This window comes from Shewanella sp. SP1S1-7, assembly GCF_031932105.1.
Taxonomy (GTDB): domain Bacteria; phylum Pseudomonadota; class Gammaproteobacteria; order Enterobacterales; family Shewanellaceae; genus Shewanella; species Shewanella baltica.
Map to the genome: position 1 here is coordinate 1 of NZ_JAUOEU010000004.1, position 115,343 is coordinate 115,343.

At 45.7% G+C, this 115,343-nt stretch carries 97 protein-coding genes and 1 pseudogene (1 of these 98 running past the window's edge); 43 read left to right on the forward strand and 55 right to left on the reverse strand.

All coding sequences use genetic code 11. The annotated features are described in order from the left end of the window. Positions 1–98: 98 nt before the first annotated feature. A complete protein-coding gene (gene polA, locus Q4Q49_RS04535; RefSeq protein ID WP_311998734.1) occupies positions 99–2,864 on the reverse strand; it encodes a DNA polymerase I in 2,766 nt (921 codons plus the stop codon). Between the two features lie 387 nt (positions 2,865–3,251). Here polA and elbB point away from each other — a divergent pair, with 387 nt between their 5' ends. After that, the gene (gene elbB, locus Q4Q49_RS04540) at positions 3,252–3,914 is read left to right on the forward strand and encodes an isoprenoid biosynthesis glyoxalase ElbB (RefSeq protein WP_311905388.1); all 663 of its coding nucleotides are present in this window, start codon (positions 3,252–3,254) and stop codon (positions 3,912–3,914) included. Between the two features lie 80 nt (positions 3,915–3,994). Here elbB and glpG read toward each other — a convergent pair whose 3' ends face one another. From glpG to Q4Q49_RS04565, 5 genes are all read right to left on the reverse strand, one after another. After that, a complete protein-coding gene (glpG, locus tag Q4Q49_RS04545; RefSeq protein ID WP_311998735.1) occupies positions 3,995–4,840 on the reverse strand; it encodes a rhomboid family intramembrane serine protease GlpG in 846 nt (281 codons plus the stop codon). Then, a complete protein-coding gene (gene glpE / locus Q4Q49_RS04550; RefSeq protein ID WP_006084745.1) occupies positions 4,837–5,142 on the reverse strand; it encodes a thiosulfate sulfurtransferase GlpE in 306 nt (101 codons plus the stop codon). Before glpE ends, glpG begins: the two co-directional genes overlap by 4 nt. A gap of 101 nt (positions 5,143–5,243) precedes the next feature. Continuing rightward, complete coding sequence (gene tdh, locus Q4Q49_RS04555; RefSeq protein ID WP_006079369.1) at positions 5,244–6,269, reverse strand: L-threonine 3-dehydrogenase; 1,026 nt, start codon at positions 6,267–6,269, stop codon at positions 5,244–5,246. Between the two features lie 11 nt (positions 6,270–6,280). Then, positions 6,281–7,474, reverse strand: a complete 1,194-nt coding sequence (locus Q4Q49_RS04560) for a glycine C-acetyltransferase (RefSeq protein WP_107403002.1) — start codon at positions 7,472–7,474, stop codon at positions 6,281–6,283. Positions 7,475–7,761: 287 nt separating this feature from the next. Further along, entirely contained in the window at positions 7,762–8,409 is a 648-nt protein-coding gene (locus Q4Q49_RS04565; protein WP_106648831.1) for a TetR/AcrR family transcriptional regulator, read from the reverse strand. A 142-nt stretch (positions 8,410–8,551) separates the two neighbouring features. Between Q4Q49_RS04565 and waaA the strand changes: the two genes are divergently transcribed. Continuing rightward, positions 8,552–9,814, forward strand: a complete 1,263-nt coding sequence (gene waaA / locus Q4Q49_RS04570) for a lipid IV(A) 3-deoxy-D-manno-octulosonic acid transferase (RefSeq protein ID WP_311998736.1) — start codon at positions 8,552–8,554, stop codon at positions 9,812–9,814. A gap of 26 nt (positions 9,815–9,840) precedes the next feature. Here waaA and Q4Q49_RS04575 read toward each other — a convergent pair whose 3' ends face one another. Further along, positions 9,841–10,596, reverse strand: coding sequence for a 3-deoxy-D-manno-octulosonic acid kinase (locus Q4Q49_RS04575; protein ID WP_311891607.1), 756 nt, complete (start codon positions 10,594–10,596; stop codon positions 9,841–9,843). Between the two features lie 98 nt (positions 10,597–10,694). On the opposite strand from Q4Q49_RS04575, the gene Q4Q49_RS04580 reads away from it, so the two are divergent. The 11 genes from Q4Q49_RS04580 (at position 10,695) to Q4Q49_RS04630 (ending at position 21,355) form a co-directional block, all read left to right on the forward strand. Further along, complete coding sequence (locus Q4Q49_RS04580) at positions 10,695–11,744, forward strand: glycosyltransferase family 9 protein (RefSeq protein ID WP_311891608.1); 1,050 nt, start codon at positions 10,695–10,697, stop codon at positions 11,742–11,744. 24 nt (positions 11,745–11,768) lie between these two features. Continuing rightward, complete coding sequence (locus Q4Q49_RS04585; protein WP_311891609.1) at positions 11,769–12,839, forward strand: hypothetical protein; 1,071 nt, start codon at positions 11,769–11,771, stop codon at positions 12,837–12,839. Between the two features lie 50 nt (positions 12,840–12,889). Continuing rightward, positions 12,890–13,882: a hypothetical protein gene (locus tag Q4Q49_RS04590; protein WP_311891610.1), complete on the forward strand. Its 993-nt coding sequence runs from the start codon at positions 12,890–12,892 to the stop codon at positions 13,880–13,882. 30 nt (positions 13,883–13,912) lie between these two features. Next, positions 13,913–14,662: a glycosyltransferase family A protein gene (locus Q4Q49_RS04595; protein ID WP_311891611.1), complete on the forward strand. Its 750-nt coding sequence runs from the start codon at positions 13,913–13,915 to the stop codon at positions 14,660–14,662. Positions 14,663–14,891: 229 nt separating this feature from the next. Then, on the forward strand, positions 14,892–15,950 hold the full coding sequence (gene rfbB, locus Q4Q49_RS04600) for a dTDP-glucose 4,6-dehydratase (protein ID WP_107950034.1): 1,059 nt from the start codon (positions 14,892–14,894) through the stop codon (positions 15,948–15,950). An 88-nt stretch (positions 15,951–16,038) separates the two neighbouring features. Then, a complete protein-coding gene (gene rfbA, locus Q4Q49_RS04605; protein ID WP_311891612.1) occupies positions 16,039–16,908 on the forward strand; it encodes a glucose-1-phosphate thymidylyltransferase RfbA in 870 nt (289 codons plus the stop codon). A gap of 47 nt (positions 16,909–16,955) precedes the next feature. Next, a complete protein-coding gene (gene rfbD / locus Q4Q49_RS04610; protein WP_311891613.1) occupies positions 16,956–17,837 on the forward strand; it encodes a dTDP-4-dehydrorhamnose reductase in 882 nt (293 codons plus the stop codon). Between the two features lie 10 nt (positions 17,838–17,847). Further along, on the forward strand, positions 17,848–18,387 hold the full coding sequence (gene rfbC / locus Q4Q49_RS04615; RefSeq protein ID WP_311891614.1) for a dTDP-4-dehydrorhamnose 3,5-epimerase: 540 nt from the start codon (positions 17,848–17,850) through the stop codon (positions 18,385–18,387). A 20-nt stretch (positions 18,388–18,407) separates the two neighbouring features. After that, positions 18,408–19,238, forward strand: coding sequence for a hypothetical protein (locus Q4Q49_RS04620; protein ID WP_107950026.1), 831 nt, complete (start codon positions 18,408–18,410; stop codon positions 19,236–19,238). Between the two features lie 70 nt (positions 19,239–19,308). Next, positions 19,309–19,800: a pantetheine-phosphate adenylyltransferase gene (gene coaD / locus Q4Q49_RS04625; protein WP_311891615.1), complete on the forward strand. Its 492-nt coding sequence runs from the start codon at positions 19,309–19,311 to the stop codon at positions 19,798–19,800. A gap of 79 nt (positions 19,801–19,879) precedes the next feature. Beyond that, positions 19,880–21,355: a capsule assembly Wzi family protein gene (locus Q4Q49_RS04630; protein ID WP_311998737.1), complete on the forward strand. Its 1,476-nt coding sequence runs from the start codon at positions 19,880–19,882 to the stop codon at positions 21,353–21,355. A gap of 73 nt (positions 21,356–21,428) precedes the next feature. Here Q4Q49_RS04630 and mutM read toward each other — a convergent pair whose 3' ends face one another. The 8 genes from mutM to Q4Q49_RS04670 form a co-directional block, all read right to left on the reverse strand. Beyond that, positions 21,429–22,244, reverse strand: coding sequence for a bifunctional DNA-formamidopyrimidine glycosylase/DNA-(apurinic or apyrimidinic site) lyase (gene mutM / locus Q4Q49_RS04635; RefSeq protein ID WP_311998738.1), 816 nt, complete (start codon positions 22,242–22,244; stop codon positions 21,429–21,431). Between the two features lie 35 nt (positions 22,245–22,279). Next, positions 22,280–22,735, reverse strand: coding sequence for a hypothetical protein (locus Q4Q49_RS04640; protein WP_106648854.1), 456 nt, complete (start codon positions 22,733–22,735; stop codon positions 22,280–22,282). 90 nt (positions 22,736–22,825) lie between these two features. Next, positions 22,826–23,809 (reverse strand): GTP 3',8-cyclase MoaA, encoded by a 984-nt coding sequence (moaA, locus tag Q4Q49_RS04645; protein ID WP_311998739.1) that lies wholly within the window; start codon positions 23,807–23,809, stop codon positions 22,826–22,828. Positions 23,810–23,825: 16 nt separating this feature from the next. Further along, positions 23,826–25,637 carry a bifunctional molybdopterin-guanine dinucleotide biosynthesis adaptor protein MobB/molybdopterin molybdotransferase MoeA gene (locus tag Q4Q49_RS04650; RefSeq protein ID WP_311998740.1) on the reverse strand — a complete coding sequence of 604 codons (1,812 nt, stop codon included), beginning with the start codon at positions 25,635–25,637 and terminating at the stop codon, positions 23,826–23,828. Positions 25,638–25,670: 33 nt separating this feature from the next. Then, positions 25,671–26,261, reverse strand: coding sequence for a molybdenum cofactor guanylyltransferase MobA (mobA, locus tag Q4Q49_RS04655; protein ID WP_311998741.1), 591 nt, complete (start codon positions 26,259–26,261; stop codon positions 25,671–25,673). Continuing rightward, entirely contained in the window at positions 26,245–26,955 is a 711-nt protein-coding gene (locus tag Q4Q49_RS04660) for an ATP-binding cassette domain-containing protein (RefSeq protein WP_006084723.1), read from the reverse strand. Before Q4Q49_RS04660 ends, mobA begins: the two co-directional genes overlap by 17 nt. Positions 26,956–26,958: 3 nt before the next feature. Beyond that, the gene (locus Q4Q49_RS04665) at positions 26,959–27,666 is read right to left on the reverse strand and encodes an ABC transporter permease (protein WP_311998742.1); all 708 of its coding nucleotides are present in this window, start codon (positions 27,664–27,666) and stop codon (positions 26,959–26,961) included. Then, complete coding sequence (locus tag Q4Q49_RS04670; RefSeq protein ID WP_226060134.1) at positions 27,663–28,487, reverse strand: substrate-binding domain-containing protein; 825 nt, start codon at positions 28,485–28,487, stop codon at positions 27,663–27,665. The genes Q4Q49_RS04665 and Q4Q49_RS04670 overlap by 4 nt, the downstream gene beginning before the upstream one ends. Positions 28,488–28,771: 284 nt before the next feature. Here Q4Q49_RS04670 and Q4Q49_RS04675 point away from each other — a divergent pair, with 284 nt between their 5' ends. Continuing rightward, complete coding sequence (locus Q4Q49_RS04675; protein ID WP_220591535.1) at positions 28,772–30,154, forward strand: sigma-54 dependent transcriptional regulator; 1,383 nt, start codon at positions 28,772–28,774, stop codon at positions 30,152–30,154. A gap of 1 nt (position 30,155) precedes the next feature. Then, the gene (locus tag Q4Q49_RS04680) at positions 30,156–32,309 is read left to right on the forward strand and encodes a cache domain-containing protein (RefSeq protein WP_311998743.1); all 2,154 of its coding nucleotides are present in this window, start codon (positions 30,156–30,158) and stop codon (positions 32,307–32,309) included. 350 nt (positions 32,310–32,659) lie between these two features. Here the strand turns inward: Q4Q49_RS04680 and Q4Q49_RS04685 are convergent, their stop codons facing one another. Beyond that, entirely contained in the window at positions 32,660–33,118 is a 459-nt protein-coding gene (locus Q4Q49_RS04685) for a GNAT family N-acetyltransferase (protein ID WP_107950016.1), read from the reverse strand. A 100-nt stretch (positions 33,119–33,218) separates the two neighbouring features. After that, entirely contained in the window at positions 33,219–33,878 is a 660-nt protein-coding gene (locus tag Q4Q49_RS04690) for a 7-cyano-7-deazaguanine/7-aminomethyl-7-deazaguanine transporter (RefSeq protein ID WP_106648874.1), read from the reverse strand. 215 nt (positions 33,879–34,093) lie between these two features. Between Q4Q49_RS04690 and Q4Q49_RS04695 the strand changes: the two genes are divergently transcribed. Continuing rightward, a complete protein-coding gene (locus tag Q4Q49_RS04695; protein ID WP_012197877.1) occupies positions 34,094–34,831 on the forward strand; it encodes an ABC transporter substrate-binding protein in 738 nt (245 codons plus the stop codon). A gap of 21 nt (positions 34,832–34,852) precedes the next feature. On the opposite strand, the gene Q4Q49_RS04700 is transcribed toward Q4Q49_RS04695, so the two are convergent. Further along, positions 34,853–36,211, reverse strand: coding sequence for an isochorismate synthase MenF (locus Q4Q49_RS04700; RefSeq protein WP_012197876.1), 1,359 nt, complete (start codon positions 36,209–36,211; stop codon positions 34,853–34,855). A 520-nt stretch (positions 36,212–36,731) separates the two neighbouring features. Here Q4Q49_RS04700 and Q4Q49_RS04705 point away from each other — a divergent pair. The 3 genes from Q4Q49_RS04705 (at position 36,732) to Q4Q49_RS04715 (ending at position 40,346) form a co-directional block, all read left to right on the forward strand. Then, a complete protein-coding gene (locus Q4Q49_RS04705; protein ID WP_311998744.1) occupies positions 36,732–38,102 on the forward strand; it encodes an ABC transporter ATP-binding protein in 1,371 nt (456 codons plus the stop codon). 305 nt (positions 38,103–38,407) lie between these two features. Then, on the forward strand, positions 38,408–39,598 hold the full coding sequence (locus Q4Q49_RS04710; RefSeq protein ID WP_006079420.1) for an HD-GYP domain-containing protein: 1,191 nt from the start codon (positions 38,408–38,410) through the stop codon (positions 39,596–39,598). A gap of 112 nt (positions 39,599–39,710) precedes the next feature. Then, the gene (locus Q4Q49_RS04715; protein WP_311998745.1) at positions 39,711–40,346 is read left to right on the forward strand and encodes a paraquat-inducible protein A; all 636 of its coding nucleotides are present in this window, start codon (positions 39,711–39,713) and stop codon (positions 40,344–40,346) included. Between the two features lie 65 nt (positions 40,347–40,411). Here Q4Q49_RS04715 and Q4Q49_RS04720 read toward each other — a convergent pair whose 3' ends face one another. Genes Q4Q49_RS04720 through Q4Q49_RS04735 form a run of 4 tightly spaced genes read right to left on the reverse strand, consistent with a single transcriptional unit; the run spans position 40,412 to position 46,017 of the window. Then, on the reverse strand, positions 40,412–40,717 hold the full coding sequence (locus Q4Q49_RS04720) for a DUF3240 family protein (protein ID WP_248992622.1): 306 nt from the start codon (positions 40,715–40,717) through the stop codon (positions 40,412–40,414). Continuing rightward, the gene (locus tag Q4Q49_RS04725; protein ID WP_311998746.1) at positions 40,714–43,767 is read right to left on the reverse strand and encodes a CusA/CzcA family heavy metal efflux RND transporter; all 3,054 of its coding nucleotides are present in this window, start codon (positions 43,765–43,767) and stop codon (positions 40,714–40,716) included. The genes Q4Q49_RS04720 and Q4Q49_RS04725 overlap by 4 nt, the downstream gene beginning before the upstream one ends. Before the next feature lies 1 nt (position 43,768). Then, entirely contained in the window at positions 43,769–44,797 is a 1,029-nt protein-coding gene (locus Q4Q49_RS04730) for a membrane fusion-like protein (RefSeq protein ID WP_311998747.1), read from the reverse strand. Beyond that, positions 44,794–46,017, reverse strand: coding sequence for a metal transporter (locus Q4Q49_RS04735; protein WP_311998748.1), 1,224 nt, complete (start codon positions 46,015–46,017; stop codon positions 44,794–44,796). Before Q4Q49_RS04735 ends, Q4Q49_RS04730 begins: the two co-directional genes overlap by 4 nt. A 145-nt stretch (positions 46,018–46,162) precedes the next feature. Between Q4Q49_RS04735 and Q4Q49_RS04740 the strand changes: the two genes are divergently transcribed. Then, positions 46,163–46,708 (forward strand): LuxR C-terminal-related transcriptional regulator, encoded by a 546-nt coding sequence (locus tag Q4Q49_RS04740; protein ID WP_006079428.1) that lies wholly within the window; start codon positions 46,163–46,165, stop codon positions 46,706–46,708. Between the two features lie 113 nt (positions 46,709–46,821). Beyond that, a complete protein-coding gene (locus tag Q4Q49_RS04745) occupies positions 46,822–46,968 on the forward strand; it encodes a hypothetical protein (RefSeq protein WP_086014207.1) in 147 nt (48 codons plus the stop codon). Positions 46,969–46,991: 23 nt separating this feature from the next. Here the strand turns inward: Q4Q49_RS04745 and Q4Q49_RS04750 are convergent, their stop codons facing one another. Continuing rightward, entirely contained in the window at positions 46,992–47,942 is a 951-nt protein-coding gene (locus Q4Q49_RS04750) for a putative sulfate exporter family transporter (RefSeq protein ID WP_311998749.1), read from the reverse strand. 286 nt (positions 47,943–48,228) lie between these two features. Beyond that, on the reverse strand, positions 48,229–48,792 hold the full coding sequence (locus tag Q4Q49_RS04755; RefSeq protein ID WP_311998750.1) for a malate synthase: 564 nt from the start codon (positions 48,790–48,792) through the stop codon (positions 48,229–48,231). Positions 48,793–49,047: 255 nt separating this feature from the next. Here Q4Q49_RS04755 and Q4Q49_RS04760 point away from each other — a divergent pair, with 255 nt between their 5' ends. Both Q4Q49_RS04760 and Q4Q49_RS04765 read left to right on the forward strand, forming a co-directional pair. Continuing rightward, positions 49,048–50,580 carry a DUF3612 domain-containing protein gene (locus Q4Q49_RS04760; RefSeq protein WP_311998751.1) on the forward strand — a complete coding sequence of 511 codons (1,533 nt, stop codon included), beginning with the start codon at positions 49,048–49,050 and terminating at the stop codon, positions 50,578–50,580. A gap of 544 nt (positions 50,581–51,124) precedes the next feature. After that, the gene (locus Q4Q49_RS04765; protein ID WP_263147287.1) at positions 51,125–52,033 is read left to right on the forward strand and encodes a hypothetical protein; all 909 of its coding nucleotides are present in this window, start codon (positions 51,125–51,127) and stop codon (positions 52,031–52,033) included. 195 nt (positions 52,034–52,228) lie between these two features. Here the strand turns inward: Q4Q49_RS04765 and Q4Q49_RS04770 are convergent, their stop codons facing one another. The 17 genes and pseudogenes from Q4Q49_RS04770 to Q4Q49_RS04850 all read right to left on the reverse strand — a co-directional run bounded on the left by Q4Q49_RS04770 (position 52,229) and on the right by Q4Q49_RS04850 (position 72,654). After that, entirely contained in the window at positions 52,229–52,555 is a 327-nt protein-coding gene (locus tag Q4Q49_RS04770) for a DUF3325 domain-containing protein (RefSeq protein WP_259510925.1), read from the reverse strand. Beyond that, positions 52,552–54,141, reverse strand: coding sequence for a PepSY-associated TM helix domain-containing protein (locus tag Q4Q49_RS04775; RefSeq protein ID WP_311998752.1), 1,590 nt, complete (start codon positions 54,139–54,141; stop codon positions 52,552–52,554). Before Q4Q49_RS04775 ends, Q4Q49_RS04770 begins: the two co-directional genes overlap by 4 nt. Beyond that, a complete protein-coding gene (locus tag Q4Q49_RS04780) occupies positions 54,138–54,506 on the reverse strand; it encodes a hypothetical protein (protein ID WP_012090622.1) in 369 nt (122 codons plus the stop codon). Before Q4Q49_RS04780 ends, Q4Q49_RS04775 begins: the two co-directional genes overlap by 4 nt. Further along, on the reverse strand, positions 54,499–57,666 hold the full coding sequence (locus Q4Q49_RS04785; protein ID WP_311998753.1) for an efflux RND transporter permease subunit: 3,168 nt from the start codon (positions 57,664–57,666) through the stop codon (positions 54,499–54,501). The genes Q4Q49_RS04780 and Q4Q49_RS04785 overlap by 8 nt, the downstream gene beginning before the upstream one ends. Positions 57,667–57,670: 4 nt before the next feature. Further along, on the reverse strand, positions 57,671–58,720 hold the full coding sequence (locus tag Q4Q49_RS04790) for an efflux RND transporter periplasmic adaptor subunit (protein WP_012090620.1): 1,050 nt from the start codon (positions 58,718–58,720) through the stop codon (positions 57,671–57,673). A gap of 27 nt (positions 58,721–58,747) precedes the next feature. After that, the gene (locus tag Q4Q49_RS04795; protein ID WP_311998754.1) at positions 58,748–59,389 is read right to left on the reverse strand and encodes a nickel transporter; all 642 of its coding nucleotides are present in this window, start codon (positions 59,387–59,389) and stop codon (positions 58,748–58,750) included. A gap of 40 nt (positions 59,390–59,429) precedes the next feature. Continuing rightward, on the reverse strand, positions 59,430–61,616 hold the full coding sequence (locus Q4Q49_RS04800) for a TonB-dependent siderophore receptor (protein ID WP_311998756.1): 2,187 nt from the start codon (positions 61,614–61,616) through the stop codon (positions 59,430–59,432). Between the two features lie 402 nt (positions 61,617–62,018). Further along, complete coding sequence (locus tag Q4Q49_RS04805; protein WP_107402975.1) at positions 62,019–63,266, reverse strand: glutamate-5-semialdehyde dehydrogenase; 1,248 nt, start codon at positions 63,264–63,266, stop codon at positions 62,019–62,021. Positions 63,267–63,314: 48 nt separating this feature from the next. Next, a complete protein-coding gene (proB, locus tag Q4Q49_RS04810; RefSeq protein WP_311998757.1) occupies positions 63,315–64,415 on the reverse strand; it encodes a glutamate 5-kinase in 1,101 nt (366 codons plus the stop codon). 11 nt (positions 64,416–64,426) lie between these two features. After that, entirely contained in the window at positions 64,427–65,923 is a 1,497-nt protein-coding gene (putP, locus tag Q4Q49_RS04815; protein ID WP_311998758.1) for a sodium/proline symporter PutP, read from the reverse strand. Positions 65,924–65,926: 3 nt separating this feature from the next. Continuing rightward, positions 65,927–66,103: a hypothetical protein gene (locus Q4Q49_RS04820; protein WP_006079436.1), complete on the reverse strand. Its 177-nt coding sequence runs from the start codon at positions 66,101–66,103 to the stop codon at positions 65,927–65,929. 163 nt (positions 66,104–66,266) lie between these two features. After that, the gene (locus Q4Q49_RS04825; RefSeq protein ID WP_311998759.1) at positions 66,267–68,339 is read right to left on the reverse strand and encodes an FUSC family protein; all 2,073 of its coding nucleotides are present in this window, start codon (positions 68,337–68,339) and stop codon (positions 66,267–66,269) included. A gap of 5 nt (positions 68,340–68,344) precedes the next feature. Further along, positions 68,345–69,206, reverse strand: a pseudogene (locus Q4Q49_RS04830) (efflux RND transporter periplasmic adaptor subunit). Between the two features lie 6 nt (positions 69,207–69,212). Next, positions 69,213–69,413: a DUF1656 domain-containing protein gene (locus tag Q4Q49_RS04835; RefSeq protein WP_006079439.1), complete on the reverse strand. Its 201-nt coding sequence runs from the start codon at positions 69,411–69,413 to the stop codon at positions 69,213–69,215. A 182-nt stretch (positions 69,414–69,595) separates the two neighbouring features. Then, the gene (gorA, locus tag Q4Q49_RS04840; protein ID WP_311998760.1) at positions 69,596–70,951 is read right to left on the reverse strand and encodes a glutathione-disulfide reductase; all 1,356 of its coding nucleotides are present in this window, start codon (positions 70,949–70,951) and stop codon (positions 69,596–69,598) included. 179 nt (positions 70,952–71,130) lie between these two features. Next, a complete protein-coding gene (locus Q4Q49_RS04845) occupies positions 71,131–71,694 on the reverse strand; it encodes a hypothetical protein (protein WP_311998761.1) in 564 nt (187 codons plus the stop codon). A gap of 168 nt (positions 71,695–71,862) precedes the next feature. After that, positions 71,863–72,654: a hypothetical protein gene (locus Q4Q49_RS04850; protein ID WP_311998762.1), complete on the reverse strand. Its 792-nt coding sequence runs from the start codon at positions 72,652–72,654 to the stop codon at positions 71,863–71,865. Between the two features lie 268 nt (positions 72,655–72,922). On the opposite strand from Q4Q49_RS04850, the gene prlC reads away from it, so the two are divergent. Together prlC and Q4Q49_RS04860 are read left to right on the forward strand one after the other, a co-directional pair. Continuing rightward, positions 72,923–74,962 (forward strand): oligopeptidase A, encoded by a 2,040-nt coding sequence (gene prlC, locus Q4Q49_RS04855; protein WP_311998763.1) that lies wholly within the window; start codon positions 72,923–72,925, stop codon positions 74,960–74,962. Between the two features lie 184 nt (positions 74,963–75,146). Beyond that, complete coding sequence (locus Q4Q49_RS04860) at positions 75,147–75,677, forward strand: thioesterase family protein (protein WP_006079446.1); 531 nt, start codon at positions 75,147–75,149, stop codon at positions 75,675–75,677. Positions 75,678–75,701: 24 nt separating this feature from the next. Here Q4Q49_RS04860 and Q4Q49_RS04865 read toward each other — a convergent pair whose 3' ends face one another. Continuing rightward, entirely contained in the window at positions 75,702–76,349 is a 648-nt protein-coding gene (locus tag Q4Q49_RS04865; protein ID WP_311998764.1) for a glutathione S-transferase family protein, read from the reverse strand. A 207-nt stretch (positions 76,350–76,556) separates the two neighbouring features. Between Q4Q49_RS04865 and Q4Q49_RS04870 the strand changes: the two genes are divergently transcribed. Continuing rightward, positions 76,557–77,246, forward strand: a complete 690-nt coding sequence (locus Q4Q49_RS04870; RefSeq protein ID WP_311998765.1) for a DNA-3-methyladenine glycosylase I — start codon at positions 76,557–76,559, stop codon at positions 77,244–77,246. 133 nt (positions 77,247–77,379) lie between these two features. Here Q4Q49_RS04870 and Q4Q49_RS04875 read toward each other — a convergent pair whose 3' ends face one another. After that, the gene (locus tag Q4Q49_RS04875; RefSeq protein WP_311988740.1) at positions 77,380–78,126 is read right to left on the reverse strand and encodes a TorF family putative porin; all 747 of its coding nucleotides are present in this window, start codon (positions 78,124–78,126) and stop codon (positions 77,380–77,382) included. A gap of 905 nt (positions 78,127–79,031) precedes the next feature. Between Q4Q49_RS04875 and Q4Q49_RS04880 the strand changes: the two genes are divergently transcribed. The 4 genes from Q4Q49_RS04880 to Q4Q49_RS04895 all read left to right on the forward strand — a co-directional run bounded on the left by Q4Q49_RS04880 (position 79,032) and on the right by Q4Q49_RS04895 (position 84,079). After that, on the forward strand, positions 79,032–80,177 hold the full coding sequence (locus tag Q4Q49_RS04880) for an efflux RND transporter periplasmic adaptor subunit (RefSeq protein ID WP_220591495.1): 1,146 nt from the start codon (positions 79,032–79,034) through the stop codon (positions 80,175–80,177). Positions 80,178–80,186: 9 nt separating this feature from the next. Continuing rightward, a complete protein-coding gene (locus Q4Q49_RS04885; protein WP_220591494.1) occupies positions 80,187–83,321 on the forward strand; it encodes an efflux RND transporter permease subunit in 3,135 nt (1,044 codons plus the stop codon). A 133-nt stretch (positions 83,322–83,454) separates the two neighbouring features. Further along, positions 83,455–83,718, forward strand: a complete 264-nt coding sequence (locus tag Q4Q49_RS04890; protein ID WP_311998766.1) for a hypothetical protein — start codon at positions 83,455–83,457, stop codon at positions 83,716–83,718. A 37-nt stretch (positions 83,719–83,755) separates the two neighbouring features. Then, positions 83,756–84,079, forward strand: coding sequence for a hypothetical protein (locus Q4Q49_RS04895; protein ID WP_012197840.1), 324 nt, complete (start codon positions 83,756–83,758; stop codon positions 84,077–84,079). A gap of 74 nt (positions 84,080–84,153) precedes the next feature. Here Q4Q49_RS04895 and Q4Q49_RS04900 read toward each other — a convergent pair whose 3' ends face one another. Continuing rightward, positions 84,154–85,776: an AbgT family transporter gene (locus tag Q4Q49_RS04900; RefSeq protein WP_311998767.1), complete on the reverse strand. Its 1,623-nt coding sequence runs from the start codon at positions 85,774–85,776 to the stop codon at positions 84,154–84,156. A gap of 572 nt (positions 85,777–86,348) precedes the next feature. Here Q4Q49_RS04900 and Q4Q49_RS04905 point away from each other — a divergent pair. From Q4Q49_RS04905 to Q4Q49_RS04915, 3 genes are read left to right on the forward strand one after another with little or no spacing between them, the layout of a single operon-like run. Further along, complete coding sequence (locus Q4Q49_RS04905) at positions 86,349–86,915, forward strand: LemA family protein (RefSeq protein ID WP_012197838.1); 567 nt, start codon at positions 86,349–86,351, stop codon at positions 86,913–86,915. A 49-nt stretch (positions 86,916–86,964) separates the two neighbouring features. Continuing rightward, positions 86,965–88,002 (forward strand): DUF3137 domain-containing protein, encoded by a 1,038-nt coding sequence (locus tag Q4Q49_RS04910; protein WP_311998768.1) that lies wholly within the window; start codon positions 86,965–86,967, stop codon positions 88,000–88,002. Beyond that, on the forward strand, positions 88,002–88,757 hold the full coding sequence (locus Q4Q49_RS04915; RefSeq protein ID WP_311998769.1) for a lytic transglycosylase domain-containing protein: 756 nt from the start codon (positions 88,002–88,004) through the stop codon (positions 88,755–88,757). The genes Q4Q49_RS04910 and Q4Q49_RS04915 overlap by 1 nt, the downstream gene beginning before the upstream one ends. A gap of 68 nt (positions 88,758–88,825) precedes the next feature. On the opposite strand, the gene Q4Q49_RS04920 is transcribed toward Q4Q49_RS04915, so the two are convergent. Together Q4Q49_RS04920 and Q4Q49_RS04925 are read right to left on the reverse strand one after the other, a co-directional pair. Next, the gene (locus Q4Q49_RS04920) at positions 88,826–89,671 is read right to left on the reverse strand and encodes a 23S rRNA (adenine(2030)-N(6))-methyltransferase RlmJ (RefSeq protein WP_259214309.1); all 846 of its coding nucleotides are present in this window, start codon (positions 89,669–89,671) and stop codon (positions 88,826–88,828) included. A 92-nt stretch (positions 89,672–89,763) separates the two neighbouring features. Then, positions 89,764–92,028, reverse strand: a complete 2,265-nt coding sequence (locus Q4Q49_RS04925; protein ID WP_311998770.1) for a bifunctional diguanylate cyclase/phosphodiesterase — start codon at positions 92,026–92,028, stop codon at positions 89,764–89,766. Between the two features lie 266 nt (positions 92,029–92,294). Between Q4Q49_RS04925 and Q4Q49_RS04930 the strand changes: the two genes are divergently transcribed. From Q4Q49_RS04930 to Q4Q49_RS04945, 4 genes are all read left to right on the forward strand, one after another. Next, positions 92,295–93,041, forward strand: a complete 747-nt coding sequence (locus Q4Q49_RS04930; protein ID WP_311998771.1) for a class I SAM-dependent methyltransferase — start codon at positions 92,295–92,297, stop codon at positions 93,039–93,041. A gap of 237 nt (positions 93,042–93,278) precedes the next feature. Then, positions 93,279–93,908, forward strand: a complete 630-nt coding sequence (locus Q4Q49_RS04935; protein ID WP_263208473.1) for a TnsA endonuclease N-terminal domain-containing protein — start codon at positions 93,279–93,281, stop codon at positions 93,906–93,908. After that, the gene (locus Q4Q49_RS04940; protein WP_311998772.1) at positions 93,905–95,755 is read left to right on the forward strand and encodes a Mu transposase C-terminal domain-containing protein; all 1,851 of its coding nucleotides are present in this window, start codon (positions 93,905–93,907) and stop codon (positions 95,753–95,755) included. The genes Q4Q49_RS04935 and Q4Q49_RS04940 overlap by 4 nt, the downstream gene beginning before the upstream one ends. Next, entirely contained in the window at positions 95,752–96,777 is a 1,026-nt protein-coding gene (locus tag Q4Q49_RS04945; protein ID WP_131524455.1) for a TniB family NTP-binding protein, read from the forward strand. The genes Q4Q49_RS04940 and Q4Q49_RS04945 overlap by 4 nt, the downstream gene beginning before the upstream one ends. Here the strand turns inward: Q4Q49_RS04945 and Q4Q49_RS04950 are convergent. Then, entirely contained in the window at positions 96,759–98,171 is a 1,413-nt protein-coding gene (locus Q4Q49_RS04950) for a DEAD/DEAH box helicase family protein (RefSeq protein ID WP_311998773.1), read from the reverse strand. The two genes, Q4Q49_RS04945 and Q4Q49_RS04950, sit on opposite strands and share 19 nt — an antisense overlap. Before the next feature lie 2 nt (positions 98,172–98,173). Continuing rightward, the gene (locus Q4Q49_RS04955) at positions 98,174–98,695 is read right to left on the reverse strand and encodes a hypothetical protein (RefSeq protein ID WP_311990223.1); all 522 of its coding nucleotides are present in this window, start codon (positions 98,693–98,695) and stop codon (positions 98,174–98,176) included. 220 nt (positions 98,696–98,915) lie between these two features. Here Q4Q49_RS04955 and Q4Q49_RS04960 point away from each other — a divergent pair, with 220 nt between their 5' ends. Beyond that, the gene (locus Q4Q49_RS04960; protein ID WP_311998774.1) at positions 98,916–99,224 is read left to right on the forward strand and encodes a helix-turn-helix transcriptional regulator; all 309 of its coding nucleotides are present in this window, start codon (positions 98,916–98,918) and stop codon (positions 99,222–99,224) included. Here Q4Q49_RS04960 and Q4Q49_RS04965 read toward each other — a convergent pair. The 6 genes from Q4Q49_RS04965 to Q4Q49_RS04990 are packed head-to-tail and all read right to left on the reverse strand — an operon-like array spanning position 99,221 to position 108,562. Continuing rightward, positions 99,221–99,880 (reverse strand): hypothetical protein, encoded by a 660-nt coding sequence (locus tag Q4Q49_RS04965; RefSeq protein ID WP_311990225.1) that lies wholly within the window; start codon positions 99,878–99,880, stop codon positions 99,221–99,223. The genes Q4Q49_RS04960 and Q4Q49_RS04965 overlap by 4 nt on opposite strands. Positions 99,881–99,886: 6 nt before the next feature. Then, positions 99,887–101,236, reverse strand: a complete 1,350-nt coding sequence (locus tag Q4Q49_RS04970) for a cyclic GMP-AMP synthase DncV-like nucleotidyltransferase (RefSeq protein ID WP_311998775.1) — start codon at positions 101,234–101,236, stop codon at positions 99,887–99,889. 39 nt (positions 101,237–101,275) lie between these two features. Continuing rightward, on the reverse strand, positions 101,276–101,956 hold the full coding sequence (locus tag Q4Q49_RS04975) for a DUF6602 domain-containing protein (protein ID WP_311998776.1): 681 nt from the start codon (positions 101,954–101,956) through the stop codon (positions 101,276–101,278). 43 nt (positions 101,957–101,999) lie between these two features. Next, a complete protein-coding gene (locus Q4Q49_RS04980; protein WP_311998777.1) occupies positions 102,000–105,707 on the reverse strand; it encodes a DEAD/DEAH box helicase family protein in 3,708 nt (1,235 codons plus the stop codon). Positions 105,708–105,728: 21 nt separating this feature from the next. Next, entirely contained in the window at positions 105,729–106,943 is a 1,215-nt protein-coding gene (locus tag Q4Q49_RS04985; RefSeq protein WP_311998778.1) for a restriction endonuclease subunit S, read from the reverse strand. After that, positions 106,940–108,562, reverse strand: coding sequence for a class I SAM-dependent DNA methyltransferase (locus Q4Q49_RS04990; RefSeq protein WP_311998779.1), 1,623 nt, complete (start codon positions 108,560–108,562; stop codon positions 106,940–106,942). The genes Q4Q49_RS04985 and Q4Q49_RS04990 overlap by 4 nt, the downstream gene beginning before the upstream one ends. 275 nt (positions 108,563–108,837) lie before the next feature. On the opposite strand from Q4Q49_RS04990, the gene Q4Q49_RS04995 reads away from it, so the two are divergent. From Q4Q49_RS04995 to Q4Q49_RS05015, 5 genes are all read left to right on the forward strand, one after another. Beyond that, the gene (locus tag Q4Q49_RS04995; RefSeq protein ID WP_311998780.1) at positions 108,838–110,070 is read left to right on the forward strand and encodes a TniQ family protein; all 1,233 of its coding nucleotides are present in this window, start codon (positions 108,838–108,840) and stop codon (positions 110,068–110,070) included. After that, a complete protein-coding gene (locus tag Q4Q49_RS05000; RefSeq protein WP_311998781.1) occupies positions 110,064–112,169 on the forward strand; it encodes a type I-F CRISPR-associated protein Csy2 in 2,106 nt (701 codons plus the stop codon). Before Q4Q49_RS04995 ends, Q4Q49_RS05000 begins: the two co-directional genes overlap by 7 nt. Positions 112,170–112,178: 9 nt before the next feature. Further along, positions 112,179–113,228: a type I-F CRISPR-associated protein Csy3 gene (gene csy3 / locus Q4Q49_RS05005; RefSeq protein WP_311998782.1), complete on the forward strand. Its 1,050-nt coding sequence runs from the start codon at positions 112,179–112,181 to the stop codon at positions 113,226–113,228. 1 nt (position 113,229) lies between these two features. Continuing rightward, complete coding sequence (gene cas6f / locus Q4Q49_RS05010) at positions 113,230–113,841, forward strand: type I-F CRISPR-associated endoribonuclease Cas6/Csy4 (RefSeq protein ID WP_311998783.1); 612 nt, start codon at positions 113,230–113,232, stop codon at positions 113,839–113,841. A 590-nt stretch (positions 113,842–114,431) separates the two neighbouring features. Continuing rightward, complete coding sequence (locus Q4Q49_RS05015; RefSeq protein ID WP_263208447.1) at positions 114,432–114,710, forward strand: hypothetical protein; 279 nt, start codon at positions 114,432–114,434, stop codon at positions 114,708–114,710. A 267-nt stretch (positions 114,711–114,977) separates the two neighbouring features. Here the strand turns inward: Q4Q49_RS05015 and Q4Q49_RS05020 are convergent, their stop codons facing one another. Continuing rightward, positions 114,978–115,343: the 3' portion of a hypothetical protein gene (locus Q4Q49_RS05020; protein ID WP_311998784.1), read on the reverse strand. Its footprint extends 147 nt past the window's final position; the window shows 366 of its 513 coding nt (coding positions 148–513); the start codon falls outside the window, past its right edge; the stop codon is at positions 114,978–114,980.

Here is a 115,343-nt window from a genome sequence, read left to right on the forward strand (position 1 = left end):
AAGACGGGAGAGAGCTAACCTGAGCTTAAAATATTGAATTCAGGTTAGCTTTATTTGCAGTTAAATCATATTTATAGCTGCTCTGGATATTATAAAGATTAGTGAGCTTCATCCCAGTTATCACCAATACCCGCTTCGGCAAGTAGTTCAACATCGAGATCGGCGGCTTGTGCCATTAAAGTGCAGATTGTCTTTTTAAGCGCTTCTGCTTTATCCGCATCGACTTCAAACACCAATTCATCGTGAACCTGCATGATCATAGTGATTTCGCCTTGGGTTTCTGTCTTGATCCACTGGGCAATATTGATCATGGCCTTTTTGATGATGTCGGCAGCCGTGCCTTGCATTGGCGCGTTAATCGCAGCACGTTCAGCACCTTGGCGGCGCATCGCATTACGATCACGGATTTCGGGCAAGTAGAGGCGACGACCAAACAGAGTCGATACATAACCTAAGTCGGCAGCTCCCGCACGCGTTTCTTCCATATAGCGTAATACGCCAGGATAACGGGCAAAATAAGTGTCGATATAGGTTTGTGCTTCGTGGCGCGGGATATCGAGCTGACGTGCTAAGCCAAAGGCTGACATGCCGTAAATTAAGCCGAAGTTAACCGCTTTGGCGCGGCGACGCTGTTCTGTGGTCACGTCCTCAAAGTCAGTACCAAATACTTCGGCAGCCGTCGCTCTATGAATGTCTTTACCCTCGGCGAAAGCTTTGAGTAAGCCTGCATCTTGGGATAAATGCGCCATGATCCGCAGTTCGATTTGCGAGTAGTCGGCGGCCAAAATTTTACGACCTGCGGGGGCGATGAAGGCTTGGCGTATGCGACGGCCTTCCTCGGTGCGGATAGGAATATTTTGCAGGTTAGGCTCGCTCGATGATAAGCGCCCCGTTGCAGCATTAGCTTGATGATAGCTAGTGTGCACGCGACCCGTTTTAGCGTTGACCATTAGTGGCAGTTTATCTGTGTAAGTGCTCTTTAATTTAGATAGGCTACGATGTTCGAGGATCACCTTTGGTAGAGGGAAATCTAATGCTAATTCAACTAGCACTTCTTCCGCGGTTGATGGTGCGCCCTTAGGGGTCTTTTTGGTGATCGGGTAACCTAGCTTTTCAAAAAACAGTACTTGCAGTTGCTTAGGCGAACCAAGGTTAAATTTCTCACCGGCAATGTCGTAGGCTTTTTCTTCTAAGGTATCGATTTTACGCGCCAGCTCGTCGCTTTGCTGGCCGAGTAACATGCTGTCGATTAATACCCCTTGGCGTTCAATATCTGACAATACTTGGATCAGCGGCAATTCGACTTCGGTAAACATAGCGGCAAGTTCGGCTTCTTTCTCGAGTCTTGGCCACAAATGTTGGTGTAAACGCAGGGTGATGTCGGCATCTTCGGCCGCATAAGGCGCAGCCGTTTCCAGTGGAATTTGGTTGAAGGTCAGCTGTTTTGCACCTTTGCCAGCAATTTCTTCAAAACTGATATTTTTATGGCCTAAGTATTTGAGCGCTAAGCCATCCATATCATGGCGCGAAGCCACTGAGTTGAAGACATAGGATTCGAGCATAGTGTCGAAAGCGACGCCCTGCAGTTTGATCCCTGCATTGGCTAAGATACTGATGTCGTACTTAAGATTTTGACCGACTTTCTTCAGTTTCGGATCTTCAAGCAACGGGCGTAGTTTTTCTAGCGCGACGGATTTATTGATTTGAGTCGGCGCGCCAACGTAATCATGGGTCAAAGGCAGATAAGCGGCTTTTCCTGCCTCAACGGCGAAGGAGATCCCGACTAATTCCGCTACCATGTAATCTAAGCTGGTGGTCTCGGTATCTACCGCCATCAAGTCGGCTTGTTTAAGCTTAGTAATCCAAGCGTCTAATTCGGCTTCCGTGAGAATGCAGTCGTACTGTGTTTCTATCGCTTCGACTGGAGTCGAGTCTTCCTGTGTCTCGGCTGCCGCATCAATTGGGGTATTTGCAGTGATTTTATTATCTAAGACTTCGGCTAACCAACGCTTAAACTCCATCTCGCCGTAGCATTTGATCAGTTCATCTTTGTCCGCGGGCTTGATGGTGAGTTCGTGCCAGTCTTGCTCAAGTTCGACATCGGTTTTGATGGTGGCGAGTTCGTAAGAAAGCTTGAGCATGTCGGCATTTTCAATGATCTTCGCCGCCATGGTTTTAGAACCTCTAAAGCCGAGCTCGGCGACTTTTTCGGGTTCAGCTAATAAGTTACTCACGCTGCCGGCTCCTGTGAGCATAGCGAGCGCTGTTTTCTCACCAACGCCGGGTAAGCCGGGAATGTTGTCGGCCTTGTCGCCCATCAGCGCGAGCAAATCTATGATACGGTCTGGACCAACACCAAATTTAATCGCGACTTCTTCTGGGCCCATTATGGTGTCTGTCATGGTGTTGATGAGCGTGACGTTCTCATCGACTAACTGCGCCATGTCTTTATCGCCAGTGCTGATAAGCACGGCACGGTTTTCTAAACTGGCTTGGCGAGCAATAGTGCCGATCACGTCATCGGCTTCGACGCCGGAAATCGAAATCAGTGGTAAACCCAGTGCACGAATAATGCGGTGTAAAGGTTCGATTTGCGAACGTAGGTCATCAGGCATAGGTGGGCGCTGTGCTTTGTATTCGCTGTACATGTCATTGCGGAAGGTTTTGCCCTTGGCATCGAACACGACTGCGATATGGCTTGGCTGATAGCGAGTCAGCAAGCTGCGTAACATATTCACTACGCCATAAACGGCACCGGTTGCTTCGCCCTTTGAGTTTGTCAGGTGAGGAGGCGCATAATAAGCGCGATATAAATAAGAAGATCCATCCACAAGCACAAGTGGGTTTTTAGCGACGGTTGGCATAAGTATTTTTCGTTTATCGATGACTTAGATGGCGCTAAGCATGCCACATAAGCGCTATTTCAGCCACGGCAAAATGACTCCCAGCCTGTGGATAAGTCTGTGAGTGAAAAAGTCAACTGAGAATAATGGCGATGATTACGGCTTAGTGCGATATTTTTAAGTTGTTGTTTTTTATATTTATAAAAGATTTGTGTGAGTTCAATACTGTTTCTTAAAAAATCTTCCCAATTTGTGGATTTTTTATTGACTCCGTAAAATACATCTAAGGATTGGCTTAATTTTCGGCACCCGTCAGATTCGACGAATTAAGTTAGCACGATTTTTAATCAGATCAACTAGTTTGTTTGTAGTTTGTTAAAACTTAATGACATAAGAAGGATATTTTTAATGAAAAAAGTCGCAGTGTTACTGAGTGGATGCGGTGTTTTCGATGGAACAGAGATCCATGAATCGGTTTTAACGCTTTTATGCTTATCCAAAGCGGGGGTTCACTACCAATGTTTTGCGCCTGATATCAAACAGATGCATGTGGTAGATCATTTCACTGGCGAGGTCGATGCTGCTGCAAGTCGTAATGTGCTGGTGGAGTCGGCGCGTATCGCCCGTGGCGAAGTTAAAGCGACCACAGAATTAGCTATCGCCGAATTTGATGCCTTGATCATTCCCGGTGGTTTTGGTGCGGCAAAAAATCTGTGTAATTTTGCGACGAACGGCAGCGAGTGTGAAGTGAACCCGCTGGTCACTGATTTTATTAATGAGTTCATCTTGGCGAAAAAGCCCGTTGGCTTTATCTGTATCGCCCCTATGATGATCCCGCGTTTATATCCCCATGGTGTAAAAGGCACTATCGGTAATGATAGCGATACTGCCGCGGCGTTTAATTTGATGGGTGGAGAGCATCAAGTCGCCACTGTGCATGAGATCGTCGTGGATGAAGCCAATCGGATTGTCAGCACTCCCGCTTATATGTTGGCTGGAAGTATTGCTGAAGCGCATTCAGGCATCGAGAAGCTGGTTGCTAAGGTACTGGAGATGACTGACGCGCGTTAGGTTTGTAGAAGTGTAAGAGCGCGTCATTGAACCAAGATAAATCCCATGCGTTCTTCTGGATTTATCTTGGTATAACGGGATTAGATTGAGCTTGAGGACTTGCGGCTATCGAATAAACCTTGGGCTAACCCTATGAGTAAGCCACCAATGTGGGCACCGTTCGCAACGGCAACCCCTAGAATATCCGTGAATCCCAATGCCAACCAAATCATCATAAAGGCCATATATGATGGCGGTAAGCCTATACCTGCCACAGGTTTACGTATCCCCATGATCCAAGTGTAGCCCACCACGGCATACACAACGCCGGATAGCCCGCCAAAGTTAGGTCCACCGACATAATATTGGATGACGTTTGGCAGTGTGCCCGCCACAAACAGCAAGATTAGCAATGGTGCTGTGCCGATTCGGGTTTCGATTTTACCGCCTAAATACCACCACCAGAGCAAGTTAAAGATGACGTGCATGGCTGAAAAATGCAGCAGGCTCGGAGTGAAAACGCGCCAGAATTGACTGAACTCTGAATTTGGTACCGCGCCAAAATAGGACAGTGCTGCGTAGGTTTGGTTGACGAACCCTAAGTTCATCGCCGCAAAAATGAGTACGCAAACCGCAAAAACGATCAACGTGACTGGGCCTGCGCCGGTAATGAATTGGGTAAACAACTGTAGCGAAGGGGCACCGTAATCTATCTTAGTTTGGGTATCGCCGTGTTCCCACGAGGCTTGCAGATATTTACTGTCGTAGGGATGAGTCATGAAATGGGCAAACTCTTTGCGCGCTTGTTCCAGATCTTTGTCATGGATGACGAGAATGGCGACACCTTGCTCCAGCGGCTCAATTTGGCAGTCAATGTGCTCACCTTTGAGGTAATCGACAAATGCCTGCGCGGCTCTACTGTTGGGGAGTCGGCCAATTTCTATCATGCATTTGCCTCATGCCAGGCGCTATAGCCGCCGTCTAGACTGTAAACGTCATCAAATCCTTGCTCGCATAAATACTGCGCCGCATTTTGGCTGCTCATACCGTGGTAACAAACCACTACCAGTGGGCTGTCCATATCGGCTTGGCTAATAAATTGCGCGAGGTTTTCGTTATTCAGGTTAGTTGCACCTGCAATATGGCCGTTGGTGAAGCTATTGCCATCGCGGATATCGACGATTTGCACTGGCTGTGCTTCGGTCATTTGCAGCAATTGATTAACGCTTAAGTGTTTAAAGGAAGACATAATAAAACCTGACAAAGCTAAGAGATGGAAATCAAGATGGGATAAGTGTGCAACAAGGGGCTGCGAGTGTACAGCCCCTATCTAAGTAATGCTCGGCAGGATTAATCCCAGCTGAGGATCACTTTACCCGATTGGCCCGAGCCCATAGCGTCGAAACCTTGTTGGAAATCATCAATCTTGAAGTGGTGAGTGATGATAGGCGAAATATCTAAGCCTGATTGGATAAGGCTCGCCATCTTGTACCAAGTTTCGAACATTTCGCGGCCGTAGATGCCTTTAATGACCAAACCTTTGAAGATCACTTTGCTCCAGTCAATCGCCATTTCGCCACCAGGAATACCCAGCATAGCGACTTTGCCGCCGTGGTTCATGGTATCTAACATGGCGTGGAAGGCTGATGGTACGCCAGACATTTCTAAACCGACGTCGAAACCTTCGGTCATGCCCAGTTCTTTCATCACGTCTTTCAGGCTTTCTTTAGACACGTTCACTGCGCGAGTCGCACCCATTTTTCGGGCCAGCTCTAAGCGGTATTCGTTAACGTCGGTGATCACCACATGGCGCGCACCTACGTGACGACATACTGCCGCAGCCATAATGCCGATTGGGCCTGCGCCTGTGATCAATACGTCTTCACCGACTAAATCGAAGGATAATGCTGTGTGTACAGCGTTACCAAATGGGTCGAAGATTGACGCTAAATCATCGCTGATGTCATCAGGGATTTTAAAGGCGTTAAAGGCGGGAATCACTAAATATTCCGCGAATGAACCTTCACGGTTTACACCGACACCTGAAGTGTTACGGCATAAATGGGTGCGGCCCGCGCGGCAGTTACGGCAGTGGCCGCAGGTGATATGGCCTTCGCCAGACACGCGGTCGCCAATCTTAAAACCACGCACTTCTTGGCCGATATCAACCACTTCGCCTACATATTCATGGCCAACAACCATAGGGACTGGAATGGTTTTTTGTGACCACTCGTCCCAGTTGTAGATGTGCATGTCGGTGCCACAAATCGCCGTTTTTTTAATTTTGATCAGCAGATCGTTGTGGCCCATTACTGGCTTAGGCGCATCGACTAACCAAATACCTTTTTCGGCTTTTAACTTGCTTAGTGCTTTCATTGTCTTAAGTCCTAAATAATGCCCATTTCTTTGGCAATACGGGTAAAGGCGGAGATCGCTTTGTCGAGTTGCTCACGGGTATGTGCCGCTGACATTTGCGTACGGATACGGGCTTGTCCCTTAGGAACTACTGGGAACGAGAAGCCAATAACATAAATATGTTCTGCTAATAAGCGGTTAGCAAAGTCGCCCGCCAGTTTCGCATCGCCAATCATCACAGGGATAATCGCGTGGTCGGCGCCGCCTAAGGTAAAGCCAGCTGCTGACATTTGCTCACGGAAATAACGGCTGTTTTCCCATACGGCTTCGCGCAGGGCTTGGCCTGATTTCAGCATTTCTAACACATGGATAGACGCAGTCACGATTGACGGCGCTAATGAGTTAGAGAACAGGTAAGGACGTGAACGCTGGCGTAACCAGTCGATGACTTCTTTTTTACCCGAAGTGAAACCGCCCGATGCGCCGCCTAGTGCTTTGCCTAAGGTGCCTGTGATGATGTCGACTCTGTCCATCACATTGCAATATTCGTGGGTGCCACGGCCGTTTGCGCCGATAAAGCCTACCGCGTGAGAGTCATCGACCATCACCAGTGCGCCGTATTTATCTGCTAAATCACATACGCCTTGCAGATTAGCAATCACGCCGTCCATCGAAAATACGCCGTCGGTGGCGATCAAGATATTACGGGCGCCTGCTTCTTTCGCGGCGATCAACTGAGTTTCTAAATCGGCCATGTCGTTGTTGGCATAGCGGAAACGCTTGGCTTTACATAAACGTACACCGTCGATGATAGAAGCATGGTTTAGCGCATCGGAAATAATCGCGTCTTCAGCATCTAACAAGGTTTCGAATAAACCGGCGTTAGCATCAAAACATGAAGAGTAAAGAATGGTGTCTTCAGTGCCGAGGAATTCGCTCAGGCTAGCTTCTAGCTTTTTATGGATATCTTGGGTACCGCAAATAAAGCGCACTGACGCCATACCAAAGCCGTGGCTGTCTAAGCCCTGTTGGGCGGCTTTGATTAGCTCTGGGTGATTCGCTAAGCCTAGGTAATTATTCGCGCAAAAGTTAATAACTTCTTGCTGATTAACTTGAATGGCTGTCTGTTGCGGTGAGGCAATAACACGCTCGCTTTTATATAAGCCTTCGGCTTTGATGTCTGCAAGCTGTTGATTAATCTGTGCGTAGAATGAGGTAGAGGCCACCTGATATCTCCTTAGTTAACTTTATTCTGATTTTGGGAGTGGCGGCATTCTAACTCTAAACCTAATCGGCCTACAGCCTTTTTTTCATGCAGGTTCGCAAGATAAACTAGTTTAGGGCTAAAGTTGTTTTTACATTATAAAAACTAATGTGCAACATAAGTTTGCCACTGTTTGGCTGAGTCTTCTTTTAAGGAATGTAGAGCGAAAAACGGGCTCGCACTCAGTACTATAATTGCTTTGAGTCCAGTACCGAATGCGAGTTCCCAACAAAGGTGTTTGGGATGATGTTAGAGGGATTCTTGACTCGCTAGCGCGTGGTAATGTTGCTCTAGGCGAGTAAAAGTCGCGACGGATGTCGGGGTTGCATAGGCTTTGAAAATCATCAGTACCCTCAACACACCTTCATAGAGCGTCGCTTTAGTGATGGTCGACGTGCTGGATTGCGTGAGTTGGTAACCAATCCAAAAGCTGACGATCATCTTGATGGTATCCGCCAGTGGCGTGATTTTGTCGCTCTCTAAGTGTAAAAAGCCATCTTGCTTAAGTTTATGCAGCACATGGCTAGAACGCGTTAAAACTTGTTGCTGTGCATGCAAATAACGTTTTTTTAGCTCTTCATCGCGAGCGAGAATATCCGCAAGGTTGGCGTACATGAAGCGGAATTGCCACAGGGTATAGAACATCGCATCGAAGTAGCCGATTAACAGTTCCACATCCACTTGCTTATCTTCATAGGGTTGGAAACCCGATTCGAGATGATTCTCATATAAGCTGAAAATACAGCGGATAATGTCTTCTTTATTGCGAAAATGGTAATAAAGATTCCCGGGACTCATATTTAAGTGAGCGGCAATGTGATTGGTGGTGATGTTTCTTTCGCCATGCTCGTTGAACAGTTCAAGACTGGCATAGATTATTTTGTCGCGGGTTTTCATAAGTTATCCAAATTGCTAGTGAACGCCACATCATAGATAGAGTTAACCAACGACCGCCATACTGCTGGTAAATTATCCCTAATTTGGTGCATATGCTAACATTGCCGCCATTCATCAGGCAAAACTCATAAGCACGTTTTTAATGAATCGTTTTCTCTATTCCACGATCTTATATTTATTATCCCCTTTGCTAATCGTCTATTTAGCATTTCGTGCTATCAAAAGCCCTGATTACCGTGGTCGTTGGGGGGAGCGTTTTGGATTAACCCGACTAAAATCGACGGATTTACTGATCCATTCTGTGTCTATGGGGGAAACGCTCGCGGCAATTCCCTTGATCCGTTTGATTATGCAATCACACCCTGAGCTAAGCATTACGGTTACCACAACCAGTCCAACTGGGTCTGCGCAGGTGCGCAAAGCCTTTGGTGACTCAGTGCAACATTGTTATTTGCCCTTTGACTTACCTTGGTGTGTGCGGCGTTTCTTGCGCCAAGTCTCGCCCAAGTGGTGCGTGATTATGGAAACTGAGCTGTGGCCTAACTTAGTTGCTGTTGCTGCCAAACGCGGTGTGCGTTTGATGTTAGCTAATGCACGCCTGTCGGCCAAGTCGGCGGCGCAATATGCTAAGCATCCAACACTCAATCGGCCTATGTTGCAACGACTCGATGTTATTGCGGTGCAGACTCAAGTAGAAGCGCAACGTTTTATCGAGTTAGGAGTATCGCCGGACAGAGTGACAGTATGCGGTAGCTTGAAATTTGATCTCAGTATTACGCCTGAGCGTTTAGCTAATGCCAAGCAGTTGCGTCAGGCTTGGGGGCGTGAAACCTCGCCGATTTGGGTTGCTGGCAGTGTGCATCCTGGAGAATTTGACGCCATGCTCGCCGCCCATAGGAAATTATTGGCTCTGTGGCCCGATGCCTTGCTGATTATTGCGCCGCGTCATCCTGAGCAGTTTTCTGCCGTTGCTGAGGTTGTTGCCAGCCAAGGTTTTGAATTAATTCGTCGCAGCAGTAATCTTCCTGTGACGGCAACGACTCAAGTGCTGGTGGGCGATACCATGGGTGAACTTCTGACTTTTTACGGCGCGGCGGACCAAGCCTTTGTCGGTGGCACGCTGATCAATAATGGTGGCCATAATCCCTTGGAGCCAGTCGCTATGGGCGTGCCTGTTATGGTGGGGCCGAACCATTGGGACTTTGCCCAAATTACGCAGATGTTGGCGGATGCTGGTGGGTTAAGGGTTGTCACTTCGTCGGATGAACTGGCGGCTAACTTGATTGCCTATTTTGCGAAACCTGAGTTGCGCCAGCTGGCAGCAAACGCGGGATTGGCAGTGGTTGAGGCAAATCGCGGTGCCTTGCAACGACAATTTCTTCTCGCGCAATCATTAATCAATTAATTCAACAAGATAATTTATTTAGTGGTTCAGGCGCTTTGCATCGCCGCTTGGTAGCCCAGCAGCAGTGATGACCAGTTATCGGCAGTGAAGGCAAGGTTTGGCAGTTTGCCTTGTTCTTTATTAAAGGAGCGTAACAGTCTGTCTAGATTCGATTGCTGCCATTGCGGGCTCGGTGTTTTTAACTCACCGCGGTCGAAATCGATAAGATAAAAGCGCTCTGGCGTTATGGGTGCAGTTTGCGCAGGCTGGAACAGAATATTTTTGGCATTGAGATCGGCGTGGTATACACCGCGCAGGTGGAATTGGGCGATAGTTGCTCCCAACGCCTGCCATTGCTCAGTGCTTATTATCCCTTTGCTGAGTTTAGCGACTAAATCTTCGGCGCCTTCGACCCGTTCGATAATGATATCGGCGCGGTAAAATAATCCATCGCGTACTATGTTGGCGGCAATCGGCTTAGGTACGGCAAAATTTTCGTGATACAAAATGTTTAATAAGCGTAACTCACCCATGGCGCGGGTATTTTCGAGGCCAGTATAAACGTAAGCGTCTTTGCTGAATTTCTCCATTAAGCCGCCACGCCAATAATGCCGCAATACCCAATGACTGTGCTCAAATGCCACAAACCAAGTGGTGTAGCGGCCTTTTGATGAACCGACGACAGCATTTTTAGCTCGCCAAAAATCCACCGAGAACCACGCGGGATCGATATCTGTTGGTGTATCTTGGCAAAGCGCCATGTGACCTTGGGCGGTTTTTATGAGCTGTATCTGAGCATTCATGGGAGATTTGTTGACTTAAGCGTGGCACCTAGGACCATTCTACATTAAGATCCTTAGCTTGCGCCAAATAACCTTAAGAGCTTTTAGCTTCAATCCCAATGAGTTTAAATCCCAATACCATGAATTCCCTTTGTTTGCTGCGCTTATCCGCTATCGGTGACGTCTGTCATGCCGTGGCTATGGTGCAGGCGATTCAGCGGCAATACCCCGAGCTCAAAATCACATGGGTGATCGGTAAACTCGAATATCAATTGTTGAAGCATTTACCTGGTATTGAGTTTGTTATTTTCGATAAATCTCAAGGATGGCGCAGCTATTTTAATTTGCGTAAGGCCTTAAAAGGCCGACGTTTTGACGTGCTGCTGCATATGCAGGTTGCGCTACGTGCAACCTTGGCTTCATTAGCCATTTCGGCAAAGGTGCGCATAGGTTTTGATCGTGCCCGCGCTAAAGAAGGCCAGTGGCTAGTGACGAATCGTAGGGTTGAGCCCTTGGCCAAGCCCCATGTGCTCGAAGGATTTATGGGCTTCGCTAAGGCGATTGGCGTCAAGGATCTCACTCCCCAATGGCATATTCCTGTACCCATTGCGGATACTGAATTTGCCCAGACGCAGATTAAAGATAATGAAAAAGTCTTTATCATTTGCGCTGCCGCGAGTAAGGCTGAACGTAACTGGTTGCCCGAGCGTTATGCTGCCGTCGCGAGTCATGCGATTGCTAAAGGGTTTAGAGTCATGCTGTGCGGTGGCCCAACTCAGCTTGAGAAGGATTTAGCCGAGCAAATCTTGCAGGCTTGCCCTTCTAAAATCGATAATTTAGTGGGCAAAACCAGTCTGACTCAACTCTTAGCGCTGCTAAAACGCGCCAGTTTAGTGTTAGCGCCAGATACCGGTCCTGCGCATATGGCGGTGACCCAAGGCACGCCAGTCATTGGTTTATATGCCCATTCCAATCCCGGGCGCACGGGTCCGTATTTATCGCAGCAATATGTGGCGAGCGCCTATGATGAGGCCATCAGGTTGCAGCATAGTGGACAAATTAAGTGGGGAACTCGCGCTAAAGGCGAGCATCTAATGTCATTGATTAGTGTTGAAGCTGTGATTGAGAAGTTTGATCTGGTGGCGTATGACACTAAAACTTCAGAATAAATTTATTTGGATTAAAGGTTAATTATGGCTCCTCAAAAAGCCCCTAAGTTCTTGTTTATCCCAGTCTCATCGGCTGAGGGCATAGGTGAGTATATGCGCTCAATGATCATTGCCGATGAGGTGAAAAGAACTTGGCCGAATGCCGAGATAAAGTTTATTTTAAGTGAACAAGCACCCTATGCGGCTCAATGCCCTTATCCGGCAGTGCTACTTGAAGATACGCCGACTAAACAAGTCAAAGCGGTGAATCAAATCATGTCTGATTACCTGCCCGATATAGTATTGTTCGATGCTTCTGGGCGTAAATCACAGTTAGTCCATGCCCATAAACTCGGCGCTAAGGTCATATTTCTCAGCCAGCACAAGCGTAAGCGTAGCCGTGGAATGAAAATTGGCCGCGCTTTAGTGACGGATTGTCATTGGGTCGTGCAACCAGAATTTGTGATCGGTCCTATCAGTTGGTTAGATCGCCTGAAGCTGAAACTCATTAATAAACCCGCGCCTTTGAATATAGGTCCTGTCTTTACTCAGCCCGATGCAAGCACTCAAGCGGCATTATTAGCGCAATATCAGCTAACGCAAAATGAGTTTGTATTATTTAATGCGGGTTCTGGTGGGCACAAGGTAAATGGCGAATTAGCCGCAGATATTTTTGCTCAGGCCGCTCATGAAAGCTATAAAGCATCTGGCATAACAAGTGTCATGGTTTTTGGCCCTAATTATCCAAATCCTCTGCCTGAGCTTGAGGGGGTAGTTGTTATTCCTCAATTGAATAATCAGCAATTTATTAATATTTTGGCCGCGGCTAAGGCTGCCGTATTGAGCGGTGGAGATACTTTATTACAAGCGATAGCGCTGCACAAACCGACATTAGCGGTTCCTGTATCGAAGGATCAGCCGCCACGAATTGAAAAATGTATATCTGCAAATGTTGCTTTTGGCTGTGAGATTGAGCTTGATACGCTTAATGGTAATATTAAGCAGTTATTATCTTCCGATGGTATTATGCGATTGGCAACAAGTTTAAATAAAGATTCTAAATTGGATGGACTTGAGCTTGTGATAAAGCAGTTAGAACAGTGGATTAAGTTTTAAGGGAAAATCTTAAATTTATTCTTTTTAAAGAATTTAGAGGCTCTCAAGTTATGAGTGTTAATGAAAATGTGTGTGATTATTGTGACTTTATCGTCGATTTGACTAGTTTGGATAAACCAAGATTACCAGGTATAAGTGCCATTCTTCGTATAAAAAATGGTGCAGAATTTTTAAGACTTAGTATTGAGTCTCATTTACTTTATTATGATGAGATTGTTGCCTGTTATAATGATTGTGCAGATAACACTGCTGAAATATTAAATGAATTAAAAGAGAAATACCCTGAAAAAATAAAGATTTTTGAATATTTACCTAAAGTACATCCTATTTTTTCAGATGAACATAATAGCTGCGTAACAGATAATGTTCATAGTTTGGCAAATTTTTATAATTATGCTCTTTCAAAAGCTAGCTATAAAATAGCAACAAAATTAGACGATGATCATGTTGCTATCGACAAAAATCTGACTCCAGTAATAACGGAAATTAGACGTGATATGTTATTGGGTGTTAATAAAATATATACATTCTCCGGTGTGAATTTAGCTTTAGATACGAATGCTAAATTAGGGGTTTATAAAAGAGAACCTCTAGTTGGTACTGGGGATCATATGTACTTTCCTGTTTCTTCAGATATCTACTTCTCACAAGAAAAAAATGTTGAGGCATTTAGATTTGTTGGTAGGAAAATTGAAAAAAAATATATGGGGATAATGTATTTTCACCTAAAGCATTTGAAAAATGGTTATGGATTTTTAAATTTGGAGCCAAAAAAGCGTGATGAGGTTATGCAGCAATATGCTTCAAATTCAGACGTTGTTAGTTTAGATGACTTTATTAGCGAAGATTCTATAAAGAATCTACGAAAATATCATAACGTTATTGAGTATTGGTTACGAACACGAAAAACATTCAATACTATCATTTATGTATTATTTAAAAGAAATCCACCATTAAGAATTACCCGCTTACACCAGCTTTTTCAGGATTTAAATGGTATTGATTTAGATGAATGCGTTATGAAGCGGTTGGAGAGGTTTTAATTTATGATGGACCTGTTGTGAGGAATAGTTATGAGTAATAGCACAGTTTCACTAGTTATCACGAGTTGTAATCGTTTTGACTTACTTGAAAAAACAATTGAAAGTTTTTTAAAGTATAATACTTATCCTATATCACAATATATTGTTATAGAAGATAGCCACAATCGTGAAAAACTTGAAAAAACACTCAGTAAGTTCAAAGGGGTTGAATTTACTCTGGTTCATAATGAACCTCAATTAGGACAAATGAAAAGTATCGACAAAGCCTATTCATTAGTCACTTCTGAATATATTTTTCATTGTGAAGATGATTGGGAGTTTTATCGTTCAGGGTTTGTTGAAAACTCGCTTAAAGTGTTACTTTCAGATGAGAAAGTTGTAACCGTTTGGCTGCGTGAAACAAGTGATACTAATGGGCATTCAGTGTTGCCTGAGTTATATACTTGTCCTACCGATGAGTCGTTAAAGTATCAAATAATGCATACAAATGACTTACTTCATGGTGTCTATTGGCATGGTTTTACTTTAAATCCAGGTTTAAGACGTTTAGCTGATTATCAGATTATTGCACCAATCGCCCAATATGCCAGTGAAAGTGGTACTGGTAATAAATACTATGAGCTAGGATTTAAAGCTGCAATCTTCCCTGAAGGTAGTGTTAGGCATATAGGTTATCATCGAGGCATTCGATATAAAACTAATATAGCTAAGTGGCGTAAAGATTTTAATGTTGCCTTTAGACGATTTAAGTCAAAAATGCATAGCATACTAAAAAGATAGAAGATAAATACAGATAGATAGTGCAACAAGGCGAGAATATGAGCGAGTAAAAATACATCTGATTATCTGATGTGTGAATAAGCTCAATTTGATTTGAGTTTACTTTGTGTCCATTTTGGAGTGTGAAATTTGCTCATACTCTGCCTTCTGTGGTCGCTGCATATATCTTTTAATGAGTGGTTTGATATCATAAACCTCATAATTTTTGTGATAATTTTTTGAGGTTGGAATGAAGATCTTAGTAACGGGTGGTGCAGGGTTTATTGGTTCAGCATTGATCCGGTATATCTTAAGTAACACCGAAGACTCGATCGTGAATCTCGATAAATTGACCTATGCGGGTAACTTAGAATCTCTGGCTGGCGTTGAATCGAATCCAAGCTATCAATTTGAAAAAGTTGATATTTGTGACAGAGCAGAGTTAGACCGTGTATTTTCTGCTCATCAACCTGATGTTGTTATGCATCTTGCTGCTGAAAGTCATGTCGATCGTTCGATCGATGGTCCTGCCGCTTTTATTGAAACCAATATTATAGGCACATATCAGTTGCTGGAAACGGCTCGTCATTATTGGCGTGGACTCGATGCTGAGCGACAGTCACGGTTTAGATTTCACCATATTTCTACCGACGAAGTGTTTGGTGATTTGCCTAATATGACGGATCTTTTCACTGAGACGACATCTTATGCGCCCAGTAGTCCGTATTCTGCCTCTAAGGCGTCGAGCGATCATTTAGTGCGTGCCTGGCATCGCACTTACGGCTTGCCAGTTATTGTCACAAATTGTTCGAATAACTATGGGCCCTTCCATTTCCCCGAGAAGCTTATTCCCTTGATGATCTTGAATGCTTTGGAAGGCAAGGCTTTACCTGTCTATGGTAACGGCCAACAGATCCGTGACTGGTTATATGTGGAAGATCATGCCCGCGCACTTTATCGAGTCGTGACTCAGGGCGTTATTGGTGAGACTTATAATATCGGTGGGCATAACGAGCAGAAAAATATCGATGTTGTGATGGCTATTTGTGAGTTATTGGAAGAGTTGGCGCCGACAAAACCTAACGGCGTAAATCGTTATAGTGATCTCATTACCTATGTTGATGATAGGCCTGGGCATGATCTGCGTTATGCTATTGATGCGTCTAAGATTGCGTCAGAATTAGACTGGCATCCTGAAGAGACTTTCCATTCAGGTATTCGTAAAACGGTTGAATGGTACCTCGCCAATCAATCTTGGTGCCAACATGTGCTTGATGGTTCATATCAGCGTGAACGTTTAGGTGTGTAACCATTTCACTCAATAAAGTTAATATGATTTTAGGTTTCAGTCATTTTGCCGTGGCTTGAAAGCTAAGCTCTAACATCTAGGATATTTAATGAAAGGTATTATTCTTGCGGGTGGTTCTGGTAGTCGTTTATATCCTATCACTCGAGGTGTCTCTAAACAGCTATTGCCTGTTTATGATAAGCCCATGATCTATTATCCATTGTCGACACTTATGCTAGCAGGAATCCGTGATGTATTAGTGATCACTACGCCGGAAGATAATGCGAGTTTCCAGCGATTATTGGGTGATGGCCGCGACTTTGGTATCCATATTTCCTATGCAATTCAAGAGAGTCCCGATGGCTTAGCGCAAGCATTTATTATTGCTGAAGATTTTATTGGTAATGATAGTGTTTGTTTGGTACTTGGCGACAATATCTTTTATGGCCAATCTTTTAGTAAAACCCTCAGACAGGTAGCGAGTCGACCTACTGGAGCTACGGTATTCGGCTATTACGTAAGAGATCCCGAGCGTTTCGGTGTTGTGGAGTTTGACCAAGATTATCGCGCCATTAGTATTGAAGAAAAACCAACTACACCTAAATCAAATTGGGCTGTGACGGGACTATATTTTTATGATAATTCGGTCATCGATATCGCTAAAAGTATCAAGCCATCAGCCCGTGGTGAGCTTGAAATTACTGATGTGAATCAAACATATCTTAATGCTGGCAGTTTAAACGTTGAAATTCTTGGGCGTGGTTTTGCTTGGCTCGATACTGGTACGCATGAAAGTCTACATCAGGCTTCTTCTTTTGTGCAGACAATTGAAAATGTTCAAGGCCTAAAAGTGGCATGCTTAGAAGAAATAGCATGGCGAAATGGCTGGTTGAGTGATGCTGAATTGATTGCGCTTGCTCAACCTATGTTAAAAAATGACTATGGCCGCTATTTAGTCTCACTTATGGATAAGCGATAGTCCGATGCTTTTTTATATAGTTCAATTCATTGTGGGTAAATAAGCTGATGAAGATACTCGTCACCGGTGCCAAAGGACAAGTCGGTAGTCAATTGGTTGAGAAACTGAGCAGCGGCATTAATACCTACGTGGAATTATTAGCAGTGGATCGACACTTGCTGGATATCACCGATGAGTTGGCCGTAAATGCTTGCATTGAACGTTTTCGCCCTGATGTTGTGATCAATGCCGCCGCTTATACTGCGGTGGATCGGGCGGAGCAAGATGAACTTAATGCAAAGCGTGTAAATCACTTGGGGCCCCTTTATTTAGCTGTTGCGGCCAATAAGATTAAAGCCACTATGATCCACGTTTCTACCGATTATGTGTTTTCTGGTGATGCAAAAGTTCCTTATATTGAGTCAGATACAGTCGATCCTCAAAGTGTTTACGGTGAAACCAAGCTGGCGGGTGAACAAGCTGTTATAAATACTAATCCTCAGCATTTTGTTTTGAGAACTTCATGGGTTTTTGGCGAGACTGGGGCTAATTTTGTCAAAACGATGTTGCGTATTGGTCGTGAACGGTCGGATATTCGTGTTGTCTGTGATCAATTTGGGAGTCCCACTTATGCGGGTGATATTGCCGACACGCTGATCGCTATGGCAAAACGCTCAATGGAGCATGAATGTCCTTGGGGTATCTATCATTTTAGTGGCTCACCCTACGTTTCTTGGCATGAATTTGCACAGTATATTTTTGACGAGGCCTATGCCCAACGGTGTCTAAATACGCACATTAAGGTTAAGCCTATTACTACATCTGAGTACCCCACTGCCGCTAAAAGACCCTTAAATTCACGGTTGAATTGTACAAAAATTGCAACAAACCTAGGTGTTTATGCGAGTGATTGGCGATTGGCGTTTAAAGACATTAAGGCCTATTTATAGTAGTAAGACCATGAATATTATAGAAACTAACATTGTAGATGTGAAAATTATCGAGCCTCAAGTTTTCGGTGATGAACGTGGCTTTTTTATGGAGACTTGGAGTCAGAGAGATTTCCAACAAAAGGTCGCCGACTGCCTATTTGTGCAGGATAATCATTCGAAGTCTTGTAAAGGGATACTGCGCGGTTTGCATTATCAGACTGAGCAAACTCAAGGCAAACTTGTACGAGTTACCTCGGGTGAAGTCTTCGATGTGGCAGTTGATTTGCGTAATAATTCCCCGACTTTTGGCCACTGGGTTGGTGTTTACTTATCCGCAGAAAATAAAAGACAGTTGTGGATTCCTGCAGGCTTTGCCCATGGTTTTTATGTCACGAGTGATGAAGCTGAATTTGTGTATAAATGTACCGATTACTACCATCCAGCCTCTGAACAGAGTATTGCTTGGGATGATCCCGAGTTAGCAATAGCTTGGCCGATAACTGTCCCTCCCATATTGTCTGCTAAAGATAAGATGGGGACGGCATTTGCCGATGCTTTTACATTTTAGTTCGTCGAGGTTTACTGTAAATGTATGATCGAAAACGCCAAGCGATAGTAATTCTTGTGAGTTATTATTCGCATTACAAGGAAAGCGCACTTAAGTACAGTGCCGATATTCTGTCAAAAATTTCCGACAAAGTTAAAATCTGCGTTGTATACAATACGGTTGAGGCGCGTACGCAAACCACTCAATATGATCACTTTATTGATTTTGAGCTTGAAGGCAGTAATAAAGGTTGGGAGTTTTCTGCTTGGGACGAAGGGCTTGCCCATGTTCGACAGCAGATTAATATAGCAGATGATGATGTACTGATTTTTGCTAATGATACTTTTTGCCACCATTGGCCGTTTTCATCCCTTAATGTGAAATTTATTAGTCAGGCTATTAATTGCGCTAGCTTTGGTGAGGTAGTGGGCGATATAAAGCATTTTAAACAGACCATTCAGTTAAACCAGGTGACGGGTGATGCGTGGATTGCGTCTTATTTATTGGCAGTACATATGAAGGATATCGGGCTATTACTACCGTTCGATAAGATTGGTTGCGATGATGATTTTAAAGCGTCGATTCTAGTCAATCATGGCAAGATTGAGTTTGCCCGTAGCTGTGCTGAAATACAAAACCATTTGTCGACTTATATGTTTCCTACCAAACAAGGTAAAGGCTGGTATAACGCGAGTTGTAAAAATCCAGAGCTGATAAAGCTTAAGGTGATCGCCATTCTCAATGAGATACTATTGTCTATAACTTGTGTTCAGCGTGGCGGTAAGTTAGTTTCATTTCATCCGCAGAAGTGGATGCGATCGTTAAATCGTTTTCGGCGGAAGTGGATGGCATTTAAGCGTAAATTAAGTTAGCAGCGTGTTTTAGGGTATCTTCTTGGGTGCCTTTAATGAATATATGATAGCGGTGGGATGTACTTTTACTATGCACACAAGAGCGATTTATCCTGGGACGTTTGATCCCATTACCAATGGTCATGCCGATTTGATTGAGCGAGCGGCTAAGCTGTTTAAGCATGTGATTATTGGTATTGCAGCCAATCCTTCTAAGCAACCAAGATTCACCTTAGAAGAGCGGGTTGAACTGGTAAATCGTGTCACCGCTCATTTGGATAATGTTGAAGTGGTTGGATTTTCGGGTTTACTGGTGGATTTTGCCAAGGAGCAAAAGGCCAGTGTGCTAGTGCGTGGCTTACGTGCGGTATCTGACTTTGAATATGAATTCCAGCTAGCAAATATGAATCGTCGATTGAGCCCAGATCTGGAAAGCGTGTTTTTAACGCCTGCCGAGGAAAATTCCTTTATCTCCTCAACCTTAGTAAAGGAAGTCGCTTTGCATGGTGGCGATGTGAGCCAATTTGTTCACTCAGAAGTGGCGAAAGCATTAGCAGCAAAGCTTAAGCTGGCTAAACCTTAGATTTTAGCCGTTTTTTACGTAGGCGTTTTGTGTTAACTTTGAGGCATTGTGGCCTCGCGATGATACTTAAAAGGATGTTATGAAGGCTTTTTTAACCCCCACGATCCTTGCTACTAGCATTGCCTCTGGCCTATTTTTTTCTTCAATGCTTGCTGCTGCCCCTTGGGTTGATGCCTCGGACATTTATCTTCGAGCCGATATTCAAGCGTTGGCCGATGCGGGTGTGATCACTGTTCCTGTGAATACTTATCCCTTGATGTGGTCAGGAATTGGCGGCGATTTAGCAAAAGTAGAGCCTGAATTGCTTTCTCCTAGTCTAGTGCAAGCCTTTGCTCGGGTTAACTTTTACTATCAAAATGCTGTCGATAATCGCGGCAATGCGAGGGTTAAAGTCTCGGGCGCGACCGATCCTGCTCGTTTTCAACACTATGGCTCCAATTATCGCGAGAAAGGTGAAGTGTTGGGTTCCTACGAGTATTTAGGATCGCGTGTTGCCTATAAGGCGACTGTGGCAGAAACCTATGATCCACAAGATAATAAAAATTTTCGCCTCGATGAGTCATATTTTGCCATCATTTTCGGTAATTGGATTGCGACCTTAGGTTCGGTTGAACAGTGGTGGGGGCCTGGATTTGACTCTGCATTGCACCGATCTAATAACGCTCGTCCTATGCAGTCGCTAACACTGAGCCGCAATAATGCTGCAGCCTTTGAAACGCCATGGTTATCGTGGATTGGTCCTTGGACATTTAAAACTGGATTTAGCTTAACGGAAGTCGAGCGTGCTGTGCCTAAAACGGCTGAGTGGGATATGCGCTTAAGTGCAAGACCGATTAAGCAACTAGAAGTGGGTCTGTCGTGGTCTACATTATTTTGTGGAGAGGGCCAAGATTGTAACTTCAACTCTTGGTGGGATTCGGTTGCCAGCAACTCAGTTTGCCTCTATGGTACAAGTGATTGCGCGCAAGAAGATCGCCATGATGCAGGTCATAGAACCCAAAGTATCGATATGCGTTATAGCAGTTCTTTGCAGGATATTCCTGTGGGATTATATCTCGAACATAGTTGTGAGAATGGCAGCGACTGCGGCTCACTTTGGGGAATTGACACCCATTTTGGCACATCGGGTAAGCAGTTTAAGCTGTTTATGGAATATTCAGACACCTATGTAAAATGTGATGGCGATAGTGCCAATTGCTTCTATGAAGATCCTGTCTATCTTAGTGGTTCTCGTTATTATGGCCGTGCTTTAGGCTCAACCTATGATAGCGATGCTCAAACGTTTGTGGTGGGATTAGTCGGCCAATTTAGTAACAGCCGAGGTTTTACCTCTTTATTGCGTTATGCGAAGTTGAATAAAGATGGCACTAATGTGGCGAGCACTTGGGCGCCACAACCACCGAAGGAAGATTTGTTGATGCTTGAGTTTTCCTATCGTATGCCTGTATGGAAAGGCATGTGGAGTTTAGGTGGAACGGTATCGAGATCGGAATTTGATGTTCAAGAAAACGATACTAATGCCACGCTCTTTAGCAGTTTTGAGTATCGCTTCTAATCGTAGCTTACATCTAATGACAACAATAATGCCAAGCCAATACTTGGCATTTTGCTTATAAATAATGTGATAGTTAGCGTGTCTGGCAAATGCCACAGAATACTGTGGTGCGTTGGCCTAAACGGATCTCACTCAGTAGGTTACCGCAGCTGGTGCAGGTTTCACCGCCGCGACCATAGACATGCAGCTTTTGGGCGAAGTAGCCCGGCTTGCCATCGGCATTGGTAAAGTCTTTCAACGTAGTGCCGCCTTGCTTAATGGCGTGGGCTAAGATTTGCTTCACTTCGGCGACTAAAACGGTCAAGCGCTCGATATCGATTTTACCTGCCTCGGCTTCAGGATGAATGCCCGCCGCAAACAGGGCTTCATTGGCGTAAATATTACCCACTCCCACCACGATATGATTATCCATCAGGCAGAGTTTGATGGCCTTTTTCTTGCCCGCTAAAGCTGCCGCTAATTGTGTGACATTAAAAGCATTGGTCAGCGGCTCTGGCCCCAGTTTGGCGAGTAATGGATGGGCTTCTTCTGGGAGTTCACACCATAGCCAAGCACCGAAACGTCTAGGATCGTTAAAACGTAAAATACGGCCGTTGGCGAGCACTAAGTCTATATGGTCATGTTTTTCCACTGGGGTATCGTGGGGCAAAATCCGTAAACTCCCCGACATGCCTAAATGCACTATGCTAGTGCCCGCATCAGTGTCGATTAACAGGTACTTAGCACGGCGACGCACTTGGCGTATGACTTGGCCGATAATTTGTTTGGCGATGTCAGGTACTGGCCAGCGCAGCGAACCATTGCGGATCACAAGATCAACCACGGTTTGCTCGACAAGGAAGGGTGCAATACCCTGACGGGTGACTTCAACTTCTGGTAATTCCGGCATGGATTCTTTCTTATCTTAAGTAAAATGGGGCGGCATTAAGCTGCGGGTTTCGCATCGAGGATCGGTTGTAGTTTAGCTCGTAAACTCGGAGGCACTAAATACCAATTGCCAGCGGGTGACTTTAACGCGCCTTCATTGGGGAAATAGATCCACAGCTGAGCATCGCGGATATCTGCAATCTGGATGACTAATTCTTGTGGATTATCTGTGGTTTCTGGTGCCGCCGTTAAGGGAGACACCCGTATGGTTTGCCACGCCTTTGCCCATTCATCACAGTTGAGAACTTTAGTGTCGCACTCCCATTGTGATGCTTGCTTGTGCAGCCACATTCCATCGAGTTGCAGCTGTGAAAGCGGCGCATTATCGTCAAATAACAGCTGAGCATCACTCGGAACATTATTGGTCTTGTTATCCATATAAGTCAGCACGGCGACCATAAAGACGCAGGCGACAATAATGACGTTATTCCATTGCTTACGAGTTAAGGCCATAGAAATGTGTGACGCTAAGTATGGGGTGATGCTTCGAGTTTATCACGGCCAAATTGAGATGCTAGCCCTTAAGCGATTGAGGGGTGATGCTTAACCGCCAGTGGCGTTCATAAAACGTAGGATTTGTACCTGATTATTGCCAAAGTCGTGTTGCTTAGGCTTGAGGTTAATGCCCGCGAGAATAGCGGCTTTAAGTCTCTCAATATCTGCGGGAAATTCCCTGACTATGCTTTTGAGATCAACAGCATGCTCATTGCCCAAACACAGCAATAATTGGCCTTCGACTGTGACGCGTACTCGATTGCATTCGTGGCAGAAGTTGTGGCTGTGGGGTGAGATAAAACCGATATGGATTGGGCTGTCGGCCATAGTGTAATACCGCGCTGGGCCGCCAGTACGTTTGTTAGATAGCTGCAGCGGATAGTGGCTTTCTATGATGGCTTTGACTTCATCGCTGCTGCAATGACGGGCGCGTTTACGCTCATCCATTTCGCCAAGTGGCATCTCTTCGATAAAGGCGATGTCTAAACGGCGGTCACGGCAGAAATCAACTAAATCAATGACTTCATTATCGTTCTGTTGTTTTAAAATCACCGCATTAATCTTGATACGTTCAAAGCCCGCCGCAATGGCGGCATCGATACCGTCGATGACTCTGTCTAACTTGCCGTTACGTGTTAACTGGGTAAACAATGTGGGGTTTAAGGTATCTAGGCTGATATTGAGGCGCTTTAATCCTGCAGCAAACATGGGCTTAGCGAATTTTGTCAGCCTTGAACCATTGGTGGTCATGGACAAATCTGTCAGCCCAGGCAGTTTGCCAAGCAGACTCACTAGCTGATCGCAATCGGTGCGAACTAAGGGCTCGCCGCCAGTCAGGCGAATTTTAGTCACACCGAGCTCGGTAAAGGCTTGGGCAATCCAAGCTAATTCTTCGAGGTGGAGTACGTGGTCCTTTGGCAGAAAACAGGGATCTTCCGTCATGCAATAGACACAGCGAAAGTCGCAGCGGTCGGTGACTGAGAGCCGTAAATATTCGACCTTACGGCCAAAGGAATCCACCATTAGACTCATAAAAACTCACTGGATCTTAAAGCAGATCCGCAAAGGGTTGAATAAACACAGTTTCACCTGCATTCACGGCTTCTGCATCATCGCCTATGATGATGAGACAATTCCCTTTGACCATTGAACTTAACATCCCGGAACCTTGGTTGCCCGTGCTACTCACGTGCAGGCGTCCATCTTTGCCAAGCTGATAAATCCCGCGAATAAATTCGGTGCGGCCTTGGCGACTTCGCAGAGTTTCATCGCTTATTGCAGGGAATAGCTGCGCTTGCCAGTTCACTTCACCCGCCAATTTACGTAAAGCGGGCTGCACAAACTGCAGGAAAGTGACCATTACCGCCACTGGGTTGCCCGGCAGCCCGAAGAATAAGCTATCACCGATTTTGCCAAAGGCGAGTGGTCGACCTGGACGCATGCTAATTCGCCAGAAATCGATTTTGCCTAAGCGGGCCAGTACGGTTTTAATGTAATCTGCATCACCGACTGACACGCCGCCAGAGCTAATGACAACATCTGCAAGGGTGGCGGCTTTAGCGAGCGTCGCTTCGAGGGCGGTTTCAGAATCTTCGATAATGCCTAAATCGATAACATCACAACCAAGACGTTTCGCCATCGCTTTGATGGTAAAGCGGTTTGAGTCATAGATGCAGCTGGCTTTGAGTGCTTCGCCAGGTTGGCTCACTTCATCGCCGGTGGAGAAGACGGCAACGGTTGGGCGGCGATAAACATTCAAACGATTGAGCCCAAGTGAAGCCAGTAAACCTTGTTCGGCGGCGCTTAGGCGAGTGGCTTTGGCGAGGGCAACTTGGCCTTGGGCGATATCTTCTCCCGCGAGGCGAACGTGTTGACCAGCCAGAATACGGCCGTCGAAGCTAACATTGCCGTCGACTTCTTTCGCTAGTTCACGGGGCTGCACAGTATCGGCACCCACGGGCACAGTCGCGCCCGTCATGATTCGCACGGTTTCGCCGACGTTAAGCGTGCCCGAATATTGATGACCGGCAAGGACCTCACCTACCCGTTTTAAGGTGGCAGGCATGGGGTCTTGATAGACAAAGGCGTAGCCATCCATCGCCGAATTGGTTTGTTGCGGCACGTTGACGGGAGAAATACTGTCGCTGGCCAGTACGCGGTTATCTAAGGCGTCTAAGTCAATCTCTTCGACTTCTGCCACGGGGGAAACATGGGATAAAATCTGCGCTAAACCTTGGCTGACGCTGAGGTTTTTGTTGTCGCCTATGGCGCAGGCATCTACGGCTGAAATCGGGTATTGGAGTGGCGCCTCCCAGTTTTGGGCGTACTCAATGACAAAGTCGGCAATTTGGCTGACATTGTTGAGATCGAGTCGGTGTAGCTCACTTGGAAGTGCGTCGCTTGGCAGCTGAGTGTCATCGCAACAGGCGATGGCGAGGATATTTTCATCTTGGGTGTAGATAAAAGGTTTGCCGTGGGCGGCGCGGTGCAATTCAATTTTAGGTAAGGCGAGTTTTTTAAAGCCTTCGACAAGGACGATATCGACTTTGTCGGCTTCGATTTGCTTGAGCAAATGGACTAACTCAGGATCGCCATCGCGTGCATCTTCTGTCATCAGCGCCCAGCGTACGTGGGAGGCGACCAGCATTTGCCGCGCACCCGCTTTACGCATTTCGTAACTGTCTTTGCCGGGAATATCTACGTCGAAATTATGGTGCGCATGTTTGATCACGGCTAAGCGCAGACCACGTTGATTTAATTCGGGGATCAATTGCTTGAGTAAGGTGGTTTTCCCCGTGCCACTGTAGGCACAAAATCCGAGAACGGGAATAGATAGCGGATTGACGAAGGGGTTACTCATTTGCACCTCTAATTTGGGTTATTGGAGCCTTAGCTATTTGGTAATTTCCATGGCCAGTCTTTGTTTTTGTTCTGGCGTATTCACATTTACAAAGGCATTGGGCTGGTCGGCGAAAGACTCCACAACAAAGTGATGCTTGGCATACCAAAAGTCCACTTTACGCTCACCCGCCTCAAGAAACGCTTTCATCGAGTTACGTAAGCTGGGTTTTAACAGTAAGACGACGGGTTGCTCATATTCACCGTCACTGGCGACGGCGATCTCCGCATCTTCAGCCTTAATCGCTGCCAACATACGCGGCACAAGGTCGGTTGGTAGCAGTGGGCAGTCGCAGGGCACCACCAATAAGTAGTCTGCATCCGTTTGGCCCATTGCGGTGATCATTCCCGCCAAAGGGCCGAGGAAACCAGTATGTTCATCGCTTATCACCTTAAAACCGAACTCAGCATAACGTGTTTGGTTGCGATTTGCGTTGATCAGGATCTCCTTAACCTGAGGTTTTATTCTGTCTATTGTGTGCTTAATCATGGCTTCGCCGTTTAATTCGACGAGACCTTTATCGTCGCCGCCCATGCGACGCGCCATGCCACCGGCGAGAATAACGGCATCAATTTGCGATGACATATAAAGACTCCTGTGCTGGCAAAGATTCTGGGTGTTGATAAGAGGTCGTCACTCGTTCACCTTCTATGTGCCATTGCTGTTCGCAGATGGAGGTTAACGCGCAATTCTGATGACTACTCAACAACATACCAGTGCCTTCGTGTTTGAGTTGTTGGATCATTTTTAATACTAGCTCTTGGGAATCCTTGTCCATATTGGAGGTCGGTTCGTCGAGCATTAACAGTTTAGGTTGTAGGATCCAAGCGCGCGCAATGGCGAGCCGTTGTCTTTCGCCGCCAGAGAGATTACTGGCTCTAGCGTGTAGCAGCGACCCTAGCTGCGCCATCTCAATCGCTTGAGTAATACGTTGTTTCGCCTTGGCTTTTGTCTCTGAACTGAAATTCAGCCCATAGGTGAGATTATATTCCACTGTGCCGTCGAACAAATAAGGATGTTGGTGCAGATAAACGGCTTTGCCTAATAAGGGATTGCGTCGCCACCAAGCATTTTTGGCAAAACCCACAGTCTCAATTTTACCCTTAGTTGGCGCCATCAAGCCCGCAAGAATTTTCATCAAGGTCGATTTACCTGTGCCGTTGTCGCCTTGCAGATAAATCACATCCCCTTGGCAGAGCGCTAATGCGTCGGCCTTGAATAACAGGCGCGCACCAAAGGACATCTCTAAGTCACGGGCGATCAGTTTGACCTTAGTCATTACTTAATGGCTCCTTGGCATGGCTTTGCCGCGTAAACCACCGAGGGCAAAGTTGAGGATCAAGGCCAAGATTAGCAGCACTAGCCCGAGGGCGATAGCTTGGGCGAAGTCGCCTTTGCTGGTTTCGAGTGCGATAGCTGTGGGTATGTTACGGGTTACGTTTAAAATATTACCGCCGACCATCATAGAACAACCCACTTCGGTCAGAATACGACTAAACGCCGCGACAATCGCCAGCAGTAAGGGCATACGTAGCTCGCGGCAGACTGTCCACACTGCGCGGCACCAAGAGGCACCTAAAGTGCGTGAGGTTTCCCATGCTCTACGGTCAACGCTAGTAAAGGCGGCTTGGCTCATCGCAATCAGTACGGGCGCGCAGATCAACATTTGCCCGAGGATCATGCCTTCTTGGGTGAATAACCATTTTAGATCGCCCAGTGGACCATTGCGGGTGAGCAGTAAATAGACCAGCAGACCGATAACCACAGTGGGGATAGATTGCAGAGTTTGAACTAAGTTAGTGACTATCCATTTGCCGCGAAATGGCGCAAACGCCAGCACAAAGCCGAGTACCATAGAAGGCACCAGCGTGATGAGCAGCGCCGCGAAAGATACCGAAAACGAGATCGAAATGATGGACCAAACGTCGGGGTCTAAAGAAAACAGCAGGCTTAACGCCTGCAGTAATAGTGCTAGCCAGCCGTCGCTCATTCGCTATAAGTTGCCTTGAACAATTGCTCGCCATCAACTTTGAAGTTATTGATCATGCTTTGACCTTTTTTGCTGATCAACCAGTCACTGAACGCTTTAGCGCCTTTGTGGTTTAGATCTGGGTACTTAGCAGAGTTGATCAGGATAACTTGGTATGGGTTGGCTAAGGTTTTGCCGCCATCGAAATCAACACCAAGATCTAGCTTAGTTTTGTAAGCTACAAAAGTACCACGGTCAGACAGAGTATAACCTTGCATTTCGTTTGCCATTAGCAGGGTTTTGCCCATGCCTTGACCTACTGAAGTGTAACCTTTGAAATCGGGTGTCACACTTGCCGCTTTCCATACTTCTAACTCTTTGATGTGAGTGCCTGAATTGTCACCACGGGAGATAAAAGGTACGCCTGATTTGGCAATTTTCGCGAAAGCTTCTTCGGCATTTTTGCTGTCACGGATTTTTGCTGGGTCATTTTTAGGGCCCAGTACCACGAAATCATTTTCCATGATGCCACGGGGCTCAACACCAAAACCGTCGGCGACGAATTTAGCTTCGGCACTTGGCGCATGAGTCATAACTAAATCCACGTCACCTTGCTCACCCAGTTTCAGGGCTTTGCCTGTACCAGTGGCGATAACTTGAACCTTGTAGCCAGATTCACTTTCAAACTTAGGTAACAGTTCTTTTAATAGGCCTGAGTTTTCAGTGCTGGTGGTCGTGGCTAACTTGATAACTTCAGTCGAGTGAGCGGGTAAAACGGTGAACATACTGGCTGCAACAACCAGGCCCAGTAGTGACTTAATATGAGATTTCATGTTTAGCATGGGTACTCCTTGGCGAAAAATAGGATTCCAACTCAAATGCCTACTGAGTGGAAGGTCTCGTAAATTGTAATACGTTCGGTTGAAAGCAAATTAGATGCCAAGCTGAGAATGCGGTCATTTTCTTCACAGCTTAACCTAATTTGTGAGCTTGATCCCAAGCTTAACAAATACTCTACAGACAAATTGTCTCAGCACCTACTTCCTGTGGTTCATAGTGACCTATTCATCTATTTTCAGTGCTAGAATTGGTCGCAAATGAGTCAAAATGTCCAGAAGCAGACAATATGAGCCAGATAGATAATAACCTCAAGCCTCTTCCATCGGCAGTATCGGTACTGATTGTTGATGATGAACCCGGAATGCGCAGTTTTTTAAATAAGGCACTCTCGAAGAAATTCGCCTTAGTCGAAACAGCAGGCAGTATTGAAGATGCGGAGCAGCTCCGTAGCCGCTGCCATTTCGATTTACTGATCGTCGACATTCGCCTGCCAGGCCGCTCAGGTATCGAATGGCATGAAGCGTTGGATGAGCAGGGTCGTCGTTCGGACATCATTTTTATGACTGGCTATGCTGACATGGAAGTGGCGATTACCGCGCTGCGCGCGGGTGCGTCTGACTTCATCATGAAACCTTTCCACCTTGAGCAGATGATGACAGCGGTCGATCGTTGTATCGAACGTCGCCTGCTTAAACGCGAGAATTTGATGTTGCGCCGTGAGGTTTCAATCGGTTACTCATCGACCATAATTGGCAGCAGTGAGGCCATGAAGTCGGTGAAACATATTATCGAACGTGTGGCGCCGACCAATGCCGTGGTGCTGATCCAAGGTGAGTCGGGTACGGGTAAGGAATTAGTTGCACGCCAACTACATTTACTCAGTGGACGTCAGGGACCTTTTGTCCCAGTTAACTGTGGCTCTATCGCCCCTGAATTACTCGAAAGTGAACTGTTTGGTCATACCGCTGGCGCATTTACTGGCGCCAAAGGTAATCGTGAAGGTTTATTCAGTTTTGCCTCGGGCGGGACGATTTTCCTCGATGAAATTGGCGAAATGCCACTGAAAATGCAAACGGCATTGCTCAGAGTGTTAGAGCAAAAAGCGATTCGCCCAGTGGGCAGCGAGAAAGAAGTGAACATTGATGTGCGAGTGATCGCGGCCACCAACCGCACTTTGATTGATGAAGTGGATGCGGGGAATTTCCGCCGTGACTTATATTATCGACTGAATGTGCTCGATATTTTAATCCCGCCATTACGGGACAGACCCGAAGATGTGGTTGAGTTAACCCATCACTTTACCCGCCAACTCGCGGCTGAATTAGGGGTAAGAGAAGTCGTGTGGAGCCATGAGGACATGGTGAAGCTGCAACAACATGAGTGGCCGGGCAATATTCGTGAGCTGCGCAATATGATTGAGCGCTGTATTTTACTGGGCAAGCCACCTGCGGAATATTGGAAACAACAACTCAAGAGTGACTCTTCCTCGACATCGGGTTACCCATTGGATTGGCCATTAAAAGAAGTTGAAAAACACCATGTGACTAGCGTGGTGGATTTACATTCGGGCAATAAGTCTGCCGCGGCGAGGGATTTAGGTGTTTCGCGTAAGACCTTAGATCGCAAGTATAAAGAGTGGTTTGAGTTCAGCGGCGAACAGGAGTCATAGGGTGTCATTCTTCACTCACTTTTTTGGTGTCAGTTGGCAGCAAATGCAGGCCAAGGTGCGCTATCGCATATTAATCCTGACGTTATTGCCTATTCTACTGACACTGGTGAGTTTAGTGTTTATCACTATTTACTGGAATATCAGTTATACAGGTAAGCAGCTGTTTATGAAGGTTAAAGCTGACTTATCTGTTGCCGAGAATACCTTGCAGCAAGTGCAAGTACGCCAAGAAAAACAACTCGAACGTGTGGTGACGTCTTGGACGTTTCAAAATGATTTCAGGCCACTTTTCAGTGGTAAAGCATTAACTGGCGAAGTAGTACACAGAGCCAGTCTTGATGTATTTCTCCTCGAACAGAAAAAACAGCTTAACCTCGATTATTTGCGTCTCGTCACTGTTGCCGAAGCGGCCGCAGACCCAGATTTACGTCAGATCCTCCCAAAGATAAATGGTTTATTACCTTATTCCGGCTTGATGGTGCTACCGCCCGAACGTTTAGCGCGCATCGACCCAGAATTAGCGGTCACTGCGAGCATCCCGATTGTCGCGACCTTGCGGGCACAGAGCCCGACTAAAACCGTTGAAGAACGCGGTTTATTAAGCCGTAGTCTGCTACCCGTGCCTGATATGCAAGGTAAAGTGGCTTGGTATCTGGATGGCGGCATCCTGTTCAATCGTGACACGCGGATTGTCGACCACATTCGTGATTTGGTGTACGACAAGGGCACCTTGCCCGAGCGCTCCATTGGCACTGTGACCATCTTCTTAGATAACATCCGTATCTCCACTAACGTGCCATTGCACTTCTATCCCACGGGCAACGAGACGCAAGGTCGCGCGCTGGGCAGTTTAGTGTCGGAGGAAGTTAAGGAAAAAGTGTTAACCCAAGGCGAGCAATGGGTCGACCGCGCTTTTGTGTTTAATGATTGGTTTATATCCGCTTATGCTCCCTTGGAAGATATTCGCGGCCAGCGTGTTGGCATGATCTATACGGGTTTTTCTGAGTCGCCTTTTATCCATAATTATTTATTAAATATCATAGAGCTAGGCACGATTCTAATGTTGGTGCTGCTGGTGTCGGGCTTGCTGGTTTATCGCGGCGCCTATAGCTTGTTGCAGCCGATCGAGCGTATCCACCATGTTGTGCAAGCAGTACAGTCGGGGCGTAATATTCGTATCGGCGCTTTAGGGTTAGATAGGGATAACGAGTTATCGAACTTGGCCGAGCAGTTCGACAGTATGCTCGATCTGCTGCAGCGCCGAAATGCCCAGATCCAAGCGGCGGCAGAGCAGCTTGAAATGAAGGTCGAAGAGCGTACCCGCAGCTTGCAGGACAAAACTTTAGAGTTGCAACGTAACGTGGCATTACTGAATGAAACGCGTCAACAGCTCGTCACTAACGAGAAGCTCACCGCACTCGGTGAATTAACCGCAGGTATTGCCCACGAAATCAATAATCCGACCGCCGTTATCCTCGGCAACATGGAGTTACTGCGCTACGAACTTGGTGATAATGCTGAAGTGGTAAAAGAAGAAATTGATCTCGTGATCCAACAGGTTGGACGGATCAGTACTATTATCCGCAGTCTGCTGCAGTACAGTCGTCCGGGCGAATTTAACGCCCCGCTAGAAATGCATCCGATTACCCCCATTATTGAAGAAATGTTGGTGTTAGTGCGGCATTCGATTCAGAAACAAGAAGTGGTTTTGATCACTGAGTTAAGCGCCAGTTGTCCAGTGCAGGTTAATCGACCGCAGCTGCTGCAAGTCTTGATTAATCTGGTGGTAAACGCGGCGCATGCGATGGACGGTAAAGGACGGATTTGGGTGCGAACCTATGACTGGGTGCAGCAAGATATGCCGATTGGCGTCAAAATCGAAGTGGAAGATGAAGGTTCTGGAATTGCACCAGAGCAGCTAGGGCGGATTTTCGACCCCTTTTACACCACGCGTAAGGATGGCACTGGTTTAGGGCTTTCGCTCAGTTACGGCATTATTAAGCGGATTGGTGGCACGATAGAAGTGAGCTCAACCTTAGGTAAAGGCACATTATTTACCATAGGCTTGTACCATGAGGCGAAGGAAGATCAGCAAAACAATCCCTACGAGGGCTTACATATTGCGGGCAACTACAGCGACATGTCTGCCGATTAGCTTACCGATGAGTTTTACCGAGTGAGATATGGCAGCTTCTTGTATTCGATTGATTACCTGTCCTTAAAATATGGCTGCAGTTGTTGGTTCTACTTTATGTGGCTTTGCATTACCGAATTTTAGGTAAAAAAAAAGCCGGATGATGAATCCGGCCACAAAGAGTGTGTGTGAGCAATGTCGTGCTTGCAAACTCAGGAGCTCCATAACAACGTCGATTACCAGTCATCGTTGTTAAAGATGAGTTTTGGAACGCACGTTAACGATAATCATTCTCAATTGTGTTTGCAAGCTATTTATTGAAAAAAGTGCATATCTTTACAAATATCGTTTCGCTCTCATCCATTAACAGTTTAGATCGACTTACGTAGATGCAGTTTATGGTCGACTAAACTTTTAGGATCGGCGTTGAGCTCGGTGATTAAATATTGATTACTGATCAACAAATTAAGCATCGCAGGGAAACGGTTCATCGTTTTCACCTGAATATGGTTATAGCCTTGACGGCATGCCCAGGTTTCTTGATATTCGAGTAGACTCTGCGCTAAGCCTAAACGTCTAAAGTCAGAGGCAACGCCACCTAACCAACTATAAAATATGGCCTCTTCTTGCTCGTAACCCAGTTTAAACCCTGCCAATTCACCTTCCACATACGCAACTAAGATCAAACACTTTTTGCCCTGTAAGCGCTGATTTAGCACTTCGTTGGTGAGGGGGCGATCGAGTTCAGGGATTTGTTGACTAAGTTGGATAAGCTGAGTGGTTAACTCGGGAGTCAAACCTGACTCTGCTTTTATTTCGATAGAATACATTGCTTGCTCTCATAAAAAATCAGCCCCACTCGCGCGTTAACAGGAGCAGGGCTGAGCTATTAACTGGTCAAATTATAACAGGTCTGGCCAGTTGAGTTAATCAGGAAATTGACTCTTGCGGATTGGTGCGCAAAATCTTGTCTTGTAAGACTTTTAGCAAAACCCCGTAGGCAGGCAGGAAAAGACCTAAGCTCACGATCAGCTTAAAACCGTAATCGACAGTAGCGATTTCGGGCCAATTGGCCGCCATAAAGCTATCGGAAGAGGCGTAAAAGGCGATGCTGAAAAACACTAAGGTATCGACCAGATTACCCACTAAGGTCGATGCCGCAGGCGCGACCCACCAAGAGCGGCTCATTCGCAGACGGGCAAAAACCTTAATATCCATTAACTGGCCAATCAAATAAGCGGCAAAGCTGGCGAAAGCGATTCGGAACACAAAGGTATTCCACTCTGCAAGTGAGTCAGCGCCTTGGAAGCTACCTTGATGGAACACAACTCCCATCACGTAGGAAATCATCAAAGCGGGAATCATAGCTTTGAGTATGATGCTACGTGCGGCTTGTTGGCCAAAAATACGGACCGTGAGATCAGTGGCTAAGTACACGAATGGAAAGCTAAATGCGCCCCAAGTTGTGTGGTAACCAAATAGCTGAAATGGCAATTGTACTAAGTAGTTGCTGACGCAAATAATCAGTATGTGGAATCCTACTAATAGGAATAAGGCGCGGCGAAGCTGCGCTGTGGTTAACATTAACATATGTGGCCTTTTTAGTTGTGTAGGGCGGGGTGAGGGAACCCGCTAATTTTCAATTTATTATGTTTACGACAATATCACCGAACATTACCGATCGCAGCGAGGCGAAATCGGGTCGCCATTATAGTGGCCGAGTTTTAAGATGCAAGCCTGCTGTTTAAATGTACGCATAGAATGAAAACTCTTCTACACTTTGAGTACGTCGAAGGAGGATAACCATGAGACGATTCTTTGCTATTTTTTGCTTACTTTTAGCCATGTTACCTGTATCCATCTATGCCGCCCAGCCGATAGTTGTCAATGTGGCGACGGCTTCGTGGGAGGATTTTGCCAATCGTGATGAAACGGGTTACTACTTCGAGTTACTCCAACGGATTTTCCCCGAGCCAGAATGGCAACTCAAGGTGCAGTTTATGCCCTTTGCCCGCAGTTTATATCTTGTTGAGCACAATCGTACCGATATCACCCTCAGTGTTTATAAGGGAGATACTAAAAAGGCGCTGCTAACTGAGAATACGGTTGAAGTAGATTCTATCGATGTAGCGGTCACCCCCGAGTTAGCGGCGACTTGGACAGGGCTTGAAAGTCTATCCCATAAAAGGGTTCAGGCCATGTTGGCCTATCGATACAATATGCTGACGCCTGTACCTATGTACTATGAAGAAAGCAGCGATATGTTGACTATGCTCAATAGCTTAAACGCAGGACGCATAGATGCCGTGTTGGATTACAAACCTAATTTGCTTATGTATGTGCCTAAGCTGAAGGCGCCACAAAATTTTGTGATTATTCAAGGCGTACTCAAGGCCGAAACCTATTTTGCCTTTGCAAACACTGAAAAAGGCCAGATGCTGAAACAACATTTTGACCTTGCACATAAGCGTTTAATCGATTCGGGAGAGCAGGACAGGCTTTATCTTGAAATACTTGAAAAAAGAAAGGCTGATGATGAATAGGCCTTAAATTTATTCGGTTTATTACATTTCGAACAGAATCGACATGATAGTCGCGAGTTTATTTTCAAGCTCTTGCCACTCAGCTTCGGGCTCTGAACCCGCAATAATTCCCGCCCCCGCAAATAGGTTAATCCGACCGGGTTCGATCAACGCACTGCGGATTGCCACTGAAAACTCACTCTCGTATTTATTGAAATAACCGCAGGCACCAGCGTACCAGCCACGAATATAACCTTCACGCTGACGAATAAAGTTCAATGCCGAATGCCGCGGTAAGCCACCCACTGCAGGGGTTGGATGCAGCGCTTGCAACAGTTGGAAATCATTCACGCCCGGTTTTAATTCGGCTCGAATTGCGCGATGTAAATGTTGAATATGATTCAGTTTAAAGATGGTCGCTAATTCATCGGCGCCAACATAATTACTCAGCGGTGTGAGCATATTCACTATGTGACTGCGAACGAGTTGGTTCTCAACGCTATTTTTGTTGTCTTCTAGCAAGGCATTCGCCAGCGCAATATCTTCTTCTTGATTGAGGCCGCGAACTGTCGTACCTGCGAGTGCCTCAGTGAATAATTCCTGCTGACGGCGGCGGAATAAACGCTCTGGTGAGCAAGAGATAAAGGTGCGTTCTGGACTGAATTGGAAGCCAAATTGGAAGCTGTTGGGATTACGTCCCTGCCAGCAAGCCAGCACCATCCAAGGATCGATAGGTTCGTTGACTTCAAGTTGCGTTAAGCGGGATAACACGACTTTTGGGGTATCTTGATTGAACTTAGGATCCACCACTTGCTCGACTAAGGTTTTCCAGCGTTCAAAATTGGGCTTGTCACTGCGGCCAAGAGGAACGATTTTCTTCGGTGGTGAGAGTGGTTTAGCGGGCATCACAGCTTCGATGGCGGCGATGGCCTTGTCGATTTCGCTATGGTGATCATTCTCGGCAAAATTAAGATTTACTAACAGACTAAACTTGCTACCGCTGCGTCTAAATTCAATGCGCGGCAGGATAAAGCGGCTATTACCGAACTCAGGCCAAGACTCTATAGTGCGATCGAAGGCAACACCGCCATAGTAGCGAATATTCTGATTCGTCGATAAGGCTCGCTGCTCTTGGTAGGCCATGGCCAGTTGCTGATCATTGATTCCGGTTTCAAATTTGAAGTCTTTACATACCCCAATCGCCGCGACTTCTTCGATTCTGTCACGCCCATGCCAGTAAATACGTGGAAATTGTGTCTGCGATGCCAACCATGAAATTAAAGGCATAGCGACAGTTGTAAGCGACAACTGCGCTATCGGTTCCGTCGGCGGAACTTGCTTTAATTGAATGAGTTTGTCGATGAGAGACTTAAGGTCTTCAGACAGGGCATGAGCGGGCAAATAGAACTCCAAAGTAAAGATAAGGGATAAAGGCGAAAGCTGAAGGTCACTCTGTCAGCGTTAATAAATTCGACTCAGGTTAATGTACTCTTTTTCAAGTCATTTACCTTTAGTTGATTCAGTCTGTAAATAAGAATCTTTCGCTCAAATTAAAGGCCAAGGTCGAGAGTGTCAAGATGTAAGCCCCCAGCGTGTGACTTTCGCCATAGTCTCATTTTGCGCTGATAAAAAATGTGACTTGAGTGGGTCTTTTTGTCGGGCAAGTCACCCTCGGTGGACATTTTGTCTCTTAGTCGTTAAATGTACTTTCCCTTTGTCGTAATTAGTCGATCTAGGTTGGTTTTTAAACGTTTTTCGGTTGAGACAGAATAATCGCGGTCCACAATAGCTGGCACATCTTAAATTTTCTACGTGACAAGTTAGATGCCTATTAACGTATGACTCGCCGTGGGAATGAAAAGACTACTAGGGTGAAGCCTTGTCATAGGATGTTCGTTAGATCTTTATAGGCAGATATAGCATGAAACTCTTAGATCTCGAAGGCGTTAGCTTCAACTATGGCAGCCAGTTACCGACGGTATTGCAGGAAGTTAACTTGGCTATTGGCACTGGCCAATGTCATTGCGTGAGCGGTCCTACGGGCTCAGGAAAATCGAGTCTGCTAAACCTACTGGCGGGCGTGTTAAATCGCCCGCATGAAGGTGACATCTGGCGTTATCCTCAATTGGTTACGGGTCTGGTAATGCAAGACCCACAAACTCAGCTACTAAGGCAAACTGTTGGTGCCGAGGTGGCTTTCGCCTTAGAAAACCTCGGTATTCCCGCCGAGCAAATACTACCTAAAGTGCAATTAGCACTGCGGCGCGTGGGCTTGTATTTGCGCCTCGATACCCAAGTCAGCACGCTTTCCCTCGGTCAAAAATATCGTTTAATGATTGCCGCCCAACTGGTGTGCGAGCCGCATTTACTACTGCTCGATGAACCTTGGGCGCAACTCGATGATCACGGTGTGAGTGAGCTGCTGGTCGTGCTCCGCAATCTTATCCAAGATGGCATGGCGCTAGTGTTGGTTGAACATAACGCCTCGGCCTTCGCTGAGATTATTCAGCATTACTGGCAGTTAGAGGCCGGCAAGCTATCCGAAGGCGTCTATACCGTGACCGATGCGCCGCAAGTTGAGGCACCTGCGTGGCGAAATCAACCTAAGTTTGAGCACTTAGGTAAAGTCTTGGTCAGCGCCGAAGCCTTTGATTTTGGGTTCGATGCTTGTCCTACATTATTTGCGTGTCCGCAGGGATTTCAACTGCAGGCGGGTGAGATAGTGACCTTAGTGGGAGATAACTGCTCAGGTAAAACGAGTCTGCTGAAAACCATAGCTGGCGTACTTAATTTTAGGCAGCGTATTCCGCTTAAAGTGCTCGGGAGAAGACCTAAGTTGGGGATTTATGGCGCTGAGTTGGGACTGCTGATGCAAAGGCCGAGTAGGCAATTATTCGAGACCAGCGTGCTCGCCGAAATGCAGTTTAGCCTTAGGCGTTTTGATCTCCCCAAAGAACGCGCAGCGCAGATGTTGGATGAATTGGATTTATTTAGCTTAGCTCAGCTGTCGCCCCACAAATTATCCTACGGCCAACAGCACTTGATTGCCTTAGCGTCACTCGCCTGTTTACGCCCTAAAGTATTGCTTTTGGACGATCCATTGGCGGGGATGGATAAGCATTACTACGGCAAAGTGTGGTACTTGCTGAAGCGGTTAAGCTCTCAAGGTTGCGCTATTTTGCTCAGCAGTCACAGAAGTATTGAACACAGCGCTGTATCACGGCAACTGAGTTTACGTAATGGTTTATTGGTGGAAGAGTCAACTGAAATGGCTGAGCGTTATGTGGGGTAGTTGTGAGCTTTTCGCGCGTGATGGTCGCCGGTTTTGAATGCCTAGCCCTTAGGCATTTATTGAAAAAGTGAGAGTGTGAAAGGGTCTTGCTTGAGCCTTAGGCCCTTATTCCATCGCATCCTGTTTAGGGCATTTTGTTTACCAAGAAAGTCTATGGTGATTTTCTAATGCGCGGCTTAGAATGCCCCTCACGTCTGTTCTATAATAATCAAGAATAACAACAGAACATTTGAGCGTAGGTCGCTTTTATGTCGTATGGTTAAGTTGATATTTTATTCGGGCACATCATCCTTGGGGTTGTAGATATGAGTGAGTCGGCAGAATCAGTTGAGCTTATCAAATTACCTGTGTCGCAATTGACATTAGGTATGTTTGTCAGTGCCATAGACAAAAATGATAAAGGTCAACTTGCTATTGCAAATGCTGGACAAATTAAGCACAAGGATGCGATTTTAAAACTGGCCAAAAGCGGTATTAAATTTGTTTGGGTAGACGCCGAGCGTTCGGCAGAGCATTGCGGTTTAAAGAAAAAAACCACCAACGATAGTCAAACCGACAATCGAAAAGCGCCAGTGAGCCGTGATAAGCAACAAGCTCAAGCTAAGGTCATGCTGACCGAAGCGAAAGATCTTATTCGTAAAGTGTTATCCGAAACCTTCGAAGGCAAAGCCATCGAAGTTGCGCCCTTCGAAGCGTTAGCCGATACCATGATTGAGTCTGTCATGTTAGATGCTGATGCACTTAAATGTATGTCTGCGCTCCGTTCAAAAGATGCCTATCTACTCGAACATTCAGTGAATGTCGCCTTTCTGCTGGTAACCTTTGGTAAATATCTACAGCTGGATCGCGATATGCTGCGGCAAATGGCGGTCGGTGGGATTTTGCACGATATTGGCAAGATTAAAGTCGATAATAAAGTGCTGCACAAGCCGGGTAAACTGACACCAGAAGAGTTCGAACATATGAAGCTGCATCAAGTGTATGCGCTTGAAATTATGAACGAAACTACTGGTCTGTCGCAGATCAGTAAAGATATCTGCTTAATGCACCACGAAAAGTTAGATGGCCGTGGTTATCCAAGGGGCTTGAAGGGTGATGAAATCCCTCGCCACGGTCGTATGAGTTGTATCGTCGATATCTTCGATGCGTTAACTGCAACGCGCTGTTACAAAGAGGCAATGAGTCCTGCCGCAGCTTTTAAAATTTTACTGAGTCTGACGCCATTTCACTTAGATCAAGGATTGGTCTATGAGTTTATTCGTTGTATTGGTGTTTACCCTGTGGGTTCCTTAGTTGAATTATCGGACGGCCGAATTGGTATTGTCTGGGCCTCGAAGGACAGAGATGCACTGCATCCGATCGTAAAGTGCTTTTATTCTTTAAAAGTAAAACGTTACACAGATGTCGCTATGGTGGATTTATTAAAATCTGAGTTGTATATCGAGCGCGGCGTGTCACCGAGTTCATTGGATATCGATCCAACGCCTTTCTATTAATCCTCAAATCTTGTCTCTAATGCCGGTCATCTAAGTCGATGGCTGGTGTGAACGATTGCAGAGCCTGCGCTAAAAACCGTAAACTGAATGTCTTCTCCAGTCTGGCAATGGGATGAACAGTGCTATGAAATCATTATTTCCTATTTTTATCATTCTCTTATCTTTGGCTTTATTAATCCCTGGGGTGACTCAACCTATTTTGAGCATTAGCGGCACTATCGATAAGGCCAAGCTGACCGAGCAGGGCATAGAGCAAGTTGCTCAACGTTTCGATGAAGACTCGGGGCGCGACAGCGCTCGCGGTATGCTGAGTATGGTCAGTGGTTTGCTGGGGCTGAGTAGCCTTAAGGGCGAAGTCGAAGTGTTGCAGAAAACCCGCAGTATTTGGGGAACGGTAACCGAACTTTATCACTCTGGGAACGGGCTCGTCGCGGGATTAGTGATGTTATTCAGCGTGGTGGTGCCGGCCTTGAAGTTGAGTTTAATGCTGGCACAGCAATGTGTGAGTTCGATTGGTCTGAAACTGAGGATTAATGCTATCGTCAATGCACTCGCTAAGTGGTCGATGGCCGATGTGTTTGTGGTGGCGCTGATCATCACCTTTATGGCGGGGAACGCCTCAGGCGGTATGGGGGAAATGCTGAAAACACAGGCGCAATTTGAAAACGGTTTTTACTTTTTTACCGCTTACTGCATTTTATCGATTTTGAGTGGTTTTTTAGTGCGGCGTCCTACGCCAATTTTGTAGCGAGTTTATAAGGCATCCCGACCTTAGCGATAAGGTCGGATGCCTAGATTTAACCGCGCAGTGAGTTAGGACAAAGTGCCATTTTGATAAATGGGCATAATCCAATAGCGGCAGGGATTATGTTTGCAGACCAAAGCCAGTGCATCGAGCAGCGCCGCTTGTTGCGCAGCGGGGTGCATGATTTCGAATTTACAAAACTCCCGATAACCTTCCACTTGTTCCTTGATATTAAAATGGCTGTGTTCACGGCTAAAACCACAAATATTCCCTAGGCTAAAACCCGACAGAAACTCCAACTCTATCAAGGTATCGACTATGTCGTCCTTAATATCATTTTGGGCGATCAGTACTAACAGTTGTTCTGTGCTCATTTACGTTTCTCCAGCCAAAAATACAGAATTGGCAGTAAATACAGTGTGGTAATGGTTGAAGTGAGCAGACCGCCAATCACCACAATCGCTAAAGGTTTTTGAATTTCAGCCCCAGGGCCCGAGGCAAACACTAGTGGCATAAGACCAAACATCGCCGTTGTCGCCGTCATCAAAATGGGACGTAAACGCCGCGCCGCACCTTGTTCCACCCGTTCGCGCAGGTTGCTGAACATGTGCTTGGTTTGTTCGTAATAGCTGACCATCACCACGCCATTGAGTACAGCGACGCCGAGCAGGGCGATAAAGCCAACCGAGGCGGGCACTGATAAATATTCTCCTGACAAATACAGGCTAACGATCCCGCCCATCATAGCGAAGGGAACGTTGGCGAGGATTAAGCCCGCTTTGGCAAGCGAGCCAAATGTCGTGAATAAAATCAAAGTGATCAGTGCGATAGCAATGGGTATCACTAGTAGTAAATTGCTGGTGGCCCGCTGTTGGTTTTCAAACTCGCCACCAAAACTCACGCTATAACCGCTCGGGAGTTTGATTTCCTGCGCAATTTTAGCGTTGAGCTCTTCTACAAAACTCACGATATCGCGACCTTGCACGTTGGTGGTGATCACTGAAAAGCGATTCCCTTGCTCACGCTCGATAAGGATGGGGCCTTGTTTATAGCTTAAAGTGGCGACATCACTCAGGCGTTTTAAGGAGTGATCTGGCATCACTAGTAACTGATTTTTAAGTTCATTAATGCTGCTTAAGTGGCTCTGATTGTTAGCAATCAGCACGGGTGTGCGCTTTTTACCTTGTAGCACTTCGGTCACGATTACGCCTTCGAGCTGGCTTTTCAGGTAGCGGGCAAACTCCATGGTGCTCATGCCAAAGCCTCGGGCGAGCTCGTTATCTAAGGTGAGGTTGATAAAAGGACTGCCTTCGATCATCGCCATTTTCACATCGACGCTGCCGCTGGTGGCATTAACCAGCTGTTGGATTTGGCTCGTGAGCTGACCTAAGGTGTCGATATCGTTACCAAAGACCTTGATCGCCACGTCGCCAATGCTGCCGGTGAGCATTTCGGATACGCGCATTTGTATCGGTTGAGTGAAGTTAAAATTAACGCCGGGATAGTCCAATAACACAGTGCGGATCGCATCGATAAGCGCTTCTTTATTTGCAAAGCGCCATTCGCTGCGTGGCAAAAGTTCTAAGAACACATCGGTTTCATTGAGTCCCATGGGGTCTAAGCCGATTTCATCCGCGCCAGTACGCGCCACCATCTGTTTGATTTCAGGAACTTTAGCCAGCAAAGTTTGCTGAATCTGCTTGTCGATGGCAATCGAAGCCTCGAGCGAAATCGACGGGGATTTCTCTAGCTGCAGAATAATGTCGCCCTCATCTAAGGTCGGCATAAAGGTTTTTCCCACTAACCCGAACAAGCCTAGGCTGACGATAAGCAAGCTAAAGGCGATCACTATAAAGCGTTTTTGATGGCTAAACGTGCCCTTGAGGCTGCCCAGATAAAGCTGTTTAAGCTTTTCAATCGCCTTAGGTTCCTTGGCGGCTTTTTCGTTGACGAGATAAGAAGCGATAACTGGAATAACAGTTAACGACAACACCAGCGCCGACAGCATGGCAAACACGATAGTGACCGCAACTGGGGTAAAGAGTTTACCTTCGAGCCCGCTCAAGGTCAGCAAGGGCGAGAACACTATCATGACGATCACTGTGCCCGACACCACGGGAATGGCAACGTCCTTGGTCGCGCGAAAAATCAAATGCAGCCGCGGTAATCTCTGCTTAGTGGCGATGAGATTCACCATGTTTTCGACCACGACCACAGATGAATCCACTAACATGCCGATGGCGATAACTAGCCCGCCTAGACTCATTAAGTTCGCAGAAAGATTAAAGTAATCCATCATCAAAAACGTCATCAGCGCGGCGAGTGGTAGCGAGAGTGACACGACTAATGCGGCGCGCACGTTGCCTAAAAACAACGCCAGCAAGATGATCACTAGCACTACGGCTTCGAACAAGGCATTGGAGATGGTATCAATCGCGGTATTGATCAGATTTGCGCGGTCGTAAAAGGTGTTTATCTGGCTGCCTTCTGGCAAGGTTAGGCTGATTTGTTCGAGCTTTTCCTTAATGTTTTTCACCACTTGTGCGGTATTAGCGTCTTTCAGGGCGATGATTAACGCTTCGGCGGTTTCGTTGCCGTCTTTAGTCACTGCGCCATAGCGGGCTAAGTGGCCAATTTGAATATCGGCCAAATTCTGCAGTCGATACACTCTGGCATCATCGGCCTTGATCACTAATTGTTTGAGCTCGTCGATGTCATCGATGCGGCCTTCGGCGCGCACTATTATGGTGTCTGTGCCAATGGTGAGCTTGCCTGCACCTTCGTTGTGATTATTCTCAACGATCGCCTGTTGCAGCGCCGCAAAGCTCACGCCTGCAGCCGCCATGGCCGCAGGTTTAGGGGTCACACTAAAGCTTTTGGCATAGCCACCGAGGATATTCACATCGGCCACACCGGCAACGGTTCGCAGCAGCGGACGGATTTCCCATTCGAGTAATTGCCGTCTTTCCATCAGCGATAGATTGGGATTTTCGAGTGAAAACATAAAGATTTCGCTGAGCGGCGTACTCATTGGCGCTACGCCCCCCGTCACACCTTCAGGGAAACTGTCCCACACGGCGGCGATGCGTTCGCTCACCTGCTGGCGCGCCCAATAAATATCTGTACCTTCGTCAAAATCGAGGGTGATATCGCTGATGGCGTATTTAGTGGTTGAGCGCAGAATCGATTGATGGGGAATACCTAACAGTTCGGTTTCAATCGGCACGGTAATTTGCGCTTCAATTTCCTCCGGTGTCATACCGGGCGCCTTGAGGATGATCTTCACTTGGGTGGGCGAAATATCGGGAAAGGCATCCAAGGGAATGGAAAACCAGGCTCGCGCTCCCGCTAACATAATAATCAGCGCCACAATCAGCACAAATAGGCGCTGCGTGAGCGAAAAGCGGATGACTGAGGTCAACATCTTATTCGCCTCCTAGGCCAAGCATTATGCCTTTAACTGCGGCAACCGACTGGGATAACACTTGGATTTTGCTCAGATCTTTATCGCTTTCAACGATATATTGCTCAGGGGTTGAACCGAGAATATCGATCGTAATTGAGGTGAGCGTGTCGGCGGTTTTAGTGAAGACTTGGCTATCTTGCTCCCAACTAAAAACACTATTTTTAGGCAATAAATACACCGCCTTTTGATACTCGGGTATCACAGTGATCTGTTGTCCTAACAGTAAGTTACATTCCTGCGGCACGGGTGATGACCAAGCGGTCACGAAGGCACCTTCGGCGATGGCCGACATGGACTCAATGGCGATATGGCACTGATTGATGTTCACCGCCGAGAGCGAATGTGACTGGCTCATAGGCACGCTGACTTTGACGCGAATACTGTCGCTAGGCACCAGTGAAAATAGCTGTGAACCCGCCATATAAGGTCCATTTACTTGGTTGAGTTTAACGATCCCCGCCACTGGCGTGCCCACCACTAGCGAGTCTGTGGTGGCATCTGTGCTTTTGACTATCTCCATAAAATGCTGCATGTGCTCGTATTCTAGGTGAGTGCTGAAGTAGTCTTGGCTGATCTCGCGCCACTTTTCGGCGCTGATACTGCCATTGTTTAATAAGGGTTTATTACGCTCATAACGGCTTTTTGCCAGTTGATATAAGCTGCCGGCGGCTTCCACTTGGGCAAGGTAGTGGAACACTTCTGGCCCTGTCAGTTTGACTATCGCTTGGCCCTTAGTAACGAGCTGGCCTTGGCCGACGAGGAAGCTGATCTGTTGGATATTCTCCGGCGTGCTGATCCAGTAATCATTACCGGGGAGGATTTCAACCTGCGCGGGCAATGGGATGCCCTCATAGCTGGCGACTTTCTGTGGTTGCACATAACTCAGGTCTAAATTACCGAGGGAACTAATTGTTAGGGATTCAGCCTGCGCTAACGTGGCTACACTGGCGGATAAACAGAAAAGGCATGCGCCGTACTTGGCCATCATAATGAAATTCCTAAGGCTTGCAGTTGTTGGGAGTGCAGTTGTTGCTGGGCGACTTGGTTCAGTGCCAAGCGGGATTCGGTATCGAGTGCATCCATATAGCGGCGCAGCCAGACTTCGTAGCTAACTTGATTTTGGTCTTTGACCTTGGCCAGCTCTTCAGTAATGGTGCGGCTAAGGTGTAAGGCTTGGGTTAGCAATGTCTGTTGGTCGAGTAAGTTTTGTTGCTGTTGCTCTAGCTTTTTAAGCTGAGTTTTTAGCTCGATATAAGTACGGTCGAGGTTGAGCGTGTGCTCGGTATTGGCTTGTTGCCATTGGGATAATTCGGTTTGCGATAGGGCCGAACCTAAAGTCAGTGGCACAGAAATGGCGATGCCAAGCTGTTGATCATCAACTTGGTTATCGGCGGTATTTTTAGCCGTGAGTGAGACTGTCCAAGGGTCTTTATCCCCCGCTTGCTGGCTCTGGATGATCAGTAGCTGTTGCTGCTTCTGTAGGCTCAATAATTGCCATAATGGATGCTGCGCGAGAATGTCATTGGGTTGGCTGCTGGCTGAAAGCGGCCGTGCCGTTTCGGCGATGTCCTGCGGTATTTGCTCTTGTCCTGTCAGCTGTTGATAGAGGGCAAGCGCCTCGGCCTGTTGCTGATTAAGATCGACCCGCTCCAGTGCAATATCCACCAGTTCGCGTTCTAACAAGAGTATGTGGGCAATCGGTAGTTCGCCCGCATCTGTGAGTTGCTTTTGCTGACTATGGAGCTTGTCGAGTAATTGGCTCTTGCGATCTAGTTGGGCCAGTTTCACTGCTGCAAGACGATGTTCCCACAGGCTTTGTCGCAATAATCCCGATAAATACAGACCTTGCAGTGCGACTTGTTGCGCCTGAATGCCTTGGGTGAGTTGTTTAATCTGCTTATCGCTGCTGTGCAAAGCAGGGGATTTTATTGGCAAATTGAGTGAGAGTTCCTGCTCGTAGCTGTTACCATCATCTAGGCTACCTAAGTGACTCAGGCTAATGCTCGGCAGGCCACTGAGCCAAGCTGAGCTGCTTAAGCTTATTTGTGATTGCAGTAACTGGCCGCCTGATTGAGATAGAGAATGTAATCTAGCCTGGCTGGTGGTGAGTGCTTGAGATAGCTCGGAATTCGCGGCGTGGCACAGAAAACTGCTGCTGACTAAGGTCGCCAACAGACATAACTTGATACAAGACGTACTGACAGACATAGGACGATTCTATGGTAATAAAGTGTACTGCCAGTGTAGGGATTGGTGGGTGAAAGTCGTGGGGGACATGTATCATAAAACCGTCTATGGTACATATGTCCCATAAATTAATTGGTTGATTTTGCTTTTATTTAGGAGTTTTTCGATGAAGGATCTTGTCATTATTGGTCTGTTGGCCTTGATCATATGCTTTAAGCTTTTTGACATCTCATCCGACATTCAATTAGGCATTCCCCAATGGCATATTGCCCAGGAAGCCATGTTATTAGTACTCACTGTGATTGGTGCCATGTACTTAAGTTATGACCTTATTCGTCGCTCCCGCGAAGTGAAAGCGTTGGCTAAACGGTTGGAGCATGCGGATAAGAAAATCGACAATATGTCGACGCAAATGCGCTCTGCCAGACAAGAATACAGCCAAGCTGTATCGCAGCAATTCGAGACTTGGGGCTTTACTAAGAGTGAGCAGCAAGTGGCATTTTTACTGCTTAAGGGCTTAAGTTTTAAAGAAATTGCCGAAGTGCGCCAGACTAAAGAAAAAACCGTCAGACAACAGGCATCGACCATTTATGGCAAAGCGGCTGTGGATGGACGCCACACTTTCTGTGCTTGGTTTATGGAAGACTTTATTCAAGAACATAATCAAGATCTTGCTGCGAATGAAGCGGCATCAAGTTCTAAGGCGGCTTAATCAACGCTGGATTGGCTTAGTTGTTATAGCTATTTGTTATTGAAAATCGATATTTGCTGAGTTTTTAGTTCTAAACAATAATGAGCATCCCCTAAGTTTGCAGGAAGATGCAATTGAAAAACTGGCTGATTATCGTGTTTTGCCTGATTGCCTTGGTCGCTTCGACGCAAACCACAGGACTCGTGCGTTCACTTATCGAATTCTCCGCCTTTGTAGGCGTCCTCTGCTGGGCTTGGCGAATGAAGCCGACGGCAGAGTAGACTGGCTTTCCGCAAAATCTTAGCTATTGAAAATAAAGAATATACACTAAAGACGTGATACCAATCGCTGCCCACAGCATGACCCCAAGCAACAAAGGTTTGGGGCCACTCGCCCGCATTTTCTGCACTGTAATTCCTGCACCAATCAAAAACAAACACAGGACTAATGCCCGTTTCGACATCATAAACAAGGTGTCATAAATGGCGTTAAACTGCGGTAACCAATGCGCCACAGCAATGGCTAAACAATAAAAACCGATAAAATACGGCAGGTTAAGTTTGCGCTTATCGCCACCAAACAGCATAGCGCTGACCAGTGCGATGGGGATAATCCACAGGGCGCGGGCGAGTTTTATGGTGGTGGCGGTTTTTAAGGCTTCATCGCCGTAGGCCGAAGCCGCGCCGACAACCGATGAAGTATCGTGGATGGCGATGGCACTCCACACACCAAAATCGTATTGGCTCATATTGAGTAAGTGACCGAGTGCGGGGAATAAAAACAGTGCGACTGAGTTCAGCACAAACACGCAGGCTAACGCAGTGGCAGTTTGATCGTTACGCGCATTGATGGCCGGAGCGACTGCGGCAATGGCGCTGCCACCGCAAATAGCGGTACCAGAGGCGATTAAGTGGCCCGTGACATGATCAAATTTCAGGGCGCGGGTGAGCACAAACCCTAAGCTGAGGGTGAAAAAGATTGAGCCAACAATCAGGCCGAAGTTGTGGGTGCTCGCCTCGATCGCCGCGTTTAAGTTAATCCCAAACCCTAAGCCAATGATCGAATAAGACAGGAGTTTTTTGGTGAGTGCGGCGATATTCCATTGCACTGGCACCCAACCAAGGCTGGCTAAGGTAAAACCTAACACTAGTGCCATGGGCGATGAGATAAAAGGCGCGAGGCATAACAAACCCGCACAGATGAAAACGATGCGATGAGTCTTATTATCTTGCTGTGATGTCGATGAAGAATTCATAACGCCTTAGGCTCGAGCGATTCGGTTTATCGTTCCAACCACAGATCTTCACATTAAGCGACGGATACAAAATGGCGATCAATTGGATTGATCATGGAGACAGATGCAAGAGGGCATTATAGCTGTGTGTATGAGCCTCAATAAAATCAATTAAACTTATCTAGTCAGTCAGTTTTATTGACTATCAGAGGGTTGTGCAAAGCAGGAGGGTAAATTGAAGAAGATGAACTGAGCTCAGTTCATCTTCTTAGCTAGATAATAAATAGCGAGGTTACAAAACGTGAAATTATAAATTTACGATACTTTTCAAGTTGTAATCGCTGCCATCCTTTGCGGTAAACAACTTATCTTGGGTGTCGTTGGCGCTGGACATACCCGCATGTAATAGGCTGAGCCAATGGCGCGATGCGGCAGAACGTGACTCTGGTGTTCCGACTACCATGTTTAATGATGTTCCGATTTGGATATCTTCCAGATTGGCAACGTCTCTCGCACCTATCATGCCACTGCGGTCGAAACTGAGTTCAACGTGGCAACCTAGGTCCTGTAACACTATGGCGCAAGGCGCATCTTTAGTGCCGTTAAAGGCCACAAACTGTTTTGGCTGACGTAAACCACTGTGGCTGCCGTCGGCAAAAAAGGCCAACAGGTGTTGGTAGTAAACCACATAGCTGCTCACATCTTGGTGTGAACCAGAGTTAAGTGGAAAGAGGCGGTCGAGGAATTGTTTCGCATTAGCGATCTTCTCGTGCTCGGTGACATTGACTTGGGCCACGGCTAGCACTTCTTCTGCGATGAGGCTGTTTAGATTCGGTTGGATCTGGTTGCTCTTGATAATTGACATATTCATCGCTTGTTCCTCTCACTCTTTCAATTTAAAAAAATTCAGGGTTTTGATTTAACTTTTGGCTTATCAAAGTTTGTCTTCAATTTGGTTTGTCCGCTTTGAGTGCTTAGCCACTTTTAGTTGGAGTGGTTAAGCATTTCTTGTACTGGAATGGCTTAGCTTGTTCGCATTAGCCTTTCCTTGATTGCTTGATTTGTAGTCTAGTCTTTTTTTGACTACAATTTCACAATAAAAATTTTACACTGTGAATTTTACAAAATGCGCAATGACCAGAGCTTGATGAGAAAATCACATTTCCTAGGCACAAAAATACGTAACCTACGGAAACGTAATAATTTAACGATGGAAGATTTGTCGGCACGATGCATTCGAGTCGACGCCGGAAGTGCGCCCTCTGTGTCATATTTGTCGATGATCGAACGTGGCAAGCGTGTGCCGAGTGCCGGAATGCTGGCAGTCATCGCCGCGGTTTTTCAAAAAGACGCCGAATGGTTCTTAGACGATGTGCCCGAAGAAAACGCCATTACGCCAGACAAGGGCCGACGTGGTGGCATAAGCGGTATGGCACTTGAACCCAGTTTTTTGTTTTCCAATGATATTTTACAAATAGCGATACCTGAGATGCTGTCGCAGACGGGGATCTCAGGTCGGCAGTTTGCCCATTTATTGATCCGCGCCCATCAAGAACATCATCAAAATCATTTCCCTGATCTTGAACGTGCCGCCGAAGAAGTCGGCCTCAAACGTATGCCCTTATCTTTGGACGATATGATGGATATTGCTAAGGGCATGGGATTAAAAATCAAGTGGATAGATAGTACGCCGCAGGAAGTTATCGATGAAATGGGCGTGAGTTCGCGTCAGTTGGTCACCTCATTTATTGAGCCGCCGAGCACGATTTATGTAAATAAAATCCTCAAAAATCGCCCCAACAGACTCAAATATGATTTAGCCGTGCACATAGGTCATTGCGTGTTGCACAACAAGGACGGCCTCAAGAGTGTGATGATCTCAGGCCGCAAATTAGAAGTGGATGAAGAGGCGGGTATGCAGTCCAATACCTTGAATGCGCAGGATATCTTGCATGCGTGGCGCGATTTTGAATCGAGCTTCTTCGCCGGTGCACTGCTGTGCCCTAAAGTGCCTTATCGCCAATTACTCGACCGCCACGGTTATGAGATTGAAGTACACAAGCAACTGCAAGTGTCAGCCTCAGTCGCCATGCGGCGTATGACTGTCGTCTCTCCTTATCCCCATTGGCATTATTTCGACGCTTACGCACCAGGCAAACTCAAAGCCGTTTACCGTGGTAACGGTATTCCACTGCCTTGGGGCAATATGCGATTAGTGGAAGACCCTTGTCAGCATTGGGCCGTCTTTAGGATGATCAGCGAGCCGACGGTCGGCACTTCGGCACAGATTTCGATTTTAAACGTCGGCAACGAACCACGCATTTACTGCTGCGAGTCAATTAAGGTCGAAGATTCGGCGGGCAACCCGCATGTTCTCTGTGCTGGCATAGATTTAAATCCAGCGATTGAAGCACAGGGTAAAGATGCCCTGTCTATCGCCCACGACCTGAAAGATGCCTGTGTCGCCAGCGGCGGTTCAGTCACTATTCCCAAGCACATTAAAAGCGATCTGGTGAGCGTCGCAAAAATCCTCAATATCAACTGGATAGAACGCGGGATTAAAAACGACGCCCGCCTTATTTGCTCTCGCGGCGCCGTATGCCCACGCCAACCCAGTTGCTATCAAGCAGGTAAATCACTGTGTGATGGGGCAACGTAAATTTTACGTTGAGTTTTGCGGCCTTACAGCCGAGAAAGTCGTGGGGCTTCACCCCACACCCGACCAAGGAGGACTGCTCGTCCTATCCTCCTTGGATGCTCCATGACGCCCCCAACGGAGTTGAAAGCTCCTTGTGCTCATTGGCAAATTTGCTATCGCTTCCGAAGTCCTCGCTTTACATCCATATAAAGCACTCCAGTTCGGCAATCCCTGCCTCTCGCTCATAAGCGCGAAAATCACCGATTTTCATTCGCCCCTGCCCCTGCGAAAGCTAGCTCGCTATTTGATAGGCAGGATGTCTGAATGTCGTGAAGTGCATGGATGCACATGAGCGACCATAGTGAGATATATATACTTTTATGGTAATTTTTTGGGGAGTTACATTCTGCGGAATTGAGCCGGGGTTAGGACCAGCTGAGAACTACCTGTTTTATTTTTTGTTTTTAATATTAATGTCCACATCAGAATGATTTGTTATTTGACTTAATACTACTAACGTATCTAATGTGTTGAGTTAATAAATAGCATCATCAAGGTTGATAGATTGAAAGAATTACACTTTAGTATAGTGAGCGACAGTTTGCTGAAAACCCACAAGGCAAAGCTAAGTGATTGTGAATATTTAGAGTTGAGTAATGCTAGAGAGATTCTATCTAAAATACTTGACCATGAAGAATTATATGATCAGGTAATAGAATCCTATGTTGAAGCTAAGTCTACAATGTATGAAATGAGTGTCAGAGCTATTTCTGACAGTGTTAAATATGATTACATAAAGAATCATAATAATCGTAGTAAGCTAAATCGCCTTTATTTCAATGTTTTAAACTTCAGTAAACTATATCTTGATCGCCACTTTCATGATGGGGATAAGAAATCATTCGTTAAAAGTATTACTGCTTCAGAAAGTAGCCACGACGAGGTTAAAAAGCATCGACAAGATATATCAAAGAATAATCCTGATTATATTTTTGGATGCAAATTAAGGAATTATGTACAGCATGCTTCGTTGCCCGTAAAAACGTTCACTACAGGTGTTCGCTGGAGTCCAGAAGATAATCAAAGTGTTGCTATTTTTCATGTGCCACTTGCTAAGAAAAAGCTAATCGATAGCGGTATTTTTTCACAACAGATGTTATTAAAATATGGTGAAAAAATTGATTTGCATCAAATTATGGATGGTTATATTTACGCAATCTCAGAAATGCATTTGAAGAGTAGACAGCTAATAAAGAATTATATGGAAAAAAGTTTAGAAGTAATTAACTTGAAGAGGCGTCAGATAGAGTTAGAACATAGTAGCTCATTATGTGATATCAACGTTGTTGATACTGAACAAGGAGTAAGTTTATTCTCACTACACGTTGAATGGTTTAGTGTAGTTGAGCATCTGCAAAAAAAGAACTTACACTCATTAAATTTCAAACGCTTTACTCACATACCGTATCAGTAGGATGTGTTTGTTAAATGTTTGTAGCCGTCTAACTTATAGGGATATTTCTTATAAAATAAAAGTGCTGTTTGTCTTTGGAGTGTGAGTGCTTAATCATTTTCAGTATGATCATATTGGATTAGGGTTTGGCTATCCACCTCACACTCTGCGATTTGCTATCAAGCCTAACTCATCTTAGCTTCGGTTATGATTGACTTAATACAGCAAACCGAGCAAACACACTACGGTGCTGGCGGGTAATATGGGCTGTAACCAGCGTGGTTTGTAACTGAGTAAAATTACTAGGATTATCGAACTCAAACATACCCAGCCGAGCAGTAATACGCTGGCGTACGCTGGGCCGTAATGACGACTGGCAAGCCAATAGCACAGGACGAGCGTTGCAGTACCAGCGGTGCGAAATCCGCGTGCCTGTGCATCGGTTAACGGGCGGTTACGCACGGCGCGGTGGTGGCTAAAATAAGATAAGGCCAACAGCCCCATGGCGATAAAACAGGTTAACAATTCGCCTGTGGCTGTCATGATTCAACTCCTAATTCTGTCGTCGCTTTGGTTACCCTTGTAGCCAGCACTTTTTTAGGGCTACGCAAGCGTTTGGCTGCCATGTAAAACAGCGCTGCAAGTGCGAGCATCATGAGATCAAATCCTGCGAGAACATAGGCTTGGCGCTGTAGATTGCTTATCAGCTGATACTGCGAAGTCATGGCGTTGAGCAGAGGTAGCAGGCCATAAAGCAAGGCGGTGAGTAAAAAAAGTCGTTGCCATGTTTGTTTGTCTCGTTTGAAGCAAGCGAGCAGTGCGACTAACGCCCAACTGATAAAGAAACAATGGATTTCCCAGTTCTCTCTATCTGCAAAGGTGACGGGTAAGAGTCGATTGGCATAAAAATAACAGGCTAGCGCAATGGGCAGGCCAGCAAAGGTGGCGAGATTTAACATGTTCACTAGCGTGAGCCCGCTATGATTCTTATCTTTTTTAAGCTGCTTTTGTGCCAGTTTATCGGCCCACATAATCGCGCCGCTGGCGATCATCACGCAGCCCGTTAATCCCGCCAGTAAATACAGTAAACGTAGGCCTTGGCCAGCAAAGCGACCACTGTGCAGGGCTATCATGGCACTTTGGGTTTGATTTGCTCCCGAAGTCACAGCCGACTGCGCCAACACAGCCCCTGTCACAGTAGACAAGTGATACCAAGGCGCTTGCTGATTTAAGCTGTGCTCAGGGGCGATTTTGACTGTTACGCTGGCATTGCTGTCGTTGAGATTATCAAACTGCAAGCCTTCAAGTGGCGACTCACCCACGACACTGTGAATCGCACTGAGCAAACTCTGACTATCGAGCATAGTGGCTGGCGTGCCAGTGGCGGCGGGAGTTTGGTAAATGGGTTTCCATTGCGAATAAAAGGCTTGAGTTTCATCACCATATTGCGTGCTCAGCCCCCATGGCATATACATAAACATCAAAGTCACTAGGCCGGTGTAAGTGATCATAAGATGAAAGGGCAATGCGAGAACTGAGCTGGCGACATGGGCATCTAACCAAGAGCGCGGGCCTTTGCCGGGTCTAAAACTAAAAAAATCCTTAAAAATACGTTTGTGGATCACTATCCCGCTGATTATGGCGACCAACATGAACATAGTGCAAAAACCGACGATCCAACGCGCCGTGAGTACACTCATGTAGTACAAGTCGAAATGCAGTCGATAGAGAAAGTCGCCCCCTCGGCTTTCCCGTGCTTTAGGCAAGGCTTCACCTGTCGCAGGGTTAATAAAGCCTTGATGATAATCACCAAATCGCTGGCCTTCTGCGGCGGGATCGCTCCATGCATAGGTCAGTAATGGCACCCGTTGTGTGGGTAAGTAAATCCACCATGACTCAGCGTCAGGCGCTTGTTGTGCCAAGGACGTGAGGCCCTTGAGTATCAATTGTTGATTATCCGCATTGGCATCATATTGGCTGCCGTGGTTTTCGGGTTGCATCCACAGGTTGATTTCAGCACGGTAATAGGCCGCTGTTCCGGCGAAAAAAACCAGAAACAACACCCAGCAGGTGAGCAATCCAACCCAAGTGTGTAGCCAAGTCATTGAACGAAAAAAGGAGTCTTTCATAATCCACTCCCTTGAGCACTTGTTGCATTAAACGCTTTAGCGGCGAGGTAAGCTAAATACAGCAGACCGCTAAGCGCGAATAAATCCAGCCAGTATCGCCATGTTGATTTAACGCTGAACACCCAAATCACGGCGCAGGTGTACACAGTAAATGACAGCATCATGGCGGTTAACACCCGATCAACCTGAGATAACGGCAGGATTTGCGCGAATAAAATAGTCGCTACTGCACTCAACAAATAGCCGCCAAAGGTTGCTGCGAGGCAGCGATTGCCTATGTGCAGGCTATCGCTCCAGATGGCTGACGTTTTCCAGCGCATCAGTCTTTGTGTTAACGGCGGAGTCATGTTGGTTTTTTCAGTCATGATGGTGCGCCACTTCTGCTGAATTTGTCTTGTGGGTGCGGGATAGCACAGAGATTAACAGGGCGGGTAAAAAGGTTAAGCTGAGGAGCGTTGCTACGATAAGACCTGCCAATACTACTATGCCAACACCGCGGTAGAGTTCGCTGCCAGCACCGGGGAATAACACCAGCGGCAATAAGCCAAACAAGGTCGTCGCGGTAGACATTAGAATCGGTCGTAATCGACTGGCAACGGCAGATTTGACGGCATCAACGACACCAAACTGACCCGATTGCAGGTTTTTACGGCTCTGTTCCACGATCAAAATCGGGTTGTTAACGACAGTGCCGAGTAGGATTAAAAATCCAAGCATAGTAATCATATCAAAGGGTTGGTGCCAACCTTGGCCGCCAAGATACGCAAATAAGCTGCCAATAGAATTAAGCGCTTGTAAGCCGACTAAACCGCCAGCGAGCCCGAGCGGGATAGTGATCAGCACAAATAACGGATAACCCCAGTGATTAAAAATTGCGACTAATAACAAGTAGATGATCAACACGGCGACCAGAAAATTGCTGGAGAGTGCCGCTTTCGTCGCTTCGAGCTGATCGGCTGCGCCCGAAATATCCAAACTGACATCTTTGCCGACCGCGCCTTGTTGATAGAGGATAGGGACTAATTCTTCCCGCACCTTAGCCACTGCGGTTTCCAGCGCAATGGCGCGCGGCGGAATGATGTAAAGGGTCACGGTTCTGCGGCCATCGACGCGGCGTAAACTGTCGCTATCCATCTGCTCGCTAATGTCGGCCAAGGCTTGTAGTGGCAGTACATTACCCTTAGGCGTGACTATCGGAGCGAGTGCCAATTGCGACAGACTCTGTTGATTGCCTGCCAGACTAAATAGAAAGATATCCACCTTGTTATCATTAAGGAAAAACTCGTCGACATAGGCGCCATCGCTCAGTGCCGAAACCGCATAGCCAAACTCGCTGCCGCTAAAATCTTGTTCTACAAGACGTTGCCAGCGAGGGGAAATCTGCCACAGCGGTTGATCTAGCGACAAGGTCGATGGGTCTGAATACAGCTGCGGCTCGGCAAATACTTTTTCCGCCGCTTGATACGCCGCTTCGGCAGCGCGATAGAGACTGGCTTGATTTGAGCCAGAAATATCCAAGGCGACAGCGCGGGTGCCACCATCGTTGCTGGAAATAATCGAACCCCGCGATGAATAGGCGCGCATGCCCGGATATTGCTCAAACAAGGCGGTGAGTGAGCTCATCATGGCATCCATATCTTGGCTGCGAACGGGCTCGCTCATCACCCAAATACTGCCGACACCCACGCTGAGGGTATAGTATTTTAGCGGCGGAATTTTTTGCTCACCAGATTCAAAGGATGCCGCCTCGGCATTGACTCTCGCAGATAGCTGAGTCGTTAATTCTTCTGCAATTTTAGCCATTTCCGACAGGTTGTAACCCGGCGGTGCGACCATAGAGGTAAAGGCTTTTGGTTCTTCACCTTCGGGTAAATATTCGGCCGGAGGCATAAGCCAAGCTGCAAGCCCAATCGTCGAGACGAGTGATAGCACAATCACAGCGGCGCGGCGTTTTGCCGATAGCACCAGCTGGCTGACTAAGCTCAATATGCGTGATGCTTTGGGCGGCTCACTTTGGTTTGTGCTTGCCGAGCGCATCTTACCAAAGCCAAAACGGGCAATGGCGGCGGGTACGATGAACACTGCGACCAACATAGAAGCGACAATAGATGAAGCAATGGCAATCGCGATATCCGAGTACAGTTGCCCCGCTTCTTGTTTGATAAATAGAATGGGTACAAACACTAGCACTGTGGTGAGCGTCGAGGCCAGTACCGCAGGCCACACATCGTAAATGCCACTGATGGCTGCTTCTAGACGATCTAATCCGTGCCTGCGTGCTTGTTCAATGCTTTCGAGCACCACAATGCTGTTATCGACTGTCATGCCGATGGCAAAGGCCACACCCGCGAGGGAAATGACATTAATAGTGCGATTAAATACTAGCAGCCCGACAAAGGCGGCTAAGGTACACAGCGGAATACCGATAACGCCTATCAGGGTGGCTCGACTCGAGCGCAAGAAGAGGTACATGACCAAGGTTGCCAGTAAGGCTCCTAGGCCCAAATTCACCCACACATTTGCAACCGAATCTTGCACATAGCGCACATCATCACTGAATAACTCTAATTGCATGGCGTGCTGGGCGAGTTGATTTTGATTGATCTGCGCTACCACAGGCATCATGGCGGCTTTGATGGCGATAACGTTAGAACCGACGTCCCGTTTAACCGCTAAGCTGAGGGTACGTTCTTGTTCGGCAAAGGACAGCTCACGGATCTCAGCGTGGTCGAGTTTTATCTCGGCAACGTCTTGCAGCAGAATATTAGTATTACCTTGGCGTTTTAAAATCAGTTGCTTAAGTTGATTTAAATCCTCGAAACGGCCAATCACCCGCAGTAAATAACGTTTTTTACCACTGTCGATATCGCCCGCAGACGTGTCCTTGTTGCGATCTCGAATGGCTTGGCGCACGTCCATAATGCTGATGCCACGTTGGGCGAGTTTGGCGGGATCGAGCCGTATTTGAATTTGCCGTTCAGCGCCGCCTTGAATAGTGACAGAGGAAACGCCTTTGACGCGCTCCATTTGTGGGCGAATAAAGTCGTTCGCGAAATCGCGCATCATGTCTATGTCTAGATTCAGCGGGTTGCCTGCGACAGGCACGAGGCGGAAATACATGAAAGCGTTGTCTGAATATGAACTGCTGTAAAGCCTTGGTTGATCGACATTTTCAGGGTAGGACGATACTTGGCTGAGCGCATTGCTAACACGAATAAGCGCATCGCTTATCTCAGTGCTTTGGGGGAATTCGAGTTCTATCCATGCCGAGCCCGTATCGGCCCAAGAGGTCATGCGTTGTAAGTTTGGCAGGGTGCGCAGGTAGCGTTCCTGCTCAAGTAGAATTTCTTTTTCGACGTCTTGCGGTGTTGCCCCCGGCCAACCTGTGGCCACGCTGATGGTGCGCACATCTAAGTCGGGGATCATTTGGATTGGGATACGCAGTGCTACAGCCGTGCCCAATACGCAAAATATCAAGACGATGACCGACAGTAAGGTGCCATGTTTAATACCAAACTTCAGCATCCCACTAACCTCCTATGACAGAGTTGAGCACAGAGACTGACTGTTGGTCTTGTAAGCTCTCGTTACCGCGGATCACCACGGGCGCGTCTTTGGGTAATGGACTGAGGATTTCAATCCCGATGGCGCTCGTATGGCCCACTTGAACGGTATGGCGTTGGGCTATGTTGTTTTGCACGGTAAAGACGCTGAACTGGCCGTCGGGGTGACGGATTAGGGCATCTTGCGGTACGACAACACTGTGTTGCGCCCGCTGTAAGTGGAAGGTGGCGGTGGCCGATGTGCCGGGCATCAAAAGTCCATCTGCCTCGGGAATGGTCAAGCGTACCAAGAAGCTGCGAGCATTGTGGTCGCTCACAGGGACAAGGGCACTCACATGGCCGATAAACGCTTGTTCTGGCAGCATGTCGGCGGCAATGTCCACGTGAGTCGCAGTGGCTACGCTTTGGAACATTTCCTGCGGCACTTGAATGTCGAGCCAGAGCTGCTCTTGGGACACTAAGGTGAAGATTTCAGTGCCGACATTGACCCATTCACCGGTTTCAGTTTGTTTGCTGGAAATCACCCCTGCAAACGGCGCCATCAGTTGGTGACGGGCGACTACCTCTTTTTGGTGTGCGAGTGCTGCCGTTAAACTTTGCAGATTGGCTTCGGCCTCGGTTAACGCCGCTTGGCGAGTCGCGCGCTCCGTTTCGGGGAATAACTGCTGAGCGCTGAGTGTTTGCGCCTCGGTGAGGAGTCGCTGCTTTTCTGTCAGCATGGTCTTAGCGGCTATTACATCGGCTTGACGCTGTGCTAATTGATGTACGGCTAAGGTATCGTCGAGTGCGAGTAAAGGCTGGCCTGCGCGGACTTGCGAGCCCGCATCGACCAGCACTTTGGCGACTAGGCCATCGGTACGTGCCGATAAGCGAGCCACCCGTGCGGATTTAATGGAGCCACTGAGTGGCAACAGTTCATTGGTGCTGCCCGTTTGGGGCAAGGCGACTGTTACAGGTACTGCGCTTGCGTGGACTGCAAAACACAGCAGGTATAAACCTATCATTAAATACCGCACGTTAACTCCATCTCACTATTAAGATTATTACTGAGTGATAAAACTCGTGGTGGTGATGTGTAAAACGCTATCAACCTCGTTGCCAGCCAGTGTTTGTTTGCCTTCTGTGGTGTGGTTGCTGACGAGCAAGTAGCGGCCTGCATCTGGGGTATCGAGGGCGAGTTTACCTTGGGCATCGGTAGTGAAAGACTTGCTCCAAAAACCGGGGCGATACACTTGCACTGGATGATTCACCAGTGGCGCGCCTTTATAGCTAAGCACAAACTCGGGAACGCCTGACTTTACTGGCGTAAATTCAAAATCTTGCAGCGCTTTGGTGTGTTCTTGTCCTGTGCGGGCATAAAGTATTGCGGCCTGCAATCCAGTTTCGGTTTTCCATGGCTGCCACGCAGTATCGGCATAGAAACTGATGTCACTCTTGCCATCGCGTGTTTTGACCAGCAAATGATCGGCTTGCGCTGTGGCGGTCAGCGGCGCTTTGGCATTGGCGTCGAAAATTCGTGCCGCGCTTAACGACGCTAACTCTTCGGCTGTGGCGTACTCTGAACCCGGTTCACCAAATTGCACTTTGACCGAACCATCGCTGCTGCGCTCAAGCCACACTTCATGTGCTTGAGCCGAAAAAGCGATACCGCCGAGTAAAGTGAGTAGTACAAGTGCCTGTTTCATTTAATTATCCTTAATATTGTTTAGGGAGGCGTGCAAAATTTTACAGCGTCCAACGCAATGACAGCGTGGCATTACGTGGCTCGCCAAAGTCTGCGTAACCCCAGAGTGAGCGGTTATAGTTTTTGTCGAAGATATTGTTGATGTTCACTTGCATCGAAATCGACGGTGTTATTTGGTAGCCAAACATCAAGTCAACGAGTGAGTAGGCGGATTGTGCTTGGCGGTAAGCCACATTCGGCGCGCCATCGACACCCCAAATAGTGCCTTGATAGAAGGTGCTGCTCTGCCAGCGCCAGCTTGCGCCCGCAGTAACACCGGGGAGGATGTCTTCAAAGTTATACTTAGTGGTCAGTTTGAAAATATCTTCGGGGAGATAGGTTTGGCGACGTAGGCCATCTTCATCTTCCGCATCGTTATGGGTATAACCGCCACTGATATCCCAAAGATCGGTAAGCCGTCCGGCAATTTCTAGCTCGTAGCCCTTAGTGGTAATGCCATCGACGCTCTCGTAGATAAAATCCCCAGAAGGTAGCTGACCTTTACCCGCATATTCGGGTTCGTTGTCTTTATTGGTTTCGTAGATGGCCGCTGACATATTGAGGGTGTCATCGAACAGTGCGACCTTGATGCCGCCTTCGACGTTGGTGCCTTCTGCGGGTTCGAGTAATTGGCCATCTTCACCAAAATAGGTGCCGGGTTTGAAGATTTCAGTACGGCTGGCATAGACAGAGATTTGTTCGGTCACATCGTAGACTAGGCCATAGTAGGGGATGAAAATGCCGGTTTTTTCCATGGTCGCATCTGTGCTATTGCCAACGAGATCATGTTTTTCGTAGGACCAGTTACTTACGCGTCCACCGACCATTAATTTCAGTGAATCCAATACATTGATACGGACAGTGCCGTAAACACCCGATTGGCTTTGCTCATTGGTTTGGCCATTGGTGGGTGAATTAGGCAGATTAGGCTTGGGATAATTGCCTTGATCTGCCACGTTATAGCGACGTTGGGGTGTGGAGTTCGTGTTGATGTTGTCAAACTCGTTGTCACCATAGTTAAAACCGATCACCGCACTGTGCTCACGGCCGAGTAAGTCGAAGTTACCCGTGGCGTACAGGTTGAAGCTGTTGGTATCTGACTCGCGATCATGTTGGGCGGCATAGGTATCGCCCCAAGGGCCAACAAATTCGCCGGTTGATTTGACGATATAATCGCCTGGGTAAAAGGCCAATGCGTCTATGGTGGCGTTAGCAATACGATAGGCACTGACGAGTGACCAGTCGTTATCGAATCTATGTTTAAACTCGGCCATGAGACTTTTTTGGGTCACGTCCCAATGGGTCCACTCCTGTGAGCTAGAGTAGTTGCGGCCAAAATCGACAGCTGTGCCATCGGTATAAAATGCGGGATTAGAGTTCCAGTTATACACACCGTCGGTTTGTGATTTTTGATAGTCCGCAAACAGCGACAAGCTAGTGTCTGTGCCGAGACTCGTTTCAACTACGCCATAGAGCACTGTGGTATCGCGCTGATAGCGATCGATAAAAGAATCGCCTTTCTTCACCGCACTCACGAATCGACCTTTCACATTGCCCGAATCCGTGAGCCAGCCAGAAACATCGGCTTCTAATCTATAGGTATTCCATGAGCCATAACTCGCACTTGCCGTGGCGCGGGTGTCATCCGTTGGACGTTTACGAATAAAATTAACCGTGGCAGAAGGTTCACCTAAACCACTTAAGATCCCAGCCGCACCTTTTAATACTTCAACCCGTTCGGCAATCACAGGGTCTAAACCTTGATCAATTGAGCCGCTGTAAACATGGGATGAAGAGGTCGTGATTAAGCCGTCAATTTGGACACCGCTGTCGAGTGCATAGCCGCGCACGAATATCTGACTATTTTCAGAGGCATCGCCCACCATAGTGACGCCAGGAGTGTGATTTAACACTGACTCCATAGTGACCAAGCCTTTGTCACTGATCATTTCTTCGGTAATCAAAGTGACGCTTTGTGGGGTTTCTTTGAGTGACATAGACAAACCCGTGGCGCTATTCATTGCCGCTCGGGTGTAGGTTCCGACTACGTTTAATCTTTCTATCTGTTCTGTATCTTCTTTCTCATCCTGCTTAGGGTCCGTATTGGCTTGAACCGTCAAAGTGAGTGTGCTGAGAAGTACAGGGATCAATGGCGAGCGCCATGACGTTAAAACAGATAGGGGAGGCATGGTATTTCAATCCTTTCAGGCGATTTCAGATTAAATGATGATTGGCGATCCTGAGTGCAAATAAAGCACATAGTTGCAAATGAGAATCGATCGCATAATAGGTTTGTTGAAAATAAATGCAATATGCCCAATGTGTAAATTGTTGAAGCAGGGTTGTAACTTATTGGCGAATGGTTTGTCAGCCAGCTGTGATAAGCGGTCGCGGTGGGTGTGGCACTTTTAGCGCATGCCTTACTATAACTCGGTTTCGGGACAGCGACTTGGCACTCAGGCTGTTGTGACTCAAGTTCCCTTAGCCAACAAAAAGGCCACAGTCGTTACCGACAGTGGCCTTTAATCTTTACAATCGAATCGAAATCCAACCGACGTATTCAGCCTAAAAGTGTGATTTACATTCTCGGTTTACGCCCGCACTTGGCCTGTACCTGAGACTAAATACTTCTCAGCGGTCAAGGATTCGAGTCCCATTGGGCCGTAGGCATGTAGCTTAGAGGTCGCGATGCCGATTTCGGCGCCAAGACCGAGTTCGCTGCCGTCGGAGAAGCGCGAAGAAGCATTGACCATCACCACTGAAGCATCGACTGCACGTTGGAAGCGTGCGGCTGTGACTTCGTTTTCGGTGCAAATCACTTCGGTGTGCTGGCTACCAAAACGGGCAATGTGTTGGATAGCATGGTCGAAGTGATCGACTTGGCGAATGGCAATTTCGAGATCTAAATACTCTTGGCCGAAATCGTCTTCTTCCATATAAGTGCAGTTTGCGAAGTAGCCACCGGATTGGGTACAAGCGTTGATTTTAACCTTATGCTCGGCCAGCGCTTTGGCCACTTTAGGCAGAAATTGCGCGGCAATTTCTTGGTGCACTAAGAGCGCTTCGAGGGCATTACACACGCCTGTGCGCTGGGTTTTACCATTGAGCAGTAAGTCCAAAGCAATATCCAGATCGGCATCTTTATCGACGTATAAATGACACACGCCTTTAAAATGCTGGATCACTGGGATTTTACTGTTGTCAGTCACAAATTGAATCAAGCCTTCGCCACCACGGGGAATGATCACATCGATATAATCCCGCTGCTGCATCAGTTCTAACATGAGGGCGCGATCTGGGTCGGGCACAACAGTGATTAACGCCTCGGGCAAGCCGTATTGTTTTAATACACTTTGCAAAATGCTGGCGATGATTTTGCTGGTATGCAGCGCCTCTTTACCGCCGCGCAAAATCACGGCATTACCGGATTTAAAGCACAGGGCGCCCGCATCGGCGGTCACATTCGGACGGGCTTCATAAATCATACAAACTACGCCTAATGGAACGCGCATTTTGCTGATGGATAAGCCGTTAGGTCGTTGACCAATATAGCGTTCGTTGCCAATTGGATCGGGCAAGGCGGCGATGGTTTCAATCCCCGCTGCCATGGCTTCTACGCGTTCCGGTGTTAGCGTTAAGCGGTCGAGCATAGCAGGGGCAAGGTTATCGGCTGTTGCTCTGTGTAGGTCAATCAAGTTAGCGCTTTGGATTTCGTAGGACTTTTCACGTAATGAACGCGCCATGTCGAGTAGTACAGTATTTTTAAGCTGTTCGTCAACTTGGGCGAGAATAAGAGCCGCTTTAGCAGCTTCTTGAGATAAGTTTTTGATTAAAGTCATATTTACTCCGCTTAGATGTTTACTCACTCATATTTATTCGGCTGATGCTTATTCGAGAATGGCGATGTTTTTCTCGGAAATGATCGGTCCAGTCTTTTGCTGAAATTCACTGGCAAACTCGCGATCGTCTTGGTCCGTAATAAAGCTAAGTAAACAACTGCTGTAATTGGATTTGGCCTTGGCCAATTTAGTACCATCACCTTTGCGTACTAAAATGGTGTCACCGGCAGAAAAGTCCCCATTGATGGCAACGACATCGTCGCTGGTCAATTGCTCGCTATGGATATCGAGGGAGATATTAAAGTCATTTTCAACAATGACTTCGCCCTGAGCCTGCGAGGTATGTGTCATCCAGTGCAAGTGATCTTGCATTGGCTTTTCATCGGGGGTAAATAAGGTTCCTGGGTTTTGGCCCTTCAACAATTGGTTGAATGAGTCAGCATCAAAACCATTGATAATAAAGGTTTCGATCCCGTGGGAAATCGCCTTCTTGGCGGCTTGTATCTTAGTCCGCATACCACCTGTGCCGACGGTGCTGCTGGCGCCGCCTGCCATGGCGTAGATCTCGGCATTAATCTCGGTCACCTGCTTGATAAGCTGTGCATCGGGATTTTCATGGGGGTTTTGTGTGTAAAGCCCATTCACATCCGAACAGATAATCAGGGTATCGGCATCGGCCGCTGCGGCTACCATGGCCGAGAGATTATCGTTATCGCCAACTTTGAGCTTGTCGGCGGTCACGGCATCGTTCTCGTTGATGATAGGCAGTAGCCCATGTTCGAGTAGGCTGAAAATCGTATCTTTAATACTGATGTAACGATCTCGATTGCGTAAATCACCGTGGGTTAACAGTAGCTGTGCGGTCGGGAAATCAAATAACTTGTTCCATGTGGCCATCATATCGGCCTGACCTGCTGCTGCCATGGCTTTCTTCACTGTGACGCTAGGTTTATCAACCTCGCCAAAGTGATGCCATCCCGCGGCGACTGAGCCCGAAGAGACCAAGACAACTTGGATCCCTTGGGCACGACAATAAGTAATAAATTGGGCAATGCCGAGTAAGTAGTGGCTGCTGCAACCTTGTTTGTGGGGTGCAATCAGGGCACTACCTACCTTAACGACAATGCGTTTCCAGGGTAAGTCAGTCATACCTGCGCGCCTCATCTGTCTTCGGCTAAAACACGGCCAGCCTTATGGAATAATTTAGTGGTTTTGGCACAGGGATCAGTATCGAGTAACGAGACTATCCAAATCACCACACTGCTCACGGCAAAGCCGGGGATCATTTCATACACCACTGTGGTTAAGGCTTGTCCATCTGCCAATACCGGGGCATAAATCCAAAACAACACTGTAGCTGCGCCTGACACTATGCCGGTAATCGCAGCTTTGTGGGTTAGGTTCGCTTTATACAAGCTAAACAAAACTAACGGACCGAAGGCGGCACCGAATCCTGCCCATGCATTACTCACCAATGACAGCACACTGCTAGAGCGGTCAAGCGCCAGTAGACTTGCGACAATTGCCACGCCTGCTACGCCAAAACGTCCCATTTTCACCATGTCTTTTTCGCTAGATTCTTTCTTCGAAATAACGCGATAGATATCTTCCGTGAGTGAGCTTGATGACACTAATAGCTGCGATGAAATGGTGCTCATGATCGCGGCCAGAATTGCGGCTAATAAGAAGCCACTAATGATCGGATGGAACAACAACTCAGAAAACACGATAAAGATGGTTTCAGGATCGGTCAGCTTCATGCCAAATTTATTGGCGTAAGCGATACCGACAAGACCTGTTGCCAGTGCACCCACAATGGTCACTGTCATCCAGCCCATACCTATGTGTCTGGCGGTTTTAATGTCAGCGACTGAACGAATTGCCATAAAGCGCACAATAATATGCGGTTGGCCAAAGTAACCGAGTCCCCAAGATAAGCTTGAGATAAGCCCTAACATAGTGACGTTTTGCATGGCATCGGTGAAGTGTGGAATCGATTGATACGCAAAGTTCAGCATAGTGTCAGCGCTGGTAAACTCTTGATATGCCACCACAGGCACTAAGATTAAAGCGACAAACATGATACAGCCTTGGACAAAGTCAGTGAGGCTCACTGCTAAGAATCCGCCCAACAAGGTATAAGAAACCACTACGCCGAGGGTGACGACTAAACCTATGTCGTAGTTCAGGCCAAATGCTGACTCAAACAATTTACCGCCAGCCACTAAACCTGCTGAGGTATACAAGGTAAAGAAGATCACAATGATCACGGCCGAAATAATACGGATACTGCTGTTGGCATTGCCGAAGCGTTTAGCAAAAAACTCCGGGATAGTGAGGGCGTTGTCCGCCACCTCGGTATAAACCCTAAGTTTTGGTGCGACGACCAAGTAATTGATTAGAGCACCAATCAATAGCCCAAGTGCGATGTAAATGGTTTCGAAACCAACCAAAAACATAGCACCGGGAAGACCCATTAGCATCCAGCCACTCATGTCAGATGCACCCGCTGAGAGTGCGGTGACCTGTGGACTTACCTTACGGCCGCCAAGAATATAGCCTGACACATCGCTGGTGGATTTTTTGTAAGCGAATAAGCCAATGGCGAGCATAACGATAAAGTAGATAGCTAAGGAAATGTAAGCGAGGTAATTCATTGGTTATTTTTCTCCTAACGCTTTGTTATTTTGAATAATACTCGGTTTCAAAATGACAAAGAGATAGGTGCTTAATATTGCAAGTAAACACATAAACTGCATTGATTCCTTAGCGTGTAATCGGGTAAAGCTTGCTACTTGCGAGATGAGATTTTCCTCTGGTGGGTTCTCCGTAGACATAATTTCTCCTTGGTTGATAATTGAATTTATATCACCAATATAGTTAGTGATCTAACTATATTAAGGCATTTTATCGGCCAAATATCAAGCTTCTATTGGATTTAAATGGTTTTGGTGGCAGTAAAAGAGTGGCTTTTGGGGCGGGAAATAGTTTGAGAACTGACTATTTTTCTGAGGTGTTTTTATGCTCTGCGATACTGTGGGCAGTGCGTTCGAAGGTTAAAGTGATGCGTTCAAACATCCCAGTAATCATAGTGAATTGTTCGTGGGGTAACGGACATTGGGCCAGCGCTTGTAATAAGGCCTCGCTGCTGATTTTAAACTCTTCTGCGACTTGTCCGTGGGCGCAGGCGATAAATGCCTGACCTAAATTGTGTTGCCAGAGGTTGAATGCATTTTCTAAGCCTAAGTTTAAGTGGGTATCTGAAATGCCCTGCAACATGCGCCGCATACGAATCGACACATGGCCTAGATTAAGTGCCGTAAACACCAGATCGGTAAATACCCTCGAACGCTTGCCCGAGCCTTTTTCGTAACTGGCGATCCGCAGCAGTCGATCGCCCATGCGGGCGTTAAACCAAGGCTCAGGATCATCATGCTGCGCGATATGCACCAGATCTTTTTGGATGGATTGCAGCAGACGATATTGCATCAGCCGCTGGCTAGGTTCGGTAATTAATTTAAATAACCAATACAGCACAGTAACACCCATAAAAATCGCTAAGGCATTGCTGACGGTGTTTTCTATCGCAAATGAAATGGTGTTGCTGGGCTGTACTAAAACCGCAAACGGCACGCAAATCCCGAGACCATAGGGCAAGGTCGGTCGATTCGCCAAGGCGAGCAAGCCAATAAAAAACGGCCCCGCGAGCACTAAAACGAGGATTTCAAAATCGCCGCTACTCTGTGCCAGCAAAGGTAAAGCGTAAAACACTGTGAGGGGCACAGCGATAGTGATGCCGACAAGAATACGCCGCAAAATAGTGGTTAACATCGGCAGTGGTTGGCGTGCCATCATGATGGAAAAGACCACGGGCAGCAGGATCATCATAAGGACAGCGCTCGACCCTGTGCCAATCCACAGCGAAGCCCCAATGACAAACACCGCCATGCTGCGCAGGCCCGTGGTAACGCCTATTAATGGATCTCGGTGAAACTCCATCGGCGGCGCGTTGAGCTGCACCGCAGAATGACTGGTCAGCACGTTGTAGCTCTTGAGCACCATGATCAGATCGGCGCTTAATTCCATCGCGACTTTGAGTAAGCGCGTCTCTAGCGGCGCGCGGTCACGGTATTGCATCAGGTTTTGCTGGAGTTGATACCTCAAGGTGCGCGCCATTTTGTAGCATTCTTGGTAATCACTCGATTGCGCCATCAAGGTAAAACTGCTGCGCATATTGGCTAAGGATTTCGCGAGTGGTTCGCTAACAAGATGGGAATGATTACGTTGCAGCCGGCCAAATATTTGGATTGCCGCCAATAGCGAAAGGGTTTTATTGCAGAGAAAGTTTGCCGCATGGCTCTGCCCGCGTCCTTCGGGGCCTTCATAAATTACCGCGCTGGAGTCGTCACTCAGTGCCGATACTGACTCCATAATCGTGTCGATATGTTCATGGCGACTCGCATGTTCCCCCTGTAAATCGAGTTCTAATGCTAGATAGTTAAGCGTATGATTAATGGTGTTTTTAGCATGCAATTGCAGACTATATTTTACCTTGGTCGGCCAAAGTAGTGAGCTGACTAAAACGGCGCAAATCGCCCCGACGACAATCTCGCTGATCCTCGACTGCGCCACATCGAATATTTTTGCGCTATCGGCCGTGCTTGGGCTTGCCATCACAATGAGCACTATCAAGCAGGCGGTCATGCCCGCCATAGCAAAGGCATAGATAAAGTTTTGCTGGCGTACCATGGCGGACAACCCAGAATTTAGTCCTATCCAGCAGGCGAGTAATCCTAAGGCGAGTTCGGGATAGGGCGTAAACCAGTTGAGTATGGCAATCCCTGCGAGCGCACCGACTAAGGTGCCGCCGATTTGGCATAAGCCCTTTTCGATCACGAGTCCACTTTCGGGGCGAATTTGCAGGAATACCGCCGACACCAGCGCCCAATATGGCCGTTCTAGATTTAAGAACATGGCCACATATAAGGCGAGCGCCATCGAGATCACGCCTTTAATCGCGAAGATGAGGGTTCGTCGGTCTGGAAAGAATAAACTCTTCAGTAACAGCGTCATAATGACTATTTGTCAGTCTGTAGCTGGATGGAAACTGTCATGCCGACGCTCAGCTCTATGTCCTTAGGAATGCTATCTAGCTGAATATCGACTGGAATACGCTGCGACAACCTCACCCAATTAAAGGTTTGGCCGATTTGCGGCAATAACTGTCCATTAGTAGTGACATTGGTATTGGCGATTGCTTTACCTATGCTGGTCACTTTGCCATGCAAGACATGGCCGCCACTCATCAGGCTAACATCGGCGTTTTGACCTATGTGAACCAAGGGGATTTTGGTTTCTTCAAAATAGCCTGTGATATAGAGAGAATCTTGTTTGACCAGCGAAAATACCGAGTTGCCTTTGCTGACATAGTTGCCATTGCGCAGACTTAAATTGATCAGAGTACCGTTTTCGGGAGCGTGAATTTGCGTTCGCGCTAAGTCAATTTTGGCGCTATTTAATTGCGCCTGTGCGAGCTCATAACTGGTTCGTGCCAGTTCGGTATTGATAAAGGCTTCGTCGAATTTCTTTGCTGACCAAGTTGTCATTGGTCAAACCGATACGGCGTTTGTACTTATGTTTTGCCAGTTCCCATGCCAATTTCTGGCTTTCTGCTTTGGCATTCAATTCGGCAATGGTGGCCTTGTAGCGGGTATCGTCCACAGTGAACAACACATCACCCTTATTGACGATTTGATTGTCTTTTACATTCAGTTGGTTCACCCAACCGGACACATCTGGCGCTATGGTAATGATTTCGGCGCGAACTCGGCCGTCGCGGGTCCAAGGAGAATAAAGGTAGTGTGACCATATCCAATGTCCAGCGATACCTGCAACCGCGACCACAATGAGGGTGAGGCTGATACGAAAGATTTTTCCCATGAACAATCAACTCCCAAGCAAGTAAATGACCAACGCCAGATAGCAGATAAACAGCCCAACTTCGAACCAAGCTTCGCGCCACAGCTTGTGATAGAGCCCAGTTTGATAGAGTACCAAGCGAGTGATGCAGGAAAGCAGAAAAGCTAAGGGGATAAAGATAATTAATGGACTAAATAACAAACCATCGAACGCGAGTTCTTTAAGCATTAGGCTATTCATCCCGGTTACAGTGGCGCAGCGATAACCGCGCTATGTGTTTAAAATGCAAAGTACTCAGTCGAGATTATAGGAAAGTCGCGTGAGAGTTAATGATTTTATGCTATCTGTGATCAATTAGGGCCAGCATTAGCTGGCCCTAAATATGATGAAATCAAAGCAAAAAATCACTTCTACCTCATGGTAACGAACTCTTCCGCGCCCGTTGGGTGGATAGCAACGACCGCATCAAAGTCGGCCTTAGTTGCGCCCATTTTCATAGCGACGCCGAAACCTTGAAGGATTTCGTCCATACCAAAACCAATACCATGAATACCGACGACTTTTTCGTCCTTGCCAGCGCAGACTAACTTCATCTTACAGGCTTGGCGATGGGCTGTTACGGCGGTATACATTGAGGTAAACGTCGAGGTATACACTTTGACGTTATCATCGCCGTATTGAGTACGGGCTTCTGGTTCGGTCAAGCCCATAGTGCCAATGGGTGGATGGCTGAACACGACCGTTGGGATCAGGCTGTAATCCATTTTGGCATCTGTCATGCCGTTAAATAAACGCTCGGATAACAAACGGCCCGCTTTAACCGCAACAGGGGTGAGCTCTACGCCGCCCGCCATAATGTCGCCGACACAGTAAATTCCTTTGTGAGTCGTATTTTGTTGCTCGTCAGTGATGACATAGCCTTTGCTATCTACTTGCACTTCGGTGTTTTCTAAGCCGATATTGCCCGTCGCAGGTGAGCGGCCAATCGCCCAAATCAAGCAATCGACTGTGATGCTTTCACCGTTTTCTAAGCTCAGTGTTAGGCTGTCATCGGTATTTTTAACCACAGCTTTTGGTACGCTATGGGTGTGCAGTGTTGGGCCTTCGGTCGCCATGGCTTCAACGAGGGCATCAACTAAGATGGGGTCAAAGTTACGCAGTGGCGCATGTTTACGCACTAATAAGTGAGTTTCACTGCCCAGAGCGTGTAACACGCCAGCGACTTCGACGGCGATATAGCCCGCGCCAACAACGGCAACGCGCTTTGGTTGCTCGCGTAGGGCGAAGAAACCATCGGAGTCGATACCGTATTCGGCACCAGGAATATTCGGAATAGTCGGCGCGCCGCCAGTGGCGATAAGGATATGATCGGCGGTGTAATGTTCGCCGTCCACTTCAATAGTGTTGCCATCGACAAAACGGCCATAGCCATTTAACAGGGTCACTTTGTTGTTGGCAAAACCACGGCCGTAGGCATCATGAATACGGCCAATGTAGGCTTCGCGGTTCTCGACCAAGGTATTCCAATCGAATTTATTAACAGTGACGTCGAAACCATAATCTTTGGCGTAAAGGTTCATCGCTTCGGCAACATGGGCGCCATACCACATGACTTTTTTCGGCACACAGCCTACGTTTACACAGGTGCCACCTACGTGTTTGGCTTCGATGAGTAGAACCTTAGCGCCACGCATTGCTGCTCGGTTTGCTGAGGCGATACCGCCGCTGCCTGCGCCTAGGCAGATATAGTCAAAATGTTGAGCCATGAGTTTCTCCGTCTTACTTCAAGGATGAGATGCTTTACAGCAGAAGGTCATTGTAGGGGTGTTTGCGATAACAGACCAGCCCATTGCATGACTAACGCATAAGACCGTACTTTGACTGAAAAAGATCCTGAACTTTACACTTACCCGTACTGGGCATTAGCTGTTCATCGGGTCGCCGTCTAGCGGCGATATTGGCAATTAGAGTGATCGTTTTGAGCTGGACCTTCTGCGCCACATTTCAAACATTGCCATTCCTTTTGGCGGGCGCTGAGTTCGTCGGCTTGATGCGTAGTGGCGTTAACTTGTTTACCGCCCAGTTGTGCTTCTAACTGATCCATACGTTTATCGAGCCAGCGGCAGTTGGGATCATTGGCTACGTGTTCACGGCTGGCAAGTTGTTGCTTGCGGCTGAGTTTTTTACTCTTAGTGGCTTTGGTCGATTGCGTGGCGTTAGTTGATTTAGTGGTTTTGGATGGCTCGGTTGGCGTGAGAGTGGGAGCCGAATACTCGAAACTGCTTTGCTCTTGGTTAGGCAGATTAATCGGTTTGCCCTCACTGTCGAGCAAGGTGCCTAGGGGCAAAGGCGCGGTTTGTGTCGATTGTGATAAGGACTCCAGACTCGGTTCAGATTCAGGCTCAAGTTCAAGTAATTGCCGTGCTTCAGCCGAGTATATGACTGGGAGAAAAAGCAGAAGTAAGGCAATAACGGCGGTGCGGATGAGATAAAAGTGCTGGGCTAACATTCCCTGTTCCTCGGTAAAATCGATATGAATGGTGAGTCGTTCCGTCGACGTTTTGAGTGTAGTTAGTGAGCGTTATTTTGCCAAATGGAGCGGGATAAATTGACAGAGGAAGGTTGTAATACGGCGCTACAAAACACTGAGCTAAAAACCACGGCGCTAAGAATGGAGTTAAAACGTCATCGCAAAGTGGATGCCGGCATAGGTCTCATCTTGCGAACTCATATCGCCATTCGCCATCGCTTCTTGCTCAATATCACCTTGGGCAATGCTGTGGCTGATGTGGCCATCGATACTCATGTAGGATGACAGCTGATAACTGGCTTCTAGGCCAAACTGCAAGTTATTGCGGCCATCGTGTTCTTCTGTGCGGTATTTAAAATCAAACCCTTGAGTGATGTATGGCGTGAGGCTGAGCTGATCTGTGACATGCCAATAACTGTGTAAACTCACTTCAACAAAGTAACCCGCCGCCTCGGTGGAATAGACATAACTTGCCGATGGTACTAGCCAAGGTTCAGCTGTGTAAGCGAGTTCGGCAAATAGCTCGTTATCGTGGCAACGGGTATTGCTGTAGCCTTCAATGCGTTGATAACCCACATTAGCCTCTAGGTTTTCGGCCACATCGAACCCATATTCAAGGCCGATATTCCACTCAGTGTAGGCTTGGCTATCGCCGCGGCCAACTAAAGCGTAGGCGGTGATATTGTCTTGCTGGACTGCGGTATTCAGCCAATAGATGCCGCCATCTTGCAGATTATTACGACCCTGTGAGACGTATTGACTGTCCCAACCTAAATCCAGTGTTACTGCTAAGGCTTGGCTATTCTGGCTGGACAATCCGGCACTTGAAATGCTCTCGATGCTTTCTAGGCTCTCATTGGCGAATGCGTTGTAGCTAAGGCCGTTGATGCCTAAAGTGCAGAGGATGCTCGCCATCAGTTTTACTGAGTGTGTTGCCATATTTTTGCTGATTTAGGTAGAAATGCGTTTGTTAGGGCGAGAATACCTTCCCCATAGATAAGTGTTAATGCGAATTGATTCGATTTGCGATCAAGCCGACAATAATACTTAGGTACATTAAGCGTAAATGCTAAATGCGAACGAGTTCACTTTTTTTAAGCAGAAATAGCGTTAGCAAGGCGTTCGAAGGGGGCAATCGGTTTTCTCGCCTTGATAAATAGCCCGTTAGCCCTTATCTATAAGTGATACAGATTGTTGAGGAGTCAATATGAGCAACCCTTTGCTTAGCGGCGCAAAATTACCGCTTTTTTCACAGATTAAACCGGAACATATTCAAGTCGCCGTTGAGCATGCCATTGCTCAGTGCCGCACTAAGATTGATGAAGTGCTGCAGAACCAAGGTCCTTTTACGTGGGACAACTTGGTCGCGCCATTAGAACAGGTTGACGATGAGCTAAGCCAAATTTGGTCGCCGGTTTCCCATATGAATTCAGTGACCAGCACAGATGAGTGGCGTGCTGCCCACGATGCTTGTTTACCTTTTTTATCGGAATACGGTACTTACGTTGGTCAACATCAAGGTTTATATCAAGCCTATAAGGCCCTGCGTGCATCGGATGAATTTGCTCAATTGAGCCAAGCGCAGCAGAGGGTGATAGAGCACAGCCTGCGCGATTTTGAACTATCGGGTATTGGCTTAGATGATGCGCAAAAAGTGCGTTATGGCGAAATGGTCAAACGTCTCTCTGAGCTCACCAGTGGCTTTTCGAATCAATTACTGGATGCGACCCAAGCTTGGACTAAGTTGATCACAGATGAAGCTGAGCTTGCGGGTTTGCCAGAGTCTGCCAAAGCCGCCGCTAAGGCGATGGCTGATGCGCGTGAGTTAGACGGTTGGTTATTTACCTTAGATTTTCCTTCTTATTTACCTGTCATGACTTACAGCGAAAACCGCAGTCTTCGCGAAGAGTGTTACCGCGCCTTCGTTACTCGCGCTTCAGATCAAGGCCCTAATGCTGGCGAGTTTGATAACAGCCCGCTGATGGACGAAATCCTAGCGCTGCGCCACGAACTCGCATTGTTACTCGGTTTTGACAGTTTTGCCGACAATTCCCTAGCGACGAAAATGGCTGAAACCCCGGCGCAGGTGATGGCATTTTTAAATGAGTTAGCGCTGCGCTCAAAGGATCAAGCTAAGGCAGAAGTGGCCGAGCTGAGAGCTTTTGCTGAGACGGAATACGGCGTGACCGAAATGGCATCTTGGGATTTAAGTTTCTATGCCGAGAAGTTGCAGCAGCATAAGTATGAGATTTCACAGGAAATCCTGCGTCCATACTTCCCTGAAGATAAAGTGCTCTCGGGTTTGTTCTACACAGTCTCGCGTTTGTTCGGCCTTAAAATCGTTGAGCAAAAAGACCTTGATCGTTGGCATAAAGACGTGCGTTTCTTCGATATTTTCGACGAAACTGACGAACACAGAGGCAGTTTTTACCTCGACTTATATGCCCGTACAGGTAAACGTGGCGGTGCTTGGATGGATGACTGCCGCGTGCGCCGTCAAACCGCCGATGGATTGCAAAAGCCAGTGGCCTATTTGACCTGTAACTTTAATGGTCCGGTTGATGGCAAACCTGCGCTATTCACCCACGATGAAGTGACGACCCTGTTCCACGAATTTGGCCATGGTATCCACCACATGCTGACCAAAATCGATGTTGCAGGTGTGTCGGGTATCAATGGTGTACCTTGGGATGCGGTCGAATTACCGAGTCAATTTATGGAAAACTGGTGCTGGCAGGAAGAAGCCTTAGCCGAAATTTCAGGTCACTTCGAAACAGGTGAACCTTTACCTAAAGCCTTGTTAGATAAGATGCTTGCGGCGAAAAACTTCCAATCTGGCATGATGATGCTGCGCCAACTCGAGTTCTCGCTATTCGATTTTAGAATGCACCACGAATACGACCCCGCTAAAGGCGCGCGCATTCAAGAAACCTTAGACGAAGTGCGTCGTCAGGTAGCCGTATTAACGCCGCCAGACTTTAACCGTTTCCAACATGGTTTTGCCCACATTTTTGCGGGCGGCTATGCTGCGGGTTATTACAGCTATAAATGGGCAGAAGTGCTGTCGGCGGATGCGTTTTCCCGCTTCGAAGAGGAAGGGATTTTCAACCCTGAAACGGGTCGTCGCTTCCTGCACAATATCCTCGAAATGGGTGGCTCAGCCGAACCTATGGACTTGTTCAAACAGTTTATGGGACGTGAGCCGAATATCGATGCCCTGTTAAGACATTCAGGCATTGCTGCATAAGCTAGATAAGCAATTGTTCACCTTGATAAATCAGCCCATTATAACGGGCTGATTTTCTCTGAGCATTTAGTTTTGCTAAACGATAAAAAGGCGTCATCTGACGCTTTTTTTGTGACATAGATCTCGCTTGCCCTGTGGTATGACCTCTGTTAGCCTGTGGCTCTTATTTCAAGGGCGACTCGTTATGAATCTGTATTTTCGTTTGTTTTGGTTGTTATTTTGGCGCACGCGTCACTGCCGTAAGATCGATTTTCTAGGGACAAGCCGTATCACGTACCGTGCTTTACCGAGCGACTGCGATATCAATTTCCATCTGACTAATTCCCGCTATCCTGCGTTTATGGATCTGGCGCGGACTTATATGTTGGCCGAGATGGGTCTGCTGAAACGTTTCTTAAAGTTGAAGTGGATGCCGATAGTTAACGCCGCCGAGTTTACCTATATTCGCGATATCAAGCCGCTAAAAACCTTTGAAATTGAAACCAAAGTTGTCGGCTGGGATGAGAAATATTTCTATATCGAACAACGCTTTGTGAGCGAACGAGGCTTACATTGTATTGTGCATGTGCGCGGTGTGTTCGTGTGCAAAGGTAAGCAAGTGCCGCTAGATGTGTTAGTGAAAGAGGCGGGTTATACCGATGCTGCACCTGAGTTGCCGCCCGAAGTCGTGAAGTGGAAAGCGTTTTTGCAGTTGAAGAAAGAACGCAATATGTGATCTTGTTGAGGCATGACTTACCCGCTAAGGTATGCCTCTTATTCCCGCCGTTTCCTCCATTTCAGCCAGCAATACCTCTTCTTGTACTAACATCCAAGCGCCGCGCAATTGTGCCTGTTGCCAATAGCGCACGATTTCATCCAAATCCAATAGATTTAAGTGTTGAAAGCTATAACTTAAACAAGGGATTAGGGCGCAGTCGGCTAAGGTAAAACTGTCGCCGCAAACCCAATGGTGTTGCGTGAGTTGTGTGTCTAAGCGTTGAAATTGTATCAGTAGTTGTTTCTCTAATTGTTTGATTTCGAACTCGTTACTGTCCTCTGTATGCATCAACTTTTCTAATTGAAATAATGGGTTATTAATATCATTGTCTATGATGCGATCGAACAAACGCACCTGTAAGTTGCGTTGCGGTTCTTGGGGCAGCAGCTGGGTACTGTTATTAAAATGCCTATCTAAGTATTCAATAATAATGCTGGATTCGGGAACAAGCAGCTCATCGTGGGTTTTGAGCAGGGGAACTCTCGCCTGCGGATAGGTTTTGTGAAATTCCTTGCGTGAAAAAGGGTCGCGCAGATCTATGATTCTGGGGTAGAAATTGGCCTGCTTTTCATAAAGTGCGATCAGCACCTTTTGTGAATAGCGAGATAAGGGGTGATAAAAAAGCTCCATAGGCACTAACTCCAAACCCTGAATTTTACTGACTTTACGCCTTAACTTTAGTCGTAATTAAGGTGCTTGCTGTAAGAGTTTTTCTAAAAAATGCAGGGATAAACACAATTTTTAGCGGCAAAGCCAAATGATCCATCAAGGATAAAAATCGGTATTATTAACGACATATTAAAAGTGTCGGGATTTAATCATTTTAAAGGTAATAATATGAGCCAGTTAGAGCGTTTTTCATCTATTTATGCCAGAGCCAGTGAGCGCAAAGGCGGGGCTGCGGGACTCGAAGCCTTGTTGTCTGGTTGCCTGTCCGATGATGAAATTCGCCAGTATCGTGATGCTGAATTATTGTCAGCGATGAGCCGTCAGGTGTTTCAAAGTGGTTTTGTATGGCGGGTGGTTGTTAATAAATGGCCTGAATATGAGAAGTCATTCTTCGGGTTTGAACCGCATAAAGTGTTGATGTTATCTCCAGAGCAAATTCAAGCGCGGGCGAGAGATGCGACACTGATCCGCCATCTAAAAAAGACTCAAGCCATTTATGATAATGCTTTAATGATCCACGATGTTGCTCGCGAACATGGCAGCTTGGCGCAGCTGATCGCCGCTTGGCCGACGCAGGATATTATCGGTTTATGGGCACTGTTAAAGAAACGCGGTACCCGACTGGGCGGCAACACAGGTCCTTATTTTCTGCGTGGCATTGGCAAAGATACCTTTTTGTTAACTGATGATGTGCAAGGCTATTTTAAAGCGCACAAGTTAGTCGATGCGGGTTTTACGTCGCAGACAGCGCTTAAACAAGTGCAAGCCGTATTCAATCAGTGGCAACAGGAATCGGGTCGTTGTTTGGCCGACATCAGCCGTATTTTGGCTTGTAGCGTGGGGGATAATCGAATTTAGAATATTTAGATTTAGCATATGTAAGTGCAACATAAAAAAGACCAGCCGCGGTGGCTGGTCAAGGCTCTATTCATCAAGCCACTGGAGTGCCGCAGGGAAGCAGCGGATGAGCGGGTAACGCGACGAACTACACTTAGAAACTTTTGCTGATGCCCACGACAAATCTGTCGTCGAAGATTTCAGTCTGAGTGCCATAGACTTTATGGTCGGTATCCACTGTGCTGCCGTGGTAACGGACATCAAAATTCAACCCGTAGAATACTTTGCTAAGACCTAAGTTCCAGTGTCCCCAACCTTCGGCACCTTCACCGCTCAAGTCTTGATAACCGACTGAGCCTGAGATTTTTACGCCATTATCGAAGTTGTAGCTTGGGTGCAAGGCGTAGTTCACGCCGTGCCAGCCATCGACACCAAACCAGTCATCGACTGTGGGTGTGACTTCTAATTGTAAATTGGCGCGGCCAAACTGTTTGCCCACTTTGAGCCAGAGTTCTGTGTAGTTTGAATAGGATGCACCTGGGTAGAGGTATGAAAACAGCATCACATCATAGGTAAATCCTGAGTCGCCAAATTCACCGGCTTTGCCGATAAAAGGCGCGGTAACGATCTCTAAATTAGGATCGGCAAACTTGATGTTGGAGCTAAATACCCCTGCATACCAACCTTCATTATGATTCCAGCTTAAGGTGCCTTGCACTACGGGGATATCACCATCTAAGGTTTCAGATTCACCGCGGAATACATAATCGGAGGCAAAGTTAACATTGGCATTAATCGTACCGCCTAAGAGCTGGTTGTCATCGGCCGCTTGGACAGTCATAGCAAGGGAAAGTAACGCCCCGCTAAGCAAAAATGTAGTGCGAGTCTTCATAATCATCATCTCAAAATTATTTCAAAATATTGGGAGTTGTTAGCGCACCATTATCGTAAAAATAAGTTGTGAATAGCCGTGATGCTTGGAATGAACCAATCACGAAAATATGTGAATGAATATGAACAAATGCGTTTTAAAGCGAGGCGTTTTTAGCTTTGTAAGCAATATTCGTCATTAAAGAAGTGTTATTTGTGGGAGTCTGAGTTTCATTTAATGGGGTATTAAACTGGATTTCGGGTTTGCTCCGCTTATGGGGAATCACTAAAATAACCCGCTCAGTATGATTTGAGACGGTTAATTTTATTGTTGTGGGTTTGACTTAAACCATTGGCACCGCATTTCGACCATATTAAGCGGTTTGAGGTAACAAATTGCACATTAATCCGCTAAATGATGTTTTTTACGCGCTGGTAGTCTGAAGCCAATTCTTTGCTTACTCTCTTTCGGTATTATCAGTTTTAATAAGGTCGTTTTTAACGGCTAGATGCTGAGAGTGGCCTGAGTAAAAACAGCAGCGCTGTGTTTTCGTCTCTATGTACAAATTATTGCAACAAGTGGCGGTTAAGCTAACGCCGTTGAGCTGTGTGCCTTGGCCTGCGCTAAGTGTAGAATATGAACAGATTTGCAACATATTCAATATGGAGTAGGCTTATTGGGTGTTTTACGGCATATCCCTCTAACAATGTTGCTCAAAGTTAACGGGATTCTTAAATCGAATAACAATTCGATGAATATAGTAATGCCGAATGAGTGAAAATTTTCATTAGTTTACAATTTAGTTTCGTTATCTTCCTTGTTGATTCATATAGGCTATGAGATAAATAACGGATTTGATTTTAGTTACAATTACGGCTCGTGTCAGCGCAATAAGTGTACTGGTATGTGGGCAGTTAATATTTGAAGGAGTTCTCATGCGGCAGACAATTAAACTTGCCTCAGTTATAAGCGTGGCGTTATGGATGGCAGCTTGCAGCCCTCAAGAAGAGAAAGCTCAGGCGGGCGCTGGCCCACGTAGTATGGAAGTGGGAATCCTTAATGTTGTTGCCCAGCCACAAGTGATTCAGGTGGAATTACCTGGACGCAGTAAAGCTTTCCTCGAGGCTGAAGTTCGTCCGCAGGTTAACGGTATTATCACTAAGCGTAGTTTTGTTGAAGGCGGCAATGTGAAACAGGGTGAATCCTTGTATCAGATTGACTCTTCAACTTACAAAGCTGCGTTAGTCAGTGCCAATGCCGATTTAGCCAGAGCCAATGCGGGTTTAGCCTCAGCAAAAGCTAAGGCGGCACGTTATCAGCAACTGGTGAAAACCAACGCCATCAGTAAGCAAGAATTTGATGAAGCTGAAGCGGCTTACAAAGAAGCATTAGCGAATGTCACAGTGGCAGAAGCTGCGATCAACACAGCTAAAATCAACCTGCAATACACTGAAGTATTAGCGCCTATCTCTGGTCGTATCGGTAAATCGAGTGTGACTGCGGGTGCGTTAGTGACTGCCAACCAAAGCCAAACATTGGCGACGATTCAACAACTTGATCCTATCAATGTGGATATCGCGCAATCGAGTGCGCAGTTGTTACGTCTTAAGGCTAAGTTGAAGCAAGGTAAGCTACAAGCGTCAGAAAATGCAGACGTGCAATTGTTGCTCGAAGATGGCAGTCAATACAGTCATCCGGGTAAGTTACAGTTCGCCGAAGTGAGTGTGGATCCAAACACTGGTTCAGTCATTCTGCGCGCTGAATTTCCTAACCCTGAAGGTATCTTATTACCGGGTATGTATGTTCGCGCTATGTTAAATGCGGGCACGGACCCACAGGCTATCTTAGTTCCGCAAAAAGCGATTACGCGTAACTCTAAAGGTGAAGCTGTGGCTATGGTGGTGAATGACCAAGGTTTAGTCGAAGCGAAAACTGTGACGACCGCTGAAGTGATTAACAACCAATGGCGAGTCACTTCTGGTTTAGCTGTGGGCGATAAGTTGATTGTGGAAGGATTACAGAAAGTTCGTCCCGGCGCTCCAGTAACCACCAAAGTTATTTCTGAAACGCAAGCACAATAGGGCATAGCTATGGCACGTTTTTTTATTGATCGCCCCATCTTTGCGTGGGTGATCGCCTTGATTATTATGCTGGCGGGGATCCTTTCGATCCGCTCGCTGCCAGTGTCTCAATATCCTAACATTGCACCACCGACCGTAGTGATCAGTGCTAACTATCCTGGCGCTTCCGCTAAGATCGTTGAAGATTCTGTGACTCAGGTGATTGAGCAACGTATGACGGGTATCGATCATCTCCGTTATATCGCCTCAGCCAGTGACAGTTTTGGTAATGCTGAGATCACTTTAACCTTTAACGCTGAAGCCGATCCGGATATTGCACAGGTTCAAGTACAGAACAAGTTGCAGGGCGCTATGACCCTGTTACCGCAAGAAGTGCAGGCGCAAGGGGTTAACGTTAACAAGTCGAGTTCTGGCTTCTTAATGGTATTAGGCTTCGTATCGACTGATGGTTCGTTAGATAAGGGCGATATCGCCGACTATGTTGGTGCGAACATCCAAGATCCTATGAGCCGTGTTCCGGGTGTAGGTGAAATTCAGCTGTTCGGTGCCCAATATGCGATGCGTATATGGCTAGATCCGTTGAAGTTGACTCAATATAACTTAACTAGCTTAGATGTTATTGCGGCGATTCGTTCTCAAAACGCTCAAGTCTCCGCTGGACAGTTAGGTGGCGCGCCATCTGTGGCTGGCCAAGAGCTGAACGCGACCGTATCGGCGCAAAGTCGTTTACAAACGGCTGAAGAATTCCGCAAGATTATCCTTAAATCGGATATTTCAGGTGCAAATGTCTTCCTCGGTGATGTGGCGCGAGTTGAGTTAGGTTCTGAAAGTTATGCCGTGGTTTCACTGTATAATGGTCAACCTGCAACAGGGTTAGCGATTAAACTGGCAACGGGTGCTAACGCGCTGGATACAGCATCAGCAGTCCGTGAAAAAATCGATGAGATGAAGCCCTTCTTCCCGCAGGGATTAGAAGTCGTTTATCCATACGATACAACGCCTTTCGTTGAGCAATCTATCGAAGGTGTGGTGCATACCTTGCTTGAAGCTATCGTACTTGTGTTCGTTATCATGTACCTCTTCCTGCAAAACTTCCGTGCAACCTTGATCCCGACTATTGCAGTGCCTGTGGTATTGCTGGGTACCTTTGCGATTCTATCAATGGCGGGTTTCTCGATTAACACCCTAACCATGTTCGCTATGGTGCTCGCCATCGGTTTGCTGGTGGATGATGCGATTGTGGTGGTGGAAAACGTCGAGCGGGTGATGTCCGAAGAGGGCTTAAGTCCACTCGAAGCGACGCGTAAGTCGATGGATCAAATTACCGGTGCCTTAGTCGGTATTGGTCTGACCCTATCTGCTGTGTTTGTACCTATGGCATTTATGTCAGGTTCAACGGGTGTGATTTACCGTCAGTTCTCTATCACTATCGTCTCTGCGATGGCGCTGTCTGTTCTGGTGGCGTTGATTTTAACGCCAGCACTGTGTGCGACTATGTTAAAGCCAGTCAAGAAGGGCCATGGTCACATAGAAACAGGCTTCTTCGGTTGGTTTAACCGTACTTTCGACAAGCTGACTAATCGTTATGAATCGAGCGTGGCCGGTATCATCAAACGCAGCTTCAGAGTGATGACGATTTATGTTGTGCTGGTGATTGCAGTGGGTTGGATCTTCATCCGTATGCCTACCGCCTTCTTGCCAGATGAAGACCAAGGTATTTTGTTTACCCAAGCGATTTTGCCGACTAACTCAACCCAAGAAAGCACCCTAAAAGTATTAGAGAAAGTGTCTGATCACTTTATGGCTGAAGAAGGCGTGAGATCGGTATTCAGCGTGGCGGGCTTCAGTTTTGCGGGTCAAGGGCAAAACATGGGTATCGCTTTCGTTGGCTTGAAGGATTGGTCTGAGCGTGAAGCGCCTGGCATGGACGTTAAGTCTATTGCGGGTCGTGCCATGGGTGTGTTCGGCCAGATGAAAGATGCCTTAGTCTTCGCCTTCGTACCGCCTGCGGTGATCGAGTTGGGTACGGCGAACGGTTTCGACATGTACTTGCAGGATAAGAACGGCCAAGGTCACGAGAAGTTAGTGGCGGCACGTAACCAACTGCTGGGCATGGCGGCACAGAATCCAAATCTGGTGGGTGTGCGTCCTAACGGCCAAGAAGATGCGCCGATTTATCAATTACATGTAGATCACGCTAAGTTAAGCGCGTTAGGCATTGAAATCACCAATGTGAACAGCGTGCTTGCGACGGCTTGGGGGGGGTCTTATGTGAACGACTTTATCGACCGCGGCCGCGTGAAGAAAGTGTATGTGCAAGGTGATGCCCAGTATCGTATGCAACCAGGAGATTTAGACACTTGGTATGTGCGCAATAACAAGGGCGACATGGTGCCATTCTCAGCCTTTGCGACGGGTACATGGGAATACGGTTCCCCACGTCTAGAGCGCTTTAACGGCTTACCGTCGATGAACATTCAGGGTGCTACGGCTCCTGGGTTCAGTACCGGCGCGGCGATGGAAATCATGGAAGACCTTGCTAAGCAGCTTCCTCCTGGTTTTGGTGTTGAGTGGAACGGCTTATCGTACGAAGAGCGTCTATCGGGTAACCAAGCGCCTGCGCTGTATGCCTTGTCGATCTTAGTGGTGTTCCTCGTACTCGCTGCACTCTATGAGAGCTGGTCGGTGCCGTTTGCCGTTGTGCTTGTGGTGCCACTCGGGATCATCGGTGCCTTGATTGCAATGAACGGTCGCGGCTTGCCAAACGACGTATTCTTCCAAGTAGGACTGTTAACCACAGTAGGTTTGGCAACTAAGAATGCCATCTTGATTGTGGAATTCGCGAAAGAGTTTTACGAGAAAGGTTCTGGCTTAGTCGAGGCTACCCTGCATGCGGTACGTGTACGTTTGCGCCCTATTTTGATGACGTCTCTTGCCTTTGGTTTAGGTGTTGTGCCGTTAGCCATTAGCTCGGGTGTGGGTTCTGGTAGCCAAAACGCCATTGGTACTGCGGTACTTGGCGGTATGATGAGCTCGACCTTCCTAGGTATTTTCTTCGTACCATTATTCTTCGTGATAGTGGAGCGTATCTTCAGTAAGCGTGAGAAGAAAGCTAAAGAAGAGAAGCCAAGCTCAGCTGAATAAGCTCAGTCGTTTCTAAACTAAAGCCCTGCAATAGCGGGGCTTTTTGCTATTTTAATGCTTGTTAGTTATAAAGATGGATGGCTCAGTACGTGAGTTCTGGCATATTGCACTTAGGCCGTTAAGAGGACGAAACATGGATGATGCAGCATTGGAATTGCAAAAATTAGATGCACTACTCGCTAAGGGTAAGTGGTACTTTATTGTCGTCTTTGGTGTACTTTACTGGGGTATGTTGACGTCCCTCGTGGTCGCCTTAATCCATTATTTTATCTTGGGCGATCCATTCTGGGCGGAACTGCAAAGAGCACTCTATATTTATCCCATTAGCGGCATTTTATTTGGTTGGTTTGCGTGGGTGCAGATTCATCGTAAGCGAGATAAACTGCGCGCCCAATAACATCAATAGTTCTGGTTAAGCTGAGTGTAGGGGTGACATGGTGTTTTCGTGGGGTAATCTTGCAACTAAGCAACTTATCGTGGGAATGATATGCCATAGCATAGCGCTGGCGTTTTTGGCCTATGGTGTATATGCGTTTTACTTGCCGGCGCTTGCTGTGCCCGAGTTAACCCGCTGCGTCGGTGCCGCCGTGTTATTTGTCGGCATGGGGTTAACACCGCAGTTATTTTTTATGTCAGTGAGCCAAATAGTGTCGCAAGCTAAGGACACGCCAGAAAAATCCACACTGCAGACCTATATGTTTAATCTAGGCATGTTTTTGCTCATTTGCAGTCTGTTGATGGAATGGTTATACGACTAAATCTACGGGTTTTAGTGGTTCAACCCGATAAAGCAAGGACGTCGACTTGATCATCGACGCCCTTTTTATTGAGGTTAAGGCGTGTAGTAAGTCGCTGCGCCTGGCCCGACTGGCAGACCAAAACCAAATACCCACAGGAAGAAGAACGCTGTCCAACCCACGAAAAACACCAGGGAGTACGGCAGCATAGTGGCGATCAGCGTGCCTATACCGAGGTTTTTCTGGTAACGACAGGCGACCGCTAATATCAAACCAAAGTAGCTCATCATAGGCGTGACTAAGTTAGTCACTGAGTCCCCAATACGGTATGCCGCTTGAATTGTTTCGGGCGCATAACCGACCAGCATCAGCATAGGCACGAAAATCGGGGCGGTAATGGCCCACTGTGCCGAGGCGCTGCCGAGCATTAAGTTGATAAAGCCGCAAAGCATAATAAAGAACAGGAACACGATAGGGCCAGTCAGACCTATGGATTGCAGCCCATCGGCCCCTAACACTGCGAGTACCGCGCCTAAATTACTCCAGTTAAAGAAGGCGACAAACTGCGCGGCGAAGAAGACGAGGACGATATACATGCCCATAGTGCTCATGCTGTGGGACATGGCATTGATGACATCTTTATCATTTTTGATGCTGCCCACGAGTTTGCCGTAAATAAAGCCCGGTATGGCAAAACAAATAAAGATGAAGGCGACTATACCCTTGAGGAACGGTGAACCTGAGATAAGGCCAGTTTCTGGATGACGCAGCGGCGCACCTTCGGGGACGACTGAAAGCGCTAGAATAACGGCGAGCACTAACATAGATAACCCCGCCCATTTTAAGCCACGCTTTTCAATCTCACTAACGCTGTCCATCGACTGTAATACGGTTTCATCCGCATCATCACCTTGGTATTTGCCTAACTTAGGCTCGACGATTTTCTCGGTAACAAAGGCGCCAAGGAAAGTGATCACAAAGGTGGAGACAAACATGAAGTACCAGTTCACTTCTGGGCCGACGTTGTACTCAGGATCTATCATGCGCGCCGCAGCTTCGGTAATGCCTGATAATAAGGGATCGACAGTACCTAGTAACAAGTTAGCGCTATAGCCTCCTGAAACCCCTGCAAAAGCTGCCGCCAAACCCGCCAGAGGATGGCGACCTAGGGAGTGGAAAATCATCGCCGCCATAGGGATAAGCACCACATAGCCAAGCTCGGCGGCCGTGTTGGACATAATGCCGGCAAAGACTATGGTCACAGTAACCAATCGCTTTGAGGCGCCCATGACTAAGGCGCGCATGGCGGCGGATAATAAGCCGGAACGTTCTGCAATCCCGACGCCGAGCAGTGCGACGAGCACAGTGCCAAGCGGCGTAAAGCCAGTAAAGTTAGTCACAAGATGCGACACTATCATTCGCAAGCCTTCGGCGTTCATTAGGCTTACCACATGGATTAAACCATCTGCACTGCGGCCATGGGAACCAATGGGTCTTGGGTCAACAACGGTCAGGCCAAAGTAACCTGCGATCCCTGAAATAATGACCACAGCGACACAGAACAGCGCGAATAGGGTGATTGGGTGGGGTAGAAGATTACCTAAGCGTTCAACAATATTGAGAAAACGTACAAACCAACCACTGGCGCTGATATCGCCATGTTGTGGATCTGGCTCAGAGGCCTTTTTTGGGGGAATATCGCCGGAATTAAAACTCATCGTTCTTCCTTTATGTCGACCTTTGCGCAGCGCACTATCTTTGACCCTAGAACAGACGCGAGGCATTGCCGACGGCCGACTGCGAATAAGGTGGCTGAGGGGATGACTCTGGCAGCAAGTATTCTGGGAGAAAGCTAAGGTAAAAGTTAAAAAATTAGCCGGAAAGTATGATTGTTAAGTTTTAATTGAAACTTAAATGTTGCGATTGGCTGTGTAGAAGTGATGAGGGCAAAATGGGGATAAAAAAATGGACTCTCGAGGAGTCCAGTATTCACGAGCAAAATTGGATGCTCTAATGTTGTGCCAATACACTATAGACCTTGTTTGCTGTATCGGAGCTGAATATCGTTAAATTTATATTTTAATTGCGCTTTTTAATGTGCTGGATCACAGTTTACCGCCTAAAGAGGCGAGTTTTGCTGGTGGTTGAAGCTCCAGATAGCCACTTTCACCATTGCCAGCTCTGACCAGCGAATAATTTCATTGTCTTAACCTGTGCCATAGGTGAAATTTCCACTCATTTATGATTAGCTGTATCCTGTTAACAAGAATAAGAAACCTAAGGATGGAAGATGGAAAAATTGTTATTGGGATTAACGCTGATTTTTATCGTTACCTATCTTTGGTACGTCAGCCTAGTCAAAAAGCGCAATACTGCACTCGAGGCCCTGTCGGGTATCGATGTACAGCTAACCAAACGTGCCGATCTTGTGCCTAATATTCTAAAAATCGCCAAACGATTTATGGATCATGAAAAGTCGCTGCTCACTGAAATCACCGAATTACGCACTCAGCTCAGCAATAATTACAACAAGGCCGATCCGAGTGCCGTTAAAGAGCATTTAGTTCAGGCTGAGCGGTTGAACGACAAAATGGGGGCCTTAATGGTGAATGTGGAGAACTATCCCGAGCTCAAGTCCGACAACACTATGCTTCAGGCGATGCAGACTTATAACGAGGTCGAAGCGCATATCTCCGCTGCGAGGCGTTTCTATAACTCGGCAGTGTCAGAGCTTAATACTGCGGTCGAAATCTTCCCCGGCTCGATTATCGCTTCTATGGCGAGCATTAAAGTGATGCCATTCTATGAGGTGAGCGAAGCGGCAAAAGCGCCCGTAGATGCGGCCGAATACTTGTAAGCTTAGTTGCGCAGGGTGAGTGTTCACCCTGCAATGCTATGATATCAATATGAATATTTTCACCTTTATTTTAGGCAGCCCGATTCGGACTTATCGGGATCATGTTGGTTTGTCTGCGGATTTGGATGAACTCCCTCAACTCGAAGCGTATTACGAAGAACACTTAGCCCCCATTAGTCGTAAATATGAAACTAAGCGCGTGGCCTGTCTTAAGGCGGCGCGTAAACGTTTATATTTGAGTTTGATGATAGTACTTGGGCTGACCTTACTCACTGTGATTGGCTATTACAGCGGCGTTGCTTATTTCCCACCTTTACCCTTGCTTGCCTTAGTTGGGTTGAGCTGGTGGAGCTTTGCGCCGACTCGAGATTTTAAACATCTGGTTCAACGGGATATTTATCCACTGATGTTTAAATATTTCGGTGATGATTTTGTTTATAGCCGCGAAATGCGCCTCGATATGAATAGACTCGTTGCGGCTAAGGTATTGCCGCAATACGATAAAGTGAGCTTCGGTGACTATATTCAAGGCCGCTATAAAGGCGTTGAGTTGACGGTCAATGAACTCACCTTGACTAAGAATGTGCAAGTCGAAGAACTGGATGCCAGCACCCATAGGCGCAGAACCGTTACCCGCACCGAAACCAAGTTTAGTGGCTTAGTGGTTGAGCTGAGTAGCCATAAAGCGTTTATCGGCCACACTGTGGTGCTGAGGGATCGCGGTGGTTTAGCGAATTTCTTGTCTGACAGCCATGCTGGACTGGTGCGAGTGAAACTTGAAGATCCGCAATTCGAAAAAGAGTTCGATGTGTTTTCAACGGATCAAGTGGAGTCTCGCTATTTGCTCAATACGGCATTTATGGAGCGCTTACAGGAACTTGCCAAGCATTTTGGTGGAAATATTCAATGCGCTTTCTTTCGCAACAAGTTGATTATGTTCCTGCCAAATCGCAGAACGCGTTTTCAAATGCAGTCCATTTTTAATGGCGCGACCTTTTCAGCAGAATTTAGTCAGATAAACCGAGAGATGAAGCAACTCTTTGCTATTATTGAAGTACTTAAACTTAATCAGCAAACGGGACTTTGATGTTGCTCACTCGCTCGGTACCGACTCGTACACAAATGGCAGCGGCCTTTTTATCGCCTCGCAGCCTTGCCGTGTTGGGTCTGTGTTTATCGCTGATATCGAGTCTGATGATGAGTGTAAAAGCGGAGGAGGCGAGCGTTAAAGCTAAGCCGCGTATCGTTGCCAGATATTCAGAGAGCGGCATAGTCAGCCGTGAAGGCTTAGAAAAACTCAAGATTTATCAATACCAACAAGCCAATGGTGTCACTGTATTTACCGACAAAGCCCCTGCCAATAACCCATATCAAATTCTGTTGTATGACTGTTTTGCCTGTCGCCCCGACTCGACCATAGATTGGAATGGTATCCGTTTATTTACCGCCAATTACGATGCCCTGATCACCCGTGCTGCCCATAAACATCAACTCGACCCCGCCTTGATCCGCGCCGTGATCCACGCAGAATCAGCCTTCAATGCGCGTGCATTGTCGCGTACTGGTGCTATGGGATTGATGCAATTAATGCCTGAAACGGCCAAAGAAATGGGTGTAGCAAATGCGTTTTTACCCGAAGAAAATATCTTAGGTGGCAGTAAGTATCTGGCGCAAATGCTAAAACAGTTTAACGGGGATGTGGCTTTGGCCTGCGCGGCCTACAATGCGGGACCGACAACTGTGGTGCAGTACAATGGCATTCCGCCCTATCCTGAAACCCAAGCCTATGTTGAGCGTGTTAAAATTCTATTGAAGCGATATCGCGAGCAGAAGGGCGTTTAGCTGTAGGCTTTGTGAGCTTAAATTAAGCGGCGAAAACCTGAGATCATCGCCGCCATTTGAGTAGAAGGTTATTCGCCGACTTCCCATTTTACTGTGATATTACCGTCCGCTTGTCCGAGCGTCTTACCTAAGTAATCCATTAATTCGGTTGCGATTTCATCTAACTGCCAAGGCGGATTGATGATCCATAACCCTGCCGCTGTCATGCCAAACTCATCCGAATCGGGTTTAATCGCCTGCTCAATTCTCAGCTGACGTTTAATGCCACTGTTGGCGAGGCGCGATAACATGCCTTCGGTCTGAGCGCGATTGACCACTGGATACCAAAGCATAAACACGCCCGTAGCAAAACGTTTATGCGCTTTGATCAGGGTTTCGGCCACATCTTGATAGTCGGTTTTCATCTCGTAGCTAGGATCGACGAGCACCAGAGCGCGGCGCTCTAAGGGTGGCACTGCGGCGATAAGGCCTTTTAAGCCATCGCCTTTGATCACTTTTACTTGTCTGTCTTCGCAGAAATAATCGTCCAGCAACACATAATCAGTGCTGTGCAGCTCGTGCAGCACCATGCGATCTTTAGGCCCCAATTCCATGTCTATAATGGCAGGCGAACCTGGGTAGAAGTTGAGTTCGTCAGGATTTTCTTCATTAAAATGACGTACGGCGGCGACATAGTCCTGCAGCGATTGCGGCAGATCAGTTTTATCCCAAAGCTTAGCTACACCTTCGAGGTATTCACCGGTTTTTTGTGCAAATTCATCGCTTAAAGCATAACCACCCGCACCCGCATGGGTATCGATATACACGAGTGGTTTGTCTTTCTTGTGCATCAGCTGCAAGGTTTGAAGCAAGATGGCGTGTTTCAACACATCGGCATAATTGCCAGCGTGATAACCATGGCGGTAACTTAACATGGGGGATCCTAGTAATTTGCAAACAAAGCAAAGAGAGGCAAATGCCTGACGCCAATTATACCTGCGATGCTTGTAGGCGTAAATTTAATGCCTTAGTTGGCGCTCTTTTTATTGGCGAACCAGTGTGTGGGCGTTTGCATTTGAAAGGTTTTCAGCCATAGATTCGCGGGTGCGGGTTTACCGAATAGATAGCCTTGAAATTGTTCACATCCTAACGCCGTGAGTTGCAATAACTGGGCTTCGGTTTCGATACCTTCGGCTATGACGTTGAGTTTTAAGCTCTTGGCTAACAGGATGGCGGCGTTGACAATTTGGGTATGGCGTTCACTAATGCCCATTTGACTGACAAAGCAGCGGTCGATTTTTATCGTGTCGGCACTGATATCAATGAGTTGGCTTAATGACGCATGGCCAGTGCCAAAATCGTCAATGGCGATAGACACTCCCATGCGAGCTAAGGTGTTTAGGCGTCGGCCCGTTTCTTTATGGGTTGAAAATACTGAGGTTTCAGTGATTTCAATCTCCAATAATGGGATGAGTTCGGGGTGATTCATATAGGTTTGGATCAACACCTTAAAGAAGCGATCCGATAAAATATCTTGCCCAGATAAGTTGAAGGCAATCCTGACCAGAGGCACGTTTTTCGGCCAAGAACGGATCAGTTGTAGTAATTGCCTGAAGACTTTTATCGCAAAAATCGCCTGTAATTGGGATGACTCTATGATGGGGATAAACGTGTTCGGCATAATCATAGTGCCGTCTTCATCGAACATTCTTGCCAGCGCTTCAAAGCTAATAATGTGGCCATCGGCCCTTACTTTAGGCTGTAGCCACATTTCCAGACGATTGTGTTTCAATGCGTCGCGAATTTTAGCTTTCTGCGATGAGGCTTCGAGAAGATTATTAATCAAACCAATGTAATACACCATGACTGGGCTAGCTTGGGTTGTTTGTTTAATGGCAATTAAACATTGCTCTGCGGCTTGCTGCGGTGAGGCTTTATTACCCGAACTGCAACCGACTCGGCACTCGAGATGATATTCAATCTGTTGTTCATGTTTGAGCTGCAGGTTCGTTGGAATACGCTCGCGTAATTGTAGCGCGAGGTTTTCGGGGGAGATCAGCGGCAGGCTGATAAACTCAAGCGCAAACGCGGCTCCCCTAAACCGGTATATTTTTGCGTGATGACCAAAGCGATTTTTGAGTTCGGTCGCAAAGGCTTTTAAGATGGCATCCCCGACGCTGATACCGAAGGCGGCATTGATTTGACTCAGATTATCAATTTTGACTAAGGCGACTGTCATATCCAAATGGATCGTACTTGGGGCTGGGTTATACCAGTGATTCTCGTTGGGTAATCCGGTCACTAAATCATAGAAATGTGTGCTGATATGGTGCTTTTTAAGTCGGCTTAGTTCAATCGCATGGTTTGCCTGTTCTGTGACATCGTGGCAGTGAAACAACAAAGTGTCATGGTGCTCTAATGAGGCTTTCTGCAGCAGGTATTTAGTGCTGTTATTGTTCTTTAAATGGGTCGGAAACGAGGCCGCCAGTAAGTTTGTGCTGGTATCTTCGGTAAGTTCAAAAATGTCACATAAGCGAGTGCGGTTTAGCGTGACTTCTCCAGCGATTTTTTGGGCTGCATTATTCAGGTTGAGGATCACGCCGTCCTCATTACAGAAGAAAGAGGCGGTGCCATTATTTTCAAAGATTTCAGCATATTGATCTAAGGTACGCTGCAGAGCATTTTGATGCTGGATCATTTGCTGCGCATGGACTTTCTGGGTTTTTAGCAAGCGCATTGCTGACAAGGGAATGCAAATATTAAAAAAGACAAACAGTAAACCATTCAGATAAGCGTGGGTCGCAGGCAGACTGATATCAATATCAATAATCGGGGGAATATTTTGGTTACGCAGTAGCAGTAAAAAAGGCAATACATTAAAAAACATCATAATAACGGCTACTTTTCTGCCAAATAGAAAAAGCGCCATTAAGGGAAGGGTATATAAGAAGGTAATCCCTGCCTGGGATAAGTTAAAGTCTGGGATAAACAAGAGTATAGAAATACAGGCGGCAATGACCATAGCCAGCAGGCTTATTGAACTGGCGAGTAAATATTTGCGGGTAAACCATAAAGCCAAAAACAGCACAGTTAGAAAACTGACCGTAATGCTGATAATAAAAGCGAGGTTTAACTCATACGCAATTAAAGAGCTATGCAGCACTATGCTAGTGGTCAAAATCGCGCCACTGAGCAGAATAATCCGCAATAAGCTGGTTTTTAATATTGTTCTATCAGGATTTAAAAAGTCTTGATCCCTAATAAACAAAAAACCTTTTAGCCATTGAAGCAAAAAGAGTCCTTATCCCATTCGGAAGTCACGCAGGTTGACTGGGGATATAACATATAACATAAATCACTAAATTGTTATACAAATAGATTACTGCCTTTATAAATCAGTGGATTACAATGTGATGCCTGTTTGAATCGTTAAGGGGGCACTGCGACAAATTGACTAAGACAGTGATGAGTTTGCTGATGTGATTTGCTGACTAGCATATTCATAAACGAGATTTTTAGGCATAATGGCCATCATTTTCGTTGGTTAGAAGACAGCCTGTGACCCCGATTTTTTTCAATCAGCAATACCCAACACTTGTGGATATTTGTGCACGTTGGCAACTCGTCTACGATGCGAATGCGACCTTCGAATTGCGTTTTGAATCAGATACTTTATCACTGCATAAACGCGATGAGCCTAAGCTCGATGGCATAGTGGTGGACTTTGTGACTGGCGCCGTCGCCCATAGACGTAAGTTTGGTGGTGGTCGTGGCCAATCCATCGCTAAAGCCGTGGGATTAAAGCAAGGAGTAATGCCAAGTGTGGTTGATGGCACTGCGGGTTTAGGGCGCGATGCCTTTGTGCTCGCAAGCCTTGGTTGCACTGTAACTATGGTTGAACGTCATCCTGTGGTTGCGGCATTGCTTGAAGACGGCCTGCGCCGCGCCTATCAAGATGCTGAAATCGGCGATTGGATGCGTGAGCGGATGCGCCTGTTTCATGGTTCGAGCCTCGAAGCCCTATCGAAATTGGCACTAGAGGTGGATGTGGTGTACCTCGACCCTATGTATCCCCACCGCGATAAATCGGCCCTCGTTAAAAAGGAAATGCGTGTATTCCAATCTTTAGTTGGCGCCGATTTAGACGCCGATGGCTTACTCACCCCTGCTTTGGCTTTAGCAACGAAACGTGTCGTCGTTAAGCGCCCAGATTATGCCGAAGATTTGGATGGTGTTAAGCCAAATACGGTTATCGAAACTAAGAAAAACCGTTTCGATGTCTACGTAAAAGCCGCGATGAAATAGGGTTTATACCTATTTACATGATTGCTCAGACAAACTGTCGCTGAACCCATACATTGACATAATGCACCCATAGTTTGACAAATTTAACCCATTCAATGACATAAAAATAGCTTTTGTAATTATAGTACAGAAGCCATTTTATTTAATATCAGTATCTTAAACGAAAAATAACTCATACATTGACAAAATTCCGTATCTCAGTACACTAAATGTACATTATTCGTGCGAGTTTAACTCATGTATATAAGAAGCTTACGCAAACCATCACCGAACAAAAACGTATTTAAATTCGCTAGTGCAAAAGTTAGCGAAACGATAATGTGTGAAAGTTCATTGGAATTTGATGCGTGCTTTCATCATGAATACAATGATCGTATAGAGGTGTTTGGTAGCCAGCCTGAAGGGTTTTATTATGATTTTGAGGGCAAAAGATTGCCCTATACACCAGATATGATAGTTCACTTTATTGATGGGACGGTAAAATTCCACGAATACAAACCTTATCGCAAAACATTCGATCCAATCTTTAGAGCTAAATTTGTAGCCAAGAAAGCGGCTGCTCACTCTTTGGGAGCAGATCTTATCTTGATAACAGAACGACAAATCCGCGTAAATCCTATTCTAAATAACCTTAAAATTTTGCATCGATATTCAGGAATATATGGCTTGAATGAAATTCAAATTGAATTGCTTAAACTAATAAAAAAAACGGGGAAAATTAGTGTTAACGATGTTTCAGCAAAACAATCATTAACACTAGGGGAAACCCGCTCACATCTGTATTCCCTTATACATAAAGGATTGATTAAGGTTAATTTAAAACGAGATGATCTCGATTGTAACCCCGCGGTATGGTGCATTGAATGATGGACTTCGAGGATGAGTTCAGTGAGTCTGAATTTGTCAAGAAGCCCGACCCCCCCATTCAATATGTTAAGTTAGAGGATACAGCATTAGTCAAAAGAGACTTAGATACCTTTCCTGACTTTTTAAAAAACAAAGCGCTTGATAAATACCAGCTCATTGCCTTCATCGAAAAAACAATCACTGGTGGATGGACTCAAAAAAATCTAGACCCAATTCTTGATTCTCTTTTTACTACCACGGACAGGCGGCCGAATTGGCGAACGTTAGTGCGTTGGCGTAAAAGCTACATTGACAGTAACGGCGATCTTGCGTCATTAGTCACTAAGCGGCATAAAATGGGCAACAGAAAGAGTCGAGTTAAGGGAGATGAAGCATTTTTTGAGCAAGCCCTAACTCGTTTTTTAGATGCTAAAAGGCCTAAAGTATCTACAGCATATCAGTACTATAGAGATGCCATCATAATTGAAAATGAGAGCATTGTTGATGGACAAATTTCTATCATTTCTTATAAAAGCTTTAACCAAAGAATAAAGTCATTACCTCCTTATCCTGTTGCAGTGGCGCGGCATGGTAAATTTAAAGCAGATCAATGGTTTGCTTATTGCTCTTCCCATATTCCCCCAACACGAATATTAGAGCGGGTAGAAATCGATCACACCCCGCTTGATCTAATCTTGCTTGATGATGAATTATCTATCCCACTTGGCAGGCCATATTTAACCTTAATCGTCGATGTTTTTAGTGGTTGTGTTTTGGGGTTTCACTTAAGCTATCGGTCGCCTTCATATGTTTCAGCTGCCAAGGCAATCGTACATGCAATAAAACCTAAATCATTTGAAGGTCTTGATATAGAGCTTCAAAATGAGTGGCCTTGCTATGGTAAATTTGAAAACCTAGTTGTGGATAATGGAGCTGAATTTTGGTCGAAAAGTTTAGAGCATGCCTGTAAAGAGGCAGGAATAAACATTCAATATAACCCAGTTCGTAAACCTTGGTTAAAGCCTTTTGTAGAACGGTTTTTCGGGATGATTAACGAATGCTTTTTAGCCGAAATGCCAGGTAAAACCTTCTCGAATATCCTAGAAAAAGAAGACTATAAACCGGGAAAAGACGCCATTATGCGCTTCTCTACTTTTGTTGAAGAATTCAATCGTTGGATTGTTGATATTTATCATCAAGATTCAAACTCACGTGAAACACGAATTCCCATAAAACAGTGGCAGCGTGGCTTTGATATTTACCCGCCGCTAAAAATGAGTACAGAGAACGAACAACGGTTTACTGTGCTGATGGGTATTTCAGATGAGCGAACATTAACCAGAAATGGTTTCAAATTTGAAGAGCTAATGTATGACTCTACTGCTTTGGCCGATTACAGAAAGCATTACCCACAAACCAAAGAAACCATCAAAAAAATCATTAAAGTCGACCCTGATGATCTATCAAATATCCATGTTTATCTCGAGGAATTAGGCGGTTATCTTAAAGTCCCCTGTACTGATAATAGTGATTATACCCACGGATTGAGCCTTCATGAGCATAAAGTGATTAAGAAAATTAATCGTGAAATTATTCGGGAAGGGAAGGATGATTTGGGATTAGCTAAAGCGCGTATGGCAATTCATGCGCGAGTTAAACAAGAGCAAGAAGCATTTATAGCATCCAAAACCAAAGCAAAAATTACAGCGGTTAAGAAACTGGCTCAGTTGGCTGATATTAGTAATACTGGGCAAGGTACAATTAAGCTTGAAAAAAGTGAACGCTTGCCTTTAATCTCCAACGAACCAGAACAGAATATCAAAGATATTCTCGATAACTGGGATGATGATTTAGAGGCTTTTGAATGACGGCATTAAGTCTTACTCAGATTGAGCAATTACAAAAATTTAGTGACTGTATTGTGCTTCATCCACAAATTAAAACCATTTTTAACGATTTTGATGAATTACGATTAAATCGTAATTTTCAATCAGATCAACAATGCATGTTATTAACTGGAGATACCGGAGTAGGCAAAAGCCATCTGATAAATCACTATAAAAAACGCACATTAGCTAGCCAGAATTACGGTCGTGAATCTATGCCTATCCTAGTGAGTCGTATATCTAGTGGTAAAGGGTTGGATGCAACATTAACTCAGATGTTGATGGATCTTGAATTGTTTGGTAGCCATCAAAGAAAAAGTCGTGGTTATGCAACGGATTTGAGGAAAAAACTAGTCGACAATCTGATAAAGGCCAACGTTGAACTGATCATCATTAATGAGTTTCAAGAGTTAATCGAGTTCAAAACAATTCAAAAGCGACAATTAATTGCTAATGCATTGAAGTATATAAGCGAAGAAGCCAAGGTTCCTATTGTGTTAGTTGGGATGCCATGGGCCGAGCAGATTGCTGAAGAACCACAATGGTCTTCTCGCTTAGTGAGAAGAAGAAAGCTAGAGTATTTTAGCCTTAAAAATGACAGGAAGTACTTTCAAAATTATTTGGGTGGGTTGGCCAAACACATGCCTTTCAGTGAGCCACCAAAACTCGAGAGCCAACAAATTTCTATACCATTGTTTGCGGCGAGCCGAGGTGAAAATAGGATTCTAAAGCATTTACTCTTAGAAGCACTGAAAATAGCTCTTAGCAATGATTTCGACACTTTAAATCGTGAACACTTTTCTGAAGCGTATAGCCAGGTTTTCAACATTGACGTTGATGATAAAAACTCTCTAAATCCTTTCAAGCAACCAGTGAATGAAATAGAAATATCTGAAGTTATCAAGCCTTCTAGATATAACTCGAATGCAATGTCAGCAGAAGACATGCTGATTGCTAGAGTATTTTCTAAACCACAAACCTTGGCTCAGCTACTGAGTAAATAATTGTCAAACATCCTGACGATTTGCTCTTTATATGAACCTAGCAATGCCAAATTGTAAGAGTTCTCTTCGTCAATGGCTGACTTATGTGAAGTGCTAGCATGCCCATTAGTATTGGATAATGAAAAACCTGACAGATCCACATGTAACTCATGACCTATATTCCCTTGAGTAGCCTCACTCGATGTTAATTGCGGTAACTCTAGGTTTAAATCCTGTGAGCCAGTCTGCTCTATAACCACAGATTGTTCTGGTAAATCTTGGTCAATTCTATAAGCAAACTCTGTCAAGCTTGATTCTGCTAACGTGAATAACCAAGCTTGTTGAGTATCATCTGAATTAACCCTTAATATTCGACCTAGCACTTGTCGGTAATGCATTTCAGTTTTTATTCGGCTCAAATGACAACATACTTGCAGCCGAGGGATATCAGTACCTTCAGAAATCATCCCTACACTAACAATCCACTGGGTGTGACTTTGTCGAAATCCATCAATAATACAGGAAGGATGCTTTGAGTTAGATGTCACAATACACGCACTTTGTTTAAGATCAGAGACAAGTATTTGGAGTAATCGTTTAGCATGCTTAATTGATGCCGCGACAACTAAACCGCCGGCATTCGGGTTACTCAGGCGTATTTCAGCTAATTTTTTAACGCTTTGATTCAACATATAATGCATTATTTGATGATGATTTATTAACGCTTGATAACTGTATCTTGGGCCTAACAAGAGATCAGCTATAGATGCAAATATCTCAATCTCTTGATCAATTTCTAGTTTGATTTTGTTGTTATCAATTAAAACGATATTAGGCTGACGACAGACGTTATCCGCAATTGCCTGCTTTAATCCATAGCTAAAATCACAGTGGATTGTATTATCTGGTTCAGTGAATCGTGAAAGCACAATAGGGGCCTTATCTGAGCGCCAAGGTGTACCAGAAAGCGCTAACGTATATGCCGCATGATATTGAATATTTAGTAGTACCTCTTCTCCCCATGCATTGGCATTACTAAGAAGATTGCCCTTTAGATGATGAACTTCATCCATGATCACAAACACTTTATGGGTACGCAGAAGCTGCCAAAATGCTTCTGTTAATGAGGGCATAAACTGATAGGTATAGACACTACCAATTGCTCCCATAAGTCCATCAAAGCGCTTATCTAAGCGTTTAGAGAAGGTACTTCTAATGCTATCGTTAACTTCAGACGATGGAGAAAAACACAGCACAAAATCAATTTTCCCCATAGCAATCAGTCTTGCAGCTAGTTCTGCAGCCATAATAGTTTTACCAGCACCTGGCGTGGCTAAACACATAAAGTGACTTTGAGTTTGGTATCGTACCAACGCCGCATCAACGCATTGGCTTTGCCATTGTCTTAACTTCACCGTCATAGGCCTTTGAGGTCGTTAAGGCATGACTCTACAGCTTTAATCTTCCCCATCAATGTTGAACTTTGATTACGAGCATTCATGTATCTTGGATAAAGCCTGGGTTTCGAATTGGGGATCTCTTCAATGAGACGTTTAAACTCTTCCGCTTCCCCAATGTATCCAAGTAAATCAACTTGATATTGGTTGAGTGTAGTCTTAAGGCGTGTTAGTTCTTGTGAGTTTGAAGATGTGATCGCTATTGCTTTGACTCGCGCGTTGCTGGGTACTAGCTGTGATTTATCGAACAGTGCTGTTTTATAATAAACGTGCTTATTCCCCTGGTTTCTTTTCTCCAAAAATCCAACATTGACCAGCTTTGCACAAGCACGACGCACCAGCTGATCTATATCTTTTGGCGATACTGAAGAATTTGCCTCTATTATCAAGTTTTTTATCTGAGTAATAGTGAATTTTTCAAGCTCTACGGCAATGATAATACTAAACAAAATTTCATTTATACGGATTAATTTTATAGCCACGGTTTTTACCAATAGTTTTTAATTTCAATGCTTAACGAGCCACTCCATGACATTTTGTTACGCTTAAATCAACAGAACCTTCATTGATAGGTAACTTGATATTACTTAGCTCAGATTAAATCTTGACAACAAGCCCTAAAAAGCTAAGGATTCCTTAGTATACCTTAAGTGAAAAAACTAAGACAATCTGAGTTATCAAAGGACAAATCATGTTGAAGCTGTGGCAGATAAAATCACCAATCCATTACCTATTAGACTTAAACAAGCCCGAATTGCTAAGGGAATTAGTCAAAAACAGCTTGGTATTCAGCTAGGTATGGAGGTTGGTAGCGCCAGTGCGCGTATGAATCAGTATGAGAAAGGTAAACACACGCCTGACTACAAGACCTTAAAGGCTATGGCCAATGAGTTAGGTGTGCCTGTCGCGTATTTTTTTTGTGAGTCAGAAAGCACAGCAGAGTTACTGTGCTTGCTTGAAAAGATGACTGAGGAAGAGAAAGCGGAGTTAGCTCGATTAATTAAGCGTTAGTTTTCAAGCATCAGAGAAATAGTTCCGGCTGTATTTTCACCTCGTTGCCAAGCTCTATTTGTCCAATAGGTACCGACAAGAAAAATATTATTATTTTCAAAGCGAACAACTAACTTTGCAGCACCATCGAATTTACTATCATCCGTTGGTAATGGATTATCAATAACAGATTCAAAAATATACGAAACATAGAAATTACCATCTCTCGGATCTTTGTATATTTCACTTTGAATGACAGTACTACGCTGGTAGTTATCTGTTGACTTTAATTTTATTTCAAAACCAATAAAGTCGGCTTTAATGACCATTTCAACGGTTTTTGTTTTGGAATTACCTTCTTCATCTTTAAAGCTTGAAACAACACATCCAGTCCACTTACCGTTTAAATTTGGACATACTTTCTCATTTAAAATTCCATCTAATTTTGGAATATACCATACTGACTTCCACCCCCATTTAGCAAGTAGCCAAATGATTAACACAAAAAGTAATGATACACCACTGGAATATGTAGATATTTCGAGTAAATTATCAAAACGTAAGGTTACTAAGAAATCGACCCCTCCTAATAAGCATAGGATGACTGATAATAGTAAAATTGAGAATATAAATGCTAGAGCTTTGATTAACCCAAGTTTAGGGAGCACCTTCCACATAATAGCTTACCTTTTTGGACCATAACTTTGTCGAGGAGGATTCCTCAAAGGCCTTTCAATAGAACTCACTATAACTTTTATCGATTTAGCACCTAAAATTTGACCATTGGATTCAATTACACACTCCATATAGTGAGTGCCTCTATACCCACAATGTTCTTCACAAACATCACTAAGTTTGAATGATCTAAAATGACCTAAGTCATTGGCGATTGATGCTTCTTTTTCTTTGTTTCTAACCATCCACTTTACCGTTGAGTTGGTCGGATAGCTATTGGTATTAGCGATAGAGAAATCTAAATGTTCACCTAGAAATCCGTGAATAATGTCACCGGATGAGTCTTCTAAGAACCTATTATCTCGGTCTTTTTTCCGAATATTTATACTTGGTACAGTAGTAAGTGCTGGAAGGTTAGTAACATTCGCTAACTCTTCTACTTCTGCAAAAGGTGGGTATATATGTTCAAAAATAGTTGACCAAGATGGATGTGCTTCCATTGCTGATTTACAGTTGTTAGCCTGAATTAGGCTATCTAGTAAAAGTGCTAGTTGTTCACTTAGTCTTGCTTTATCTTTATCAGTACCACCGATTAAGTCATCGCCATTTATTGGACTAAGAATTTTATTATTTTCTTTTAAAAAGTGGAGTAGGTTGGCTGAATTTTTTATAAATACATCGTCATCTTGCTCAAAGTCATCAAATTTATTGGCTATGAAAACAGTGATTGCAATCGATGGAAGCTTAACTGCTCGAAGTGCAGCCCAAGTCTTAATGTTTTTAATACATCTTCTTAAGCGTGCTTTTTTTTCTGCTGGATAAGTACTTATTTTTTTGTCGAACCAGTCTTGCAAAGATTTCGGATCACTGTCTATCCAACCTAACGTTTCTGTTGCTAAGCGACAAGTTTCAGTCTCTTTATCAAAATAATATAGCGGAAGATCAATATGAAAGTTGCCTGGAAAGCAAACTCTCTCACAGTTCGGCTTTGAATCAGCTAACTTTGCATCATTATTAGCACTACAATAGCGCGTCAACACAGAACGAAAAATTGATTTAGCATCACTTGCCCGAATACCTTGAGACTCAGCATTGAACATTAAATAAACACCAGCATCAATATCAAAATCTTCATCCATTCTAACAGGACGAATTAGAGTATGATTCGGATACGATCCTTGGAGGCTGTATCTTACTTTTACGCCAAGACTATTTGATAACTCACTCTTTAAATATTGAAGTAGATGATCTTTTTTCGAGCGAGCATAGTCAATTTGTTCATCTAATAGCGTAACTCGTTTATTAAGTGTTTCCTTTTTTTCGTTTGAGGAAATAAACATATGTGCACTTTTTCCCATGAAATCCTTCTCCTATAATATTTTTTAATAGTGCAAGTTTTAATTCAACTCATCAGCTCTTTTTAACTCTTGAAAAAACATTTTTGAAAATGGAGCTGAGTGAAAAAGTTGGTATTTATTGTTTTCTTTCTTTAAGAAAAAACCCTTGGAATATGTGATATCTGTCTTATGACGATCAATGCCATTAACTTCCACGTTATCATCCAAGCAAAGGATGAAGTCAATATAATCATAAATTTTTTTGGATGAATCTTGTTCAAATATTTGATACTCTCGATCAAACTTTAAACCTGAACGCTCGAGAACGGTACTTGTTTTACCACTAATTTTGTAGCAGAACATGCCACAAACAAGATTAGGCATTCTTTGTTTTAATTTTTTTGATTTTTCTTCAAAATCGCTTATTTCGGTTAACTTTGCGTTTGTTTTAACTTCAATTATAGCTGCACATTCTTCTGAACTTATCCGTATCTGACGACCAAGAGAGCTATTCAGAGTACCTCTTTTTCGCAGAATAATGTCATGTTGGCCAAACTCTTGATCTTTAAAGTAAACCTCTCCTTTATGAAGTCTATTAGCTAAGTTATCAATTCTTGACCTGATTTCAGAATGAATAAACTCTTCACGAGCGTCACCAAGAACTCCTTTGTGGTTATATTTTTCAACGGCTCTTGACTGCAACCTTAGTAGATCATCAATGTATTCATATAGATATTCCACGGCTAGCATTTATCCTTAAGTATTTTCCATATCAGCATTATCTTTAAGCCGTCATTGGTTGTTCAGTCGTCACCATTGCATTGGCATTCACCGCTCGTATCGCCCCAAACAGCTCGACCACTTTGCCTTCATCAAAAAAGCCGTAGGCGCTTTCGCCGTGGTAGTCAGTAAAAGGCGGTTCGAATATATGTGCCATATCTAGCACACCATTATTAACTAGGTAATCAATAACTTGGTTTACAAAGTTAATTTGTTCGGCGTTATATATCCCTTCATCTAAAAAGCTGCTGAAGGCTTCCTTAGCGGCATTCAAGTCCATGCCCACCAATTGCCGAATAAAGGTGCCTAATGGCTTTTCTTGTAATATTTGGTGACGATAGGCTTCTATGTCACTCATGCCGCTGGCATCCAACAGCAAACCTTCGAGAACGTCCAAGTCGGCTTGGGTAATGGGTTTATTCCGCTTGAGTTTTTGAATGGTCAGTTGATCTTGATGATCTTGAATATACAGTTCAATTTTCTTGCGGTATTGGGCTAAATCCATCGTAGGATTTTGATACACGGCTGTTACGTCATGTACACCTTGTACTTCATCCACAAATTGGGTGTATACCACCTCTTTTTTATCTTTATCCAATGCAAACATTAGGTTACGCAAGCGCTTACGAATATCTTCTAATGTCGTTACATGAATATCTTGCCAAAACTCATGCACTTGAATGTCTTGAATTAACTGTAACTGTGCTTGTACGGCAGGGATGGTGGACTTGGCCTCAAGTTGCTGGGCGATTTCCATCACTCGTTGCCGACTCAGTTCTGGCAGCATGCCTTTTTCAAGTAAGGCTAACTGCATGGTTAGCATCAGATTGTCAAAACGATTGGATAAATTATTAATCTGCTCATCCTGATTAAAAGCGTCGGCTTCTGTGGGGAGTGCCGAGACGTGGCTTTCAAGCTCAGTAAATTTTGCATCATCAATATGATCCCAAAAACCGCGTTCCAAAAACGGTTCAACCTTCTGACGTTTGGGCCTCACAATAAAATTATCAAGGTTCATGCCCGTTACTTGATGATGCAGCATATCCAGTTGATAGTTGTTCAAGTCGCGCAGTAGCTCGCAATCTTCTGGGTATTTATCGCGGTAGGTTTCATCTAGCAAGCGGGCATTGAGCAAGGTACTTAATTGCACCCGCTTTTCAAACACTTGCTGCATAACTGGTTTTGTAATGCCTACGGGTAAACCTTCAGGGTTGGCGTCAAAAAACTCAAAGTTTTGGCAATAATCAAATATTTTAAAAGTGGTTTTGTCATCACCTGGGCCAAATAAATTGGGGCATAAACGGGTGCCTCTGCCAACCATCTGAGTAAATTTGACCTTAGAGCGAACCACTTTAAAAAACACCAAATTGACTACTTCAGGCACATCAATACCTGTGTCAAGCATATCCACCGATATCGCAATCCGGCAGGTGGGATTCTTCGGATCAAAGTCTTTGCGCTCGTTTTCATCGCCGCCAAACTCATCGATCAAACTTTGGGCATAGGTTTCTTTAAAGGTGATCACCCGCGCCAGCTTTCCTGCCCATTTGGGGTAGTTTTTATTAAACATTTTTTCAAGGAATACCGCATGATCATTGTTGGCCGCAAAGATGATAGTTTTACCTATCACATCGCCACCTTCCACATGAATGCCCCCAAGCGGCTCTTTACTCATCAGCTGGGCAAACATCTTCTCGGCGGTATCTTCATTGAACAGGAATTTATTTAATTCAGACGGCAAAACCTCATCGCGGCCCTCAAGCTCGGGTTTACTTTCCCACTCCTGTTTTTCCTCATCCGATAATGCTTGATACTTCACCCCATCGCGCAAAAACTGCGTCGCGACCGAAATCTTAGTCGGTGGCACTAAGTATTTTTCGGCATAGGCGCTGCCGTCTTCATAGGCATAGGTGGGCATGCCTTTTTGTAAGTCAAAAATGCCGTAAGTGTCTTTTTCAACTTCATCTTTTGGAGTGGCGGTTAAGCCTACTAACAAACCGTCAAAGTAATCAAAAATTTGGCGATACTTTGAATACACAGAACGGTGGGCTTCATCGACAATGATTAAATCAAAATGCCCCACACCAAATGGGCGATCATCGGCACCTCGGTCGAGTAGGTTTTTCATGGTCGGGTAAGTGGCAAAATACAAGCGACTGTCAATGCTATCTTTGCTTTGGCCTGAGCTTAAAACAGAACAACTGACACGGGGTAATAGTTTAACAAAGTTCTTTTTTGCTTGGCTTAATAAGGCGTTACGGTCGGCTAAAAATAAAATGTTTTTTATCCAATCGTTTTTAACCAGCAAGTCAACCAGACTGATCACGGTACGGGTTTTGCCAGTACCCGTAGCCATTACCAGCAAAGCTTTGCGCTGATGTTCCAGCTCAAAGTGCTGTAAAATATGGGTAATGGCCGCTTTTTGATAATGGCGGTTGGTAATCTCTTCACTAATTTGTGCGGTGAGCTTTTTGCCTATACCCGCATCGTCGCTAAAGAATGACAATCTGTCATCGCGACGTTTTATCATTAGCGCTAATTCATCTTTGGTATAAAAGCCCTGCACTTTACGCGGTGGGTAAAAGGCATCATCCCACAAACGAGTTTCGTAACCGTTGCTGTAAAAAATAATCGGCCGCACACCGCACTGTTTTTCTAAACAATCGGCATACAGCTTGGCTTGTTGTTGGCCATCTTCTGGGCGGCGACTGGTACGTTTGGCTTCCACCACCGCCAGCGCGGTGCCGTCATCGCCCCACAGCACATAATCTACAAAACCATTACCTTGCGGATTCGCCGCCGAAATAGGCATATCAGTGACCGGATATTCGCGGTCGCGCTTATCTTTAAGCGGCCAACCCGCCTCATCTAGCAGCGCATTGATGAGATAATCACGGGTTTCGGTTTCGTTATAGTCGTGGCTGTTCTGCATGCTATCGGCGGCTTGCTTGGCCTTGGCAATTTGCGCAAGCAAAGCTTCGTTCTGCGCCTTTAGCGCGGCATTTTCATTCAGCTGTTGCTGATACTCATCACGCTTAACGCTGTCGCTTTCGGCGAGCTGTTTTTCAAGCTCTTGCACCCGCTTAATGCTGCTGATAGCTTTAGTGACGAGGCCCGCATCAATGGCGAGCTTTTGCGGTACTAGGGCTTCATCAAAGGGCGCGATGGTAAAGTGGGTTTTATCGAGCGTTGGCGTATAAGTGCGCATAAACCAATACAGCACATGGTGCAACTCTTTGACCGCTTGCAACGCATCCCGTTGTGGCGGGGTACTTTTGCCGTGCACCGCCTCGTTACCGATTTTGATGATGAGTTTAAGCTTGGGGAATAAGTGACTGGCAAGATTATCTTTAAAGCCTTGGTCATGGATCAGCGACATTAGGGTCGCATCATGGCGCGGCCGTTTTAGCCAGTTGTCGATGTCAAACACGGTTTCAACCATTAACTCCAGCGCATTGCGGGCATAAAAGCCTGCGATGCGTGGGTCGCTTTTAATATTGGCCTCGGCGCTTTGGGCGCGGGCCAGTATTTCGGCGCAATGTAGGCTAAAGAGATTGGCCTCCTTGCTTACCTTGGCATTTGTGGCATTCGCTGTATTAGCGGTAGTATTCGCCGCGCTAAGCAGCTCAGCCATAAACGCAAAGTTACTAGTACCCAGCGCTACACTGGCGGGGTTTACCGTACTGCCGGAAGGAGTGACCGTCTCTGACATGTAATTTCCTTTTACATCTTATTAAGTTTTCGCATTAACGAGGTTAAGTTCGCCGCTAAAGGCTTTTTGCATTAGAGCGTTGAATAGATGGTCTATCTCTCGCGAATACTCATCCAGCTGATGAGAAGATTCTCTATAGCAGGCAATAGTTTTGCAGAACAAACGCTGCATATCTATCGGGGGCAATGGGATTCCAAGTGAAGATAAGATTTTTTGGTTGATATTTTGGATATTAGCGCCTTGACCACCTTCCAACAAAGCTTTTTTCATTGATGGCGCTCTTAACATATAATTCAGCCATTCAGGTTCAATTGAGTCGCTTTCGACTCTATACCTGATACAAAAACCACTGAAAGTTATTGCTACATCCTCAGGGTAAATGGAGATACATCGCCCAACCAAAGCCTTATTACCATTTGATCGAACAAAGACCAAATCGCCATTCTTTAACAAATAATCATCCGCTGGGAGACTATTGACATCAACAAACCCAAGATTATCTAACTTTCTAATGGTAGATAAGGACTTAAAGTCTCCAACACCTAAATATTTTAGGCTTATCCCTGAATCATCTTTGGTAAAATTGAGTCCATTCTTAAAAGAACCGTGGCTAGGTAAATATGTAAGATTCCAGCCTTTCGGATTAGTCACGGGATCGCCGAACATCTCAATAAACACTGACTGGGCGAGGCTGTTTAGCTCTTGCTCCAAAAGCTTACAGTCTTTACGCAGTTGGTCGGCTTTTTCTAACACCGCTGCAATTTGCTTTTGGGTTTCCAGAGGAGGGAGTGGTAGTTCACTATCATTAATTATTTTATCTGACACAGCTGGATAGCTAGCACCTGTAGACTTATTAACCATATCGGATACAAATGTAGTAGACTCGACCCAATATCGAAGATATGTTGAATCTAATTTTTCCTCATTCGACCTTAATACGCAGAATCCCGTAGATGCAGTAGCTCCATCCAATTCCTTTGGTACGACTGCAATTCCGTTGAGATTCGGTCTTACAGTTGAAATCAACACATCACCAGTCTTAACAAGTTGCCTTGCACGGCTCGGAGCCTCTGAAGAAGAAATATCTTGAACCAAATCGAGACAAATTTCTTTTTTATCTTTGTCCAATGAACCAAGATCAATGTACTTAAATGTCGTTAACTGTTCAGACTTTAGTGGATTCCAAGTCTTAATCTTATCTACGTTTTGTCCAATTGTCGCCCAAGTGAAACTCACAGCAATTTCTCCAAATCTTGTACACCCTTTGTCATATTTTCTTGCAGGGTTTTAATCCGCGCTAAAATCACTTTGGGTGAGTCGTATTGCACTGCTTCATACACCACTTGCTTGTATTTATTCAGGCTTAAATCGCATTCGTTAGCGGTAATCTCAGCCACTGGCACCATGAAGCTTTGCTCGGTGGTTTTGCGGCTATGCTCTGGGCTAGCAAGGTTAGGCGTGCCATCGGCATGGGTTAAGCTGGTAAAACGGGTAATAATGTCGGCAATGTTGCTTTGCTCGTGGGTCGGCTGCCCTTTACTACCATCTGGGCCATCTTTAAACAGTGGCGTGCGTTTATCATCCAGCGAGTAACCATCGGCCTGCATATCGTAAAACCACACGTTATCGGTGCCACCGGAGTTGGTTTTGGTGAAGATTAAAATCGCGGTGCTCACCCCTGCATAGGGCTTAAACACCCCAGATGGCAGCGAGATAACCGCCTCAAGCTTTTGCTCGTTAACCAGTTTTTCGCGAATGCTTTTGTGGGACTTGGTTGAGCCAAATAATACCCCGTCTGGCACAATCACTGCGGCGCGGCCACCGACTTTAAGCATGCGTAAAATCAATGCTAAAAATAGCAGCTCGGATTTTTCGGTCGGGCCCTTGGCTTTCACTTCAACGAGGGTTTCAACCCCGTCTGCATCGATTTCGGTTTTGTATTTTGGCGCGACTTTTTTGGCGGCAGGGTTTTTACCGAGGGCGCGCAGTAAATCCGGCGCAATAATGTCAAAATCGACCGAGCCCTTAAAGGGCGGGTTGGCCAAAATCAAGCTATAGGCTTCGCGAATATTGGCATCGCCTTGGTCTTGTAAACTATCGCGATACAGCACAGTTGGGTTTTCAATGCCGTGCAGCAGCATGTTCATCGCCCCGATGCGCAGCATACTTTTATCAAAGTCAAAGCCGGTGAACATGGCATTATTAAAGTGCTGGCGATTGGCAGGCTTATTAACCTCTTGCTTGTAGCGGTGTTCAACGTATTCGAGCGCCGCCATTAAAAAGCCACAGGTACCAGATGCAGGATCACAGATGGTGTCGCCAAGCTTTGGTTGCATTAGCTCAACCATCATTTGAATGATGTTGCGCGGGGTGCGGAACTGGCCGTTGACGCCCGATTGTTGCAATTTACTCAGCAGGTATTCGTATAAATCGCCTTTAGTGTCTTTGTCGTCCATGTTGATGGCGCTGAGCAGTTGCACCACTTGGTCGAGCAATTTAGGTGACGGGATCATAAAGATGGCATCTTTCATGTGCTCGGCAAAGCTGCCTTCATGGTGCAAGTTTTTGATTTTGGGAAACACCTGATTTTGGACTATGTCCATCATCACATCAGGATCTTTATCTTTAAAATGACTCCAGCGCAGTGCTTGTTCATCAGGGCCAAAGATAGGGTTAGCTACAGGAATGCCCGTGGCCTGCGCGCGCCGCTCTGCGGTGCGCTGTAGCTCATCTAAACGGCGGATAAATAACAGATAAGAGATTTGCTCAATCACGGAGATAGGGTTGGCGACCCCACCAGTCCAAAACATGGTCCACACTTGGTCGATTTGATTGCGTATTTTGCCTGTTAACATTTTATCTCTCTGTATTCAATATCGCGAATCAAGCGGGGTATGGGCCACTTGATATGAGCCGCTTGATATAGGCTGAAGCCTTAACGTTTGGCGGCTAAAAAATTGGCCTCATCATAGCAGTAAATTTGCGTTATGTTATGGTAATAGGTCAACTTTTTTAGCCAGTTATCTGCATCAGTTAAAGGTTATGGAAGGTAAAATTTGGAGGATTAACTTGCTATTTTTTCGGCATAACCTTATCGTCAAACTAAGAATTACTTAGTTTTTGGTGGGTGATGGCATTTTTATTTTCCCCTAGAGCGCGTGCATTTATTGATGAATCGCTTGAAAGTTATTTGCTTCGAATCGTATCGGAGAACTTTTTTGATTCTTACCAGCAGCTCAGCTTGGCGATCAGAGAAGAGCTACATGAGCTCGACTTTGAGGCACATGGGGCTTTTCCTATCGAGCTAAAACGCCTCAATATTTATCATGCTAAGCACAATAGCCACTTTAGGATGAGGGCGTTGGGCTTACTTGAATCCCTTCTTGGTTTACCTCCCCATGAACTGGAGAAAATAGCCCTATTTAGATCGAACAGAGTTTTTATTGGGTCTAGCGTTGCGGTGCATCGTAATGGTATCGATATTCCTTTAAGTTTTATCCGTTATGCAAATGAGGATGATGTTGAGAGTGTGCCCGTTTGCCCTCAATGCTTAAAGGATGAGCCTTATATTCGGCAAGTTTGGCATTTAAAACCATATGCTGCCTGTGCCAAGCATGAGTGCGAATTGATTCATCATTGCCCCGAATGCAAAGCGTCGCTCAACTATATTGAGAATGAATCAATTGGCTATTGTTCCTGTGGATTTGAGCTTTCAAAAGCAGCAGTTATTAGCGCTAAACAGCCAGATCTCATGTTAGCGAGGAGCATTATTGGTGGTGATGTGACCTCTACAAATCCGCTTCTTCATGAAGTATCTGCAACTCATCGGCTTGCGGCTCTACTTTGGTATCAAAAGCGCTATTGCAAAAGTAAAGAAGCTTCTTTTAGCGATGCGGTGGAGTATTTTGATAACTGGCCTGAAAACTTTTATCAAGAACTGGATCAGCTGACGCAAGGCGCTGAATTAAGACTGATAAAGCTATTTAACCACACTGCATTTCGATTTATTTATGGTGAGTTAATTCTGCATTCCCGCTGTTTGTATCCAGAGGATAAAGATCCACATTTTATCTATGCTGCTTTAATGCGTTATTTGCAAAGATTAGTTGAGCTACATCCTAAATCGAAAAAGCCTAACGTGGCTGATACGCTAGTGACAGTTGCAGAAACGGCGGTTTTACTGTCAACAACCCAAGAGCAAGTTTATCGGCTTCATCAAGATGGGATATTAACGTCGGCGTTTAGGCAAAAAATGAAGCAGAGGATTGACCCACATGTTGGTGTTTTTTATTTAAGGCAAGTGATCGAGTACAAAAGCAGCTTCGGCAGTGATAGACAGGGGATGTACTTATCGGCATGGTAAAGAATTTACATTTGCGAGAACTGCTAGATATTGAAGATGTTCAAGCACGTTCGGCAGCGTTGAGGCGTGCATTTGCTGCTTATACAGAACCGTTAGATGTGACTGGCGAGGAAAGCTCTGCCCTAATTATTTTGCTTAATCTTACCTATCCGAAAGAGTTGGTGGATGACTTACTCGATAAAAGGTTAGCTAGAACAACTGTTAACAACCAAACCCATATTGATGTTTGCATTGACGAAGTACAATGGCTGCATACCCATAATCTCAAGTACCCAGATATTCGGGTCAGTAAACAAAGGCTCGTTGCCTCCAGTCCTCAAGTACATCCTAATATGTTGAGTAGCGCTAATTACCAGCGTACTTTAGGGTGGTCTCATGACAGTGCTAAAGTCAATTTCGCCAAGCTGTTTGGCTGCCATTTTATTTGGCAAGGTAAAGTAACTTGCCTTGCAACGTTAATGTGTGAAGCACCAAAACACTGGAAAGAGGCTTTTCAAGAACTTGGCATGCCTGTTAAACAGTTTATGAATATTTGCGGCAGGGTGAAGCATTTTTTACCTGCGCAGTTAAGCCCAGATAAAGTCGATAAATACTCCGTACAGGTTCGAATGCCATACCGTGATGGATATATAGCGGTTACCCCCGTTGTAAGCCATGCACTTCAGTCTGAACTCCAGCAAGCAGCAATCAAAAAACAGGGCCGATATACTAGTCTTGAGTTTATTCGTCCCGCGGCAGTCAGTGAGCTAGTCGCATCTCTTGGCGGTAATGTTAAAGCTCTGAATTATCCCCTTCGTGTTAATAAAAAAACTCACGGATTAGGCGATAATTTACTGGCTAGGGTTTTATCTGGTCAGGATGTATTGAATCAAAATGTATTGTCACAGCCTCGATTTTTGAGGGTATTGGATGAACTGTTATCGAGTGAATCAGCGTTGGCGTTAAAGCAACGCAGGCAACAAAAAGTCGCTAACCTTAGACAGATAAGAGCGATGTTATCTGAGTGGCTTGCGCCAATGTTGGAATGGCGATTAGAGGTTAAAGAGGGGCCGATTCTTCTTAGCGAGCTTGAGCCTATTAATGGCTCATTAGAGTATCAGTTTTTAACCTTTGAGAATGAGCTATTACCTGAATTGCTGCTGCCTCTGTTCGGCAGATTGAATTCGGTGATGTCGCATTCAGCAATGATAAGTCAGTATGCCTTTCATCTGAGACTGATGCCCCTTCTTCGAAATAGCTTGAAATGGTTGTTAACTCATTTGGCTTATAAAGAACCTTTGCTACAAAATGATGCTGAAGATGAGCATTTCCAGCGATATTTACATTTGAAAGGTATTCGAGTGTTTGATGCCCAAGCTTTATCTAATCCGTATTGTGTTGGCATTCCTTCTCTCACAGCTGTTTGGGGAATGATGCATAACTACCAGCGGCGATTAAACGAAGGCTTGGGTACTCAGCTTAGATTCACCTCATTTTCGTGGTTTATTCGTCAGTACTCATCTGTCTCGGGCAAAAAACTGCCTGAGTACGGCATGCAAGGAGCGAAAGAGAATCAATTTAGACGAGCTGGAATAATTGATAATCGACATTGTGATTTAGTGTTTGATCTTGTCATTCATATTGATGGTTATGAAGACGATTTAGCGATCTTAGATAATCGAACTGAAATGTTGAAAGCAAGTTTTCCAGCGAACTTTGCCGGTGGAGTAATGCATCCTCCCGAGTTAGATGCTGTTGGTGCGTGGTGCCAGCTTTATCAATGTGAAGCTGAACTTTTCTCAACATTGAAAAGACTGCCTATGTCAGGAAAATGGATTATGCCGACTAGATATTCAATGGGTAATGTTAGTGATCTTCTGTTTCTGCTGGATAAAAATTCTTCGCTGTGCCCCACTATGTTTGGCTATTTACCATTGACTGAACCCGTTAACCGAGTCGGTAGTTTAGAGCCTTTGCATTGCTATGCTGAGCCAGCACTTGGCGTAGTTGAGTGTGCATCGGCAATTGAGATAAGGTTACAGGGGCAGATAAACTATTTTAAGAGAGCGTTTTGGATGTTAGAGGCAAAAGAGCATTCAATGCTGATGAAACGGATTTAAGGAAGGTTTATGGAGTTATGCAATGTTTTAAAGTATGACCGATCCCTCTACCCAAGTAAGGCGGTATTTTTCTATAGAACGGCCGATTCTGATTTTGTTCCTCTTGAAGCTGAAATCACTCGTATACGTGGTCAAAAAGCTGGATTCACTGAAGCATTTACTCCTCAATTTAAATCGAAAAACTTAGCACCCCAGGACCTTACACACTGTAATCCTCTAACGATTGAAGAGTGTTATGTTCCGCCAAATGTAGATCACATCTATTGCCGCTTCTCGCTAAGAGTACAAGCTAACTCGCTCAAACCCTCTGGCTGCAGCGATCCTGAAGTTTCTAGTTTGCTTGAGAAATTGTCCGCAGCATTTAAGGAGTGCGACGGTTACCAAGAGCTGGCGACCCGTTTTTGTAAAAATCTGCTGTTAGGAACTTGGCTCTGGCGTAATCAAAACTCTGGTAACACTCAAATAGATATTAAAACCAGTACGGGAAAGTGTTATCAAATCAGTAATACGAGGCAGTTAGCTTGGAATATTTGGTCTGATGAAGCTCGGATTGTTCTTGATGAATTAAGTAAAGAGATGCACTTAGCTTTGACTGATCCGAATGTATTTTGGAACGCCGATATTACAGCAAAAATTGAGACTGTCTTTTGCCAAGAGATCTACCCAAGCCAAACCTTTGGTGAGAAGTCCGCAGAAGGTGAAACTTCGAAACAGTTTACTAAGGTTAAATGTACTGATGGTCGTTATGCGGTGAGTTTTAATTCGGTCAAGATTGGTGCAGCTATTCAATCAATTGATAATTGGTGGGATCAGGACGATGTTAAACGATTACGAGTACATGAGTACGGTGCAGACAAAGAGCTGGGTATTGCACGACGCTCACCTGAATCTGCACTGAGTTTTTATACCTTATTTGTAAATACAGAGCTGTATTTAGCTGAACTCAATCAACAGGCAGCAGAGCCAGGGCATTCAATTCATCCTAATATTTACTATCTTTTTGCTGTCCTGATAAAGGGTGGCATGTTCCAGAAGAAAGCCGAAACGAAGAAGGCATAATATGCAGCGCTACTATTTTATGGTGCGTTTCTTACCACAAGAAGCAAACTTGGCCCTGCTAATGGGGCGTTGTATCTCAGTAATGCATGGGTACATCTGCAAACATGAAATTAAAGGTCTTGGGGTGACGTTTCCTGCTTGGTCGGACACCTCTATCGGTAATGTCATTGCTTTTGTTCATTCTGATAAAACTGTTTTGAGTGAGCTAAAGCAGCAATCCTATTTTCAAGATATGAAAGAATGTGGTTTTTTTAGCCTTGGTAATGTTGAAATTGTGCCTGATGATTGTGCTGAAGTGAGGTTTAAACGTAATCAGGCAATTGCAAAAATGTTTATCGGTGAAGCCCGCAGACGCTTAAAACGTTTGGAAAAACGAGCGTTAGCTCGAGGTGAGACGTTTAATCCTATAAAAAATACTCAGCCAAGAGAGTTTAACATTTTCCATCGTATAGCAATGAGCAGCAGTAGTAATAAGCAAGATTACCTTCTTCATATTCAGAAAATGGTAGCAAAGAAGCAAACTGAATCATTATTTAGTAGCTATGGATTTGCCAGCAATCAACAACAAAATGGAACAGTACCGGAGCTATCTCGTCTTGTAGATAAGATTTGACCTTTTGGTTTCGTGATTGCGGTAATTTTTTGATTGTAAGGCTAATTATCTGTTTGAGAAATTATATGGTTATTTCCTTGATTTTGGCTCTAGTAATTGATTTTATATAGGTTTATTTTATAAGTGTATAGTGACCTGCCGAATAGGCAGCTGAAAATTGGGAACTTCACAATAACAGTTGTTGGTTCAGGTGACCTGCCGTATAGGCAGCTGAAAATAAAAACAATCGTTTCGACGTTTATGTTAATACAGCAAACTGCCGGATAGGCAGTAAAAGCCTCTTCTTACCCAATGTGGGAAGAGGCTTTTTATTGGCAATGCCCCCATTTTCGGTGGATAATTGTTTGAGTGGAAATGTGCCTTTTTAAGCTCTTCATAGCCATTAAAAAGCCAAAATTTGATCAATTTTGAGGAAAATCACTACCAACCAGACGGTAGAAGTAACAATAAAAATTGATCAATCTCTAGCAAGCTTTTGGGGGAAATGATGCTCAGAAAAGATTAGGTTGGCTAATGTTAACCAGTGCATCTAATCACGTAATTTTTAAATGTTTGTACATTTTATTGAATTTTAGTTGGATGAGTTATCTATGAGTCAATTTGAAATTGATAAAATTAGAAGTTGGACTAACAAAGAGATAGGCTCCCCTTACTTGTTAATTTCCCAGGAAGATAGCTCCTTACACTTAGGTTACTATGCTGGAATGGGAACCGCTGATAGCACGCCAATAGAACAATTGCCCCCAATTTATAAAGAAATCATTGGTGCATGGTTAGAATCTGGAGTGTTAAGGCAAGCTGGTGAATCGTTCCCACTTTACCCAGGAAGTCACTTGTTCAAAAGACTGATCCTAGATTATTCGGATTGAGTCGATATTTATCCAAGAGCACTGCACCAACAATCTGTGCGTAGGTTATGACCTATGATCAAAGTTTGTTGGCTCATTAGCACATAGGCTGATGGCTTTTGGCACGCTTAGGGACAAAAACGAGCTAGATTCCTAACTCTAATTTATGAGTTTCGGATTAAAATTTGTATGGGGTAACGTCCGTATTTGGTGCCGGATTGAAGCGCAGCGTAACGGAGGTTCTAGCCTTACTTGTTAGAGGGATTTTTGGCAGCATCTTTCATAACTTTAATCCAACTCTGCCTCAAGTTCCTCAAAGAAACTCAGTATTTCTTCGCAGAATTTTAGAGCTGGAACACCCTTACTGATAAATTTTCCAATTTTAAAGTCGGCTGGAAGATCACTGCCGGTTACCATAACCTCAATTCCACCATCATGGGTGCTACGATTTCTAAATTTATAGAGTTTTGCCATTAATTCGGACAAAGCAGACGTTTTGATAAAACCAGATTTCTTATGCCTCTTGACATTTACATACTTTGTTAATGCTTCTAATCTCTCACAATCCTCTAAGGGCTCACCTGTTTCCGGGTGACAAAATCCGTAGTGCAAATATGAAGCTTTAAATTCTAAATATCCATACGACGAATTCAG

Bases quoted from the DNA above. Each gene is read 5' to 3' on its own strand.
- polA (WP_311998734.1), bottom strand. From the start codon at position 2,864: ATGCCAACCGTCGCTAAAAACCCACTTGTGCTTGTGGATGGATCTTCT.
- elbB (WP_311905388.1), top strand. From the start codon at position 3,252: ATGAAAAAAGTCGCAGTGTTACTGAGTGGATGCGGTGTTTTCGATGGA.
- glpG (WP_311998735.1), bottom strand. From the start codon at position 4,840: ATGATAGAAATTGGCCGACTCCCCAACAGTAGAGCCGCGCAGGCATTT.
- glpE (WP_006084745.1), bottom strand. From the start codon at position 5,142: ATGTCTTCCTTTAAACACTTAAGCGTTAATCAATTGCTGCAAATGACC.
- tdh (WP_006079369.1), bottom strand. From the start codon at position 6,269: ATGAAAGCACTAAGCAAGTTAAAAGCCGAAAAAGGTATTTGGTTAGTC.
- Q4Q49_RS04565 (WP_106648831.1), bottom strand. From the start codon at position 8,409: ATGAAAACCCGCGACAAAATAATCTATGCCAGTCTTGAACTGTTCAAC.
- waaA (WP_311998736.1), top strand. From the start codon at position 8,552: ATGAATCGTTTTCTCTATTCCACGATCTTATATTTATTATCCCCTTTG.
- Q4Q49_RS04575 (WP_311891607.1), bottom strand. From the start codon at position 10,596: ATGAATGCTCAGATACAGCTCATAAAAACCGCCCAAGGTCACATGGCG.
- Q4Q49_RS04580 (WP_311891608.1), top strand. From the start codon at position 10,695: ATGAGTTTAAATCCCAATACCATGAATTCCCTTTGTTTGCTGCGCTTA.
- Q4Q49_RS04585 (WP_311891609.1), top strand. From the start codon at position 11,769: ATGGCTCCTCAAAAAGCCCCTAAGTTCTTGTTTATCCCAGTCTCATCG.
- Q4Q49_RS04590 (WP_311891610.1), top strand. From the start codon at position 12,890: ATGAGTGTTAATGAAAATGTGTGTGATTATTGTGACTTTATCGTCGAT.
- Q4Q49_RS04595 (WP_311891611.1), top strand. From the start codon at position 13,913: ATGAGTAATAGCACAGTTTCACTAGTTATCACGAGTTGTAATCGTTTT.
- rfbB (WP_107950034.1), top strand. From the start codon at position 14,892: ATGAAGATCTTAGTAACGGGTGGTGCAGGGTTTATTGGTTCAGCATTG.
- rfbA (WP_311891612.1), top strand. From the start codon at position 16,039: ATGAAAGGTATTATTCTTGCGGGTGGTTCTGGTAGTCGTTTATATCCT.
- rfbD (WP_311891613.1), top strand. From the start codon at position 16,956: ATGAAGATACTCGTCACCGGTGCCAAAGGACAAGTCGGTAGTCAATTG.
- rfbC (WP_311891614.1), top strand. From the start codon at position 17,848: ATGAATATTATAGAAACTAACATTGTAGATGTGAAAATTATCGAGCCT.
- Q4Q49_RS04620 (WP_107950026.1), top strand. From the start codon at position 18,408: ATGTATGATCGAAAACGCCAAGCGATAGTAATTCTTGTGAGTTATTAT.
- coaD (WP_311891615.1), top strand. From the start codon at position 19,309: ATGCACACAAGAGCGATTTATCCTGGGACGTTTGATCCCATTACCAAT.
- Q4Q49_RS04630 (WP_311998737.1), top strand. From the start codon at position 19,880: ATGAAGGCTTTTTTAACCCCCACGATCCTTGCTACTAGCATTGCCTCT.
- mutM (WP_311998738.1), bottom strand. From the start codon at position 22,244: ATGCCGGAATTACCAGAAGTTGAAGTCACCCGTCAGGGTATTGCACCC.
- Q4Q49_RS04640 (WP_106648854.1), bottom strand. From the start codon at position 22,735: ATGGCCTTAACTCGTAAGCAATGGAATAACGTCATTATTGTCGCCTGC.
- moaA (WP_311998739.1), bottom strand. From the start codon at position 23,809: ATGAGTCTAATGGTGGATTCCTTTGGCCGTAAGGTCGAATATTTACGG.
- Q4Q49_RS04650 (WP_311998740.1), bottom strand. From the start codon at position 25,637: ATGAGTAACCCCTTCGTCAATCCGCTATCTATTCCCGTTCTCGGATTT.
- mobA (WP_311998741.1), bottom strand. From the start codon at position 26,261: ATGTCATCGCAAATTGATGCCGTTATTCTCGCCGGTGGCATGGCGCGT.
- Q4Q49_RS04660 (WP_006084723.1), bottom strand. From the start codon at position 26,955: ATGACTAAGGTCAAACTGATCGCCCGTGACTTAGAGATGTCCTTTGGT.
- Q4Q49_RS04665 (WP_311998742.1), bottom strand. From the start codon at position 27,666: ATGAGCGACGGCTGGCTAGCACTATTACTGCAGGCGTTAAGCCTGCTG.
- Q4Q49_RS04670 (WP_226060134.1), bottom strand. From the start codon at position 28,487: ATGCTAAACATGAAATCTCATATTAAGTCACTACTGGGCCTGGTTGTT.
- Q4Q49_RS04675 (WP_220591535.1), top strand. From the start codon at position 28,772: ATGAGCCAGATAGATAATAACCTCAAGCCTCTTCCATCGGCAGTATCG.
- Q4Q49_RS04685 (WP_107950016.1), bottom strand. From the start codon at position 33,118: ATGTATTCTATCGAAATAAAAGCAGAGTCAGGTTTGACTCCCGAGTTA.
- Q4Q49_RS04690 (WP_106648874.1), bottom strand. From the start codon at position 33,878: ATGTTAATGTTAACCACAGCGCAGCTTCGCCGCGCCTTATTCCTATTA.
- Q4Q49_RS04695 (WP_012197877.1), top strand. From the start codon at position 34,094: ATGAGACGATTCTTTGCTATTTTTTGCTTACTTTTAGCCATGTTACCT.
- Q4Q49_RS04705 (WP_311998744.1), top strand. From the start codon at position 36,732: ATGAAACTCTTAGATCTCGAAGGCGTTAGCTTCAACTATGGCAGCCAG.
- Q4Q49_RS04710 (WP_006079420.1), top strand. From the start codon at position 38,408: ATGAGTGAGTCGGCAGAATCAGTTGAGCTTATCAAATTACCTGTGTCG.
- Q4Q49_RS04715 (WP_311998745.1), top strand. From the start codon at position 39,711: ATGAACAGTGCTATGAAATCATTATTTCCTATTTTTATCATTCTCTTA.
- Q4Q49_RS04720 (WP_248992622.1), bottom strand. From the start codon at position 40,717: ATGAGCACAGAACAACTGTTAGTACTGATCGCCCAAAATGATATTAAG.
- Q4Q49_RS04725 (WP_311998746.1), bottom strand. From the start codon at position 43,767: ATGTTGACCTCAGTCATCCGCTTTTCGCTCACGCAGCGCCTATTTGTG.
- Q4Q49_RS04730 (WP_311998747.1), bottom strand. From the start codon at position 44,797: ATGATGGCCAAGTACGGCGCATGCCTTTTCTGTTTATCCGCCAGTGTA.
- Q4Q49_RS04735 (WP_311998748.1), bottom strand. From the start codon at position 46,017: ATGTCTGTCAGTACGTCTTGTATCAAGTTATGTCTGTTGGCGACCTTA.
- Q4Q49_RS04740 (WP_006079428.1), top strand. From the start codon at position 46,163: ATGAAGGATCTTGTCATTATTGGTCTGTTGGCCTTGATCATATGCTTT.
- Q4Q49_RS04750 (WP_311998749.1), bottom strand. From the start codon at position 47,942: ATGAATTCTTCATCGACATCACAGCAAGATAATAAGACTCATCGCATC.
- Q4Q49_RS04755 (WP_311998750.1), bottom strand. From the start codon at position 48,792: ATGAATATGTCAATTATCAAGAGCAACCAGATCCAACCGAATCTAAAC.
- Q4Q49_RS04760 (WP_311998751.1), top strand. From the start codon at position 49,048: ATGCGCAATGACCAGAGCTTGATGAGAAAATCACATTTCCTAGGCACA.
- Q4Q49_RS04770 (WP_259510925.1), bottom strand. From the start codon at position 52,555: ATGACAGCCACAGGCGAATTGTTAACCTGTTTTATCGCCATGGGGCTG.
- Q4Q49_RS04775 (WP_311998752.1), bottom strand. From the start codon at position 54,141: ATGAAAGACTCCTTTTTTCGTTCAATGACTTGGCTACACACTTGGGTT.
- Q4Q49_RS04780 (WP_012090622.1), bottom strand. From the start codon at position 54,506: ATGACTGAAAAAACCAACATGACTCCGCCGTTAACACAAAGACTGATG.
- Q4Q49_RS04785 (WP_311998753.1), bottom strand. From the start codon at position 57,666: ATGCTGAAGTTTGGTATTAAACATGGCACCTTACTGTCGGTCATCGTC.
- Q4Q49_RS04795 (WP_311998754.1), bottom strand. From the start codon at position 59,389: ATGAAACAGGCACTTGTACTACTCACTTTACTCGGCGGTATCGCTTTT.
- Q4Q49_RS04800 (WP_311998756.1), bottom strand. From the start codon at position 61,616: ATGCCTCCCCTATCTGTTTTAACGTCATGGCGCTCGCCATTGATCCCT.
- Q4Q49_RS04805 (WP_107402975.1), bottom strand. From the start codon at position 63,266: ATGACTTTAATCAAAAACTTATCTCAAGAAGCTGCTAAAGCGGCTCTT.
- proB (WP_311998757.1), bottom strand. From the start codon at position 64,415: ATGACTGACTTACCCTGGAAACGCATTGTCGTTAAGGTAGGTAGTGCC.
- putP (WP_311998758.1), bottom strand. From the start codon at position 65,923: ATGAATTACCTCGCTTACATTTCCTTAGCTATCTACTTTATCGTTATG.
- Q4Q49_RS04820 (WP_006079436.1), bottom strand. From the start codon at position 66,103: ATGTCTACGGAGAACCCACCAGAGGAAAATCTCATCTCGCAAGTAGCA.
- Q4Q49_RS04825 (WP_311998759.1), bottom strand. From the start codon at position 68,339: ATGACGCTGTTACTGAAGAGTTTATTCTTTCCAGACCGACGAACCCTC.
- Q4Q49_RS04835 (WP_006079439.1), bottom strand. From the start codon at position 69,413: ATGCTTAAAGAACTCGCGTTCGATGGTTTGTTATTTAGTCCATTAATT.
- gorA (WP_311998760.1), bottom strand. From the start codon at position 70,951: ATGGCTCAACATTTTGACTATATCTGCCTAGGCGCAGGCAGCGGCGGT.
- Q4Q49_RS04845 (WP_311998761.1), bottom strand. From the start codon at position 71,694: ATGTTAGCCCAGCACTTTTATCTCATCCGCACCGCCGTTATTGCCTTA.
- Q4Q49_RS04850 (WP_311998762.1), bottom strand. From the start codon at position 72,654: ATGGCAACACACTCAGTAAAACTGATGGCGAGCATCCTCTGCACTTTA.
- prlC (WP_311998763.1), top strand. From the start codon at position 72,923: ATGAGCAACCCTTTGCTTAGCGGCGCAAAATTACCGCTTTTTTCACAG.
- Q4Q49_RS04860 (WP_006079446.1), top strand. From the start codon at position 75,147: ATGAATCTGTATTTTCGTTTGTTTTGGTTGTTATTTTGGCGCACGCGT.
- Q4Q49_RS04865 (WP_311998764.1), bottom strand. From the start codon at position 76,349: ATGGAGCTTTTTTATCACCCCTTATCTCGCTATTCACAAAAGGTGCTG.
- Q4Q49_RS04870 (WP_311998765.1), top strand. From the start codon at position 76,557: ATGAGCCAGTTAGAGCGTTTTTCATCTATTTATGCCAGAGCCAGTGAG.
- Q4Q49_RS04875 (WP_311988740.1), bottom strand. From the start codon at position 78,126: ATGATGATTATGAAGACTCGCACTACATTTTTGCTTAGCGGGGCGTTA.
- Q4Q49_RS04880 (WP_220591495.1), top strand. From the start codon at position 79,032: ATGCGGCAGACAATTAAACTTGCCTCAGTTATAAGCGTGGCGTTATGG.
- Q4Q49_RS04885 (WP_220591494.1), top strand. From the start codon at position 80,187: ATGGCACGTTTTTTTATTGATCGCCCCATCTTTGCGTGGGTGATCGCC.
- Q4Q49_RS04890 (WP_311998766.1), top strand. From the start codon at position 83,455: ATGGATGATGCAGCATTGGAATTGCAAAAATTAGATGCACTACTCGCT.
- Q4Q49_RS04895 (WP_012197840.1), top strand. From the start codon at position 83,756: ATGGTGTTTTCGTGGGGTAATCTTGCAACTAAGCAACTTATCGTGGGA.
- Q4Q49_RS04900 (WP_311998767.1), bottom strand. From the start codon at position 85,776: ATGAGTTTTAATTCCGGCGATATTCCCCCAAAAAAGGCCTCTGAGCCA.
- Q4Q49_RS04905 (WP_012197838.1), top strand. From the start codon at position 86,349: ATGGAAAAATTGTTATTGGGATTAACGCTGATTTTTATCGTTACCTAT.
- Q4Q49_RS04910 (WP_311998768.1), top strand. From the start codon at position 86,965: ATGAATATTTTCACCTTTATTTTAGGCAGCCCGATTCGGACTTATCGG.
- Q4Q49_RS04915 (WP_311998769.1), top strand. From the start codon at position 88,002: ATGTTGCTCACTCGCTCGGTACCGACTCGTACACAAATGGCAGCGGCC.
- Q4Q49_RS04920 (WP_259214309.1), bottom strand. From the start codon at position 89,671: ATGTTAAGTTACCGCCATGGTTATCACGCTGGCAATTATGCCGATGTG.
- Q4Q49_RS04935 (WP_263208473.1), top strand. From the start codon at position 93,279: ATGTATATAAGAAGCTTACGCAAACCATCACCGAACAAAAACGTATTT.
- Q4Q49_RS04940 (WP_311998772.1), top strand. From the start codon at position 93,905: ATGATGGACTTCGAGGATGAGTTCAGTGAGTCTGAATTTGTCAAGAAG.
- Q4Q49_RS04945 (WP_131524455.1), top strand. From the start codon at position 95,752: ATGACGGCATTAAGTCTTACTCAGATTGAGCAATTACAAAAATTTAGT.
- Q4Q49_RS04965 (WP_311990225.1), bottom strand. From the start codon at position 99,880: ATGTGGAAGGTGCTCCCTAAACTTGGGTTAATCAAAGCTCTAGCATTT.
- Q4Q49_RS04970 (WP_311998775.1), bottom strand. From the start codon at position 101,236: ATGGGAAAAAGTGCACATATGTTTATTTCCTCAAACGAAAAAAAGGAA.
- Q4Q49_RS04980 (WP_311998777.1), bottom strand. From the start codon at position 105,707: ATGTCAGAGACGGTCACTCCTTCCGGCAGTACGGTAAACCCCGCCAGT.
- Q4Q49_RS04990 (WP_311998779.1), bottom strand. From the start codon at position 108,562: ATGTTAACAGGCAAAATACGCAATCAAATCGACCAAGTGTGGACCATG.
- Q4Q49_RS04995 (WP_311998780.1), top strand. From the start codon at position 108,838: ATGGCATTTTTATTTTCCCCTAGAGCGCGTGCATTTATTGATGAATCG.
- Q4Q49_RS05000 (WP_311998781.1), top strand. From the start codon at position 110,064: ATGGTAAAGAATTTACATTTGCGAGAACTGCTAGATATTGAAGATGTT.
- csy3 (WP_311998782.1), top strand. From the start codon at position 112,179: ATGGAGTTATGCAATGTTTTAAAGTATGACCGATCCCTCTACCCAAGT.
- cas6f (WP_311998783.1), top strand. From the start codon at position 113,230: ATGCAGCGCTACTATTTTATGGTGCGTTTCTTACCACAAGAAGCAAAC.
- Q4Q49_RS05015 (WP_263208447.1), top strand. From the start codon at position 114,432: ATGAGTCAATTTGAAATTGATAAAATTAGAAGTTGGACTAACAAAGAG.